Raw genomic sequence first — 84281 nt, 5'->3', positions numbered from 1 at the left:
GAAATAAAAATTCTCCACCTGGATATTTCGAAATATCCACGTGGAAATCACTTTTTCCCGACACAGCATCATTTTGATATGTAGTCGGACCTAAATTATTGTAACGAGCCGACGTCAAATTTGCCCAGCCAGGGCTAATGCATCATAATCGCTCTGGCAGGACCTCCGCATAACGACCAGCGAGGAGTAGAGAGGTAGATGAGCTCACTATATATAATGAGACTGTTGCAAAAGTCAACAGTCTCACAATCTTGCTTGCAAGATTATCTAGACTTTGCAGAAAGGATGAAGCGCAAGGCGCTGAGGGTGAGGTCTGAAGGGAGCATACCTACGTATGTGACCGAAGCCGAATCCCGAAAGCAACACAGCGATTCGCCTTTATGCAACAGTCTCATAATATAATACGTCACCCCTAGGACGAAGTTTGAGTGTTTTTTGTTTGTTGAGAATAATTACTATATTTGCCTCGGGAGATGTCGCTCAGTAGTATCTTTGGTTCGTCACATCAGTAGTATCATTGGCTCGTCACAGATATCACAGAGCAGCTTCTCTCCCTACGAGAGCAGCTCTCGAGCTACACTTCTTACAGAGTGGTAGAGATGCTAGACCTCCAGTATGATACTAAGTCTATAACCAACTAATCAATACAAGATTGCTTATGAAACGAATATTACCACTTATGCTGACGCTGCTCACGATGGTACTGACGGCACTGACCGGTACCGCTCAGGAGACAGCAGCGACTAACTACACGCGGCAGAACACTGCCGGTGCAGGCTCTGGAGAGAGCTATAAGGTAACTTATGAGGCTGGTCCTGGAGGTAAAATAACTAAGGCCTCCTATCAGAACCCAACAGCTGCTTGGCAAAATGTAGATATCCAATCTGGAGACATGGTTCCTGCAGGTGCCATGATGGAATTCAATGCCGAGCCTGACGCTGGTTATGAAATCGACCAATGGACAATCAATGGTGAGCCAAGGGGAAATGGATTCATGATTTTCCCAACAGTCAATGCTGCGCTGGATATAAAGGTGACCTTCAAGAAGCCTGCAACGCACAAAGTTCACTTCTCGCTAGAGGGTAATGGAACTATCAAAGGGCTCTACCCTAAAAACGGATGGGATACAGAATTTTATGATGGAGATGATCTCCCCGAAGGAGTTCTAGTAACCTTTTTGTAACGCCAGACAATGACTATGAGGTAGACAAATGGGTCGTCAATGGAAAGGAAGAAACCCCAGATCTAGACTTCCCTCACATCTTGCGAAAGACCCTTACGGAGGAGCTTACTGTCAAGGCTGTCCTCAAGAAGGGCACGCCCAAGTATAATGTGTCTCTCGGTGTGGGTGAAAACGGCAATATCAGAGGAAAGTTTGTTGACGAAAGAGGTTCAAACAGACTGTTTTTTGAAGGCTCAACTATTCCTATTCAAGAAGGTACCGAGCTAGAAATACGCGCTATTCCAAACCTTGGCTATATGGTTGACCAGTGGCACACCACAGCTGAAAATACGCCACTAGTCCCTTCACCTGATGATCCGAACCTTTGTGTGGTTACAGTGACTGAGCCTATGGCAATATATGTTACCTTCAAAGAGGGTGAATCAGGCTATCAAGTTAACTACGAGGCTGGAGAGCATGGCACTATAGAAAAGGCTGTAGTGTGGCTCCCCGATGGCGCTACGCCATTTGAGTCTGGTCAAAGTCTTCCTGCTGGGCAAAGGGTTGAGTTCACAGCAAAGCCTGACAAAGGCTATGAGGTAGATCAGTGGCTTGTAAAGAAGGGAAACAACGAAGAGACCTTTACAGGCATCACTGAATTCCAAACGGAGATCGAGGGCAAGATGGATGTCAAGGTCACCTTTAAGAAGGGGGCACCTGCTCAATACCCTGTTTCTTGGACGGTAGAAGGCGGAACTCTTGAAGCTAAGTATAAGGCTCAAGGATCAGAGGAGTGGACGATAATCGATAATGGTGGTCGCGTCACTGAGGGCACCGTGGTAACACTGACCGTTGATCCAGGAGACAATGAGGTCAAGGAGTGGTACATCAACAATGCCCTAGTAGAAGAACTCGCAGGTGTCAATGAAACAACCATCACTGTAGAGGGTGAGACTGAAATTGAGGTCTTGTGTGCTCCTGCCACGCCTCAACCTAAGACCTATAAGGTTACTTACTCGGTCTCTCCCAAGGATCAAGGTACGCTGACCGTGACTGATGCTAAGACCAAGGAGACTATCGCCTCTGGTGCTGACGTTGTAGAGGGTACCGAGATCACTTGTCAAGTCACCATTCCTGAGGGATGGGAGCTAGAGAAGTGGACCATCGGTGGCACAGACTATACCGAGGGTGCAAAGAAGGCATCTATCACACTGACCGTAGACAAGGATCTCGAGATACAAGCTGTACTGCAGAAACAGTCCGAGCCTCAACCTACGACCTATAAGGTAATCTACTCTGTATCACCTAAGGATCAGGCTACGCTGACCGTGACTGACGCTAAGACCAAGGAGGCTATCACCTCTGGCTCTAAGGTCGTAGAGGGTACCGAGATCACCTGCCAGCTAGCAATCCCCGAGGGATCTATGTGGCAGCTAGAGAAGTGGACCATCGGTGGTAAGGACTACACCGAGGGTGCTAAGAAGTCAACCATCACGCTGACCGTAGACAAGGATCTCGAGATACAAGCAGTACTACTAGATCACACCTCTGTAGCGGCTCCTGCTCACACGAGCTATGCAGTCTCTATGCAAGAGGGTATGCTCGTCATCGCCGGTCTTGTCACGCCTACTCAGGTAGATCTCTACAATACAGCTGGTGAGCTCATCCTATCGCGTCTGATGGAGACATCAGTGCTTTCACTTCGTGCTCTACCTCAAGGTGTTTACTTCCTCGTCGTAGAGGGTCAGGTCTACAAGGTAATCAAATAACCTGACAGCCAATTAAAGCAATCCCTCTGGGACCAATTGTCGTGGAGGGATTGTAATGAATACGCTTAACATCATACAATATCAATCATATGAATAAAAGAAACTATACGAGTCTCAGTAGTTTGTGGCGTACGTTGTGCCTACTTGTCTGCTGTGGCTTTCTATCCATCCCATCGCTATTGGCGCAACAACCCAAAGGGTGGGAGATTGCGTTAGCACCTCCAGGAGTAGAGACTCCTGACAATGTGACAGCAAACGGATTTACTGCCACTTGGACCAATGTCGACGCTCAGCAACTCAATGATGATGGCACGCCTTGGAATAAGATATTCTTTCGGCTCATTACCACTAGAGAGATCGAAGCAAAGGCAGATGGTGCATATAACATCCTCAATTCGAAGATCAAGCCCAATCCTACAGGCAAAAGAGAGCTAGTCTCTGAGCAACAAGCTCATCTCGATGCGCAACTCTCTCAGCCAGACTGGTCAGCAGCCCTAGTTTACTGGACTCCAGATGGCTTTTCTATCAATGCGAAGGATTTAAAAAGTTATGGAATTCCTGAGGATATGATAGGAGTCAATGCTCGTCTAACGTCGCCCGTGATAGATCTCTTTAATGGAGATCGTACATACACGCTTGAGTTCACTGTTAAGGTGCTACAAGCTGAAGGCGATGTCAAGATGAAAGTCATGGGCTACGGAGAGGAATATAGCTACCTATCAGGGGTTCCTGGTGTGAAAGATATTACGGTGAAGAATGATGGCAAACCGCATAAGTACCGCTTCAAATTTGACGGGGGGACTTGGTGCCATCGTATCGTCATCGAGATTGATGACTATGCAGAGGTCGAGTTTTCTAAAGAGATCGTTGTCAAGCAAGATCTCAAGAAGGGTGATCACGCCTATCGAAGCACCAGCTACTTTATGATACCCTACGATCAAGCTAAGTGTGATCGTGAAGATCTAGCTGATCTGTCTAGTCCCGAGAGATTTGCAGCTAAGTACTCATTCGATGTGACAGGGCTAGGTAGTGGTGTGCTAGATGCAGCCAAGGCAAAAGCCGATGGTGAGCGCATTGCTTATCGAATGCTCTATGCGGATGATCGGCCAGGCCAACAAAATAGCCAACGACTAAGGAAGTCGATGTACTCTGAGCCTGCTTATCTAGATGATGTAGAGGACTCAAACAACTACCTTTATGTAGGCTACTGCAACTATGAGGCTCCTAACTACAATGCAATTGAGCCTACTGGAGTGTCTTGGGCCGGCTATCATGGCGGTGCCATCAAGCTAACCAAAGAGAAGCTTAAGGATTATGTAGGAAGCAAGGTTGTTGGCATACGCTTTGCCTCAGCTGCTTGCTTGCAGAAGGATCAGATTAATAATGATCCAGGGTTCTTTACTCCGAAGCTTCCCTGTATCTTCCTCGCTAAAACCGTGCTGACACAAGACCGATCTGATGTCAACAATCCCAAAGTGCTAACTAAGTGGGATCCAATTCAGATTACTACGGTCGACATGCTTAAGGATGGGTGGAATACGCTCTTCTTTAACGAGCCGTATGAGATTACTGCTGAGAGCGAGTTCTTCGCAGGAGCTTATGCTTATGACCCTGCTGCTGCGGGTGGTATCCTCGTCAGAAGCTATCAGTCACCAGGCGTAGACCCCAATTCTGCATGGATCTCATCCAACTGGGGTGAATATGATATCGAAAAGGTTCGCTTTGATGGTGTAGTGAATGAGGCTGAAGGTCCTCTGTTGATGCAAATTGTTATCGAGCCTAAGGAATTAGGACCGACGACACTAAATCGCGGGGTAATAAATAAGCTTCACGCACCTGCATATGTTTACTCCAATGAAGAGATCAAGCCTACTATAGAACTTTTCAATTCAGGAGTCAAGGCTATCTCTACGATTAAGGTGGAGACGGATCTCGCAGGTCACAAACAAACACAAGTCATAAAACTGCCTAAGTCTCTTGCATCATCGCTCTCTAAAGTCGTGGAACTACAGCCAATTGACCATGAGGGTATCTTCGGCAAGACTGAACTTAAGGTCACACTCCAAGAGGTTAATGAGGTAGTCCTCGAGGCGCCCTCTGTACTAACAGCTAATTTGGAGATTCTTAAGCGAGACGAGGCCTATGCACGTACTACGCTAGTTGAGGTTTTCACCTCTGAGGGATGTCCTAACTGCCCAGCAGGTGATCAGCGTATGGAGGATCTTATCAATAAGCCTGAAAATGCAGAGATCAAGGATCGCTTTGCGATTGTATCGCATCACGCCTTTAATGTGCCAGACTTTATGATGATTCCCTACAGTCAGGGGCTAGGAGCCTTTGCTGGAGTCCTAAATTCGGGAGGTCGCATCACATTAGCTAGCGCAGGGTCTCCTACCAATATGTTTGATCGCAAGCCTCAAGCAGGCATGATGGGTGCTAGAGGTAGTAATGGAATTATCTATAGCATGATAAGCAGTCAGAAAGAGCTTGATCTGATTGCAGAGGCTTCTAAATCTGACCCTGCTTACGTAAGACTTGAGGTCAAGCCTTGGTTCAAGAAGGAGAGCAATCTCCTTAAGGTTACTGTACAGGGTCGTGCCTCTACACGCTTAGATCGCTCTCGTCCAGTCTACCTGACCATCATGATGACTCAGGATCGTATCACGCCTCGCAATCAGGTGGGTAAGAAGCCAGAAGGCTTTATGCACACCAACGTGCTGAGGTATGTCGATGAGGGTGGCTTTAAGGGCTCTGCGATCACCTTTGATGAAAAGGGTGATTTCCAGATTGTCAAGCACATCTCAATCAATACGACCAACGCTACGACAGGTACACTTCCTGCGAACCAGTTCCTCCTAGAGGGTGACAACAAGAACATTGAGGATGTAATGAAGGAGGTCAATGTCATTGCCTTTCTACACTACTATGAGGAGCTCCCCACCAATGATGATGTGGAGGAGAATGATCCGAGACTCCTCAAAAATGAGGTGCTCAACGTAGCACAGCGTCGTGTCTCCTTCACGGACTTTGATAGTGTCGAGGAGATCACTTCTCAAGATGTCCAGGTGACTATCGAGGAGGGTGCTGTACGTGTCAACGTCCCTGTCACAGAGCTACAGGTGTACGACATGACAGGTCGTCTTGTGCCCGCTACGGGACTCACGGCTGGAGCTTATGTCGTTCGTCTTGAGCTACAGGACGGCTCCCAGATGTTTACTAAGGTTGTTGCCAAGTAAACCGTAATCCTGAATGCTCTCCTAAGTCTCGGCATAGTATGCTGACTTATGGAGAGCATTCTGGTTTTTCTAACTATCCATTAAAGCTTACATTATAGACAACAAATACAGACAATGCACTATTTGAATAAACTATCAATAGTCTCACTACTACTGCTGAGTGCCACGTTCTCGCTCTTCGGTCAAGACTTCTTTTCGGGAGGAGATGGCTCTAAAGAAGACCCGTATCAAATCGCTACGGAGGCAGACCTACGCACATTAGCTACGGAGGTCAATGACAGGTACAACTCTTTCGCAGGTCGGTACTTCAAGCAGACAGCAGACATCACCTTCACCTCTGCCGACCCTATACAGCCGATCGGCGGACCGGCCCTTGATGGCTTCGACCGACCCAATGAGATGTGCTTCCAGGGGACGTATGACGGTGATATGCACAAGATCTACAACCTCAATATCTATGATGATCGTCAGCTGGTTGAGGGTGAAGTAGTTCACATGGGTGTCGGGCTCTTTGGTGTACTAGGCGAGGGGGCGACCATAAAGAATGTGGTCATCGCCTCGGGTCACATCTATGGCTTTGCAGCCGTTGGTGCTATCACAGGTAAGATTAAGGACAACTGTACGATCACCCGCTGTAAGGTCGGTCCTGATGTACGGGTCATTTCTTGGGCTAATGGTGGAGGTATCGCTGGTACTTCACTCGGCGAGGGAATGAAGATCATCGAGTGTGTCAACTATGCCAACGTTGAGGTGTATGGCGTAGGAATACACAAGACCGCTGGTGGTATCATCGCCTCGTCAGCAAATACGACCATCGAGGGATGTGCCAACTTTGGAGACATCTGGGCAAAGGATGGCTTTGCTGGGGGTATAATCGGCTATATGCCAGCATCCGATGATAAAATCACTTACGACTATCCTGAAATAAGAAGCTGTATGAATGCTGGGGATATCTCCTCTATGGGGCCAGTCTCAGGAGGTTTGATTGGAGCTGTCCTATACAATCTGACAGGTGATCTGGGACCCATCCCTCATCAGCTCATCTCGAACTCTTACAATTACGGTCAGACATTGGTGACTTTTACAGCTACGTATGGCCCTATTTGTGCATTTTATTCTAGTCGCTTTCCTGTTACCGTTTCTAAGACCTTCTACAACAAGGATCGCTACGTCATGAAGCAAAAGGAAGGTCCTGATGCGGAGCTTGCCTTTTCTCTCGGAGAGGCTAAGAGCCACGCTGAGATCCTATCACCAGACTTCATTACGACGCTGAACGATGGTGGCGCGTCAGACTTTGAGGCTGACAAGCATAAGATCAATGGCACGATGCCTATCCTCAAGTGGATCAACGACACCTACGATGCAGAGATCGACAAGCCCAACCAGTATCGTACCGACATTCCCTTCTCGAAGTTTAAGGAGCGTGCGGGCTCATTTTTTAACCCTAACCGTTCTGGAGACTTCATCATCTACGATATGAGCCGTCAGATGCCCAATATCCAAGCTAAGTCGCTAGGATGTAACCTAGACAAGGGCTGGGTGGGTCGTGTCCTGCCTATACAGGGTGGCAAGTCATACCGCTTCTTTATGTCTACCTCGGCATTCCGTCGTAGCCTCAAGGAGGATGGTATGTATGTGGATGGTCGTCCCGACAAGCCTGCAGATCACTGGCTCATCACGCCTGCCTTTACGGTCGCAGGAGACATCCCATGGTTCCACTGGGTAGGAGCTTCGGAAGATGAAGATGCGCTTTCTAGTTACGATCTTTATGTCGTAGAGGGAGCCGAGGAGCCTATGCCTAGCAAGATCCTTGAGTCCAAGCCTGTCTATACGGTAGACAAGGAGGCAGGGATTTCCCCATTTAAGGAGACTATTGATGGTGAGGAGCGATACTACTTTACTCTTACAGCTCACAAGGTAGACCTCTCTAAGTACATTGGCAAGGAGATCAGGCTTGCCTTTAGAGATCGCTCCATAGACCAGTACAACCTCTTCATCGGTCAGATGAAGATGGCTCAGGCTAATGCCATCACTACGGTGGAGGGCGCAGCCAACTGTCTCATCGAGGTATCTGAGCAGACGCTCTCAGCTACGCGCCCCGAGAGTCTCTTGACGCTCTACAGCATATCAGGTCAGCAACTAGCGCAGGCACAGGATCAGCTTATCTATCGTGGTCAGGCTGGTGTCTACATCCTAGTCGTATCTGATGCTACGGGCTATACAGAGAGACGCAAGGTAGTACTCTACTAGTCTATACTAAGGATCGACCTCGATGGGCTCACAAAGAGGCCTCTTCGAGGTCGATCTTTTCTTTTCCATCACATATCACTAAATCCTCATTTCTATGAAACGAACGATTACACTCTTACTAGCCTTTATGGCATTGTCGGCAGCGATGAGCCTGTCGGCTCAAGAGCTACAGACCCGCAAGCCCCTAATCAACCCACGTAATGCTGGTGCCGAGATCACTGTGGTCTCAGGGCGCTCTGGGCTTCGCTCCGACTTTACCTCTCCAGCAGAGGCAAAGGGCGATCTGACGCTCTTCCTCAGGGAGGACTTCTCTCTGATGACCGCCGGTAGTGAACAAGCACCCGACACCGTCGGTACTATCTGCGCTCCCGATGGAACGTACAAGTATCGTATCTGGCAAAACATTGATCCACAGTACACGCACTGGCGTGGCTGGGGTGGCACATTTGATGGTCTAACCTTCGAAGAGTGCCAGGGCAAAGGCTCCACACACGCAGCTGGTGGCACGATACATCTAGGTAGCAAGGAGGGAGCTAAGCTCAATACGCCTCCGCTAGACCTGATGGATGTCAAGCTACATGAGGATGACCTTACGAGTGACAACATCATCGTCCTACGCTTTAGAGCCAAGGTGACACAACCTATCGACCCTAAGCTCTGCATGGTAAGGCTCTTCGTCGAGTCTGCTGAGACCTCTTGGTATCGAGATAGTGACAATCCAGTCTACAAGGGTGAGTGGAGCGTGCTACGTCCTCTGACTCCAGAGATTACGACCCTATCGACCGAGTGGCAGACCTATGAGATGGTCTTCGCAGGAGCTGGCCATAGTACCATCGTCAACATGGGCTTTCAGGTGATGCCATACACACGCGAGATCGCTGAGGCTGGTAATTACCACTTTGACATGCTCCTAGACGACGTCGAGGTGTATAAGATGAAGCCCTTCCTACCCATTCCTAAGGTAACGGGCTATACAGACTTCAAGGCTGATAGCTTTGTCGCTAATTGGGCGCCTGTCGAGGGTGCTGATAGTTATCTCGTAGATGTCTACTATATGACTGTCGATGAGACGGTACCTCCCAATGAGATGGGACAGCGTCCTATGATACGCAAGGACTATCTCACGGGACAAAAGGTGACCACCAATAGCTTCAAGGTCACTGGAGTCGATCCTCAGTACACTTACTACTACAATGTACGTGCTGTGCAGGGAAGTAAGGAGTCTTATCACTCAGTAGACCAAGAGGTCAGCGGACTCGCTACGCCAGAGCTAGAGGAGGCATCAGATCTGAGTGCAGACCACTATGCCGCCTCGTGGTCAGAAGTACCATCGGCCGGTCGATACTTCTACATGGCTTACCATGATAGACGAATCTATGCAGACTCAGAGGTTACGCTGATTGATGAGGACTTTACGGGCGTCAAGGACCTAGAGGGCAATGCTACCGGATGGAGCGTCGACAACCCTCCCGCAGGTAGCTATGCTAAGGCTTTTCCGACGGATCTCAATATGCCTGGCTGGGAGATGTACTCGTATGCCCCCTGTACGGACTATGTGGGCTTCGACGGGTGGCAGTTTATCAATCATGGTGCTAGTGCCTCTATGCAGGCTCCCGAGCTAGACCTCTCGCACGGAGGTGGTGTGGTCAATGTATCCCTAAGCCTATATGGTGCCTACGACTTGACCAGCAATCAGTTCCCACAGGCTGCGCTCGCACTCTTTAACTACAATGAGGAGACTGAGCAATATGAGCAGGCAGACCTCGTTTACGTTGCCGAGGAGGCGCAGAGACCGATCATCAATCAGTGGCAAGACTACTCCGTACAGCTCAAGAATGGTAGCAAACGCTCCATCATCGCGCTCTTTGCTGTCAAGGGACCGGAGTATCTCTTTGTAGACAACTTCAAGGTGACCCAGCGCTTCAAAAAGGGCGAGTCTTATCTAGCTCCATACTTTGGCGAGCCTCTCCATGAAGGTACTTCAATCAGTGTCTCTGTACCTAGTCATCTGCAGCAGGATGCGCTCTATCACCGTGTTAGAGCCGTCAAGGCTAATGAGCAGGGGCTGATCATGAGTCCATTCTCTAAGATGGGTGAGATCCGCAAGGCTACAGCTGTGAGTCAGCTTGTCCTGACGGAGCCTAGTGCCAAGATGATCGAAGGCGTGCTGACCATCGTCAATCCCAACGGTGACTCAGTACAGGTGTATGACGTGACAGGACGAGTACTCTATAGCTCAGCGCAGGCAGATAGAGCGTTCGAGTTCACACTCCCTACGGAGCAGTCCTACATCGTACGCATCGGTAGCCAGCTCTACAAAGTTCGCTAGCCGCAAGCGCACACACGCTGTAAAAAGCAATAGCCACGTGAGAGGTCAATTCTCACGTGGCTATTTTTATGCTCCAGGTAGGCAAGGATAGGTCTTTCGGACAGATAACTTTCTTTGCTGTGAAGCTTACGTCAAGGCTCGCCTTAGGATAACGAGAGCGGACAAAAAAAGAGCCTGTTGCAAGAAGCGACAGGCTCAGGTGAATTACAGGGTGCTGTACCCTCGATTCCAGGTGACCTCCGATCCGTACGTTCGTACCGCCTCTGTGCGGGCGAGGACGAAGAAGTAGTCGCTCAGACGATTGACAAAGCGAACGATCAGGTCATCTACACGGCTCTCCTCACGGAGGCGGTAGATGTTGCGCTCGGCACGACGGCATACGGTGCGACAGACGTGACAGAGTGCTGCTGTGCGTCCACCAGAGGGGAGGACGAACTCCTTGAGACGTGGAAGCGTAGCGTCCAGCTCGTCGATCTTGTGCTCCAGCTTCTCAATGTCCGTCGGGTCTATCTGCATAGCTGCGAGGTACTCCTCCTGATCGGGTGGTGTGGCTAGACTGCCTGCCACGTTAAAGAGGATATGCTGTAGACGCAGTAGGAAGTCGTGCGTCTCATCTGTGAGGTCCTCAGCGAGGAGGACACCGATATGGCTGTTGAGCTCATCGATAGTTCCGTAGCACTCAAGGCGTATGTGACCCTTGGAGATGCGTGTACCGCCTACGAGTCCTGTGGTGCCGTCATCGCCACGGCGGGTGTATATGGGGCTTTTCTTCATAGTTGTATGGTTGTTTAGATTAATGTCTGATACGTGTCCAGAAGTCTTGGCGGGGCAACTTACGATCTAGGAAGAGTAGTTGTCCGCCTGCATAGTCGACCATCATGCCAGCCTCTCTATGGCGAAAGGCGTTTGGCACCTCCCGCCCTATATGCCAAAGGACAGAGCCACAGCCCCACGGCATCTCCGCTAGTGGAGTGCCTTGCCATAAGATCAGAGCGCGATCGTAGGCTAGTGCCTTGTCGTACTGCGTGACGAGCTGCATGAGGGGCCACTGATGGAGCAGCTGTAGTGCTAGTTGCTTCTGCTGGTTGTCTAGTAGCTCAGCACCCTTGAGTAGCTCCTCTAGATGCTCTGGGTAGTAGGCTACACCGCGCTGGTCTAGCACTAAGGTGATAAGCCGAAAGGCTGTCGGCGAGTGGACGCTATGTCCTAGCGAAGTCCACCAGCGTCTGAGGAGCGTAGGCATAGTGTGTAGATGATGATCTGGCTAAATAGAGACTATTGCAAAAGTCAACAGTCTCAAATAGAGATATGCGAAGACGAGCCAATGAGACCATCAGCTTGCCTTCGCATATCTATTCGTTGTGAGCTGTGATTACTTAGCAGCAGGAGCCTCAGCAGCAGGAGTCTCAGCAGCAGGAGCCTCTACGACTAGAGCACCCTCGCAAAGCTGCTTGTCGCCCTTGCCGAAGTAGAAAGAGTCACCCTTCGTCCAGAAGTAGTAGCCCTCCTCGTTTTCCCACTTAGCGCCATCAGCGCTGACAGCGTTCTTCAGCTCGTAGACGACATTGCCCTCGATATCCTTGAGCGTTGCGTTCTCACGATTCTCGCCGGTGACAGTCAGCTCAAAGTGCTGCTTGCCGTCAGCGGTAGCGTACTTGAAGACCTCAGGCTCAGCAACTACAGGAGCCTCTGCGACAATAGCGGTAGAGTCTACAGTAGTAGTTGCGTCCTTCTTCTCCGTGTTACAAGCTACTAGTGCTAGACCAGCAGCTACGATTAGCATAAACTTTTTCATATTCGTATGATTGATTAAAGTGAATAGAATCCGATTGATTACGCCTGCTGCTCCTTAAAGCGGGAGCCCGCCAGAGCGTAGTAAAGCATGTATAGCTCGCCTGCTACGACGAGTAGCCAGGTGTAGTGATACCCTCCGAGCAGGTCCGCTAGCAAGCTCTGTAAGAATGGTAAGAGTGCCCCTCCGATGAGTCCCATCAGCAGTACGCCGGAGGCTCTCGTGGCTAGGCTCCCTAGCTCCTTGAGTGCTAACGAATAGATCGCACCCCACATGACCGAGTGACATAGTCCTACGGCTATGAGCCAGTAAGGCTGATTGGTCACGACAGCAATCAGGATGAGGATAGCGGAGAGCAGCGTGGTACTCCATAGTAGCTTGCGGTCAGAGACACGGTTTAGGAAGCTACCTACGAAGCGCCCTACCAGCATAGCCCCCCAGTAGAGTGTAGCGTAGAGTGCCACGGTACTATAGCTCAGTGAGAGGTCGTTTTGCCCATATAAGATGATGTTAGCTCCGATGCAGACCTCGACACCGACATAGCAGAAGAGTGCTATGCAGCCGAGTCGCACACGTCGTATGCGCCACACAGTCTTGAAGCTTACCTCAGCGTCCTCGCTACTCGTCGTCCCCTCGATGTGCGGGACGTGGAGTCGCTTGACAATGTAGGAGAGTATCAGCACGACACCCATTAGGATGATCATCGGCACGATCACCTCTTGGATCTGCAGAGCCTCTAGATCGTTCACTCCGCCGAAGATAACCATCGAGACGAAGAGTGGTGCCAGCATGGTCATCGTTGAGTTGCCCACGCCACCGATGTTTTGCCGCTGTACAGCGGATGTGCCAGGGACTGTGCAGGCGATGAGATAAGGATTGACCGACGACTGCATGAAGGTGATACCCGCTCCACAGACGAAGGATCCGAGGAGGAAGATCAGATAGCTCACAGGCAGCTGCACCGTCTCAGAGAGCGTGATCCATAGCGAGGTGTGCATGAAGAGCAGTGCCGAGAGGATGAAGAGTAGGATACCTCCCGCCAGCATGACCAAGCCCCTGACGATGGTCATCTTGTAGCCATGTCGCTCCACAAAGCGTGCCGAGGTAGGCCCTAGCACTAGGTATGAGAGGAAAAAGGCGAAGATGAGTAGCGTCGCAAAGCTATTGGTCCAGCCACCTGCGGAGTGCAGATAGGCACTCTTGATAGGTAGTTGAAACTGCTGGTTGATACTCGTGACGAAGCCGATGACGGTCATCATGATCACCATAGTTATAAAGGGCCCGAGATAGTTTGGCTTGGTACCTGTCGATGGGGTTGGCATACAAACTTGCTAGTCTAATCCGCTGCAAAGTTATAGAAAAAGAAGTCACCAACCACAACTTTCGCTCACAACATGCTGGTAGCAGAGGTAGTGAAAGAATATTTGAGGTTGGTGACTTCCTGTATTTAGCTTAGTAGAGCTGCTGTGTATGGTGACACAGTCGCTCTAGCTCTTATCGTCTATTCGTCACGATGCTCACGACGGGGACGGCGCTCACGACGCTCGCCATCATCACGACGCTCACGGCGCGGACGACGCTCAGGCTCTACATAGCCCTCGGGCTTAGGTAGAAGTGCCTTGTGTGATAGGCTGAACTTACCCGTCTTGGGGTCGATCTCGATGAGCTTAACATCGATCGTGTCGCCCTCCTTGAGACCTGTATCCTCGATCGTGGCAAAACGCTTCCAGTCGATCTCGCTGATGTGAAGCAGTCCATCCTTGCCTGGCATAAACTGTACGAAGCAGCCGTAAGGCATCACTGAGGAGACGGTACCCTTGTAGACCTCGCCCACCTCTGGAGTAGCGACGATACCACGTACCATAGCCATAGCAGCATCGAGAGACTCCTTGTTAGAGCTACTGATCTCGACGATACCATAGTTGTCCACCTCTTCGATGTTGACCGTGGCACCGCTCTGCTCCTGGATGCCCTGGATGATCTTGCCGCCCGGGCCAATGACAGCTCCGATGAACTCCTTACCGATGCGTAGCGTCTCGATGCGTGGTGCATGAGGCTTCATATCGGGACGAGCTGCGGGCTGTGCCTCCTCGATTTTGTCTAGGATGTGGAGGCGACCAGCCTTAGCCTGTGCCAAAGCATTTGCTAGGATCTCATAGCTCAGACCGTCCACCTTGATATCCATCTGCGTAGCGGTAATACCGTCACGGGTACCCGTTACCTTAAAGTCCATATCGCCGAGGTGATCCTCATCTCCAAGGATGTCGGAGAGGATAGCGTAGTTGGTACCCTTGTTCTCACTGATGAGACCCATGGCGATACCAGAGACAGGCTTCTTCATCTGGACACCAGCATCACGCAGTGCGAGCGTACCGGCGCAGACGGTTGCCATAGAGGATGATCCGTTGGACTCAAGGATATCACTCATCACACGGATTACGTAGGGGTAGTCCTCGGGGATCATGCGCTTGAGCGCACGGTGTGCTAGGTTACCGTGACCGATCTCACGACGGCTGATGCCACGCGAAGCTTTTGCCTCGCCCGTAGAGAAGGGTGGAAAGTTGTAGTGCAGGAGGAAGCGCTCCTTGCCGTAGTTGAGTACATCGTCGACCAGCTTCTCATCGCTCTTGGTACCGAGCGTCACCGTAGAGAGAGACTGCGTCTCACCACGTGTGAAGATAGCCGATCCGTGAGGACCTGGTAGGCAGTCCGTCTCGATCCAGATAGGACGTATCTCATCGGTACGACGACCATCGAGACGCTTGCCCTCGTCGAGGATCATACGACGCATAGCCGCCTTCTCCATATCGTGGTAGTAGCGGTCTATGATCATGCCCTTCTCCCCGAGCTCCTCTTCGGTAAACTGCGCCTTGAACTCCTCAACGATTGCCTCAAAGGCATCGCCACGAGCATGCTTGTCGGTACCAGCGGTAGCGACCTTGTAGATCTTGTCATAGAGCTCACGCTGCATACGCTCACGTAGCTCCTCGTCTTGCTCCTCAGCGGGGTACTCACGCTTGGTCATCTTGCCGACAGCCTCCGAGAGCTCTAGCTGAGCCTGGCACTGTACCTTGATAGCCTCGTGAGCTACCTTGATAGCCTCGAGCATCTCCTCCTCCTGGACCTCTTCCATCTCGCCCTCGACCATCATAATGTTGTCGAGTGTTGCTGCGACCATCATGTCAATGTCGGCACGCTCTAGCTGCTCGAAGGTAGGATTGATGACAAACTCACCATCGATGCGTGCCACGCGTACCTCACTGATAGGACCGCCGAAGGGGATATCAGAGACTGCTAGAGCAGCCGAGGCAGCTAGTCCAGCGAGTGCGTCTGGCATATCTTCGCCATCGGAGGAGAAGAGGATAATGTTCACGTAGACCTCTGCATGGTAGTCATCTGGGAAGAGAGGACGCAGTGCGCGGTCCACTAGGCGGCAAGTTAATATCTCATAGTCTGAGGCGCGTCCCTCGCGGCGTGTGAAGCCTCCGGGGAAGCGTCCTATGGCTGAATACTTCTCTTTGTACTCTACCTGCAGTGGCATAAAGTCCACATCGGGCTTAGCCTCCTTGGCAGCGGTTACAGCTGCGAGTAGTACGGTAGAGCCCATGGTGACGGTGACAGCACCGTCGGCTTGCTTAGCAAGCTTGCCCGTCTCGATGGTGATCGTGCGACCATCGGGTAGGGTGATTGTCTTGTTGACCGGATTGATCATAAAAAATCGTCTGATTACTTAGTTCTATTGTCTTATACCTCGATAAAATCGTCCAAAGTTACAAAAACTAATGCAGATTGCGACATATTCCCCTGCACAAGTTCCACATCTTATAAGAATTAGCCCCCTCTTATAGTGTACGATGGTCTATGTAGACGGTATCGGCAAAGAAGGAGTCTCTCACCCCATCGGGATAGCGGTCTACGACGATGACCGTAGGGTGAGCGATGGAGAGAAAGCGTGCCAACTCTTCGCGGGCCTGCTGCCGTGCGTTACGGATGTAGCCTGCGCGGTAGACTTCGTTGATGAGTCGCTGCGGTACGCGTCGCTTGGCTCTATTCTCTTGCTCTGCGGTGAGCGTCTTTGTGATAAAGCCTTGACGTAGTGAGTGTACATCGATCACGGTGTAGCCGATCTCGTGTGGGGTGACCTCTTCGGGGGGCAGCTGCACATAGAGCGTGTCGCCCTGCAGCTGCGTGGGGAGCTTGTCTATATCGAAGTCTATGTAGGTACGAGCCTGTATGACGTAGGCTATCACCATGCCATCGATGGTGTCGACCATGGGGATCTCTTGGTAGCACTCGCCTGTGGAGAGCTTGAGTATCTCCTCGATCGAGCGGACGGTCATAGCGTGCGTGACGACATCGCTATAGTCCTCGCTCTGGCTCTTGGAGCAGCTACGCCATAGGAGTACGATACCGACTAGAAGCAGTATCGCTAGGAGTATGTAAAGGATGCGCTTAAGCCATTTGCTCATAGGATTGAGGAGCTACTGTGGTGAGGTGGGTGGTGTGTTAGGATGTACGAGTGCTGAGCCTCGCTCTACGATGACGACCGTAGGCGGTAGCTCGTAGGAGAGGAGGAGCTGCGTGAACCATCGACGTAGCTTCTCGATAGAACGCTGTCGTATCTGAGCTATGAGCTGATCATTGGAGTTGATCTCCTGTTGGAGTACTTGGTAGGCTCGATTCTTGACACGCGCACGGTCTTGCGGGGTGATAGCCTCTCGGAGGGGGGCTACATACTCGTACTCGGTCCGTAGCGTGAAGTCGCGTCCTCGTAGCTCCACCTGTATGGGAGAGATGTAGATGGTGAGCTGCTGTTGCTCTTTGTCGTAGCTTACATCGTCTGCCGAGAAGCCTGTCAGGTCTGTATAGCTCACCAGCGTGGCATCAAAGGAGTAGATGCCTACACGGTTGCCTATCTTGGTCTGATTGCTCAGCCACTTGGTGAAGTCCTTGAAGCTATTGATATCGTAAAAGGTAATCTTGGGATCCTGTAGGGTGACCGCCTTCTGGAGGGTAGTCTCCGTGAGTAGTAGCTTACCAACGCTCTGATACTGCTGTACGATCGCCTCCTGTAGTAGCTCTTCGGCTGTCTTGCGCTTAGAGCAACTAGGCAGGCTCACGAGCAGGCAGAGGAGTGCTGTGAATAGTAAGAGGCCTTGGCTCCGAAGATGCTTCATATCTGTGCGGTACTATATATGGGTGTGGAGTTACTGCTCGACAATCTTGAGGACAGCGGGGAGCATCTCTGCTATGTCGCGGGCTATCATACCGCGTGGCGAGTGTCGCTCGCCATAATGATTGGCTGTCAGCCCATGGATGTAAACGCCTAGCGGAGCTGCCTCAGCGGGTGTGTAGCCCTGCGCTAGGAGCGAGAGGATGATGCCAGTGAGTACATCTCCACTGCCGGCGGTGGCAAGGGCCGGTGTGCCTGAGCTGTTGAAGATGACCTCGCCCGTTGGCAGGCAAGTGGCTGTGTTAGCCCCCTTGAGTACGACGATGAGCTCCTGCTCCATGGCTAGCTCTTGCGCTTTGGTCAGGCGGTGGTGATCATCGAGAGAGCTTCCTGTGATGCGGTCTAGTTCGCCTGGATGTGGCGTGATGATGGTGTCCTTGGGCAAGACGCTCAGCAGCTCGGGATGGAGTGCTAGGAGGTTGAGCGCATCGGCATCGAGTAGTAAGGGGGTGTCGGGCTGTATGTTTTGCAGTAGATGCTCCAAGAGATGCAGCGTGAGCGGGGCTGTACCAATGCCAGGCCCCATGGCGATAGCCTGGTAGTTGTGTAGATCCTTAGGGAGGCTGCCAACGATGGTCTCCTCCTTGTCCCTCTCCACAATTGCCTCGGGGAGTAGTGTGTTCGCTAGTTGAGCCAATGAGCTGGGTAGATGCATCGTGAGCTTGCCTAGTCCCGAGCGCATAGCGCCCATACCAGCCAGCATAGCTGCGCCTGCCATCACTTCGGAGCCTGCGATGAGGAGGGCGTGTCCCTGCGTGCCTTTGTGCGCAAAGTGCGAGAGAGGCTTCAAGGCTCTACGAGCATCCTGCGGGGTGTAGAGATAGTAGTCGGCTTGGATGGCGGGGTCGTCATCCATATTAAGACTGAGCGAGAGGATGCGTAGCGTGCCCGTGTAGCACTCATTGTCTGATAGGAGTAGAGCTATCTTGGGGCTTTCGCAGGTGAGGGTGTAGTCCGCCTTGATGATCGCCTGCAGGTTGTTCTCGCTATTGTCCTTGTCGTAGAGCCCTGAGGGGACATCTACGGCGATGACCGTGGCTGGCGAAGCGTTGATAAGCTGCTCTACCAGCACCGCAAAGCCTCCCTCGAGAGGACGCGAGAGACCTGTGCCAAAGAGCGCATCGATGACGAGCGTCTGAGCGGTCAAGAGCGGGGGCTGAAACTCATCTGCGACAATGGTCAGGGCGTCAGGGTGAAACTCCAGAAGCTTCGTCTGCTGCCAGGCGCAAGCCTCCGAGAGCTCCTCCTCTTGCTTGCAAAAGAGGTAGCAGTGCACCCGGTGCCCCTCCTGCAGGAGGCGTCGTGCGATGGCCAGTCCGTCAGCTCCATTATTGCCTGGGCCTGCGAAGACGTAGGCGATGCCCTGTGGAAGGTCCGAGATACTCCTTAGCTCTACAACAAAGCGCTGAGCGACACGCTCCACGAGGTCGTGGATGGAGAGGTGATCACGCTCGAGGATATAACTATCCGTGGTGCCCCATTGGCGTCCGACGAGTATCTTTTTCATTGTTTCAGCTGGTCTTTAGTTGGTTGATGGCGACTTGGCTACGGTCTTGGATCTTTTGTCTAGAGCTAGTCCATCGATCCGCGGACTATACCGCGCTTGCTGTCGCTGATGAAGTTGTAGATGAGGTCGCGCTCGTAGCACTGCGGATAGCGACTCTGTATCTCTACGAGCGCCTCGCTGTTGTTGAGTCCACCCTGATAAAGTGTGCGGTAGACGTCGTTGATGAGGAAGATCTGGTCGTTGGTGAAGCCTCGGCGACGTAGTCCTACGATGTTGATACCGCAGTAAACGATTGGATCGCGCCCCACGAGACAGTAGGGTGGTATGTCCTTGGTCACCTTAGAGCCTCCCTGTATCATCACATGCTGTGAGATGCGTACGAACTGATGTACCAGTACGGCACCGCTGAGGATGGCGTAGTCATCTATCTCGACCTCCCCAGCGAGCTGGGTCGCATTACCTAGGATGATGTGATCCTTGAGGATGCAGTCGTGCGCCACGTGTGAGTAAGCCATGATCAGGCAGTTACTCCCGACGACTGTGGTGCCACGTGAGGCGGTACCACGATTGACGGTGGCGAACTCTCGGATGGTGGTGTGGTCACCGATGACGGCTGTGGTCTCCTCACCTTTGAACTTAAGGTCTTGTGGTATCCCTGCGATGACGGCATAGGGATGTATGTGACAGTCGCTACCGATGCGCGCTCCGCTGCGAATTATGCAGCCTTGGTCTAGGACTGTGCGGTCACCGATGACCGTGTTGGCCTCTATGGTGACAAAAGGTCCGACCGTCACCTCAGCTCCTATCTGTGCCTCAGGGTGCACCTGAGCAAGAGGAGATATAAGCGTTTGAGCCATATAGTGGATATGATTGTTTACTCCTTATTCTTTACTATCTGAGCCATGAAGTCGGCCTCGCAAACGAGCTGGTTGCCCACGAAGGTGAGTCCTCTGACGCTGGCTAAGCCGCGACGCACCTCACTGGTGAGCATCACCTTAAAGAGGAGGGTGTCGCCTGGCACGACCTTGTTTCTGAACTTCACATTGTTGATCGTCAGGAAGTAGGTCGAGTAGCGCTCGGGGTCTTCGATGCCGCTGAGTACGAGTAGCCCAGCGGTCTGCGCCATAGCCTCGACGATGAGAACGCCTGGCATAACTGGCTCTGTGGGAAAGTGACCGAGGAAGAAGGTCTCATTGAAGCTCACGTTCTTGACCCCCACGATATGGTTCTTGTCTAGGTGGATCACTTTGTCCACAAGGAGGAAAGGATAGCGGTGGGGTAGGAGACCTTTGATCTGGTTCAGGTCGAGTACAGGTGTCGCATTGGGATCATAGACGGGCGGCTGTGTCTCCATTCCTTTGATCTCCTTGCGGATCGCCCGTGCTAGCTTGTTATTGATCTTATGGCCAGGCTTGGTCGCTATGATATGTCCCTGCACGAAGATGCCAGCCAGGGCTAGATCGCCTAGTATATCGATGATCTTGTGACGTGCGGGCTCGTTCGGGATTCCCTCTTTCGGGTTGATCACACCTAGCTGATTCACTTCTGCTACAGGACGATGCAGAGCCTCCGCCAGTGCCTTGGCATCGCTCTCTGAGAGCGGCTCATCGTTGATCACCATCGCATTGGCTAGGTCTCCGCCCTTGATCAAGCCCTGACTGAGGAGAGGTAGTATCTCTCGTACGAAGACGAAGGAGCGTGCCTCGGCTACCTCCTCGCCATAGCGACTGAGGTCACGCAGCGAAGCGTATTGGTTGCTCAGTAGCGGGGAGGCAAAGCTCAGGTGCGCCTCTACGCCGAGCTGATCCGATGGAAGAAGGAGAATGGAGGCTCCCGTCTCCTCATCTCTTACCTCGATAGGCTTACGAACCACAAAGACCTCGCGAGCAGCAGACTGCTCCTTGAGTCCTGCCTCTTGGATCGCCTGTACATAAGGATAGGCAGATCCGTCTAGTATAGGCGCTTCGTCACCATCTACCGTGATCAGACAGTTGTCCACGCCGAGCGCATAGAGTGCGCTGAGGCAATGCTCGAGCGTAGAGACCTGCACAGTGCCACGCTCTATACGAGTAGCACGCTGCGTCGTCGTGACATAGTCCGCATAAGCGGGGATCACGGGGTGGCCCTCGAGGTCGGAGCGACAGATCTGATAACCACTATGAGGCTCCGCAGGGGAGAGGGTCAAGGTGCGATTGGCTCCTGTGTGAAGTCCTACACCTTGGAAGGTGAGTGTCGTAGCGAGTGTGTACTGATTCATAACGTGAGTGTGTCTGCTTTTACAAATGTGTCTATTTAGTTTCTGCGGAGGCCTGCTCTTCGAGCTTGTCTACGCGACGCATCAGCTCAGGGAGCTTAGGAAGCGTGGCGAAGGCACGTAGCGCCTTACCCACAGGCATGGCGGGAGCACCCATCACGACGCTGTGTGGCTGGAGATTGCCCAGTACGCCCGTCTGGCCACCGAGCTGCGAATGGTCGCCCACGGTGAGGTGACCAGCTATACCCACTTGACCGCCCAGCTGGCACCACTCCTTGATGTGTGCTGAGCCTGCTAGTCCCGCCTGGGCAGCGATGACCGTGTGCTCATCGACGGTGCAGTTGTGCGCGATCTGTACGAGGTTGTCGATCTTAACCCCTGAAGCGATGCGCGTCACGCCCATCGTAGCGCGATCGATGCAACTATTAGCACCTATCTCCACGTTGTCTCCTATCTCCACATGTCCTATCTGCGGGATCTTGTCATAGCCATGATCCGTAGGGGCAAAGCCGAAGCCATCGGCACCGATCACCGTACCCGCATGGATGCGGCAATGATGGCCGATGATGCTATCTGAGTAAAGCGTGACCCGTGGATGTAGTGTCGTGTGGTCACCGATAGAGCAGTTGGTCCCGATGACGCAGTGCGCCGAGATGATGACCTGCTCGCCGAGCTTGACATCCGCTTCGATGCAGACGTACGGACCGATGATGCACTCTTTGGGGATCTCTACCGAAGGGTCTACGATAGCTGTCGGGTGGACGCCCGTCCAGTGAGGCTCCTGCTGAGAGACGTAGAGTCGCATCAGCTGTGAGAGCGTCTCGTAAGGGTTTGCCACACGGATCAAAGTCGTAGAGCAAGGCTGTGTCGGAGTAAACTTCTCGTCGACGAGTACCGCCGAGGCGTGTGTCGTGTAGAGGTAGGGCTCGTACTTCATATTGGCGAGAAAGCTCAAGTCACCCGCCTTCGCCTGCTCAATGCCTGCGAAGCCTTGTAGCTGAGCTGTGCTGTCGCCCTCTAGCGTACCACCGATTAGCTTGGCAATGTCTGCAACTGTATACATCTACCTTATATATTAGTCTATGATACCCTTGTCTATGAGCGTCTGCTCCATCTGGCGTGCTAGGTCAGAGGCTGCCTTCGCAGCAGCCGAGGCAAAGCGCTCGTCATTGCCCGCATAGATGATGCCTCGCGAACTATTGACGATCAGTCCGCAGTCGCTCGTCATCGCATGCTCTGCGACCGCCTCTAGGCTACCTCCCTGAGCACCCACGCCTGGTACGAGGAGGAAGGCATTTGGAGCCACCGCCCGCACACGCTGCATCAGATTGCTCTGCGTAGCACCTACGACAAACATGATATGGTCCGCGCCCTCCCAGCTCAGAGCCGTCTTGAGCACCTGCTCGAAGAGACAAGTCTCCTCGCCCGTATGGAGCATCTGAAAGTCCTGCGCCCCCTGATTGCTCGTCAAGGCGAGTAGGATCACCCACTTGTCGCTATACTCTAGGAAAGGCAGCACACTGTCGCTACCCATGTAGGGAGCCACGGTGAGCGCATCGACCTTAAAGTTCTCGTAGAAGGCACGCGCATACATCTTGCTCGTATTGCCTATGTCGCCACGCTTAGCATCAGCGATGATCAGCTGCTCGGGATAATTCTGACGTATGTAGTCCACCGTATCGCCAAAGACCTGCATGCCGAAAGCCCCAAGGGTTTCATAAAAAGCCAAGTTCAGCTTGAATGCGATAGCGTACTGTGCTGTGGCATCGATGATCGCTTTGTTGAAATCTAGGATAGGATTATCCCCCTTCAGCAAGTGCGGAGGCAACTTCTGTATATCTGGATCGAGACCCACGCAGAGGTAGCTGCGCTTGGCTCGTATTTGTGCTATGATTTGCTCGCGATTCATGAGATAGTCTTCTGTTTATTTGAAGTGAGTAACCGTATACGGTCTACTAAGGTAGTGAAAAAGTATCATATCGATATCCAAAAGCATAGTAGCATTTGGGTGAAAATCAGAGGGTGGCCTCTTTGAGGCGCTCCGTATTCTCAGCGACGATGAGTGCGTCGATGATCGGCTGCAGGTCGCCACCGAGCACGCCGGGTAAGTTGTGCACCGTCAGACCGATGCGGTGATCGGTGACACGACCCTGCGGGAAGTTGTAGGTGCGGATCTTAGCCGAGCGGTCGCCCGTCGAGACCATCGTCTTACGACGTGAAGCTATCTCGTCGATATACTTCTGATGCTCCTTGTCATAGATGAAAGTGCGAAGTCGTGACAGCGCACGCTCCTTATTCTTCGGCTGGTCACGCGTCTCGGTACACTCGATCGTTATATCCTCCACGACACCCGTATTGGGGTTGCGCCACGGATAGTGGAGACGAACGCCTGACTCCACCTTGTTGACATTCTGCCCACCAGCACCACTAGAGCGGAAGGTATCCCACTTGATCTCACCCTCGTTGATGTTGACCTCAAACTTGTCAGCCTCAGGCAATACGGCCACGGTCGCTGCCGAGGTGTGGATACGTCCCTGCGTCTCCGTCTGGGGGACGCGCTGCACGCGATGCACACCACTCTCATACTTGAGCGTACCGTACACGCCCGTACCTGTAACATTGAGTACGATCTCCTTGTAGCCACCCGTGCCGCCCTCGGTATAGCTGCTGACGGTGACATTCCACCCCTTCGTCTCGCAGTAGCGCGAGTACATACGGAAGAGGTCACCCGCAAAGAGTGCTGCCTCGTCACCGCCCGTGCCAGCGCGTAGCTCGACGATAGCGTTCTTGTCATCCTCTGGATCGTTCGGTAGGAGGAGCAGCTTGATCTCCTCCTCCATCTTAGGGATCTCCTCCTTAGCCTCAGCGAGTAACTCGCGCGCCATCGCTTTTAGCTCTTCATCGCTGTCGGCGTCTTGGAGCGTACTCTCGGCCTCCTCCTGTTGTGTCAGGAGCTGCTTGTACTGCCCGCCAGCTTTGAGGATCTCTCCCAGGTGGGTGTACTCCTTGCTGAGCGTGGCAAAGCGTCTGCCGTCAGCAATGACGCTAGGGTCGGTGATCAATGTCTCTAGCTCCTCGTGGCGTGCCACCAGAGCTTCTATGCGGTTGAGTAAATCGTTCATATAGGTCTGCTAAGTGATGTAAGGGGTGGGTCAAAGGCTATCGCTCTACCGTGGCTATCGCTCCACCGTGCCAAAGGGCGTAACGAGTGTCAGGCGATTCTGGTCGGCCGCCTCAACACGACCGATGATCTGCGCGTCGATGTTGAAGTGTCGCGCCACAGCGATAGCCTCCTCAGCCTGCTCGGCGGGCAGGTAAGCCTCTAGGCGATGCCCCATGTTAAAGACTTGGTACAGCTCCGCAGCGTCAGCTCCACTCTCCTCGGCAATCATCTGGAAGAGCGGAGGAACCGGAAGGAGATGGTCCTTGATAATATGTTTGTTGGTGACGAAGTTCATCACCTTCGTCTGTGCGCCTCCTGTACAGTGGATTAGTCCATGTATGGCGGGGCGCATCTCTTTGAGTAGCTTCGCCACAAGTGGTGCGTAGGTACGTGTGGGGGAGAGGATCAGTTCGCCGACCGTCAGCCCTGTCCCTGGCACCTCAGCGAGTAGCTCTCGGCTACCACTGTAAACCAAGTCATCAGGCACAGCGGGGTCGTAGCTCTCGGGATACTTCTCAGCGAGTGCATGATAGAGTATATCGTGCCGTGCAGAGGTAAGCCCGTTGCTCCCCATACCGCCATTGTAACGCTCCTCGTAGGTTGCCTGTCCATAGGAGGCAAAGCCGACGATCACATCTCCGTCAGCGATGTGCGCATTGTCTATGATGTCGCTCCGACGCATACGGCAGGTCACGGTGCTGTCTACGATGATCGTACGGACCAGGTCGCCCACGTCAGCCGTCTCGCCCCCTGTGAGGTAGATCTCCACCCCTAGGTCACGCATCTGTGCTAAGATCTCTTCGGTGCCATTGATGACAGCTCCGATCACTTCGCCAGGGATGAGCTGCTTGTTGCGCCCGATGGTCGAGGAGAGGAGCATGCCCGAGGTGGCACCCACGCAGAGGAGGTCGTCGAGGTTCATCACGATCGCATCCTGAGCTATGCCTCGCCACACGGAGAGGTCGCCCGTCTCTCGCCAGTAGATATAAGCTAGCGAAGACTTCGTGCCAGCCCCATCGGCATGCATGATGTTGCAATAGTTGGGATCACCACCCAGTATGTCAGGTAGTATCTTGCAAAAGGCTTGCGGGTATAGCCCCTTGTCTATGTGAGCAATAGCCTTGTGTACATCTTCTTTTGCGGCAGAAACGCCACGGCGCATATATCGGTTCATAGACCTTAGAGATTAGAAGTTAGACCTTAGAAGTTAGAGATTAGACTTTAGACTTTAGCGGAGTCGGAGTACGTCGCCCTCCTCGGGGACGTAGTCGTAGTCTAGGTGGTTCATACGATAGAGACGAGCGAGGCGTATGCCGTAGCGCTGTGATATGTCGTGCATCGACTCACCCACCTGCACCACATGATCGGGGTAGTTTGGCGTGGCGCGCCTGTTCTTGCGCTCCAGATAGATCACATCGCCAGCCTGAATCGGGAAGTCTACCGGCATATCGTTGTAGTCAGCTAAGCGCTTGAGACTTATGCCCATCTCACGAGCTATCGACTCAAGCGAGTCACCCTCGTTGGCGAGGACATATAGGAGTCCATAGCTAAAGTATCCCTCATGCGTGAGCTTCATCTCGGGATCATCGTCAGAGGGCGTATAGGTTGGTGCTGGGCGACCTGACATCCAGCGCGGATAGCGTCCGCGATCCAGCTCGTATAGCTCGTACTGCTCGATCACCTTGATGAGCATATTAGCGTAGCCCTTGTTCGTCGCATAGCCACACTGCTGTAACCCCCTAGCCCAAGCCTGATAGTCCGTGATAGGGTAGGTGTATAGTACTTGGTAACGAGGCTGCTTGAGGAAGTTGGAGTGATCCTCGTAGGAGTCGCCCACAGAGCGGTACTTGCGAAAGCACTCCCCCTTGAGATCATCATCGGCATAGATACGCTGTCCTTGCCAAGCTCGGTGGCACTTGATGCCGAAGTGGTTATTGCCCTCACTCGCTAGGCGACTAGATCCGGCCCCCGTCTCGATCAGTCCCTGCGCCATCGTGATGCTCGCAGGGATCTTGTGACGCTTCATCTGGCGGATGCACTCATCGGCATAGGTACGTATGTAGGTCTGGTAGCGCGGGTTCATAGGCGCTTGCGCCCACGCTGTCGTGCAGAGCAAGAGCAGACAGGCTATCGAGAGCAGAGACCGTGACGAATCGGTAATGAGCTTCATAAGACTTAATTCTAGAGATGTATAGCTAGGCACCAGAGACTCCTCGCCCTGCGGAGCAAGCAAAGCAGTAAGAGCCACTTGAACTACAAAGGTACTAAATAGATTGTTAGTCACTAGTTAGCGTCACAATTTGGTCGGGGCTGACACATTATATATAGTGCACTCATCTACCTCCCTACTCCTCGCTGGTCGTCATCTGTAGCTCCTGACAGAGCGATGATGATGCGTCATCCCGTGCGGTCTGCCCTTTTCGTTACAGATTAAAATAAAAGCAATATATTTGTAGCGCGTGGCGAGAGTCTTTGCCTCGTTATTCGATGACTTATAAGTTTAATGCAAACGAACTATGGGATTAAGCTACCAACTGGAGCTACTTTACGATGAGAAGTGGTTCAAACTAAATGAAGCATTAAAAGCTCATGAGATTGCGATTCGCACGCCTCTTTTGTTGAGCCTAAATAAATACGACGAAGGAAATTCAGAGAAATGGTATACCGATGCCGATCTGAAAGTCATGATATTTGGGCAAGAGGTGAATAGGTGGGAACTGCCTGCTGATAAACGTCCAATTCCTGCCGACATCATGGAGCTGTATCAAGAGTTTTATAACGAAAATTACAAGGAAGTAGATGGCAACATCTATTTTTCGGTGAGAGCTTCTTTTTTCAATATCGGCTTTAATGGTTTTACGAGCTCCATTTCCGAGTTTCTACGCGAAGAGTTTCCCACTAAAAGAGCTGCATTTCTTTGGAACAACATCTCCAAGATTGCTGCTGTGGGTAGTAATGGGACAGGTGTATCTGTGAATAGCTTTACCCATCAATTGGAACAAGAGTTTTTTCGTGTCATCCCTGACGAAATAGAAATTCTTAAACCAGATGTCCTCATTTTCCTTACAGGTGTCGACGAGAAGTACAATAGATATATCGCGGAAAACTTCGTTATACGCGATAACCCTATCCAGCTATCCGGGTTGCCAATAAAAGATGTCGCCAAGCTGAATATTGAGTCAGTGAAATTGGCATACCGCACCCATCACCCTGCGGATAGATCCAGTGGCGATGACACATGGATGTGGTATCACGCTATTCTTGATGACCTTAAAAGCAACCTAAGGGGAATACTTAGAGAATGAGGTATAGAGCATATAAACAGCGCACATTATGAGTAAATGTAGATATTGCGGAAAAGAATATGATGGTGACGACCTTTGGGACGATGGCTTCTGTTGCGGAAGGTGTCGTGCTTTGGCCAAGAAAAACGACATAAAAGGGAAGTTCCCCAAGGGAAATCGCTATATACTCCTGGGTATCCTTGCTTCCTTTCTGTTGTGTGGACTATTTAGTACGTGCTTTCATAATGATGAAGAAGAGATCAACCCAGCTGTTGAGAACGTCTCCCATAAAAGTGACCAAAAGGGAAGCAAAACAGTAAACCACAAGCGAAAAGCAGAGAGTAACTCACAAGCAGCGGAAAGTAGTAACGCAGAGGAACTTCCAAGTGAAGAAGAGGAGCTTCCAAGTGAAGCAGAGGAACTTCCAAGTGGAGAAGAGGTACTTCCAAATAAAATAGAAGAGGATACGTCCGTTGAAGAAATCTCTCCATCTGCACTGCCTGACTCTCAACCCAGTACAGAGGACGTCGAAGTTGACGCTGAAATATCTCCAACGGAATAACTTTTTCCTAACAGAGCGATTATAAGGCGTCATCCCTGGCTGGGAAAATTCGACGTCGACTCGTTACAATAATTTAGAGCCGACTATATATCGAAACGGCACCGTGTCGGAGAAAAGTGATTTCCACGTGGATATTTCGAAATATCCAGGTGGAGAATTTTTATTTCCCAGGTAGGAAATAAAAAATTCTTCGGAGGAATCAAATGAAACTTCGGAGGAAATGAATGACGCCCACGTGGAAAATAAAAAATATCCACGTGGAGATTTGAGATTTTCCACGTGGATATTCGCGAAAGGAGGGTATCGGACCAATCTTCCCGTAAAGATATGTAAATAGGAATTAGAGGTTAGAGATTAGGGCTGACACACTATATATAGTAACCTCATATATGCCTTGCTTGTCGCTATGTGTCGCTCCTGACAGAGCGATTATAATGCGTCAGCCCTGACTTCGTCAGCCAGGGTTGACGCATTACAATAATTTATATACGGCTACGTATCGATACGGCACCGTGTCGGAGAAAAGTGATTTCCACGTGGATGTTTCAAAATCTTCACGTGGAAAAAGAAAATCCTCCACGTGGGCGCGAAATAAAACTTCGGAAGAATGAAATGAAACTTCGGAGGAATCAAATGAAACTTCGGAGGAATTTTTTGACGCCCACGTGGAGATTTGAGATTTTCCACGTGGATATTCGAGAAAGGAGGGAATCGGACGAATTTCCCCGTAAAGATATGTAAATAGAGATTGGAGGTTAGAGATTAGAGAGCGGGGCGGACACATTTATATAATAAGCTCATCGACATATATAATGAGCTCATCTACCTCCCTATGGAGGAAATCGTAAATCCCCAGGTAGAGATCTCTGATTATCCAGTGAGGCGCAGGAAAACTCTTCGGACTTATGATTTCATTCCTCCGAAGTTTCATTTGCTTCTTCCGAAGTTTTATTTCGGCCCTCCGTGGGGAAATTTCGTTTCCTCCCTGACGCTTCCCGATTTCCTACCGAGGAGAGACCTGTAGCCCATTTGACGTGTAGCGAAATGTAGGGACACTCTCCCGCTAAACACTCACCGTGCGTCCCTACACCAGCTACTCGTCCCTTCCTCTTGCTCAACTCGCAATAAAGGTATAACTTCGCAGAAGACACAGCTCGTACAGCAGAGCCTTCACACCTCCCCATCACTTCTAACCTCTAGTCTCTAACCTCTGATCTCTAGCTACACTATGAGCAAACATCTACGCATCTGGCTCTTCGTTCTCCTCGGCACGCTCCTCACTTTCACCTCCCTCCTCGCCCAAGGCGTCATCACCATGACCACCTCCGAAAGAGTTGGTGAGGAAATTGGTCTGAGTATCAAAGCCAATGGCAACGTCACCATCGAGGGGGCTCAAGAGACTGGGAAAACGGACAAATTCGATCGCAAGTCCTACAGACTCACTAGCCAAACGATCACCATCCGTGGCGATGTAACAGAGCTTAACTGCTCCTTCAATCAACTGATCAGCTTAGACGTGTCAAAGAACACCGTCTTGACAAAGCTTTACTGCTTCGAGAATGAACTGACGAGCTTGGATGTGTCAAAGAACACCGCCTTGACAACGCTTGTGTGCTCCTCCAATCAACTGACGAGCTTGGATGTGTCAAAGACCACCGCCTTGAGAAAGCTTGACTGCTGCTGCAATCAACTGACCAGTTTGGACGTGTCAAAGAACATTGCCTTGACAGAGCTTGACTGCAGAGAGAATCTACTGACCAGCTTGGACGTGTCAAAGAATGCCGTCTTGACAACGCTTGCCTGCTCATGGAATCAACTGACCAGCTTGGACGTGTCAAAGAACATCGCCTTGACAGAGCTTAGGTGCTCCTACAATCGACTGACGAGCTTAGACGTGTCAAAGAACATCGCTTTAACACTGCTTGACTGCTGCAACAATAAGCTGACCAGCTTGAACCTATCTGAGTGTACTAGGTTGGTTACTCTTTATTGCTACAGTAATTGTATCAATGGCAAGGCTATGACCAAGTTGGTGAATAGTCTTCCCAATCGAAGGAAAAAGAAGAGTGGTACTATTTTTCTAGTAGATCGCTACTCTGAGAGAAGGGATAAAAACAAGTATAGCGCTGCTCACGTAGCTACTGCAAGGAAGAAAAACTGGGAAGTTCGACAGTATTAGCGTTATGGCTGGGTAAGTTTCGTCTAGTCCGACCCGCGAGGGGTCGACCATCTACCACGTCCGCCTTTCCATCGGTCGTTCGGGGCCGTAGCCCCTCCGACCGACGGCTACGATGCGTCGGACCTCTAGCGAGGTCCTTTTTCCGCAAGGAAGTTGTCGGAGAGATTAGAGGTTAGCGATTGAAGGCTAGAGCGAGACGAGTAACGATGTGTAGGGACGCTCGGTCGAGCGTCCGTCCCCGTTAAAATCACGACGTTGTAACCTTTAACACAACGGACGCTCGACCGAGCGTCCCTACAGCCGTTACACGTCGGCTGGTTCGACAACGGACGCACAGATCGTGCGTCCCTACAGCGGTTACTCGTCCCGTGCTTCACGACAACGGCTCCCCGTCCGAAAGCTCCGACACCTCCGATAGCTCCGATCTCCCCTCTAATCTCTAACTTCTAATCTCTACTCCCGCTTGTCAGGTCAAAAAGTTTTTGTACCTTTGTCCCCGCTATACCTACTGTGGGTAGCTGTGATGTGCGACTTGGTCGTATCTGCAGTGCCTTATAGCAGGGAAGCACGAGAATCATATTTGTAAATCAAGAATTAAGTAAACGAGAAGTTAATGCCTACTATCCAACAGTTAGTAAGAAAGGGACGAGAGACCTTTGAGGAAAAAGGTAAGTCTCCAGCCTTGGGTTCATGCCCACAGCGTCGTGGCGTTTGTGTCCGCGTTTACACAACCACCCCTAAGAAGCCAAACTCGGCTATGCGTAAGGTGGCTCGTGTACGTCTGACCAACGGCAAGGAGGTTAATGCCTACATCCCCGGTGAGGGTCACAACCTTCAGGAGCATAGTATCGTATTGGTGCGTGGCGGTCGTGTCAAGGACCTGCCTGGTGTACGCTACCATATAGTGCGTGGCGCACTCGATACAGCTGGTGTCGACGGTCGTCGCCAGCGTCGCTCTAAGTACGGAGCTAAGCGTCCTAAGGCGAAGTAAACTAGTCGCCTAGATTGAGATGCCGTGGCGAGGTGCTGGATGGCCTACTATCCCCCTCGGCCTGTTACTACCCCTGGCGGGTGAGTATACTATATATAGGTACATCAGCGAGTACCTCTCCCCACAAAAAATCTATCGACACTCCTAGTCGCAGTGCACGCGAGCTCGCTAGAGTCCTGCATGTCTCGCATGAGGAGTGCAATCTAAATCTAGTAACCACATTTGTCCCCGTGGTTCTATTTGGATAAGCTAATCCTTGGAGATCAAGGATAGGTTGAGTAAATGCTCCAGAGGGAGCGTTGAAGACAACAGATCATTATGATGGCAACCCAAATAAGACGACGAGACAATAGTATAATATCACGAAACAATGAGAAAGGCTAAGCCTAAGAAGAGGCAGGTACTGCCCGATCCCGTATTTGGAGATCGTCAGGTCACAAAGTTTGTGAACCACCTCATGTATGATGGCAAGAAGAGTCTTGCATATAGCATCTTCTACAGAGCCCTTGATATAGTCAAGGATAAGATGTCGCAAGAGGAGAAGAGCGCCCTAGAGATCTGGAAGGCAGCTCTTGATAACGTAACCCCCCACGTGGAGGTCAAGTCTCGTCGTATCGGAGGAGCAACCTTCCAAGTGCCGACAGAGATACGTCCAGAGCGTAGGGAGTCTATCTCCATGAAGAATCTAATCATCTTCGCTCGTAAGCGTGGTGGTAAGACCATGGCTGACAAGCTGGCAGCAGAGATCATGGATGCCTACAATAGTCAGGGTGGTGCGTTCAAGCGTAAGGAGGACGTACATCGTATGGCTGAGGCTAACCGTGCCTTCGCACACTTCCGCTTCTAACCTACACTAACCATAAAATCTATGTCTGCAATTCATTCTAAGCTCGAGCAAACTCGTAATATCGGCATCATGGCACACATCGATGCTGGTAAGACGACGACCTCTGAGCGTATTCTCTTCTACACTGGACTAACACACAAGATCGGAGAGGTACACGATGGTGCCGCTACGATGGACTGGATGGCTCAGGAGCAGGAGCGTGGTATCACGATCACCTCTGCTGCTACTACGACCTTCTGGACCTATGACGATAAGAAGTATAAGATCAACCTGATCGACACTCCGGGACACGTGGACTTTACCGTTGAGGTAGAGCGTTCACTTCGCGTCCTCGATGGTGCTGTCGCTACTTTCTGTGCCGTGGGCGGTGTACAGCCTCAGAGTGAGACTGTATGGCGTCAGGCTGATAAGTACAAGGTGCCACGCATCGCATACATTAATAAGATGGACCGTTCGGGCGCAAACTTCTATGAGGTGCAGCGTCAGATGGTTGACATGCTCGGAGCTAAGGCCTGCCCTATCCAAATCCCAGTAGGGGAGGAGGACTCCTTCAAGGGGGTTGTCGACTTGATAACCATGAAGGCTATCTTCTGGCACGATGAGACTATGGGTGCTGAGTACGAGATCGATGAGATCCCTGACAATCTTCGCGCCGATGCTGAGGAGTGGAGAGATAAGCTCCTAGAGACGCTCGCAGAGACTGACGAGACTCTCATGGAGAAGTACTTTGATGATCCCTCTACGATCACAGAGGACGAGATCCGTACAGCTATCCGCAAGGCTACACTAGCGATGGAGATCTTCCCGATGCTATGTGGCTCTTCATTTAAAAATAAGGGCGTACAGACACTTCTAGATGCTGTCTGTGCTTATCTGCCTAGTCCTATGGATACGCCAGAGGTGGTAGGTCATGCACTAGACTCTGACAAGGAGGAGGTGCGTGAGGTCGATCCCGATGCACCTATGAGTGCCCTCGCCTTTAAGATCGCTACCGACCCCTTCGTAGGTCGTCTCTGCTTCTTCCGTGTGTACAGTGGTCACATCGATGCTGGTAGCTACGTCTTCAACTCACGCTCTGGCAAGAAGGAGCGTATCTCACGTCTCTTCCAGATGCACTCTAACCACCAGAACCCGATGGAGACTATCGGCACGGGTGATATCGGTGCAGGCGTAGGCTTTAAGGATATTCGTACGGGAGACACACTCTGTGATGAGAATGCACCACTCGTACTAGAGTCTATTGACTTCCCCGATCCTGTGATCGGTATCGCTGTCGAGCCTAAGACGCAGAAGGATATGGATCGTCTCGGTGTCGGACTGGCTAAGCTCGCTGAGGAGGATCCAACGTTTGTTGTCAAGACCAATGAGGAGACGGGTCAGACCGTCATCAGCGGTATGGGTGAGCTACACCTAGACATCATTATAGACCGTCTGAAGCGCGAGTTCAAGGTCGAGTGCAACCAGGGTCAGCCACAGGTGGCTTACAAGGAGGCTGTCACTCAGACTGTCGACCTACGCGAGGTATACAAGAAGCAGTCAGGTGGTCGTGGTAAGTTCGCTGATATCATCATCAAGTTTGGTCCAGCCGATGAGGACTTCGACGGAGCACTACAGTTTGTCGACGAGGTCAAGGGTGGTAACATCCCGAAGGAGTTTATCCCCTCCGTCCAGAAGGGCTTTGAGAAGGCTATGAAGAGTGGTGTCCTCGCTGGCTATCCTCTAGATAGTCTCAAGGTGACACTGGTAGATGGATCTTTCCACCCTGTAGACTCAGATCAGCTCTCCTTTGAGGTGGCAGCTATGATGGCCTTTAAGGAGGCTTCTGAAAAGGCTAGCCCCGTGCTCATGGAGCCTATCATGCAACTTGAGGTGGTAACGCCTGAGGAAAACATGGGTGACGTGATTGGCGACCTTAACAAGCGTCGTGGTCAGGTCGAGGGCTCAGAGGTCAACCGCTCTGGCGCACAGGTTATCAAGGCTAAGGTGCCCCTGAGCGAGATGTTTGGCTATGTGACCGCCCTACGTACGATCACGAGTGGTCGTGCCTCCAGTACGATGAGCTTCTCACACTATGCAGAGGTCTCCTCGTCAATAGCTAAGAAGATCCTTGAGGAACTCAATGGTCGCGTTGATTTGATAAAGTAATAATCTCACAATATAGTAATGAGCCAAAAGATCAGAATCAAGCTGAGGTCTTACGACCACATGCTCGTAGACAAGTCTGCCGAGAAGATCGTCACGGCCGTACAGAATACTAATGCGCTGGTCAGTGGTCCTATACCACTGCCCACGCATAAGCGTATCTTTACGGTGAACCGCTCCACCTTCGTCAATAAGAAGAGCCGTGAGCAGTTTGAGCTAAATGCTCACAAGCGTCTGATCGACATCTACAATGCCTCAGCACCTACGATTGATGCGCTGATGAAGCTGGAGATGCCCAGTGGCGTAGATATCGAAATTAAGTATTAACCAGAGTAATCAACTACAGAAATGCCAGGATTATTAGGAAAGAAAATCGGAATGACTTCCGTATTCAGTGCCGAGGGCGTTAACGTGCCATGCACTGTCATCGAAGTAGGTCCTTGTGTAGTGACTCAAGTAAAGACTGCTGACCGTGATGGGTATGAAGCGATCCAGCTGGGCTTTCAGGATGCTAAAGACAAGCATACGACACGCCCACTGCAGGGACACTTCAAAGCAGCCGGAGTAACTAACAAGCGCCACTTGGCCGAGTTCATGGGCTTTGGATCAGATTACAAGCTCGGTGATGAGATCACCGTAGAGCTCTTCAACGATACCCACTATGTGGATGTACACGGGACGAGCAAGGGTAAGGGATTCCAAGGCGTAGTCAAGCGTCACGGATTCGGCGGTGTCGGTCAGTCGACACACGGTCAGGATGACCGTCTACGTGCGCCCGGTGCTGTCGGTGCATGCTCTTACCCTGCAAAGGTCTTCAAGGGTACACGCATGGGTGGACAGATGGGCAATAAGCGCGTCACGGTACAAAACCTCGAAGTGATCAAAGTAATGCCCGAGCACAATATCCTCGTACTCAAGGGTAGCGTGCCTGGAGCTAAGGGTTCAATCATAGCAATAGAGAAGTAATGGAACTATCAATCTACAATATACAAGGTGAAGATACGGGACGTAAGATAGCCTTGGAGAGCTCCGTCTTTGGTATAGAGCCCAATGATCACGCTATCTATCTAACCGTCAAGCAGTACCGCGCTAACCAGCGTCAGGGTACGCACAAAGCCAAGGAGCGTAGTGAGATGAGTGGATCTACACGCAAGCTATTCCGCCAGAAAGGTACGGGTGGTGCTCGTCGTGGTGATATCAACTCTAACATCCTACGTGGTGGTGCGCGCGTCTTCGGACCTCGTCCACGCAGTTACAGCTTCAAGCTCAATAAGAAGCTCCGCCAGCTAGCACGTCGCAGTGCCCTCACCTACAAGGCTCAAGACAATCAGATCATGGTACTGGATCAGCTCTCATTCGAGACGCCCAAGACCAAGTCTTTCGTGAGCATGGCAAAGGCACTCAACGTAGATGGACAGAAGACTCTCTACGTAGTCTCACAGATAGAGGATACCGTAGCACTCAGTGCTCGTAACATCCCTGGTGTCAGCATCATACGTGCTCAAGATCTCAATACTTATTGTGTGCTGGATTGTCGCAAGATAGTCTTCACAGAGGATGCTCTAGCACAGGTCAATGAGATGTTTTAAGTAGAAACACACTAGTAGAGCATTGATATGGGAATCATAATCAAACCAATAATCTCAGAGAAGATGACAGCAATCACTGAGAGCAATCAGCAGCGCTACGCCTTTTTAGTAGCACCCACTGCAAACAAGATTGAGATACGTAATGCTGTCGAGAAGATGTACAACGTCAAGGTCGATAGTGTCAACACCTGTCGCTACGACGGTAAGCGCTCTAGTCGCTATACCAAGTCGGGTGTCATCACGGGTCGTAAGCCAGCCTTCAAGAAGGCTTTCATAACGCTCCAGGGTGAGGATACAATCGATTTCTTTAGCAATATATAAGCAATGGGAATCCGTAAACTAAAGCCCGCAACGCCGGGGCAAAGACACAAAACTATTGGTGCATTTGACGCCATCACTGCCAGTGCACCAGAGAAGTCTCTTGTAGTTGGAGCTCGTAAATCGGGTGGTCGTAACAATACTGGCAAGATGACCATACGCAACGTAGGCGGTGGTCACAAGCGTAAGTATCGTATCATCGACTTCAAGAGAACGAAGGATGGCATCCCCGCTACAGTCAAGAGTATCGAGTATGATCCAAACAGATCATCTCGCATCGCACTCCTATACTATGCCGATGGAGCTAAGAGCTATATCATCGCTCCTAACGGACTGACTGTAGGCCAGCAAGTGATGTCAGGTGAAAACGCAACACCTGAGGTAGGTAACGCACTACCACTAGCTAAGGTACCTGTAGGTATGATCGTGCACAACGTGGAGCTACGCCCTGGTCAGGGTGGTAAGCTGGTACGTAGTGCTGGTGCCTTCGCACAGCTGGTAGCTCGTGAAGATAATTATGTCGTACTACGTATGCCTAGTGGAGAGACTCGCCGTATCCTCGCTGCATGCAAAGCTACGATAGGTAGTGTCGGTAACTCTGACCACGCACTCGAGAGATCAGGCAAGGCTGGCCGTACACGCTGGCTAGGTCGCAGACCACGAGTACGCGGTGTGGCTATGAACCCTGTCGATCACCCAATGGGTGGTGGTGAGGGTCGTGCCTCCGGAGGACACCCACGCTCACGTACGGGTCTATACTCTAAGGGTCTTAAGACGAGAGCTCCTAAGAAGCACTCCTCTAAGTACATCATCGAGAGAGCCGCTAAGCGTAAGAAGTAATCATTGTATCATTTAAGCAAGAACTAAACACATGAGTCGTTCACTTAAGAAAGGGCCATTTATCAGCGTCAAGCTCGAAAAGAAAGTTTTGGCTATGAATGAAAGTGGCAAGAAATCAGTCATCAAGACTTGGTCTCGCGCCTCAATGATTTCTCCAGACTTCGTGGGACATACGATCGCCGTACACAATGGCAAGAGTTTTATACCTGTATTTATTACAGAGAATATGGTGGGTCACAAGCTCGGAGAGTTCGCTCCTACGCGTACCTTCCGTGGTCACTCTGGCAATCGCTAGTTAGCACCCTGTAATAAATCGAATCAAAGTAATTATCACACATGAGTGCCAATAATCAAGATACAATAGAGACGACTGCTCAGGAGACTGTGACACAGCCCGCTGTAGCTAAGCTACGCAACGTGCCCACATCTCCTCGTAAGATGCGTCTAGTCGTCGACAACATAAGAGGCATGGAGGTAGAGCGCGCGATGGCTACCCTGAGATTTAGCTCTCGCCGTGTAGCTGCTCAGCGTGTCGAGCAGCTCATACGTAGTGCTGTCTCCAACTGGGAGCAGCTCAACGGCCGCAAGGCTGACGAGGGTGAGCTCTACGTCTCCAAGGTTTATGTAGACGAGGGTGTCACACTCAAGCGTCTACGCCCAGCCCCACAGGGCCGTGGCTACAGAATCCGCAAGCGTTCGAATCACATCACTGTGTGGGTCGACCAAATAGTTAATAACGTAGCTAAGTAACTGACATGGGACAGAAGATTAATCCAATAGCAAACAGACTCGGCTACATACGTGGTTGGGACTCTAACTGGTATGGTGGTCGCAACTATGGCGATACCCTAGTAGAGGATGACCGTATCAGAAAGTACCTACACACAAGACTGTCAGGTGCCCTCGTGAGCCGGATCATCATAGAGCGCGCCCTTAAGGTCATCACCATAACGATATGCACTGCTCGCCCCGGCATGATCGTCGGTAAGGGTGGTCAAAACGTGGAGAACCTCAAGGCGGAGCTTAAGAAGGTCACTAAGGCTGACAACATACAGATCAACATCTACGAGGTGCGCAAGCCTGAGGTTGATGCCGTCATCGTGGCTAACGATATAGCACGCAAGCTAGAGGGACGTATGTCATACCGACGTACTGTCAAGATGGCTATCGCAAATGCTATGCGCGCTGGTGCTGAGGGTATCAAGATACAACTCTCTGGTCGTCTCAACAATGCTGAGATGGCTCGCTCAGAGCTATACAAGGAGGGACGTACTCCGCTACATACACTACGTGCTGACATCGACTACGCTCAGGCTGAAGCACTCACCAAGGTGGGTATGATAGGTGTCAAGGTATGGATCATGAACGGCGAGGTATATGAGCGCCGCGATCTAGCACCTGACCTCTCACAGCCACGCCGTCAGGCAGGGCGCCGAGGTGGTGACTCTCGTGGTGAGCGTCGCGGTGGGTTCCGTCGTGGAGGACGTAATAGATCTAATCGCTAATCAAAGACCACAGCTATGTTACAACCTAAGAAGACTAAATTTAGAAGGCAACAAAAGGGCCGCATGAAGGGCAATGCACAGCGTGGCAACCAGCTCGCATTTGGTTCTTTTGGTATCAAGAGCCTAGAGAGTAAGTGGATCACAGGCCGTCAGATAGAGGCCGCTCGTATCGCAGTAACGCGTTACATGCAGCGTCAAGGACAGGTCTGGTGCCGCATCTTCCCCGACAAGCCAATCACAGCAAAGCCTGCTGAGGTGCGAATGGGTAAAGGTAAAGGTAATCCCGAGGGATTTGTCGCTCCTGTGACTCCCGGTCGTATGCTCTTTGAAGTAGAGGGCGTACCCTACGAGGTCGCAAAGGAGGCTCTACGTCTGGCTGCTCAGAAGCTACCAGTCACGACAAAGTTCGTCGTACGTCGAGACTTCGACGCTGCTAACCCTAATGTTTAATCCGCTAGACCTTATACAGCTATGCAGATAAGCGAAATCAAAGAGCTCACAACGGAGGAGATCCGTGAGCGCATAGAGGCTGAGCAGGCTTCCTACCAGCAGAAGAGGATAGACCACTATGTCTCTCCAGCTGAGAATCCTGCAGCTTTTAGAGAGCAGCGTCGCACGATCGCTCGTCTCAAGACTGTCCTCGCTGAGCGAGAGACAAATAACTAACCCTGCAGAATAGACTGATATTCACATGGAAAGAAAACACAGAAAAGAGCGCATCGGGATCGTCACCAGCAACAAGATGGACAAGACCATCACCGTAGCCTCACGCTTCAAAGAGAAGCACCCTATATATGGTAAGTTCGTCAGCAAGACTAAGAAGTACTATGCACATGACGAAAAGAATGAAACGAACATCGGTGACCGTGTCCGCATCATGGAGACACGCCCTCTGAGCCGCACCAAGCGCTGGAGACTCACCGAGATTATAGAAAGAGCGAAGTAAACTATGATACAGCAAGAATCAAGACTCAATGTAGCAGACAATAGTGGTGCTCGCGAGGTACTCTGTATCCGTGTACTCGGTGGTACGCGCCGCCGCTATGCTTCGGTCGGAGATGTCATCGTGGTGACTGTCAAGAGCGTCATCCCCTCTAGCGATATGAAGAAGGGAACTGTCGCTAAGGCTCTCATCGTAAGAACCAAAAAGGAGATACGTCGTACAGACGGCTCTTACATCCGCTTTGATGACAACGCCTGCGTACTACTCACCCCCAGTGGAGAGCTACGTGGTACACGTATCTTCGGACCTGTAGCTCGTGAGCTACGTGCCGTCAATATGAAGGTCGTGTCTCTAGCTCCTGAGGTCCTTTAACTTATAGAGAGAATAGAGATGAGCAAGTTTCATATCAAGAAAGGCGACATCGTCATGGTAAACGCTGGCGAAGACAAGGGTAAGACAGGACGTGTCCTCAAGGTACTTGTCAAGAAGCAGCGTGCGATCGTCGAGGGGCTTAACATGGTATCTAAGCATACCAAGCCCAATGCACAGAACCCCCAGGGAGCTATTCTCAGCATGGAGGCTCCAATACATATATCTAACCTGAATGTGCTAGATCCTCAGTCTGGCAAAGGGACGCGTATAGGACGTCGCCGTGATGACAACGGTAAGCTAGTACGCTTCGCTAAGAAGTCAGGAGAAGTAATTAAGTAACTATGGCACTGACAGTAAATCTTAAGAAGCAATACAACGAGCAGATCGCTCCCGATCTGATGAAGCACTTTGCCTACAAGAGTAGCATGCAGGTGCCTCGCCTAGAGAAGATCGTCATCAATCAAGGCCTGGGCATGGCTACAAGTGACAAGAAGATCATCGACGTCGCAATCGATGAGCTCACACAGATCACCGGACAGAAGGCAGTAGCAACATACTCACGTAAGGATATATCCAACTTCAAGTTGCGTAAGCAGATGCCTATCGGTGTCATGGTGACACTGCGTGGTGATCGTATGTACGAGTTCCTCGAGCGTCTCGTACGTGTCGCCCTCCCACGTATCCGTGACTTCAAGGGTATCAACTCTAAGCTGGATGGTCGTGGTAACTATACACTAGGTATCTCAGAGCAGATCATCTTCCCTGAGATCAACCTCGATAGCATCACGAAGATACTAGGGATGAACATCACTTTTGTGACCTCAGCTCCTACCGATGAGGAGGGCTTCGAGCTACTCAAGCGATTTGGACTTCCCTTCCGTACTACTAATAAGTAAGATACATATAGGTTTATGGCAAAAGAATCAATGAAGGCCCGTGAGGCCAAGCGCCAGAAGCTCGTTCAGAAGTATGCGAAGCGTCGTGCTGAGCTCAAGGCTGCCGGAGACTACGAGTCTCTGCAGAAGCTACAGACACTCCCTCGCAACTCTTCTTCCGTGCGTCTGCACAACCGCTGCAAGATCACGGGACGTCCCAAGGGTTATATGAGACAGTTTGGCATCAGCCGTATCCAGTTCCGCGAGATGGCTTCTACCGGTCTTATCCCAGGGGTGAAGAAAGCCAGCTGGTAACAAATCTCTCGTCGACTCCCACATACGAGGACAAAAACTCTTATAGGCAGATGCAAATCGCCTAGAGAGAGTTATAGGACTTAGATATACTACGCTGAGAGCGAGTTAGAGCATTGTCTACCGCCTGTATGGCAGGTGTGATATGCTCTCGACGGACTCCAAAAGTTTTCATAGTATCTAGACTATTCGTATCTTTGCCCAGAATTGTCCTCTCATATAGCTCCTCTTAACAGGAAGAATGTATGAGACGCTCGCACTCTTTGGAGTGAGAGCATGGGGCGATGATTGACAGCGAATCAATTAAATATTGTCTGGGGTAGCCTGTCCCTTACAGCTCTCGATCTCGGTACTCGTGACTCTATAACTATATGATGATCACCGCCTTCATACAAGGAGTGGAGATCTTAAGATAGAGGAGTCGACGATGCCTCGGAGAGAAGCTATAAGCCAGTCAGGAACCCTCCAGATCAATTTAATCTTAATACACAATGACAGATCCAATAGCAGATTATCTCACCCGATTGCGCAATGCAATCAAAGCGGGTCACCGTGTGGTAGAAATCCCAGCTAGCAACATCAAGAAGGACATCACCAAGATCCTCTTTGATAAGGGCTACATCCTCAACTATATGTTTGAGGAGGAGGGATGCAAAGGAACCATCAAGGTCGCCCTCAAGTATGACCTCTCGAACAAGGTCAATGCAATCAAGAGCCTCAAGCGTGTCTCACGCCCAGGCTTACGTAAGTATGTAGGCTACAAAGATATGCCTCGCGTACTCAATGGACTAGGTATCGCCATCCTATCTACATCTCACGGCGTCATGACAGACAAAGAGGCTCGTGAGCTCAAGATCGGTGGTGAGGTACTATGTTATGTATATTAATCCTCCTTATAGCAAAGTAATATGTCTAGAATAGGTAAACTACCCATAGCTATACCACAGGGCGTGACCGTCTCTCAGGAGGATCACTACGTAACAGTAAAGGGCCCCAAGGGTGAGCTCAAGCAATATATAGATCCTCGCATCGAGGTTTCAGTCGAGGACGGAGAGATCACACTCACACGTCACTCAGATGAGCGTCAGGAGCGCTCGCTACATGGTCTCTACCGTCAGCTAATCCACAACATGGTGACGGGTGTACACGAAGAGTTCACCCATACACTCGAACTGATAGGTGTCGGCTATCGTGCTACCAATCAGGGGCAGATCCTAGAGCTCTCACTAGGCTTCACACACGCTATCTATCTGGTACTCCCAGACGAGATCAAGATCGAGACGCAGATGGTGCGTAATCAGACCCCTAAGATCATCCTAAAGTCTTGCGACAAGCAGCTACTAGGACAGGTCTGTGCTAAGATTCGTTCATTCCGCAAGCCAGAGCCATACAAGGGCAAGGGTGTCCGCTTCCTCGGTGAGGAGGTACGCCGCAAGTCTGGTAAGACGGCTGCTAAGTAAGTCGTATCCACTATCTAAGTAAAGAGTCATATGAACAAGAAAGCACAAAGAAGAAAGCACATCAAGACACGTGTGCGTGGCAAGATAAGTGGTACACCCCAGAGACCACGTCTGTCTGTATTCAGAAGCAATAAGCAGATCTACGCGCAGGTCATCGACGATATAGAAGGACGTACCCTAGCAAGCGCCTCCTCACTTAAGATGGAGACCTCTGGTACTAAGAAAGAGGTCGCCGCTCAGGTAGGGCAGGAGATAGCTCGTGTAGCTCTGGCTGCTGGTATTGATACAGTGGTTTTCGATCGTAATGGATATCTCTATCATGGTCGTGTCAAGGAGCTAGCTGATGCAGCTCGTACAGGAGGTCTCAAATTCTAAATCATAGAGCACATCATGGCAATAGCAACAAATAGAGTCACAGCTACCAATGATCTAGATCTTAAGGATCGCCTAGTAGCTATCAATCGAGTAACTAAGGTCACGAAAGGTGGTCGCACCTTTACCTTTGCTGCGATTGTTGTCGTCGGTAACGAGGATGGCGTCGTAGGATATGGTATGGGTCGTGCCAGCGAAGTGCCTGCAGCCATCGCCAAGGGCGTAGAGGCTGCCAAGAAGAATCTTATACGTGTACCCATCCACAACGGCACCATACCTCATGAGCAGATCGGTCGCTTCGGTGGTGCTCGCATCTTGCTGCGCCCCGCTTCTGCCGGTTCGGGAGTCATCGCCGGTGGTGCTATGCGTGCGGTACTAGACAGTGTAGGTGTTACAGACGTCCTAGCCAAGAGCCAGGGATCGACGAACCCCCACAACCTCGTCAAGGCTACCATCGCAGCACTTGCTGAGCTACGTAGCCCCTTGATGGTTGCTCAGAGCAGAGGTATCTCTGTAGAGCGCGTGTTTAAAGGATAATCACCTAGACAAGTAAAGAGTATTATGGCAAAAATCAGAATCGAGCAAGTCCGTAGTCGCATACGGTGCAACAAGTCTCAGAAGCGCACCCTCGATGGTCTAGGTCTTCGCAAGATGCACCAGATTGTAGAGCATGAGGATACCCCTCAGATCAGGGGTATGGTGGCCAAAGTACACCACTTGGTTCAGGTCGTAGAGTAATAAAATATAGACAGATAATAGCAATGGACTTATCTACACTTAAGCCAGCCGAGGGCTCTGTCAAGTCTCGTCGTCGCATCGGTCGTGGTCAGGGTTCTGGCCGTGGTGGTACGTCTACACGTGGACACAAGGGAGCCAAGTCTCGCTCTGGATACAAGCATAAGGTCGGATTTGAGGGTGGTCAGATGCCTATACAGCGTCGCCTACCTAAGTTTGGCTTCAACAACATCAATAGGGTAGACTATCGTCCTGTGAACCTCGCAGCTCTCGAGCACTTGGCACAGGATACTACATTCTTCCCTAATCAAGCAGAGACAGCCGTCATCACCAAGGATATACTAGTCGCTGCTGGTCTAGCCTCACGTAATGATTTAGTAAAGATCCTAGCACAGGGTGAGCTGACACGACCCATACAGGTCGAGGCTGACGCTTACTCGGCACGTGCCAAGGAGCTCATAGAGGCTCAGGGAGGATCGATACAATAAGATAAGCTGATATGCGGTTAGTAGATACAATTAAGAATATATGGAAGATTGAGGATCTGCGTAAGCGGATTCTCATCACCATCCTGTATGTGGTCATATACCGATTAGGTAGCTTCGTCGTATTGCCTGGAGTCAACCCCGATACACTGACCAGTCTAGCCAGTCAGACCAGTGAAGGTCTGATGGCACTGCTCAACATGTTTTCGGGAGGTGCCTTCTCCAATGCTTCGATATTTGCTCTAGGTATCATGCCTTACATCTCGGCAAGTATCGTGATGCAGCTGGCAGCGATCATCATCCCCTCCATGCAGAAGATGCAGCGAGAGGGTGAGAGCGGACGACGCAAGATCAATCAGTGGACACGCTACCTGACGGTGCTGATCCTCTTGATACAGGCTCCTGCCTATCTGTTGAATCTAGACATGCAGCTACGCGCTGCTGGAGCGTCGCTACCTTCGGGCTTCATGTATCGTGTATTTGCTACCGTCATACTAGCTGCGGGCAGTATGTTTGTCCTTTGGCTGGGTGAGCGTATTACAGACAAGGGTGTCGGCAATGGTATCTCATTCATCATCCTTATCGGTATTATCGCTCGTCTGCCTCATGCGCTGATAGCAGAGTTTAACTTCCGTCTCATCAGCTCATCTGGAGGACTTGTGGCATTTCTTGCTGAGATCGTATTCCTACTGTTCGTCACTGCTGGAGCTATCCTACTCGTACAGGGTACACGCAAAGTGCCCGTGCAGTATGCCAAGCGTGTAGTGGGTAATAAGCAGTATGGTGGCGCACGTCAGTATATCCCTCTTAAGGTGAATGCTGCCAACGTGATGCCTATCATCTTCGCTCAGGCGATCATGTTTATACCTATCTCACTAGCCAGCTACTTCACCGGAGGAGATGGTACACCCTCACGCTTTATCCAGGTATTGTCAGACAATACAAGCTTCTGGTACAACTTCATCTTTGCTACGTTGATCATCCTTTTCACCTATTTCTATACGGCGATTACGATCAACCCCACACAGATGGCCGATGACCTCAAGCGCAACAATGGATTTATCCCAGGCGTCAAGCCAGGGCGTAGCACGCGAGACTATCTCGATGGTATCATGGATCGTATCACACTACCTGGAGCACTCTTCCTAGCAATAGTTGCTATCATGCCAGCCTTTGCTCAGATCCTGGGTATTAGCTCGGCGTTTGCACAGTTCTTTGGAGGTACATCACTGCTGATCCTCGTAGGTGTCGTCCTAGATACGCTACAGCAAGTCGAGAGTCACCTCTTGATGCGTCACTACGATGGTCTACTCAAGAGTGGACGTATCAAGGGACGTACAGGGTCCGTATCAGCATATTGATACTCCACAGGTAGCGTTGTTTCATTTGATATATTCGACTAGATGATTTACCTAAAGACACCAGAGGAGATAGAGCTGATGCGTGTGGCCAACAGGCTCGTTGGCGAGACCTTGGGAGAGGTGGCAAAGCACATTGCTCCTGGAGTTAGCACCAAGCAGCTAGACACGATCGCCTATACGTTTATATGTGATCATGGAGCTACTCCTGCGTTCTTAGGTTATGGCGGCTTCCCAGCTAGTATCTGTACCTCGATCAATGATCACGTGGTGCATGGCATCCCATCAGATCGAGAGATACTACATGAGGGAGACATCATCTCCGTAGATTGTGGTACGCATATCAACGGCTTTACCGGAGATAGTGCTTATACCTTTGCGGTAGGGGAGATCGATCCCGAGGTAGAGCGTCTGCTGACGGTCACTCGTGACTCCCTCTATCTAGGTATCAAGCAAGCTGTCGAGGGGCATTACGTCGGGCACATCGGGGCGGCAGTCCAGCGTCACTGTGAGGCACAGGGCTATGGCATCGTCCGTGAACTCGTGGGGCATGGTATCGGGCATGAGATGCACGAAGATCCCAACGTCCCTAACTACGGTCATCCAGGATTTGGTCCCAAGCTACGAGCAGGTATGTGTATCTGCATCGAGCCTATGGTGACGATGGGACGACGCAAGGTCGTCTTCGAGTCCGACGGATGGACCGTCCGTACGCACGACGGCAAGCCCGCAGCGCACTTTGAGCACTGCATAGCTATCATGCCTGATGGGCAAGCTCCGCAGATCCTATCTACATACGAGTATATCAAAGAAGTCTTAGGCACACGAGAGTTTTAATATGGCTAAACAAACAGCTATTGAACAGGATGGAGTCGTTCTTGAGGCATTGAGCAATGCCATGTTCAAGGTACAGCTTCAGAACGGGCATGTCATCACAGCCCATATATCGGGTAAGATGCGTATGCACTTCATCCGCATACTGCCAGGAGACAAAGTGAAGGTAGAGATGTCTCCGTACGACCTCACACGTGGTCGTATCTCCTATAGATACAAGTAATCAAGTCATAGCGACAATCAGAATAAGAGCATACTATGAAAGTCAGAGCATCAATCAAAAAGCGATCAGAAGACTGTAAGATCGTCAGACGCAAAGGTCGTCTGTACATCATCAATAAGAAGAATCCTAAGTTCAAGCAGCGTCAAGGATGAGCTTAGGAATGACGCTCCGCACATCATCTAGGATGACGGAGAGTCAGCTTATCACGCAACAAACATCACACAGTATATAGAGTATGGCAATAAGAATCGTCGGCGTCGATCTGCCGCAAAACAAAAGAGGTGAGATAGCCTTGACCTATATATATGGTATAGGTCGTAGCAGTGCTGCTCGCATCTTGGATGCTGCAGGAGTCGATCGCAACATCAAGGTCCAGGATTGGACAGATGATCAAGCTGCAGCTATCCGTGAGCAGATCTCCAATGGCTACAAGGTCGAGGGTGATCTGCGTGGCGAGACACAGCTCAACATCAAGCGTCTCATGGACATCGGCTGCTACCGAGGCATCAGGCATCGTCTAGGACTCCCCCTACGTGGGCAGAGTACTAAGAACAATGCCCGCACACGTAAGGGTAAGCGCAAGACAGTCGCTGGTAAGAAGAAGGCAACTAAGTAATAAAACCACCTTATGGCAAAGAAAACCGTAACAAAAAAGAGAGCAGTCAAGGTCGATGCCCAGGGGCAGGCGCACATACACTCTTCTTTCAATAACATCATCATCACCCTCACCAATAGTGAGGGACAGGTCATCAGCTGGTCATCAGCTGGTAAGATGGGATTCCGCAGCTCTAAGAAGAACACTCCCTATGCCGCTCAGCTCGCAGCTCAAGACTGCGCTAAGACAGCATTCGATCTAGGGCTACGCAAGGTCAAGGCTTATGTCAAGGGACCAGGCAATGGTCGTGAGTCAGCTATCCGCACCATCCACGGTGCTGGTATCGAGGTGACAGAGATCATCGACGTCACACCACTACCACACAACGGCTGTCGTCCTCCTAAGAGACGTAAGGTTTAGTTGCTACAAGATAGAATCACAGCTACCTATAGAGCGGTCACACCGACCTTGTAGTGATAGCTAGGAGAGTCCGCAACAGGACTTTATCCCTACTTAATCTACAGAATAGACTGCCTAGTCAGTCCTTGGTGCCGGTCGCACATAGCAAGCTCCACAGATAGGTCTTAGCTCAGATATAGACTCAAGATAGTGACTCTGTAAGTCGACAGACGTAGTGTGAGATTGATGCGGTTGCTCATTTACTTTCCCTCTTATTCTAATCGCATCGCGGCTGCTCTATATGCGCCGTCACTTCTAGACTTACTACTTGAGATATGATCCCCGCCTCGACCCTGACACAGCTGAGAGAGGCTCTGCCTCACTCGAGCATCCTGTAGAGCAGATGTATGGAGTAGCATTAAAATGAAATAGAACAATGGCAAGATATATTGGTCCTAAGTCCAAGATCGCACGAAAGTTTGGTGAGCCCATCTTTGGTGCAGACAAAGTCCTGAGCAAGAAAAACTACCCTCCAGGTCAGCACGGCAACAACCGTCGTCGCAAGCAGAGCGAGTATGCACTCCAGCTCCGCGAGAAGCAGATGGCTAAGTACACCTACGGGGTCCTAGAGCGTCAGTTCCGCAATCTCTTTGAGAAGGCACAGCGCACCTCAGGCATCACAGGTGAAGTACTGCTACAACTCCTCGAGTCTCGTCTAGACAACGTTGTCTTCCGTCTAGGCATTGCTCCCACGCGTGCTGCTGCACGTCAGCTCGTTTCTCACCGTCACATCGTCGTCGATGGTGAGGTGGTCAACATCCCCTCCTATACGCTCAAGCCCGGACAGATCATCGGTGTACGTGAGCGTGACAAGTCTATGGAGGTCATCGCAGACTCTCTTGCTGGATACAATCATAGCAAGTATCCATGGCTAGAGTGGGATGCACGTACCTACAGTGGTAAGTTCCTCAACGTACCTACACGTGAGGAGATCCCCGAGCCCATCAAGGAGCAGCTCATCGTCGAATTGTATTCTAAGTAACCCTCTACTCTATGGCAATATTAGCATTTCAACAACCTGACAGCGTCCTCATGCTGGACGCTTCGGATCACTACGCCAAGTTTGAATTTAAGCCTCTAGAGCCAGGCTATGCTATGACTATTGGCAACGCCTTGCGGCGCATCCTCCTCTCATCGCTAGAGGGGTATGCAATAGCTTCTATCCGTATCGAAGGTGTAGAGCATGAATTTGCTACTATTCCAGGGGTATTGGAAGATGTAACCCATATCATACTCAACCTCAAGCAGATCAGATTCAAGGCAGCTGTCGAGGATCCTCAGGAAGAGACCATCACGCTCCATGTCACAGGTCGTAGCACCTTTCAGGCTGGTGACCTCAATCAGGTCTTGACGAGCTACAAGGTACAAAACCCTGACTTGGTCATCTGCAATCTAGCTGAGGACGCTGACTTCACCATAGAGATACGCATCAACAAGGGGCGTGGCTATGTCGTCTCCGAGGAGAACCGCCGCGAGGACGATCCCGTCAATACGCTCCCCATCGATGGTATCTACACCCCGATCCGCAAGGTCAATCAGACCACCGAGGCGTATCGTGTAGATCAGCGTACAGACTACGAGAAGCTTGTCCTGGAGATTGAGACCGATGGCACGATCCACCCACGTGAAGCACTGCGTGAGGCTGCGACGATCTTGATCTCGCACTTCGCACTCTTTACGGACAAGGAGTTTGAGGTCGAGCTCCCCGAGGAGGAGCCTGATCAGCTCTTAGACAATCAGCTGATGAAGGTTCGTTCGCAATTGATGACAGACCTAGCGACCACAGATCTCTCTGTTCGTGCGCTCAACTGTCTCAAGGCTGCGGGCATCTCCACGATTGCCGACCTGCTGAGTAGGGATCGCGAGGAGCTCTTGAAGATCAAGAACTTCGGCAAGAAGTCGCTCATCGAGATCGAGCAATTCTTAGCAGATCAGGATCTGGACTTTGATATGGATCTCACACCCTATAGATTAGATAATGATTAATCCCTCTTATGAGACACAATAAGAAATTCAACCATCTAGGCCGCTCCAAGGCACATCGTGAGGCTATGCTTGCCAATATGGCTAGCTCGCTCATCATGCACAAGCGGATCAATACGACAGTGGCCAAGGCTAAGGAACTGCGCAAGTTTGTCGAGCCTATCATCACTGCGGCAAAAAACGACACCACCGCATCTCGTCGTCTAGCCTTCAGCTACCTGCGTGACAAGGAGGCCGTCAAGGAGCTCTATGGCACCGTCGTCGACAAGGTCGGCGATCGCCCTGGAGGTTATACACGCATCCTACGCACAGGACTACGTCTTGGCGACAACGCCTCTATGTGCTTTATCGAGCTTGTAGACTTCAACGACAACATCGCCAAGAGCGCCTCTGCTCCTAAGAGTGAGGGCAAGAAGCGTACGCGTCGTTCACGTCGTGGTAGCGGTGCCGCTAAGGCAGCTGACCAGCAGGCTCCAGCTACTGAGAAGGCAGCCGAGGAGGAGTAGCCTCGCAAGAGCGTCGACGAGACAGAGAGTTATGGTAGTCCATCACTTGATGTGATCGGGTACTATAGCGCGTGAGGACTGATAGAGCCTCTTCCACTCGTCTTAGCTCAGAGTAACAATAGGAGAGGGAGTGTCGAGCATTGGTTCGGCGCTCCCTCTTGTCGTTTTCTCCTCGGACGTGCTGCACGTAAAGTCTTCTGCAGGTCGTCACGTGTATCCTACTTATCCTTCATAGATTCAGTAAACTAAGTAGTTCGATGAGACGGATAGCCTTACGTCCTCACAGCGATTGCTCGTGAGAATTGCGGAGTAAGGTGCCTCTACCATAAAAAATAAAGTGTATCTTTGGCTCATAGGAGGCATAGCTTGCGTTGCTATACCTGTAGTCATGTCACCAACTAACTAAACCACTATAATTATGAGTAAACAAATACTCCTATCCAGAGCTTGGATCGTAGCTCTGATCATGGCGTGGAGCCTTTTCCTCTTCTCTTCACAGAGGTCTGTGGCTCAAGACACGCGTCTAGAGGTGACGATCACAGAGGCTGGCACGCTTGCCAATCAGCTGGCGGGCAGTACGAGCTTAGAGACACTTATCGTCCGGGGCGTCCTCAACGATGCCGACCTCGGCACACTCGATGGCCTATCATCGCTCAAGCATGTAGACCTCTCGCAGGCAGACTTTGTTAACTCGCAGGGAGCTCCAGAGGGTACACTGCCCAGCTATAAGTTCTATGGCAACAAGCACTTTGAGACCTTCTCACTACCTCGTAATATCACAACGATTGGAGCCTCCTGCTTCTTTAAGTGTAGTGCTCTTAAGGAGGTGACCCTGCCAGAAGGACTTCAGAAGATAAATGCTAAAGTCTTTATGAGCTGCTACCTCTTGGAGCGGATCAACCTGCCGAATAGCCTTGAGTCTATAGGCGAGATGGCATTCTACAAAACGGGTTTGATATCGCTCCCAGAGAGTTCTACCCTAAAGAGTATCGGCAAGACCTGCTTCTGGGGCAGTAAGCTACAAGATGTGCGCTTAGGGCGGGCCCTCGAGAGCATCGGCGACGCAGCTTTTGGTGGGTGTCCAGGCCTTAAGAGCATCTCTGTATCATCGCTCAATGCCTCTTTTACTACCGATGAGGGGGTTCTCTTTGACAAGGCAAAAGAGACTCTCTTCGTCTATCCAGCCGCTGCAGAGCGTGCTAGCTATCAGACGCCTAAGACGGTTACCACCATCAAGCCGTCAGCCTTCGAGAGTACACAAAGCTTAGAGACGCTAATAATCTCGGAGGGAGTCGTCGGTATACCTAATAGCTTCTGTGCCTCTGCGGTAAAGCTTACGAAGGTCTACCTCCCCTCGACCATTAAGACAATCGACGTGGGGGCTTTTGACAACTGTAAGGAGCTCAAAGAGTTTCACATTCGAGCAGTGGAGCCACCCGTAGCTGAGACGGGAGCTTTTGGTGTGATGTTTCCCAACTATAAGATGAATCTCTTCGTCCCCATCGGGAGCAAGGCTCTCTACCAAGCCGTAAAAGTGTGGGATGACGCATTCCTCTCTATCAGCGAGGAGGGTGATCCGCTGCAAGTGGAGCAGATCGTTCTCGTCTCTGCAAAGCAAAAGGACGAATATATCGGTCTGAATATGACTGCCGACGGAGACGTCACGGTCACGGGAGCCTCTTACGACTCACCTGGTTACTATAAGCTAGAGGAGTCGACGATTACTATCACAGGCAAGGTCAAGAAGCTAGACTGCTCTAGCAACAAACTCCTCTCTGTCGATGCAAGCAAGGCTCTGAGTCTAGAGCAGCTCCTCGTAGATGACAATGAGATCACCTCAATCACTCTAGGGGAACTGCCCAACTTGGTGCGTCTCTACGTCGGCTCTAACCATCTGACGTCGATAGACCTCAGTGGTCTTCCTCAGTTAGCAGACTTTAGTTGCTGGGGCAATAAGCTTGTCTCTATAGACCTGAGTCACAATGCCAACTTGGGTTCTCTCGTTTGTCGAGAGAATCTCTTGACTGGTACGCTAGACCTGTCGCACTGTCCGCTGCTGCAAGAGCTTAGTTGCTTTAATAACAATATTGAGGGGATCAAGCTAGCTACTAACAACAGGTTAGGGCATCTAGAGATACAGCGCAATAAGATCAAGGGGGATGCGATGGTACAGCTCTTGAGCGCGCTACCAAAGTATCGCGCCTTTGCCGCAGATGATTGGGATGACTACATGGGTCTTAACCCACAGGGCATCTATCTGCTAGAGATAACGGATCTAGAGGGCAACTTTGCCTACGAAGATGAGGTAGCTATAGCTACTGCCAAGGGGTGGCCCGTCTACTCTATGAATATAGAGAAGTATGGTGAGGAGAAGCCTCAGCCCTATAGTGGTGAGAAGAGGCCTACATCTGAAGCTCCTCATCGCATAGCGTACGGATTCTTCCAGAGCAATCAGCAGTTTGGTGCTGGGCAGTACGGCTTCGGTCACTTCTACCTAGATGAGCCTGAGCAGACTCAGAGTGATCTCACCTTCGGCAACGATGAGGGCGTCTACGCTGGAGCAGCTTGTGATGGTATCATCTACGCCTGCACTTACGTCTACACCAGTCAGAGAGGACCACGTCCTGAGTGGTTTATCTCCTACAATGTACGCACTAAGGAGCGCAAAAACATCGGCCGATGGGCAGATCCCGAGGATTTTGGTGCACGGGTGCTCGATATGACTTACGACTATACGACGCACAAGATGTATGCCACGACATTCTCTGCGGGGAGTGCCAGACTGGTTGAGGTAGATCTAGCGACTGGAGCCTTTAAGGAGATTTGCCAGTTGGAGTCTAGCTGTGGTCCTCTAGCGGTAAATAGTCGTGGGGAGTTCTACACACTTACCTCCGCTGGGGTACTCAATAAGATAGACCCCGCTAGTGGTAAGCTCGAAGAGGTGATCGATCCTCAGCTAGGAGGTGTACTGAGCAATCAGTCGCTTGAGTTCGACCGTACAGACGGCGATCTCCTCTACTGGGTCGCCACGACCTCTACGATGAGTGACAAGAATGCTCAGCTGATACGCTTTGACCTCTCTACGCCTGCTACTCCTATGGTCAAGCCATTTGGCAAGGTGGGCGAAAAAGCGCTGCTACAAGCACTTTTTATACCATTCGCTCAGGGTGGCAATGAGGCTCCTGCAGCTGTGTCTGACTTAGTCGCAGAGGCTGATGTCAATAGTGCGCTGGTAGCCACTGTTCAGTGGAAGAATCCCGCTAAGACCTTCTCAGGTAAGCCCCTCTCAGCACTCTCTTCTGTCAAGCTCTACCGCAATGGCGTAGAGATCCACTCCTTTGCCGATGCCACTCCTGATCAGCTCCTCACGTATGAGGATAAAGAGGTGCCACAGGCTGGCGAGTATCTCTACACGGTCTCTGCTCTCAATGAAGCTGGCGAAGGCGAGCGTACCTCCATATCTCTATGGGTAGGCTTAGACGCACCCGCTCAGGTGACAGATATAGAGCTGATGACGGCCGACGGATCGAAAGAGGTGCTGCTCACATGGCAAGCTCCCAAGGTAGGAGCCCATGGAGCTACTATCAATAAGGACAAGCTCTCTTACGATCTCTATCGCTCCGATAGTACAGAGCCCATTGCCAAGGCTGTTAAGGAGCTCCGCTACAGCGACAAGAGCATCTCTGAGCTCTCGGGATACTACTATACTATCAAGGCTATCAACGAGGCTGGCGAAAGTACGACACACAGCGACTGGGTCGTAGCTGGTCCTGCTCTCACACCTCCTGTCGAGGAGACTTTCGAGGGAGAGGAGTATGCTAAGCGCTGGAGGCTCATCGATGGTAACCATGACGGCTGGAGCTGGTTTGTTAATAGTGACTTTACGGGACAGATATTCAACGACGTGGCCGACGCCATAGAGTACGTTATCAATCCTACGCTTACGCCTACCTATGTAGTGGCTACCGATGAGTGGCTGATTTCTCCGCCTATCACTTTTGACAAGGACAAGCGCTGCAAGATTACCTTCCGTGCTCGTGCTATCTCTGAGGAGACGATCGAGATCACCACGGGTAGAAACAACAACGCGACAGACCAAACGAAGATGACTAATATAGTCATCCCTGCGGGCACTGCCAATGACGATGGTGTGATAGAGCTACAAAGCTACGAGGCTATAGTAGACATCCCCGAGGGTGTCTCCTCTATCGGAATGCACCTCATATCACCGATCAATCAGAACCGCTACGCTTGTCTCCAAATCACGGATATCAAGCTGGAGCAGGTCAAGGGCAATGCTGTTACCATCCCCACGAATAGTGCTATCACCCTAACGCAAGAGGATGGGTTCTGTACGATCCACGGGGACTTCCTGGCAGTGACGCTATATAGTCTCTCTGGAGAGGTGCTCCTGTCTACTACGAAGCATGAGATAGATATGCGACCGCTACCACGTGGCAGCTATATCATCGCCGTGAGTGGTAGCGAAGGAATCACCTCCTTCAAGGTCGTTCGCTAGTAAAGAGTACAGCTAAGGCGAGAGAGTCTACTAGAGAAGACCTCTCTGCCAATACTATAGAGGCTCCAGTCATCATGATAGGTGGTGGCTGGAGCCTCTTTGTCTAGAATTGCTGCAGAACAATCATAGGATAGAGACAAGAAGAGAGAAGGCTCAACTGCTGAATGGAAGCGGTTGAGCCTTCGCTTTACGTTTTGCTGTCGCTGAGACGTTGATCAGGCAGCAATGAGAGAGGATTTACTTGCTAGCATCTTCAAATAGGCGTATGGAAAATCTATTAGATGATTCCCCTTGGTATGTACAGGCATACTCCTTACCAAAGAGAGCATTCCAAGAGTACCACATGTTGTGCTTGGTGGAAGACCAATAATAACCAGCAGAAGACTCTCCAAAGGGCTCGTCCTCTGAATCAATAAAGCCTGCAGCGGGGAAGTATCGAACAACGTCTTCGCCGTTGTTAGTGTCCCAAAACTCCGAAGCAGCGATCTCTTCTAAAGTTGGCAAAGTACTCTTGGTTTGTAGTGAGCGACAAGTGATCTTCATCACTCTTCCTCCGTTTAGTGTCGTGTACTCATATCGCCAAGCGGATACATAGTTAGTACCCTTATAACGAAGAGCATATACACTTCCATTGCCATTGCTCTGATAGTCATTGGTCGAAGAGATACTTTCTCCTGCGATACTTACATCCTCGCGAATGTCACTATGAGTCCGCTGCTCGGAAAAGCTTACATGGTCAGGTTCTGCAGAAACGGGTAGTATTGCCATCCACTCCTCTTTGCTGGGGAGGTGGTATTTCTTTCCAGCGATGGTTATGTTAGTAAACTTATCCACAGCGTCCTCATAGGAGAAGTAACCGCTCACATCGAGATCTTGTGTTGTGACGAAGTCCGTGCCCTCGGGATTGACGTTGTACTCAGTGAGGTATGCCAGAGGTAGCGTGGTGGTCTGATTGGTTGAGAGCGTAGTAAACTCGACCTTGGCGAGGGGACCCCACTTGCCGTCAGCGTTCTGAGCGATTGCTAGCGCATAGTAGGCGGTGCCTGGCTTGAGATCGCCCCAAGTCCAAGTGTATACATCACTGTGATAGGGTAATTCTCTGCTCTCGGGAGTCTCTGTTAAGTACTTCATCATCTCATCCTCGTTGTACAGAGACTTCTCGACAATGGTTTCACGATAGGAGGAGGTGTTTTCGTCAGGTGTGTTTACGACAGTCGCCTCCGTCTTGGTTATATCCTTAACCTCGATGCTCACATGAGCTGTCTCTGAGGTACCCTTCTTAGTTGTCGTAACCTTAAACTCTTGGACGTCGGAGTACTGGCCATCCTTATCGACTAGGACTACAAAGACTGAGTAGCTCGTGCCTGGCATAAAGTCATTCATCACGCTCTTAGACTCACCCTCGTGAGCTTTGCGGGTATCAAAGTCTGTACCATATAGTACGATGTAGTGCTTGAGGTCGGGGATGCCAAACATCTGCATCATCTGGTCTCTCGCGCTAGCATCTGTCAGGTCATTGAGGAAGAAGTAACCCTTGACGTCTGCATTGGGCTTTAGCGTAGCTGTGTAGCCGTTAGGCGTGATGTCTGTGAAGTCGACCTTGATCTGTGGGTCGCCAGCGAGCGGGCCCTTGGGAACTTTGAACTCAACGCGCTTGACGTTACCTGGACAACCAAACTCGTCGTACGGGAGGAAGAGGGCCGTGTAGTCATAGCCCTGCTGCATACCAGCGAGGTCGTACTCCTTGCCACCCTCGACGTTAAAGATCTGGACACCCATACTAGCAGCCATCTCTGGGGTGAAGAGGCGGAGGCACTGCATATCGTTCATCTTGGCGATCATAAAGCTCTCCGGGAGGATTACCTTGATGCTCCGGACGTCACCACCTACGTCGCCCACCTTGAGCTTCATCTTGCCAGTTGTCCCATCTGGGTGTGGTGTGATTGTCGGATTGAGCGTGAGATTTACGTCGTCCGTGAGGAACTTGATGCTATCGATATGCTCTACACGATAGGGCAGTATCTCGCCGCTCTTGGAGTAGATGAGCATGCGCTCGTTGCTTTGAGCCAAGGCGAGCGAGGGTAGGAGGGCGAGTAGCCCAGCTAGGATAATGTGTAGTAATTGCTTTTTCATTAGAGAGTTATCTTGAGAGTGTTGTGTACGTTTGTAGTTGCGATGTATAGTCCGCTAGGCCATGTAGTAGCATCTAGGATGCAAGTGGTAGAGGTGATGGCCTGCTGTGCGACCAGCTGTCCATCGGCAGTGTAGATGTAGAGTGTCTCATCGCTGGCTGTGAAGCCCTCGATGTGGATCTCCCGTCCCACCGTGTAGTAGCTCAGAGTTGCTGTCGGAGCTAGGAGAGGCGATGTGATGTTGGTTGTGTTATCTTTGCGATCTTGAGCAAAGAAGAGCTTGTTGATGCCACTCATAGACACCATCTCGGGTGTGAAGTGCTTGCCAGCATCATTGCGTTCGATCTTGATCGCCCCAGAAGTGAAGGTGATCTTGCTGATCTTGGTCAGATCATAGCATAGCTCGTTGCTCTCTGTGGTCTTGACCACCAGTGTCGTGGGTAGTGCCTGAGCGGCCACCACTTGAGGTAGTAACAAGAGCCAGAGCAAGGGCACGAGTGCGAGTCCTTTTAGTACTCTTTTCATAGCTAATTGTGAATTGGATTGATTGTTTTTGCTTAGAGAGCGGATCACGTGAGTGATCACGCGTATGGTCCTCTTAGACCTAGCAAATATAGTGCTTTTTTCTGAAGTTCTAGCGTCCTAACCCGCTTTTGCTTCAGCAAATTCAACGCTGGGTCGTTACAACAATTTATATCCGACTACGTATCGATACGGTGCCGTGTCGGGGAAAACTGATTTCCACGTGGATATTTCGAAATTCCCACGTGGAGAATTTTTATTTCCCAGGTAGGAAATAAAAAATTCCTCGGAGGAATCAAATGAAACTTCGGAGGAATTGTTTGACGCCCACGTGGAAAATAAAAAATATCCACGTGGAGATTTGAGATTCTCCACGTGGATATTCGAGAAAGGAGGGAATCGGACGAATTTCCCCGTAAAGATATGTAAAGGTGTTAGAGGTTAGAGATTAGAAGTTAGAGATTAGAGATCAGACGACGTAGATGTCGTGGTCCGAGTGTCTCTACGCCTTGTTAGTGGCTTGCAGCAGCTCTTCGGAAGTGACTCCACTCTGAAGAGCCTTACGAAGGGCTGTGGGCGCGAAGCCGAAGTTTTGGGAGCAGTAGCGTGAGAAGGTTGATAGCGAACTGAAAGATAGTTTAGTCGCGATCTCTCCAACGGTGAGATCATAGTCCTGGATGAGGAATAGGATCTGCTTATTGCTCTGTGTACGTATCCACTGCTCAGGGGGCTCCCCAAACTCCTCTCTAAACTGCTTGTAAAAGGTGGATGTAGCCATATAGAGTCGCTTTGCAAGGTCAGAGACCTTGGCATTGCACGTGAAGGCATTGACCACATCACTATGAAACTTCGACACTCCCAGTACGGGAAATAAGAAAGCCGCCAGCTCCTCACGGCTATAGTAAGCACGCAGATTCCAAAAAAGCTCCTTGACCTTCAGCTCATGTAGATAGGCGCACTGAGCATCGTCTTCAAGGTAGATCCTGAGCGTAGCGAGTAGTGAGTGTATAGCCCCCCGCACCTCTAGTGGGTCGGGGTCGTAGGCGACCATCTCTTTGAGGCCTTTGAGCTGTAGCAGAGAGAGCTTGTCGCAGAGGAAGTCTATAACGTCAAAGTAAGCACTCAGCAACTCTCCGTCACTACTTAAGTGAGCATATACAGCGGAGCCGCGAGGGATGAACTTCATCTGCCCCACATGTAGCTCGCACAGATTATCTCCGGTAGCAAGACGTATAGAACCCTTTGTGCAGAAGAGGATAGAGTGGTACTCAGTCTCCCCTTGATATAGCTGCTGCTCAGTGCCATCGACAAGAATCCAGCCACTATTGGCATGCGTTGCGTAGTGATGACAAGAGAGATGCTCAGGCGGGTTGAATAGTGCCATAGGAATCTTCTTAGGTTAGTGTATCCGAAAGAGCTTGTCGGCTAGGCTTCCCCAAGATGGGCTATATGAATAGACCCAATGAAGTGAGATAGCTCTAGGCATCCGACAGCAAACTCTCGCAAGTCGTCTCTCGGTAAAGAAACAACCTGCTCAGGAAGCCTTCGCTCACTCAGGGGGGAAAAGTCCTAAGAAAGTACACAGGCAATCCCTTTCTGCTTCAAAAGTAGTAAAAACATTTGTAACTACAAAAAAAGCCACGACTAAACGTACATGCTACTGGCAGACAACTACACGAGTAGCTCAAAGTAGGCCGTGAGCGGTATGCCGTTGCACGTCACTATTTAGTACCTTTGCCAGCGGTTGATGTATCATCACAAGCCAGCTCGCGTTATTATAGCACATGTCTAGCTCTGTCATAGTCCCTCGCTCGCTCTTGCGACTGCTCCTCCTGCTCTGCGTAGGCGTGGCGGTCGTGTCGTGTGCCACGCAGGTGCGACGTACTGAGCCGCCCGCAGCTACACCATCGCCGACGGAGCAGCTAGACACGGTTGTGGCAGATCTGTCGGCAGATACAACCCGCCTGCTGGATACCCTACCCACCCCCCCAGAGACAGACTCCGTGGCAACGACCGTCGACAGCCTCGCCATCAAGGCGGATACGACGCTGACGCCTACGGCTACTGACACATTAGCTAGTAACGCTGAGACGCCTGTCGCAGAGAGCGACTCGGTCGAGCTCTTTAAGCTAGAGGCGCCTGTGACCTTCTCTGCAGAGGATTCGCTCGTCATGACGGGCAATAATATGATGTACTTCTTCGGTCCGAGCGAGGTCAAGTATCAGACGATGAGCATCGAGGCAAACTACCTTAAGATCGTCTCCGACAGCTCTGAGGTCTATGCGCAGTATGTCCTGGATAGTCTAGGCCAGCCGACCGCTAAGCCAAAGTTTGCCGATGGGGATCAGAAGTTTGAGAGTACGACGATGAAGTACAACTTCAAGACAGGTCAAGGCTTCATCACAGACGTGACAACCCAGCAGGGCGAGGGCTATCTGACGGCTACGCAGACGAAGCGTCTCAAAGACAATACGATGTACCTCAAGGATGGTCGCTACACCACTTGCGACCAGCACGACCATCCGCACTTTTACATCAACCTGACTCGTGCCAAGGCTAAGCCTGAGGACAAGATCGTCACGGGGCCTGTCTACCTAGTCATGGCCGACGTGCCGCTCTACTTCATCGGGTTGCCGTTTGCCTTCTTCCCCTTCAATGAGAAGCAGACCTCCGGCATCATCATGCCGAGCTACGGTATCGACCAGTCACGAGGGCTGTACCTGACGCATGGAGGTCTTTACCTCAATCTGAACGACTACTGGGATCTGACGCTCACGGGCGATATCTATACGAACGGCTCCTGGGCGGTCAATGCGGCATCAAACTATCGCAAGCGCTATAAGTACAACGGTAGCGTTCAGGCGAGCTACATATCGACGGTGCAGGGAGACAAAGACATCCCCTCGACCTACAGTCGCTCACAGGATATATCGCTCAGATGGACTCACTCACAAGACCCCAAAGCGGATCCGCTACGCAACTTCTCAGCGTCGGTCAACTTCTCGACCAGTAGCTACAACCACAATGCTACCCAAGCGGTCTACAACCATCAGCGACGCGCTGAGAATACTAAGGGCTCTAGCATTAGCTACCGCCGGAGCTTTGCGGGCATACCACTCTCGCTGACGGGCGCCTTCAACATTGATCAGCGCTCGCGAGACTCGACCATCAGTGTGACCCTGCCGAACCTCTCGCTCTCGCTCTCGACGATCTACCCCTTCAAGCGAAAGAACCGCGTCGGCAAGGAGCGTTGGTACGAGAAGATCTCCCTCAGCTACAACGGCTCGCTACGTAACAGCATCACTACCAAGGAGAATCTGATCCTCAAGAGCAATCTGGTCAAGGACTGGCGCAATGGTATGCAGCACTCGATACCTATCTCCGCCTCCTTCGATCTCTTTAACTATATCAAGATCTCTCCTTCGATCAGCTATACGGCCTACTGGTACACCTCGCGCGTGGAGAAGCAGTGGGACGAGGCGCAGCAGCGCATCGTCGATGCTGATACCACTTACGGCTTCTACCACTTGAACAACTTCAGTGCGTCGCTCTCGATGAGTACGACGCTCTACGGCTTTTACAAGCCGTGGCAAAAGCTCTTTGGCGATCGTGTACAGATGATCCGGCATCGTTTGACGCCCTCTATATCACTCTCGTATGCTCCGGACTTTGGCGATCCATTCTGGGGCTACTATCGCGAGATAGACTATGTCGATACACTGGGGCAGGCACACAACTTCATCTATACGCCTTACGAGCGAGGCATCTTCGGCTACCCAGGACGAGGCAAGATGGGAGCGATCAACTTCTCCTTTGACAACAACGTGGAGATGAAGTGGCGCCTGCCGAGTGACTCGACAGACGTGGAGGAGCAGTTTAAGAAGATCTCGCTCATCGATCAGTTTGGTCTTCGCTTCTCCTACAATATGGCTGCGGACTCCTTCCGCTGGAGCAACCTCAGCACCAACATTGCGCTAAGGCTTACGAAGACCTTCGTGTTGCGGCTCTCCGCCTCCTTTGATCCTTACGAATGGGACTACTACACAGACCCACAGGGCAACGTGAGGCCCTACCGTGTGGACAAGCTGCGCCTGTTCAATGGGCATGGCATCGGAGCCTTCCTAGGTACGGGTACGAGCTTTAACTACACCTTTACCCCGCAGACCTTTGAGAAGATCGGTAACTGGTTCGGTAAGCTTTTTAATAAGAAAAAGAAGTCGTCTGCTGCAGACGATGAGACTGCCAAGTCGCCTACGGATGACCCGATGGCGATGGGCGGTAGGCCAGGAGCCGACGAGATGGGGCTGGGCGGTCCTCCAGGTGGTGCCCCGCGCAGTAGTTACGGCCAGGCAGATAGTTGGGACGACGACGGCTACTTGAAGTTTGACGTGCCGTGGAGCTTCTCCTTCAACTATAGTGTCAATGTGGTCCAAGACAGACAGAAGTTCAATACGCACCGACGGGAGTTTGAGTACAAGTTTACCCAAAACCTCTCCTTCCGCGGACAGCTACAGCCTACGCCAAACTGGAACTTCTCCTTTGACGCCAACTACAACTTCGACCTGAAGAAGCTGACAGGTATGACGATCAATATCACGCGAGACCTGCACTGCTGGTCTCTGACGGCGAGTGTCATCCCGCTCGGTGCCTACAAGTCGTACAACCTGGTGATTGGAGTCAACGCCTCCCTACTCCGTGACCTCAAGTGGGAGCAGCACAGCCTGCCCTCTTACGGAGGCAGTGGCTGGTACTAATACGCTATACAACGCAACGATCAGAACACAACGCCTATGCACTCATTCAATACATCACCTCGGATACAGATCCCGCCCGTGACACTCAATCTGCTCATCATCAATGTGCTTTGTTACATTGCTCAGCAGGTACTGCCCCGAGTGGGCATTGATCTGACGGGACTCCTCGGGCTGCACTATGTGACGGCTCAGGACTTTCACATCTGGCAGCCACTGACCTATATGTTCCTTCACGGGAGCTTCACGCACCTCTTCTTCAATATGTTTGCGCTCTTTATGTTTGGCACGACCATCGAGCGCACTTGGGGTGCTAAGCGGTACCTGCTCTTCTACCTGGTCTGCGGACTGACCGCAGCACTCTCGCAGGAGCTCGTCTGGGGCTTGACGACCGTTCGAGAGGTGGCGGGCTATGAGGTGATCGCCTTCCCCGATGGCACCCGCATGGCTACGAGGTTCTTTATCAATCAGCTCCTGACGATAGGTGCTTCGGGAGCTGTCTTTGGGCTCCTCCTCGCCTTCGGCTGGCTCTACCCCAATGCAGCGATCTATCTCTTCTTTATCCCCATACCGATCAGAGCTAAGTATTTTGTCATCGGCTACGGAGTGATCGAGCTCCTTCTCGGCGTGGCAAATCTACAGAGCGACGTGGCACACTTTGCCCATCTGGGGGGCATGCTAGGTGGTCTGCTACTCATACTGTTGTGGCGCAAGCAAGGCAAGCTGTACAATGCGTTTGGCGAGTCGTATAGATCCTAATCGGCAAGTTCTGTGGGGCATCACGCTCCTGCTGGTAGCCTTCTGGCTGGCGGACTTTATCGTTCGTCAGCTACCTGCACCGCTACCCACGCAGTGGACGCGCAGTGTCGTGGATCAGCTCTACCTCTCCTGCTCGCCTGATGCTCTGTGGCGTCGCCCCTGGACGATCGTCACCTACACGCTCCTGCACAATAGTGGTCTGCACCTCCTGCTCAATCTGCTCTTGCTGTGGCTCTTTGGTGAAATGCTGCTGCGCCTCAGCGGATGGCGACAGTTCGTCTGGAGCTATCTCGGGGGAGCGATCGTAGGTGGAGGCGCCTTCGTCCTTTTCACCACATTGCTACGTAGCAGCGGGGTGCTCCTACTGGGGCTGCCGCTCGTGGGTGCCTCCGCGTCGGTCATCGCACTCGTTGGCTATATGATCGGCTCGGCTCCTCGCGAAGAGATGCCCTTACCCTTGATCGGCTCGCTCCGTGTGTGGCAGGTAGGGCTCTTCGTCTTCCTCCTCCTACTCCTCGCCTATGGCGGGTACAACGTAGGCGGGCTGATCGCTCACCTCGCTGGCATCCTGTGGGGCTGTGGCTTAGGACTGTACCAGCGCCGGCGACAGCGCACCGCACGGCAGCAGGAGACCCTACAAGATGCCCAGACAGCTCGCTACCGCCAGCTCCTAGACAAGGTACAGCAGTCTGGTTATCAGAGCCTATCTGACGAAGAGCGGGAGCAGCTCATCGAGCACAACAATCAGTGGCTTGACCAGTCAGACCACAACTAATCATGCATTCTCAACCTATGGATAGCACCACGAAACCTCCGGTAGCAGCTAGCCCAAAGAGCCAGGAAAGCCAGGAGATCCCGCAGCAGCCCGCAAGGAAACGTACCATCTGGGGTATGATTCGTGGCTTCTGGCACACCTTCGTCTCCTTTGGTAATCTGCTCCTCTTGCTGCTCTTCGCGGGCGCATTGCTGAGTCGCTATATCTCGCCGACGACCATTATCCTCTCGGCTTATCTGGGATTGCTCTTTCCTCTGCTCTTTGTGCTGGTCGTGCTGCAGGCGATCTATTGGTTTATCATCCGCGCTTGGAGTCGCGCCGCGATCAATACGGTGATGCTGCTCGTCTCCCTCCCCACGCTCCTGCTGTACGCACCCATACGACTACGCCAGACGCCCCCGATCGATCGGGAGAACTGGATCAAAGTGGTGAGTCTCAATGCCAACGCCTTCCAGTTTGCCAAGCTAGGCCCACACGACTACCACCCCACCACGGAGTATCTCGCCGAGAGCGATGCCGACATCATCTGTCTGCAAGAGGCATGGCTCAGCTCCAACAAGTCGAAGTACATGTCTGAGCGGAGTCTGCAGCGCATCCTCAAGGCGTACCCCTACTACAGCTCAGCCTATGCGGTCAAGGATCACGGCAGCCGCCTCATCGTACTCTCCAAGTATCCCATCCTATCGACACGACCCATAGATCTGCACTCTGACTTTAACGGAGGAGCGGTCTTTACGATCCTTGTTGGAGAGAAAAAGCTCGTACTGTACAACCTACACCTAGAGTCCTTTGGCTTTACAAAAGAGGAGCAGGCGCACTACTTCCAGCTAGCGCAGGAAGTCAACCCCAAAGGCTTCACCCAAGCCCTCGGAGTGCGCTTCTCACCAGCCTTCAAGCGTCGTGCTAAGCAGGTCGAGCAGATCTATCAGGATGTCAACTATCAGGAGTCGCCCTACGTGCTGATCTGTGGCGACTTTAACGACACACCGATCTCCTACACACACCATCGCCTCTCGATGGGACTGCACGATGCGATCGCCACGACAGGGCGAGGGACCAACTACAGCTACTACTTTAAGTCGCTCATCGGCGTACGGATCGATCACATGCTCTACAGCGACCAGATAGAGGCGCGTGCCGCCTACGTAGACCGCACCGCAGAGATCTCTGACCACAAGCCGATCATCTGCTACTTCAAGCTCAAGTAGCCCGTCCATTTCGCAGATGAGCTCGAGGAGACGAGAGAGGGTCTGCAACGTCTAAATCGGCATCCACGTGGGAACTCTCAAATTCCTACGTGGATGTTTTTTATTTCCCACGTGGGGAAGAAAAAATTCTTCCGAAGTTTCATTTGATTCCTCCGAAGTTTCATTTGATTCTTCCGAAGAGATTTTTCTCGCCTACGTGGAGAGTTTTTATTTTCCATGTGGAGATTTGAAAATTCCTACGCGGATATTTCGAGACGCTTTCGCACGATGTCGGGGTAGGGGGGCAAAGGTGTCAAAGATAGGGGATTGGCTCGATCTACTCAATGGAGGCCGAGACTTGAAATTTAACCTTTTCTGCCTCATCGAGTAGCCATAAGGAAAATATAAGTATATTTGCCCTGTGACCTGTAGGAAGGGCGATCGCAAACGCTAGTTCCCGACCGCTCGCCACAAATCACTAAACATCAACCCACATTATCGTATGAAACGACTACTACCTCTTCTCTTCCTCTACCTCCTAGCCACCCTCGGGGTGACGGCTCAGGAGAAGCAAGGGGGACAAATCTTCCACACTGGCAGTGAGGGACCCGTCTACGACTACACTGTCGAAGCTGGTCTACCACGTCCTTACTACGACGATGGTGGCCCCGACAGGGGCATGAGGGGCAACTACTCCATGACCATCGTACAGTTCAAGCCACTTAACTCTAACTCCCACATCACCATCGTCTTCGAGCAGATAGAGATAGGGCAGTATGACGAGTTGCGCTTCTACAATGGGGCTATCCCGCTATGGAATGGGCCAAACGAAGATGGCGAGTATTACTACGACTGGCCTAAGGATGTAGACCCGATCATGACTGTCAAGGGTACGCCAGCCAATCCACGCTTTACCGTCACCTCTACCGCTGCGGATGGTTGCCTGTCGGTAGCTCTCTTCAACGGATCTAACTCCCCAGGCTGGAAGGCGATGGTCTACTGTGTCAGAAACGGCGATCCCGAGCCTGGCACAGCTCCCCAGCAAGCAGCCATTCGCTACGTCTCAACGACTGGTAGCGGTGATGGTAGCTCCTGGAGCAATGCCTCGAGCGATCTGCAAGCTATGATCGACGCCTCTTCCGCTGGTGACGAGATATGGGTCGCTAAGGGCACTTATCATCCGACCAAGCTCATCAAGACCTCTAAGAAGCGTTCTTACGCCTTTATACTTAAGGAGGGAGTATCCCTCTACGGAGGTTTTGCGGGCAATGAGACGACTCGTGACGACCGTACTGCCACAGAGATGATCGGCAACTGCTATCGTACCAATGAGACGATCCTCTCAGCTGACGATGATGTTCCTGACGTCTGGACACGTGTCGAGGGCGCAGGCTCTAAGGTACGCGAGGAGTGGCAGATCACTGGCAATGAGGGTAACTCCAATCACGTCCTTTATAGTGCTACGCCCTTTACCGAGCGCACCACGATCGACGGTTTTACCCTCAAGGGCGCCAATGCTGATGTGTGGAATGTCAAGGCTTGTGGTGGAGCGCTCTACGCCTCTGGCAATGTAGCTCTACTTAACTGCGACATCACTGAGCACTACGCTTACACCAAGGTAGAGCCTACAGGGACGACTTGGCCTTATCTAGGCGGTGCCGTTGCGATACTTAAGGGCGATGGCAAGGCACTGGTCAAGAATTGCGCTTTCTCCAAGAATATGGTCTCTATGCCAAACGGCGTAGCCTCTGGCGCGGGCATCTATATCGAGCAGGGTACGGTAGAGCACTCTACGTTTGATGGTTGTATCGCTCTAGATCAGGGTGGAGCCATCAGAGCTATAGGCTCTACGGTCAGAGCGTGTGAGATCACCAATAGCTACGGTGGCTCTGGTGGTGCTATCTACGCTGAGGACGCTACACTGCAGGCGAATAAGATATATAACTGTACGTCTATGCGTGGCGGTGCTATCTTTGCTAGCGCATCTACGATCGAAAACAATATCCTATACAACTGCTTTGCTGACGATCCCATCTACGAGGATCCTACTCTGGCAAATCGCGGAGGTGGTGCCGTATGGACACTCGGCACGAGCAAGCTCGTAGGTAACCTGATCTACAACTGTACAGGCTTCAAGGGTGGCGGTGTCGTGATGACGGCCGACGGCATCTTTGCACACAACACTATTGCTCAGTGCGTTGCTAATAACGCAGCTGAGACTACTCCCGACCTGCTCCTGCCTGCTGGCACTAAGGCTCTCAACTCCATCTCTGGAGTAGATGCCCCCAGCGAGCACTTTGTCAAGCCGACAACCTTCGCAGGCTATTCTAAGGATGCAGCGAAGGCTGAGGAGCTAGCCACTAGTGACTGGCACCTCCTGACCACTTCGTCTCTCATCGGTACAGGTACGTCCTCTGACTACAACAACACGATCGACATCTATGGAGACACCCGTATGCAGGAGCTCTCCGTCAATCCAGGTGCTATCGCCAAGGCTATAGCTCCTGTTGAGGAGGAGGCTGCGATCGTCATGACTGTAGAGAGTACCGACAAGCCGATCACGATTACCGCGGGTGGTCTTAAGGGGACGAAATTCTCTATCGACTGGGGCGATGGCAACAAGGTCGAGTACGAGGATCTTAAGAAGATCACCAATACTCCTCTTGGCAACACGATCAAGATCTACGGAGATGATATCCTCGCTCTTCAGGCGAACAATATCGGCCTCACGGCTCTTGATGTGACCAATGCGCCTAAGCTCTTTAAGCTCTTCTGTAACAACAACAAGCTCTCTGAGCTAGACTTGACAAAGAACACAGCACTCGTAGCACTCTACTGCTCGGAGAATCTTATCTCCAAGCCACTCGACATCTCGGAGTGTACCAAGATGCGTGCTTTTGACATCAGTCGCAACGCTATCCCAGGTAAGCTCGATCTATCGAAGATGAGCAGTCTCTCGAGCTTCAAGTGCTTTAACAATGCGATCACTGAGCTACTGCTGCCTAAGACAGCTCCGCTCAACACGATCGACTGCGACAGCAATCGCATCGCGACACTAGACCTGACGGGTATCAACGACCTCGCTGAGCTAAACTGTGCCTACAACGAGCTCACAGAGCTAACGCTCACTGGACTGCCCAACCTCTCTAAGGTCTACGCTCCAGGCAATAAGCTCTCTAAGATCACCTTCGATGAGCAGATGATCATCACAGATCTGACGCTCTTTAGCAATAAGTTCGCTACGATAGATCTCTCAGCTCTGCCTAAGCTCGAGAGCCTGTACCTACAGGACAATGAGCTGACAGCTATCGACCTGACGGTGACGCCACTCATTAAGTGGCTCAACCTAGGCAACAATAAGCTCTCTAGCCTCAATGTCACACCGCTTACAGGGCTTATGAACCTGCGCTGCGGAGGCAATCAGATCCCTGCGATCGACCTCTCACAGTCGCCTATGCTGAATACCCTGTGGATCGACGACAATAAGCTCACAGAGCTAGATGTACAGCATCAGAAGAACCTCTTCTGGCTCACCTGCTCGGGCAATGAGCTCACCAAGCTAGACCTCTCGCACAATCCGTCGGTCGTCTGGCTCAAGTGTAGCCGCAACAAGCTCACGCAGCTCGACCTGTCGGCTCTGAAGGCGGTGCAGATGCTCTACTGCGATCACAACCAGATCAGCGAGCTTAAGATCACCAACTACGCTGGGCTACAGGGACTATTCTTGCAAAACAACATGATGCCTGCCGCAGCACTCAATAGTTTGATCAAGGCACTCCCCAATGTCTCAGAGGTGGAGGTACATGACAACAATCGCGAGTGGGCTAAGCAGCTCAACATCAGCGAGAACCCAGGCACTGTTGAGGCTGACATCGCACCTGCACAGAGCAACGGCTGGATCGTTACAAACGAGACCGCTATCCTTGCTCCTGCGACTGCAGAGGCTACTAGCATCTACTACGACGCTGACCTGAGAGCGATCGTCTCAGAGACTCCTCTGGCACAGATCACGCTCTACAGCCTACAGGGTGAGATGATCATGCACGCTACCGATGGTGGCACGCACTACGCGCTACCTGAGCTGCCAGTGGGTAGTTACCTCGTACATGCCGAGAGCGCAGACGGAGCCATCCTCACGCTCAAGGTAGTAGTCTCCAAGTAAGAAATAACTCTCAATACATGACTATGACTAAAATACATTCTATCCTACTTGCTTTTGTTGTATTGTTGCTCTCCTCATCTTGTGCAACGACCTATTATCAAGTAGCATCAGTAAAGTCGACATCTCCCATGAGACAGACGGCTGATAAGCTTGTCTATGAGGATGCGAATTGCTTTATAGAGTACGACTTTTGGGCTCAAGGAGGAAATGCTGCCTTCACGGTAACGAATAAAACGGATAAAGACCTCTTCGTGCACAAGAATCGTTGCTTTCTTGTGGTCAATGGGCATGCTAAAGATTGCGATAAGACAAGCGAATATGTTCTTTCCAATGGAACAGCACTCACAGAGCAATTAGTCGTTATTCCTCCAGGCTCTTATAAACTCTTCGGAGAGTATAGCATCCTAGATCAGGTGTTTACGTCCTGTGACTTGAGAGATAAGCCGACTAAACGTAGACCTGCAAAGGTTGAGTTCACCGAAGAGACAAGTCCTATACACTTTACCAATGTCATTACCTATTCTCAAAATGAGAAAGATGGCACTGTGACGAGAGTTTATAACGACTTCTACATTTCAGCTTTCTCCAATTATTCTCAGTCTCAGTTTATTTCTACGCGAAGTGAAACGACCGATTGCTCTGGGGCTACTAAGATCGTATATCAACCCTACTACCCTCTTAGGGCTGTAAATAAATTCTGGAATATTTATGTACCAAAAGGGGGGTACTTCTATTAGCCAGCTACAAAGGAGTCTTGCCTCTACTACTAATGGGGTAAACCACGCTCAAGGTGGTAATCTCCAAGTAAGACTGCTAACGCTATAAATGCGACAAGCCCCCCCGACAGAGCTGGGGGGCTTGTTTGCAACAACTAACTAGTATAACCTATGAAGTATCGTTTGACTTTTGGCTTAGTCCTAACGCTTGCGGTGGCACTTGTCACACTGAGCGCTTGTGACGAGGAGCTGCGAGACCCCAAGGAGGGTCCTATCACTTTCTTAGTTGGCGGCAAGGCTCCCGCAGCTGGTACGCCTATGCCTAAGACCCCTAACATGTCTCATGCCTCTCTGCCCGCAGAGAGCATGCCACTGGTAGAGGCTGGCAATGCCTTTAGCCTTAAGCTCTTTGGGGCTCTTCTGGACAATCGGGCTGCCAGTACTAACCTCGTGCTCTCACCGATCTCTATTGAGACAGCTCTCGGGATGAATGCGGTGGGTCTGTCGGACGAGGCTTTCGATGAGTACAGATCGGCACTGAAGCTATCCGCTACACAGAGCATTGCCTCTGTAGCAAGATACTATCAGCAGCTCAACGCGGTGATGTGTAGTGCGGGTGAATACGCCTGCTACTTCCCGTCCAATAGCTTTTGGGTCTCCTCAAAGTATCAAAGTCACTTGATCGAGTCCTACCCACGGCAACTCTATGACTTCTTTGGCGCTCCAACAGCGACGCTCGACCTCAGCGATCCAGCCTCTTACGAGGCGGTCAATGCTTGGATCAGTCGCAAGACCTACGGCAAGATACCGCATATGCTCGACCCTAGTCGTGCTGGGGAGCAAGACCCGCTTGCCTTCCTAGTTAATACCGCCTTCTTTGCAGCTGCGTGGCAATGGGATACGAGCGAAGAGCAGACCCAGGCGGGCAAGTTCACCAATGGCACTGGCGAGGAGGAGCCTGCTATGATGATGTCTATCTACAATGACACCTCCATCGACTACTTTGCCGATGATCGCTTTGAGGCGCTTTCGGTTGGACTACAAGCTAGTGAGGAGTTGCAAAAGTATGGTAAGACGCCATTTCGCATGCTGCTCATCTTACCGAAAGATCGTACGCTACCGCTCTCCCAGAGCTTGCCGACGCCCGAAGAGCTACGCAAATTCACCACGGCTGGCAAGCGCTATGCACTAGATATACGCCTGCCCCGCCTGAACGCTGGGATCCCCACGCTAGACTTGACGCCTGAGCTGATGGGGCTAGGACTATGCAAGACGCTGGGAGTACCTCTCACGGAGCTCAGCCGTATGTTTGACCCGAAGTTTCTAGCGCAGCAGATGAGCGAGCAGTCAGGTCGACAAAACCGCCTATACCACCAAGCGACACTCCAGTGGAATGAGAAAGGCGTCGAGGGAGCCGCTGCAACGGTTATAGGAGCCGTGGAGCCTGGTGTAGGTGATCCGCTTGAGCCTCGTAGCATCGCCTTCGACAGACCATTCTTTGCCTCTATCGTACACCCCGAGACGGGCAAGATACTCTTCATCGCTGCCATCAACACACTACGCAGATGATGCGACCAATACACTAAACAGTTTAACTATAAAACGTTTCCCCTATGAAAAGAATCACATCAACCCTCCTGCTCCTCGTAGCAGGACTATTCGCCCTCACTAGCTGTGGCTGGGACAACCCCATCACGGGCGGTGACACGCCTCAGGAGCCCGAGAAGATCTCGCAGTGGATGCTCCCCATAGAGCGTTACGGCATCACCCTCGACGAGGTGACGCAGATCGAGGAGGGACGCGGTAACAAGGTCGAGCGCTCAGACGAGCTGATGACCCTGACCGCTACGCCTCAAGACACTAAGGCAGTACAAGAGATCGTTTACTACTTTGACAAGAACAGTCACTATCAGGTGGCTCGCGTAAAGTTTGCTTCGCAAGAGAGTGCCAAGCAGTTCATCGATGAGTATCTGCTCAACAACGGCTTCGTCAAGAGCAACCTTCGCACCGCTAAGGCTTCGGAGGAGATCTACATCAGCGCACCACGCGGTAGCCGTGTCTCTTCAGTCATCCTCGTGGATGGTGAGCAGACCGAGCCGATCTTCTGGTGGACTAACAACGACAACAATAAGAGCAACTGGCTACGTGTCGATCCCCTTCAGGATCAGACTACTGGCATCTGGATGCCGCTCCTACCTTACGGAGCTACGCTAGAGATGGTTCAGCTCTTTGAGGCTCGTATGGGGCACACACTCGATGCCGAGGCGAGCAAGCCTGACAAGGGCGTCTTCAAGTTCAAGACGGGACACGAGGTGTACACCGAAGTGACCTATTGGCTAGATCTCAATACGAATCACTTCCTCGAGGAGAGCAAGATCTCCTGCGACACGCTCCATCGTCCCACGCCTGAGCAGCTTGACGCTTACCTGAAGGCTCAGGGCTTCAAGCCTACAGGCCTCAAGGACAAGGAGGGCAACCCCATCTACTACGACAAGAGCATCAAGCTCATTGCCAACGTAGATATGAATATCCCTAAGGACGCCGAGGCTAAAAAGACTTTCCGCCCAGGTATCCAGTACTATACCAATAGTGATATAGAGCAACTTCTCCCCTATGAGGAGGTAGACTTCCCGATGCCACTCTTTGGCTTTGAGAAGGAGAAGATGGAGGATATCATGAAGAAGTATGGCGATCAGGACTACACGGCAACGGTTCTTCCGGAGCTTGCCGCTGATATGCCTTTCCCAGCCGTACAGACACGTAGCAAGTACTTCCCGACCATTATCTTGTGGCCTAGTGACAATGACGAGTCGCTCTATGGTGCAGCGATGGTCATCTGTACAGATCTCAAGGCACTCCGCTCTCCATCGCTCATAGACCGCTTGGAGCGTCGTGGATTTGTCTATGACAAGACGAGATCCATCCTACTGCCCACCTATATCAACGAGCAGGAGGGCGTCATGGTTCAGATAGATGAGGGGACCATCATCACGGGTCTCAGCTTCAGCCCTATCGAGGACTTTACCAGTTCAGCGTCTTCACTGGCACGACGCATGAAGCGATAGTGCTAGACCGATCGATATAACATCGACAACAATAATGCGGGCGGGCTCACCATGTAGTGAGTCCGCCCATTGTCGTCTCGAGAGTTTGGGAGAGTGGCTGAGGAGGAGTCGCTTTCCTCATCGACTGTATTGTACTCTACTACTTATACATACGAGTTCCAAAAACAGTTTCCCTCTTGGAACTTTTTAGTTCCAAGGGAGGAACTCTTTAGTTCCAGCGGAGGAACTTTTCAGTTCCAAGGGAGGAACTTTTCGGTTCCAAGGGAGGAAGCGTCTATTAGCTACTAATAATTCGTACCTTTGTGATCTAAGTAACACAAAAGAATAACTATGAGCCACTCCTCACTGATTAGCGAACTGAAGGCGCGTGGGATGATTCATAATATCATGCCAGGCACCGAAGAGCAACTCACGGAGCATCTGACGACGGCCTACGTGGGCTTTGACCCGACGGCTGACTCGCTCCACATCGGTCACCTCGTCGGCGTGATGATGCTACGACACTTGCAGCGTGCTGGACACAGACCGATAGCTCTACTGGGTGGAGCTACCGGTATGATCGGCGACCCCTCGATGAAGTCCCAAGAGCGCAACCTACTAGACATGGATACGCTCCGACACAATCAGGAGTGCATCGGTCGGCAGCTGGGGCACTTCCTCGACTTTGAGTCTGACGCTCCCAATAAGGCGCTACTCCTCAACAACTACGACTGGATGAAGGACTACAGCTTCCTCAACTTCATCCGAGACATCGGTAAGCATATCACGGTGAACTATATGATGGCGAAGGATAGCGTCAAGCGTCGCCTCGAGGCGAATGCCGAGGCGGGACTCTCCTTCACCGAGTTTTCCTACCAGCTCCTCCAGGGCTACGACTACCTGCACCTCTACCGTGAGTACGGTTGCCGTGTTCAGATGGGCGGCTCCGACCAGTGGGGCAACATCACGACCGGCACGGAGCTGATACGTCGTATCGAGGGTGGCGAAGCTTTTGGCGTGACCTGCCCGCTGATCAAGAAGGCTGACGGCACCAAGTTTGGCAAGACAGAGCAAGGCAACGTCTGGCTAGATCGTCGCTACACGTCGCCTTACACCTTCTGTCAGTTCTGGCTCAACGTATCCGACGAGGACGCCGAGCGTTTTGTCAAGATCTTTACCAGCATCCCACTAGAGGAGATCGACTCGCTCATAGAGCGTCATCGTCAGGCTCCGCATGAGCGCCTCCTCCAGCATACGCTCGCCGAGGAGCTCACGGTCATGGTTCACGGACGTGAGGATTACGAGCAGAGCATGTCGGCTGGACAGATACTCTTTGGCAACAACACGCACGACCAGCTGCGTCAGATGTCGGAGGAGCTGCTCAAGGAGGTTATGGCAGGCGTACCAAACTACAACGTCGGCCGGACGCTCCTAGAGCAGGCAGGTGGCGTCAAACTGCTAGATCTACTGGTAGAGCATGCGCCGATCTTTAAGTCCAAGGGCGAGCTGCGCAAGCTGATCGCTTCGAACGGCATCAGCCTCAACAAGGAGAAGGTTGCTGACCAAGAATGTGTGGTCACTACCGACGACCTGATCGCTGGCAAGTATCTGATCGTGCAGCGAGGTAAGAAGAATTACTACCTCATCACGGTCTCTGCCTAGCACAAAAAGGGAAGCCCTATGCTCCTCTCGGTCGTCCTAGTCAACTACAAGGTGCCGCAGCTGACCATCGAGGCGGTTCGCTCGGTGCTGGCTAGTTGTCGTCAGATCGAGGGCGAGGTGGAGGTGATCGTGCTGGACAATGCTTCTGGCGACGACTCGATGGAGCGTCTCCGCACAGCCTTGGGCAAAGAGCCTAGGGTAAAGCTGCTGGAGAGCGCGACGAATGGAGGCTTTGCCCGTGGTAATAACCAAGCGATTGCCGAGGCACGTGGCGAATATCTCTTGTTGCTCAACCCCGATACGCTGGTGGGGGAGTCGACGCTCGCCTACTGCTTGACCTTCCTCCAGACCCATCCCGAGGCGGGAGCCGTAGGACCTCGCCTCATTAACCAGTCTGGGGCGATGCACCCCGAGAGCAAGCGGGGCGTGCCTACGCTGTGGCATAGTTTCTGTCGCCTTACACGTCTCTACCGCTTGGCACCTCACTCTGCTTGGCTCAATGGTTACTACCAGGGGCATCTCTCGCCTGACGAAGTGCAGCAGGTGCCGGTGCTGACGGGTGCCTTCCTGATGATGAGGCGGGCACTATACCAAGCGGTGGGTGGACTGGACGAGCGTTACTTCATGTATGGCGAGGACATTGATCTCTGCTATACGATAGAGCAGGCGGGCTATCACAACTACTATCTCCCCACGCCAGTACTACACTACAAGGGCGAGTCGGAGCAGGCGGTCGACAGGGTGCGCTACGAGGAGAACTTCTACGGAGCGATGCGCCTCTTCTACCTCAAGCATCAGGGAGAGAGCTGGTGGAGCCGGCACGTGACCACGCCACTGGTACTCGTAGCCATCAATCTACAGCGTCGCTTGGCGCAGGGACGGCGCAAGGCGAGAGCTTCGAACGCCAAGCAACCCGCACCGCATACCATATCGCTGACGCTTGCCGAGCTAAGCGCAGATGTAGAGGCTTTTCCCCCGGGGACTCGACTAGAAGTGTCGCTAGCGGGGGCTTCGTACGACGCCCTGCTAGAGACTATGGAGCGCTGCGCTGCGCGGAAATACCTATTTATAGTAAACCCATAAGACTATTTCGCTGAAGCTATGAAGCACAAACCGATTATCATAGGCGTAGCGGGTGGCACTGCCTCGGGCAAGAGTACCCTAGTGCGCCGTCTGCAGGAGACCTTTGTCGATGAGGATGTCGTAGTCCTCAGTCACGACTACTATTATAGGGCGCACGATGAGCTGCCTCTGGAGCAGCGTGCTAAGCTCAACTACGACCACCCCGATGCCTTCGACACGAAGCTGATGTGCGAGCAGATTAACCAGCTCTGCGAGGGACACAGCGTGGAGCGCCCCGTCTACTCCTTTGTCAATCACAACCGCATCCCTGAGACGGTCACCATAGATCCGCCTTGTGTGCTGATCATAGACGGGATCTTGATCTTTGAAAATGAGGAGCTACGTGACCTGATGGATGTCAAGATCTACGTGCAGACGGACGATGATGTGCGCCTGGCGCGACGCATACAGCGCGATGTCAAGGAGCGGGGACGCAGTGTCGACTCAGTCATCGAGCAGTACCTCACGACGGTCAAGCCGATGCACCAGCAGTTTGTCGAGCCCTCACGACGCTACGCTGACCTGATCATCCCCGAGGGAGGCTTTAACTCCGTTGCGGTGCGTCTGCTCATAGACAATGTGCGCTCGCTCCTCTCCTCAAGAGCTAAGCATTGAGCCTGTACTGATCTATGATAGAGCAACTCTTTGGCATTGACCTGTCCTCCATCACATGGCCTGAGGTGACAGTGACGAGGATCCTAGACTTCATCGGGACCTTCGCTTTCGCTATCTCTGGCATACGCCTAGCATCGACCAAGCAGATGGACTGGTTCGGAGCTTATGTGCTGGGTGTCACGACGGCTGTGGGCGGAGGTACGCTACGTGACTTATTCCTCGGTACGACCCCCTTCTGGATGCTCCAGCCCTCCTACATGATCATCACCTTTGTGGCGCTGCTCTACGTATATATCTTTAGAAAGATCCTCATCCGCACAGCTCCGACGGTCTTTATCTTTGACGCTATCGGACTGGGGCTCTTTATGGTGGTGGGTGTGGACAAGACGCTCGCCATGGGCTTCCCCAGTTGGGTGGCGATCATCATGGGTACCGTGACAGGCTCCTTCGGGGGGTTGCTACGAGACATCATCCTCAACGAGACACCCCTCATCTGTCGTCAAGACATCTACGCCTTGGCCTGCATCGCTGGAGGCATTATCTACACTTTGATGCTACGCTTCGTACCTATAGATACAGTCTACGCACAGCTTGTGTCAGCGGGTATGGTCATCTTGATACGCATCCTAGCTGCGCGCTACCACTGGCACTTGCCCCAGCTCAAAGGGATCGACAGCTCCCATTAACTTATAGATCTTATGAAAAACATTATGACTTTCCTACCCCTTGCCCTCACACTCTTGCTGGCTTGCCAGCCCTCCACTCAAAGTAGTGCCGAGGTACCTATGGACACGATCGCAACCGTAGACACTGTCGTGGCTGAGCCTCAGCCTGAGCTTACGGCTGAGCAGATCGTCATTGACCGAGAGCTAACCTTTGACAAATATACGCTTAAGGACTCCTACACGTACCAAAAGGAGACGCGCACCATACAGTGGGATAAGATACGCGAGCAACTCCTACGCATCGAGCAGCTACAAGCAGAGCCACAGCAGTGGGGCGTACTGCAAAACTATAAGAACGCAAATGGTGAGGCACCGCTGACCAAAGCGTGGTCTCGCGATAGCTACAAGCTAGTCTCTGACTCGCTCGGTGTGGAGCGCTATCAGTCGGTGCCACTCTACGCACCCACAGACACCCTCAAGCCTGAGCTTTATGGTCGCGATGGGACGCTCATAGCGATGACTGACACCCTAGGCAGCAAGTTCTGGCAAGGCAGAGTCGAGTCTCCCGAGGCGGAGTGGTATGTGCCACGTCGCTACGTACAGCTACTGGCGCCTGACGTCACCTTCTCGCACGTGGTCGTAGTAGATCGCAAGAACCAGCACATCGTCGTGCTGGAGCGTCAGTCGCCAGCGCACTACCTCGTGCGAAGTATCAACCCCGCCACGACGGGGCGTCACAAGCCTCCCCACGCTAAGGAGACGCCTCTAGGCATCTTCCTCCTGCAGCAGAAGAAGTCAAAGATGTTTTACACCAGTGACGGGTCTAGTCGCATCGCCGGCTTTGCACCGTGGGCTAGTCGCTTCACTTGCGGAGCCTATATCCATGGTGTGCCCGTAAACAATCCCAAGGGTAAGATCGTCGAGTACAGTCCGTCACTTGGCACGACACCCCGCTCTCACATGTGCGTCCGCAACGCCAGCTCGCACGCTAAGTTTGTCTATGACAACTGCCCCACGCTCGCCACGCTCGTCGTCGTGATCGAGTGACCCTTTGCGGAGGGGCAGGCTTGCGGGGTGAAATATTATTTGTACCTTTGCAGGCGAAATGCATCGTCGTGCTCATTGTCGCCCCATAGAGGTGGGGCCTTGGGTGGCGAGGATGTTATGAATGTCTCACAAATAACCTCATAACAAAATGTACCTAGACAGTACCAAGAAGCAAGAGATCTTCGCAAAGTACGGAGCCTCTGCACAGGACACCGGCAGTGTCGAGAGCCAGGTAGCTCTCTTTACTTATCGTATTCAGCACCTCACGGAGCACCTTAAGGAGAATAAGAAGGACTTCTCTACGTCACGTAGCCTGAAGATGCTCGTAGGTAAGCGTCGTCGTCTGCTAGACTATCTCGCTAAGAAGGATATCGAGCGTTATCGTAAGCTCATCGCTGACCTTGGCATCCGTCACGCGACGAAGTTCTAAGCAGCGCAGCTAGCCGAAAGTCCTAGGTGGGGAACTAGCTGAAAGAGGTCATTCGTCAAATAAGTCCTCCGAAGCTATTGCAGATTCAAAAAGTTTTCGTACCTTTGTACTCACAAATCGGCAGGACACCCTTTAGCACCTCTCGGTAGTTAGGCTGAGTAGCCTCTTTTTTGGATACTCATAGTAATACAAGAGGGGCATAAGAGGGAAGGTCCGAAATGCGGAAGTAGCTCAGTTGGTAGAGCACAACCTTGCCAAGGTTGGGGTCGCGGGTTCGAGTCCCGTCTTCCGCTCTTCGAGATATAAAGATATTGGTTTAGAGTAAGAACAGATAAGCGTAGTGAGCTACATGGCTCCTACGCTTATTTTGTTTTATGATAGCTCGTCAGGAGCAGGCTAGGGGAACAGACTAGCCAAGCTCTCTACACCGCCTTAGACTGAGAAGATGTATATTTGCAAGTAAAGAGAGGCGGATCGGATTACTCTCTAACTTCTAATCTCTAACATCTAACTTCTAATCCCTATGCACGAATTAGTTTGTCCGAATTGCCATCAGCCGTTTAGTATCGATGAGCGTGGCTATGCGCAGCTGCTAGAGCAGGTGCGTGGCGAGGCTTTTGACAAGGCACTCGCTGAGCGCGTGGCGCTGGTAGAAGAGCAGAGCCGACAGGCGCAGCAGCTCGCTGTGGCGCAGGCTGAGGCGACGCTCAAGGAGCAGCTCTCACAGCGAGACAATCAGCTGGTACAGCTCCAGAGCAGACTGGACGCTATGGGCGAGAAGAGCCAAGCGGATCTGAAGCTAGCTCTGGCCAACAAAGAGCAAACGCTCATCGAGCTGCAGGCTCAGCTAGCACAGCAAGAGAGCCTACGAGACAATGAGCGCTTGAAGGTGCAGGCCGAGAGCCAGAAAGCACTACAAGCTAAGGAGCAAGAGATCACTGCACTGCAGGCTCGGGTGGAGCTACAGAGCAAAGAGGCTCAGCTAGAGGTCAAGCAACTGCAAGAGCAGCACGAGCTGGAGAAGAAGGTGCTAGAGCAAGAGGTAGACTTTTACAAAGACCTCAAGTCCCGTATGTCCACCAAGATGCTGGGTGAGACACTCGAGCAGCACTGCGCCTTGGAGTTTGAGCAGAAGCTGAGGCCCTTTTATCCCAACGCATACTTTGAGAAGGACAACGATGTGGTCGGTGGCACCAAGGGAGACTTTGTCTTTCGTGACTATGCCGATGAAGGCGAGCTAGAGTACATCTCCATCATGTTTGAGATGAAAAACGAGTCTGACACGACCTCCACGAAGCATCGCAACGAAGACTTTCTCAAGAAGCTTGACGAGGATCGCCGCAAGAAAGGGTGCGAGTACGCCGTCCTCGTGTCGCTCCTGGAGGGCGACAATGAGCTCTACAACGGTGGTATCGTCGACAAGTCACACCGCTACGAGAAGATGTATGTGATCCGTCCCCAGTTCTTCGTGCCACTGATCACGCTCCTCGTCTCCGCCTCACGCAAGAGCCTCGATATACGCAAGCAGCTCTTCGAGGCGCAGCAGCAGTCCATCGATATCACACACTTTGAGGAGGAAGTGAAGGACTTCAAGAACAGATTCGGGCGCGACATACGCTTAGCGAATGATAAGTTTCTGAAGGCGATCAAAGAGATCGATACCTCTATCGAGCATCTGCAAAAGATCAAAGGGCTTCTTATGGGCAGCGAAAACTTCTTGCGCTTAGCCAACGACAAGGCGGAGGGGCTGACCATTCGCAAGCTCACCTACAAGAACCCGACCATGCAGGCTAAGTTTAAGGAGCTCAGAGCGCAGCGCGCACTCGAACAGCCTTCAGAGGATTAGGCTTCCAAACACGATATAATATATAGAGAGAGGGGACTCGACCGCTACCGTGCGATCGGGTCCCCTCTATCATTAAGAGACTATTGACTTTTGCAACAGTCTCATTTAGCTGCGCTAGACGAGTGGTGGGAGGTCGGGACGGGTGAGGTAGTCAGCGACGACCACTGGGTAGTAGGTGTGCTCCAGACGATGGATCCGCTCAGCGAGCGTCTCGACCGTGTCATCAGGATGAACCGCTAGGCGCACATCGCAGAGCGTCGAGCCACGGTCAAACTGTTCGTCGATGAGGTGGATCGTGATGCCGCTCATGGCGCAGTGCTCCTCTAGTACGCGCTCATGGACGCGATCGCCATACATCCCCTTGCCCCCATAGTCGGGTAGCAGTCCTGGGTGAATGTTGAGGATCCGCTGCGGGAAAGTGCGTAGCAAGCTCTCAGGCACCAAGCCGAGGAAGCCCGCGAGGACGATCGCAGTCACCTGATATTGCTCTCGGAGTTGCTTAGCAAATGCGGGCTCACGCATCTCCTTGCGCTGGAAGGTGAGGGACGGTATGCCCAGTCTCTCAGCACGCTTGAGGACTCCAGCGTGGGGGTTGTCGGTCGCTATGAGTGCGACAGAAATGTCGTCGATATGAGCCAGGTAGTGGACAAGAGCCTCCGCATTTGTTCCATTGCCTGAGGCGAAGATAGCTATGGTTTCCATTTTTATTCGTACATTTGTTGCACATAAGGGGCGCATGTGTGCAAAATGCAGTGGCATCTACACGCTCTTGCGCCTCTTGTGTACAAAGGTACAGCTAAATCTGCGGATGCGCTACGCCTCAGTGCCAAGCGGTCTGCACCGATGCTTTACCGATCTAGTATGACTAATCAATTATTCATCCAATAAACCTATTAAGCAATGAACGCAGAAGTAGAAAGCAAGGTCAAAGACCTAATCGCAGACAAGCTCAACGTCGAGCTCTCAGAGGTAACTCGTGAGGCAAACTTCACCACCGATCTTGGTGCTGACTCACTCGACACAGTCGAGCTGATGATGGCCTTCGAGAAGGAGTTTGATATGACCATCCCCGACGAGGAGGCTGAGGGTATCAAGACCGTTGGCGACGCTATCGACTATATCGAGAAGCAGCTAGCATAAGCCATCCTGAGGAGTAGACAGAGTGCTCTCCTCACCATGCGATACAGAGGTCTCGTCGCATAGCTAATGCGACTACCTATATCCTCTGTCGTATATACATAGCCCGAGGGCAAGTCTCAGATCTCCCAGCATGGGTGCTGGGCTTGCCCTTGTGCATTTCCCCACATTCAGTTTACACCGCTAGAACCTGTTGCTTATCGCAACAGACTCCTCATATCCCCGACGCTTGACTTTGATATAGCCTATGCAATTTAACAGAGTAGTCGTGACTGGCCTAGGTGCCATCACCCCCATTGGCAATGACGCTCCTACCACTTGGCAAAACCTGCTAGCTGGTAAGAGTGGAGCAGCTCCCATCACACAGTTTGATGCCTCCAAGTTCAAGACCCAATTCGCCTGTGAGGTCAAGGGTTTTAATCCAGAAGAGCACTTCGACCGCAAGGAGGTACGTCGCTATGACCGATACACTCAGCTCGCCCTCGTGGCAACAAAAGAGGCGATTGCAGACTCAGCTGTAGACCTAGAGCATGTCGACAAAAACGAGGTCGGCGTCATCATCAGCGCGGGTATCGGAGGGCTAGAGACCTTCCAGGAGGAGATCATGCAGTATGATCCCGAGCGGGGGCCCCGCTTCAACCCCTTCTTCATTCCGAAGATGATCTCCGACATCGCTGCTGGACTCGTATCGATCGAGTACGGCTTTCACGGACCCAACTACAGCGTCGCCTCAGCCTGTGCCTCCTCAACGAATGCGATCATCGATGCCGCTATCATGATACGTCTCGGCAAGGCAAAGATGATGGTGGCCGGTGGTAGTGAGGCTGCTGTGACGGTCGCTGGTATCGGCGGCTTCAACGCGATGCACGCCCTCTCCACACGCAACGACTCACCCGAGACCGCCTCTCGTCCCTTCAGTGCTAGCCGTGACGGCTTTGTGCTAGGCGAGGGTGCTGCTATCCTTATATTAGAGGAGTATGAGCATGCGGTTGCTCGTGGTGCTAAGATCTATGCAGAGTTTGCCGGCTTCGGTCTATCGGCCGATGCGTATCACCTGACCGCTAGCCACCCGGAGGGACTGGGTGCCAAGCTCGTGATGACCCGCGCCCTAGAGGATGCTGGTATGAAGCCCGAGGATGTAGACTACATCAACGTTCACGGCACCTCGACACCCGTCGGTGATGCTTCAGAGGTCAAGGCGATCCAAAGCGTCTGGGGCGACAAAGCTTACGATCTCAACATCAGCTCCTCAAAGTCTATGACAGGGCACCTCCTCGGTGCTACGGGAGCTCTAGAGGCCATGGCTATCGTCAAGTCTATTCAGGAAGATGTCGTCACACCGACCATCAATCATGAGCCAGGCGACGAAGATGATCAGATAGACTACAAGCTCAACTTCACCTTTGACAAGGCGCAAAAGCGTACCGTCAACGTAGCCATGAGCAATACCTTCGGCTTCGGAGGCCACAACGCCTGCGTCATCTTCAAGAAGGTTCAGTAAGCGCACACGCACCGTATCAACTCATGACACTATATCAGCGACACCCCTTCACGCACGTTACTTTAGAGTCGACGAGTGTGGAGGGGTGTCGCTCTTTTTGCTCCTTTAGACAGACAGTGCTATGAGTTTGATGAGACGCTCTAGGACTAGGATGTGGCTTCAGGAGCTAGGTGAGCGTTGGCAGCATTGGTGGCGCGGCATACGTGGTGGCAGCTCGCAGCGTACGCCCAATCTGACCACACTCTTCGATCGGATAGGCATCGTGCCAGTCCGCACAGACCTCTACCTGCTAGCGATGCGTCACCGCTCCTGCACGATCATCGGGGAGGGTGGTGAGAAGCTCAATAATGAGCGACTTGAGTTCCTCGGCGATGCAGTCCTCGAAGCCTCTATCTGTACCTACCTCTATCACCTCCATCCCACATGGGACGAAGGTGAGCTGAGCAAGTGCAAGAGCTCGCTCGTGAGCCGTCCCGTCAATAACGAGGTGGGCCGACGTCTGCATCTAGAGCGTTATATCGTCATGGTGCCGAGCGCATTAGACAACTCGGTAGACATCTACGGCAACACCGTGGAGGCACTCATCGGAGCCATCTACCTCGATCAGGGCTACGCCCGTACGCAGGACTTCGTCCGCGACTTTATCCTCCCCACCTATCGCGACATGCAGGCGCACACGGTGGCGAGCATTCAGAACTATAAGAGCGAGCTCATCGAGTGGGTGCAGAAGCATCACCTCTCGCACGAGTTTCGTCTCGAGGAGCACGATATGGCGCCACACGATCACTTCGTCTACAGCGTCTGGATCGATGGCAAGCCCGTAGGGCGCGGTGCTGGCAGCAGTAAGAAGCGCGCCCAGCAGGAGGCAGCGCGTGACACCCTCGAGCTACTCCAGCAGGCCTACTCGACGATACAGCACCGCAAAGGCTAGTCGCACGAGCTCTGCGTCCCCTTCCACCGCGTCCATTAGCGCATCCCCACATATCACTACACGTCTCGTGCGTCCGTTGTATCGAAGGGTTACAGCGTTAAGTTTGTTACCCGTCCAGACTGGTTCGGGGGGCGGACGCCTTTTCGCTAGACACTCTCGAGCCTTCCGAAAGTTCCGATCCCTAATTTCAAGTCTCTAACTTCTAACCTCTATCTCTATTTACATATCTTTACGGGGAGATTCGTCCGATCCCCTCCTTTCTCGAATATCCACGTGGAAAATCTCAAATCTCCA

Annotated in this window: 79 protein-coding genes, 1 tRNA gene and 1 pseudogene; 62 read left to right on the top strand and 19 right to left on the bottom strand. The window is 51.8% G+C overall.

Annotated features, from left to right (window positions below):
* Nucleotides 1-658 precede the first annotated feature (658 nt).
* From RDM37_RS02100 to RDM37_RS02075, 6 genes and pseudogenes are all read left to right on the top strand, one after another.
* The gene (locus RDM37_RS02100; RefSeq protein ID WP_308554621.1) at nt 659-1183 is read left to right on the top strand and encodes a hypothetical protein; all 525 of its coding nucleotides are present in this window, start codon (nt 659-661) and stop codon (nt 1181-1183) included.
* Nucleotides 1184-1479: 296 nt separating this feature from the next.
* Nucleotides 1480-1539 (top strand): annotated as a pseudogene (locus tag RDM37_RS02095) (hypothetical protein); the annotation flags it as partial.
* Between the two features lie 33 nt (nt 1540-1572).
* On the top strand, nt 1573-2931 hold the full coding sequence (locus RDM37_RS02090; protein ID WP_308554622.1) for a hypothetical protein: 1359 nt from the start codon (nt 1573-1575) through the stop codon (nt 2929-2931).
* 245 nt (nt 2932-3176) lie between these two features.
* Nucleotides 3177-6167, top strand: a complete 2991-nt coding sequence (locus RDM37_RS02085) for a hypothetical protein (RefSeq protein ID WP_308554620.1) — start codon at nt 3177-3179, stop codon at nt 6165-6167.
* 114 nt (nt 6168-6281) lie between these two features.
* Entirely contained in the window at nt 6282-8417 is a 2136-nt protein-coding gene (locus tag RDM37_RS02080; RefSeq protein ID WP_308554619.1) for a hypothetical protein, read from the top strand.
* A gap of 94 nt (nt 8418-8511) precedes the next feature.
* Complete coding sequence (locus RDM37_RS02075; protein ID WP_308554618.1) at nt 8512-10746, top strand: hypothetical protein; 2235 nt, start codon at nt 8512-8514, stop codon at nt 10744-10746.
* Nucleotides 10747-10950: 204 nt separating this feature from the next.
* Here the strand turns inward: RDM37_RS02075 and RDM37_RS02070 are convergent, their stop codons facing one another.
* From RDM37_RS02070 to RDM37_RS02000, 15 genes are all read right to left on the bottom strand, one after another.
* On the bottom strand, nt 10951-11520 hold the full coding sequence (locus RDM37_RS02070; RefSeq protein WP_308554617.1) for a cob(I)yrinic acid a,c-diamide adenosyltransferase: 570 nt from the start codon (nt 11518-11520) through the stop codon (nt 10951-10953).
* Between the two features lie 19 nt (nt 11521-11539).
* Nucleotides 11540-11989 carry a hypothetical protein gene (locus RDM37_RS02065; protein WP_308554616.1) on the bottom strand — a complete coding sequence of 150 codons (450 nt, stop codon included), beginning with the start codon at nt 11987-11989 and terminating at the stop codon, nt 11540-11542.
* A gap of 129 nt (nt 11990-12118) precedes the next feature.
* Entirely contained in the window at nt 12119-12541 is a 423-nt protein-coding gene (locus RDM37_RS02060; protein WP_308554615.1) for an MliC family protein, read from the bottom strand.
* 38 nt (nt 12542-12579) lie between these two features.
* Complete coding sequence (locus RDM37_RS02055) at nt 12580-13860, bottom strand: MFS transporter (protein WP_308554614.1); 1281 nt, start codon at nt 13858-13860, stop codon at nt 12580-12582.
* 179 nt (nt 13861-14039) lie between these two features.
* A complete protein-coding gene (locus RDM37_RS02050; protein ID WP_308554613.1) occupies nt 14040-16250 on the bottom strand; it encodes a polyribonucleotide nucleotidyltransferase in 2211 nt (736 codons plus the stop codon).
* A 130-nt stretch (nt 16251-16380) separates the two neighbouring features.
* Nucleotides 16381-17007, bottom strand: a complete 627-nt coding sequence (locus tag RDM37_RS02045) for a DUF4230 domain-containing protein (protein WP_308554612.1) — start codon at nt 17005-17007, stop codon at nt 16381-16383.
* A gap of 12 nt (nt 17008-17019) precedes the next feature.
* Nucleotides 17020-17715, bottom strand: a complete 696-nt coding sequence (locus RDM37_RS02040) for a DUF4230 domain-containing protein (RefSeq protein ID WP_308554611.1) — start codon at nt 17713-17715, stop codon at nt 17020-17022.
* Between the two features lie 30 nt (nt 17716-17745).
* Nucleotides 17746-19278, bottom strand: coding sequence for an NAD(P)H-hydrate dehydratase (locus tag RDM37_RS02035; RefSeq protein ID WP_308554610.1), 1533 nt, complete (start codon nt 19276-19278; stop codon nt 17746-17748).
* A gap of 65 nt (nt 19279-19343) precedes the next feature.
* On the bottom strand, nt 19344-20135 hold the full coding sequence (lpxA, locus tag RDM37_RS02030; protein ID WP_298888749.1) for an acyl-ACP--UDP-N-acetylglucosamine O-acyltransferase: 792 nt from the start codon (nt 20133-20135) through the stop codon (nt 19344-19346).
* Nucleotides 20136-20152: 17 nt separating this feature from the next.
* Nucleotides 20153-21535, bottom strand: coding sequence for a bifunctional UDP-3-O-[3-hydroxymyristoyl] N-acetylglucosamine deacetylase/3-hydroxyacyl-ACP dehydratase (locus RDM37_RS02025; protein WP_308554609.1), 1383 nt, complete (start codon nt 21533-21535; stop codon nt 20153-20155).
* A 31-nt stretch (nt 21536-21566) separates the two neighbouring features.
* Nucleotides 21567-22595 (bottom strand): UDP-3-O-(3-hydroxymyristoyl)glucosamine N-acyltransferase, encoded by a 1029-nt coding sequence (gene lpxD / locus RDM37_RS02020; protein ID WP_308554608.1) that lies wholly within the window; start codon nt 22593-22595, stop codon nt 21567-21569.
* Nucleotides 22596-22607: 12 nt separating this feature from the next.
* Nucleotides 22608-23441: an orotidine-5'-phosphate decarboxylase gene (pyrF, locus tag RDM37_RS02015; RefSeq protein WP_308554607.1), complete on the bottom strand. Its 834-nt coding sequence runs from the start codon at nt 23439-23441 to the stop codon at nt 22608-22610.
* A 106-nt stretch (nt 23442-23547) separates the two neighbouring features.
* Nucleotides 23548-24654: a peptide chain release factor 1 gene (prfA, locus tag RDM37_RS02010; RefSeq protein WP_308554606.1), complete on the bottom strand. Its 1107-nt coding sequence runs from the start codon at nt 24652-24654 to the stop codon at nt 23548-23550.
* A gap of 54 nt (nt 24655-24708) precedes the next feature.
* Entirely contained in the window at nt 24709-25869 is a 1161-nt protein-coding gene (locus RDM37_RS02005; RefSeq protein ID WP_308554605.1) for an AIR synthase related protein, read from the bottom strand.
* A 54-nt stretch (nt 25870-25923) separates the two neighbouring features.
* Nucleotides 25924-26865, bottom strand: coding sequence for a glucosaminidase domain-containing protein (locus RDM37_RS02000; protein ID WP_308554604.1), 942 nt, complete (start codon nt 26863-26865; stop codon nt 25924-25926).
* A gap of 346 nt (nt 26866-27211) precedes the next feature.
* Here RDM37_RS02000 and RDM37_RS01995 point away from each other — a divergent pair, with 346 nt between their 5' ends.
* The 37 genes from RDM37_RS01995 to RDM37_RS01815 all read left to right on the top strand — a co-directional run bounded on the left by RDM37_RS01995 (nt 27212) and on the right by RDM37_RS01815 (nt 54983).
* The gene (locus RDM37_RS01995) at nt 27212-28000 is read left to right on the top strand and encodes a hypothetical protein (protein ID WP_308554603.1); all 789 of its coding nucleotides are present in this window, start codon (nt 27212-27214) and stop codon (nt 27998-28000) included.
* 28 nt (nt 28001-28028) lie between these two features.
* The gene (locus tag RDM37_RS01990) at nt 28029-28541 is read left to right on the top strand and encodes a hypothetical protein (protein WP_308554602.1); all 513 of its coding nucleotides are present in this window, start codon (nt 28029-28031) and stop codon (nt 28539-28541) included.
* A gap of 1228 nt (nt 28542-29769) precedes the next feature.
* Nucleotides 29770-30720 (top strand): leucine-rich repeat domain-containing protein, encoded by a 951-nt coding sequence (locus RDM37_RS01985; protein ID WP_308554601.1) that lies wholly within the window; start codon nt 29770-29772, stop codon nt 30718-30720.
* 613 nt (nt 30721-31333) lie between these two features.
* Entirely contained in the window at nt 31334-31711 is a 378-nt protein-coding gene (rpsL, locus tag RDM37_RS01980; RefSeq protein ID WP_004331537.1) for a 30S ribosomal protein S12, read from the top strand.
* 370 nt (nt 31712-32081) lie between these two features.
* Nucleotides 32082-32558, top strand: a complete 477-nt coding sequence (gene rpsG / locus RDM37_RS01975; protein WP_004331548.1) for a 30S ribosomal protein S7 — start codon at nt 32082-32084, stop codon at nt 32556-32558.
* Between the two features lie 21 nt (nt 32559-32579).
* Complete coding sequence (fusA, locus tag RDM37_RS01970; protein WP_300969209.1) at nt 32580-34703, top strand: elongation factor G; 2124 nt, start codon at nt 32580-32582, stop codon at nt 34701-34703.
* 18 nt (nt 34704-34721) lie between these two features.
* Nucleotides 34722-35027, top strand: a complete 306-nt coding sequence (rpsJ, locus tag RDM37_RS01965) for a 30S ribosomal protein S10 (RefSeq protein WP_004331517.1) — start codon at nt 34722-34724, stop codon at nt 35025-35027.
* 21 nt (nt 35028-35048) lie between these two features.
* On the top strand, nt 35049-35666 hold the full coding sequence (rplC, locus tag RDM37_RS01960) for a 50S ribosomal protein L3 (protein ID WP_297113510.1): 618 nt from the start codon (nt 35049-35051) through the stop codon (nt 35664-35666).
* Entirely contained in the window at nt 35666-36289 is a 624-nt protein-coding gene (gene rplD / locus RDM37_RS01955) for a 50S ribosomal protein L4 (protein WP_299367289.1), read from the top strand. The genes rplC and rplD overlap by 1 nt, the downstream gene beginning before the upstream one ends.
* A 27-nt stretch (nt 36290-36316) precedes the next feature.
* Entirely contained in the window at nt 36317-36610 is a 294-nt protein-coding gene (gene rplW / locus RDM37_RS01950) for a 50S ribosomal protein L23 (RefSeq protein WP_007365572.1), read from the top strand.
* Between the two features lie 3 nt (nt 36611-36613).
* Nucleotides 36614-37447, top strand: coding sequence for a 50S ribosomal protein L2 (gene rplB, locus RDM37_RS01945; RefSeq protein ID WP_308554600.1), 834 nt, complete (start codon nt 36614-36616; stop codon nt 37445-37447).
* A gap of 31 nt (nt 37448-37478) precedes the next feature.
* Nucleotides 37479-37742 carry a 30S ribosomal protein S19 gene (gene rpsS / locus RDM37_RS01940; protein WP_004331550.1) on the top strand — a complete coding sequence of 88 codons (264 nt, stop codon included), beginning with the start codon at nt 37479-37481 and terminating at the stop codon, nt 37740-37742.
* A gap of 41 nt (nt 37743-37783) precedes the next feature.
* A complete protein-coding gene (gene rplV / locus RDM37_RS01935) occupies nt 37784-38197 on the top strand; it encodes a 50S ribosomal protein L22 (protein WP_025882899.1) in 414 nt (137 codons plus the stop codon).
* 5 nt (nt 38198-38202) lie between these two features.
* Nucleotides 38203-38952, top strand: coding sequence for a 30S ribosomal protein S3 (rpsC, locus tag RDM37_RS01930; protein WP_299367284.1), 750 nt, complete (start codon nt 38203-38205; stop codon nt 38950-38952).
* 15 nt (nt 38953-38967) lie between these two features.
* Nucleotides 38968-39402, top strand: coding sequence for a 50S ribosomal protein L16 (gene rplP, locus RDM37_RS01925; protein WP_004331541.1), 435 nt, complete (start codon nt 38968-38970; stop codon nt 39400-39402).
* A gap of 21 nt (nt 39403-39423) precedes the next feature.
* Nucleotides 39424-39618: a 50S ribosomal protein L29 gene (rpmC, locus tag RDM37_RS01920; protein WP_293964713.1), complete on the top strand. Its 195-nt coding sequence runs from the start codon at nt 39424-39426 to the stop codon at nt 39616-39618.
* Between the two features lie 25 nt (nt 39619-39643).
* On the top strand, nt 39644-39898 hold the full coding sequence (gene rpsQ / locus RDM37_RS01915) for a 30S ribosomal protein S17 (protein WP_025882895.1): 255 nt from the start codon (nt 39644-39646) through the stop codon (nt 39896-39898).
* Between the two features lie 3 nt (nt 39899-39901).
* Nucleotides 39902-40267, top strand: coding sequence for a 50S ribosomal protein L14 (rplN, locus tag RDM37_RS01910; RefSeq protein ID WP_293964711.1), 366 nt, complete (start codon nt 39902-39904; stop codon nt 40265-40267).
* An 18-nt stretch (nt 40268-40285) separates the two neighbouring features.
* Nucleotides 40286-40606, top strand: a complete 321-nt coding sequence (rplX, locus tag RDM37_RS01905; protein ID WP_298888802.1) for a 50S ribosomal protein L24 — start codon at nt 40286-40288, stop codon at nt 40604-40606.
* Nucleotides 40607-40608: 2 nt separating this feature from the next.
* Nucleotides 40609-41163 carry a 50S ribosomal protein L5 gene (gene rplE, locus RDM37_RS01900; protein ID WP_308554599.1) on the top strand — a complete coding sequence of 185 codons (555 nt, stop codon included), beginning with the start codon at nt 40609-40611 and terminating at the stop codon, nt 41161-41163.
* 15 nt (nt 41164-41178) lie between these two features.
* Nucleotides 41179-41457 carry a 30S ribosomal protein S14 gene (gene rpsN / locus RDM37_RS01895; protein ID WP_308554598.1) on the top strand — a complete coding sequence of 93 codons (279 nt, stop codon included), beginning with the start codon at nt 41179-41181 and terminating at the stop codon, nt 41455-41457.
* Nucleotides 41458-41945: 488 nt separating this feature from the next.
* Complete coding sequence (gene rpsH, locus RDM37_RS01890) at nt 41946-42341, top strand: 30S ribosomal protein S8 (RefSeq protein WP_025882890.1); 396 nt, start codon at nt 41946-41948, stop codon at nt 42339-42341.
* Between the two features lie 21 nt (nt 42342-42362).
* Nucleotides 42363-42914, top strand: a complete 552-nt coding sequence (gene rplF, locus RDM37_RS01885; protein ID WP_308554597.1) for a 50S ribosomal protein L6 — start codon at nt 42363-42365, stop codon at nt 42912-42914.
* Between the two features lie 30 nt (nt 42915-42944).
* Nucleotides 42945-43289, top strand: coding sequence for a 50S ribosomal protein L18 (gene rplR / locus RDM37_RS01880; protein ID WP_004331528.1), 345 nt, complete (start codon nt 42945-42947; stop codon nt 43287-43289).
* A gap of 15 nt (nt 43290-43304) precedes the next feature.
* Nucleotides 43305-43823 carry a 30S ribosomal protein S5 gene (gene rpsE, locus RDM37_RS01875; RefSeq protein WP_004331511.1) on the top strand — a complete coding sequence of 173 codons (519 nt, stop codon included), beginning with the start codon at nt 43305-43307 and terminating at the stop codon, nt 43821-43823.
* Nucleotides 43824-43847: 24 nt separating this feature from the next.
* Nucleotides 43848-44024 (top strand): 50S ribosomal protein L30, encoded by a 177-nt coding sequence (gene rpmD / locus RDM37_RS01870; protein WP_293964705.1) that lies wholly within the window; start codon nt 43848-43850, stop codon nt 44022-44024.
* Nucleotides 44025-44047: 23 nt separating this feature from the next.
* Nucleotides 44048-44509 (top strand): 50S ribosomal protein L15, encoded by a 462-nt coding sequence (gene rplO / locus RDM37_RS01865; protein WP_004331553.1) that lies wholly within the window; start codon nt 44048-44050, stop codon nt 44507-44509.
* Between the two features lie 11 nt (nt 44510-44520).
* Nucleotides 44521-45867 carry a preprotein translocase subunit SecY gene (secY, locus tag RDM37_RS01860; RefSeq protein ID WP_308554596.1) on the top strand — a complete coding sequence of 449 codons (1347 nt, stop codon included), beginning with the start codon at nt 44521-44523 and terminating at the stop codon, nt 45865-45867.
* Nucleotides 45868-45909: 42 nt separating this feature from the next.
* Nucleotides 45910-46701, top strand: coding sequence for a type I methionyl aminopeptidase (gene map, locus RDM37_RS01855; protein WP_299367270.1), 792 nt, complete (start codon nt 45910-45912; stop codon nt 46699-46701).
* A gap of 1 nt (nt 46702) precedes the next feature.
* On the top strand, nt 46703-46921 hold the full coding sequence (infA, locus tag RDM37_RS01850) for a translation initiation factor IF-1 (RefSeq protein WP_293965512.1): 219 nt from the start codon (nt 46703-46705) through the stop codon (nt 46919-46921).
* 35 nt (nt 46922-46956) lie between these two features.
* A complete protein-coding gene (gene ykgO / locus RDM37_RS01845; protein ID WP_004331524.1) occupies nt 46957-47073 on the top strand; it encodes a type B 50S ribosomal protein L36 in 117 nt (38 codons plus the stop codon).
* Between the two features lie 83 nt (nt 47074-47156).
* Nucleotides 47157-47537: a 30S ribosomal protein S13 gene (rpsM, locus tag RDM37_RS01840; RefSeq protein WP_299367266.1), complete on the top strand. Its 381-nt coding sequence runs from the start codon at nt 47157-47159 to the stop codon at nt 47535-47537.
* A 12-nt stretch (nt 47538-47549) separates the two neighbouring features.
* The gene (gene rpsK, locus RDM37_RS01835) at nt 47550-47936 is read left to right on the top strand and encodes a 30S ribosomal protein S11 (RefSeq protein ID WP_007365587.1); all 387 of its coding nucleotides are present in this window, start codon (nt 47550-47552) and stop codon (nt 47934-47936) included.
* A gap of 415 nt (nt 47937-48351) precedes the next feature.
* Nucleotides 48352-48957 (top strand): 30S ribosomal protein S4, encoded by a 606-nt coding sequence (rpsD, locus tag RDM37_RS01830; RefSeq protein WP_308554595.1) that lies wholly within the window; start codon nt 48352-48354, stop codon nt 48955-48957.
* An 11-nt stretch (nt 48958-48968) separates the two neighbouring features.
* Nucleotides 48969-49961, top strand: a complete 993-nt coding sequence (locus RDM37_RS01825) for a DNA-directed RNA polymerase subunit alpha (protein WP_298888816.1) — start codon at nt 48969-48971, stop codon at nt 49959-49961.
* 8 nt (nt 49962-49969) lie between these two features.
* On the top strand, nt 49970-50464 hold the full coding sequence (rplQ, locus tag RDM37_RS01820) for a 50S ribosomal protein L17 (protein WP_308554594.1): 495 nt from the start codon (nt 49970-49972) through the stop codon (nt 50462-50464).
* Nucleotides 50465-50882: 418 nt separating this feature from the next.
* A complete protein-coding gene (locus RDM37_RS01815; protein WP_308554593.1) occupies nt 50883-54983 on the top strand; it encodes a leucine-rich repeat protein in 4101 nt (1366 codons plus the stop codon).
* Nucleotides 54984-55220: 237 nt separating this feature from the next.
* On the opposite strand, the gene RDM37_RS01810 is transcribed toward RDM37_RS01815, so the two are convergent.
* From RDM37_RS01810 to RDM37_RS01800, 3 genes are all read right to left on the bottom strand, one after another.
* On the bottom strand, nt 55221-57116 hold the full coding sequence (locus RDM37_RS01810; protein ID WP_308554592.1) for a hypothetical protein: 1896 nt from the start codon (nt 57114-57116) through the stop codon (nt 55221-55223).
* On the bottom strand, nt 57116-57640 hold the full coding sequence (locus RDM37_RS01805) for a hypothetical protein (protein ID WP_308554591.1): 525 nt from the start codon (nt 57638-57640) through the stop codon (nt 57116-57118). The genes RDM37_RS01810 and RDM37_RS01805 overlap by 1 nt, the downstream gene beginning before the upstream one ends.
* Nucleotides 57641-58139: 499 nt before the next feature.
* Nucleotides 58140-59021: a helix-turn-helix domain-containing protein gene (locus RDM37_RS01800; RefSeq protein ID WP_308554590.1), complete on the bottom strand. Its 882-nt coding sequence runs from the start codon at nt 59019-59021 to the stop codon at nt 58140-58142.
* A 400-nt stretch (nt 59022-59421) separates the two neighbouring features.
* On the opposite strand from RDM37_RS01800, the gene RDM37_RS01795 reads away from it, so the two are divergent.
* The 16 genes from RDM37_RS01795 (at nt 59422) to RDM37_RS01720 (ending at nt 80418) form a co-directional block, all read left to right on the top strand.
* Nucleotides 59422-62391: a putative LPS assembly protein LptD gene (locus tag RDM37_RS01795; RefSeq protein ID WP_308554589.1), complete on the top strand. Its 2970-nt coding sequence runs from the start codon at nt 59422-59424 to the stop codon at nt 62389-62391.
* Nucleotides 62392-62427: 36 nt separating this feature from the next.
* Nucleotides 62428-63147, top strand: a complete 720-nt coding sequence (locus RDM37_RS01790; RefSeq protein WP_308554588.1) for a rhomboid family intramembrane serine protease — start codon at nt 62428-62430, stop codon at nt 63145-63147.
* Complete coding sequence (locus RDM37_RS01785; protein WP_308554587.1) at nt 63119-63922, top strand: rhomboid family intramembrane serine protease; 804 nt, start codon at nt 63119-63121, stop codon at nt 63920-63922. Before RDM37_RS01790 ends, RDM37_RS01785 begins: the two co-directional genes overlap by 29 nt.
* 17 nt (nt 63923-63939) lie before the next feature.
* Nucleotides 63940-65130, top strand: a complete 1191-nt coding sequence (locus RDM37_RS01780; protein WP_308554586.1) for an endonuclease/exonuclease/phosphatase family protein — start codon at nt 63940-63942, stop codon at nt 65128-65130.
* A 481-nt stretch (nt 65131-65611) separates the two neighbouring features.
* A complete protein-coding gene (locus RDM37_RS01775; protein WP_308554585.1) occupies nt 65612-69271 on the top strand; it encodes a right-handed parallel beta-helix repeat-containing protein in 3660 nt (1219 codons plus the stop codon).
* A 23-nt stretch (nt 69272-69294) separates the two neighbouring features.
* Entirely contained in the window at nt 69295-70008 is a 714-nt protein-coding gene (locus RDM37_RS01770) for a hypothetical protein (protein WP_308554584.1), read from the top strand.
* 150 nt (nt 70009-70158) lie between these two features.
* A complete protein-coding gene (locus RDM37_RS01765) occupies nt 70159-71556 on the top strand; it encodes a serpin family protein (protein ID WP_308554583.1) in 1398 nt (465 codons plus the stop codon).
* Between the two features lie 44 nt (nt 71557-71600).
* Nucleotides 71601-73052 (top strand): hypothetical protein, encoded by a 1452-nt coding sequence (locus tag RDM37_RS01760; protein ID WP_308554582.1) that lies wholly within the window; start codon nt 71601-71603, stop codon nt 73050-73052.
* Between the two features lie 330 nt (nt 73053-73382).
* Complete coding sequence (gene tyrS / locus RDM37_RS01755; RefSeq protein WP_308554581.1) at nt 73383-74693, top strand: tyrosine--tRNA ligase; 1311 nt, start codon at nt 73383-73385, stop codon at nt 74691-74693.
* An 18-nt stretch (nt 74694-74711) separates the two neighbouring features.
* Nucleotides 74712-75776, top strand: coding sequence for a glycosyltransferase family 2 protein (locus RDM37_RS01750; protein WP_308554580.1), 1065 nt, complete (start codon nt 74712-74714; stop codon nt 75774-75776).
* A gap of 18 nt (nt 75777-75794) precedes the next feature.
* Complete coding sequence (gene udk / locus RDM37_RS01745; RefSeq protein ID WP_308554579.1) at nt 75795-76430, top strand: uridine kinase; 636 nt, start codon at nt 75795-75797, stop codon at nt 76428-76430.
* Between the two features lie 14 nt (nt 76431-76444).
* Nucleotides 76445-77116, top strand: coding sequence for a trimeric intracellular cation channel family protein (locus tag RDM37_RS01740; protein ID WP_308554578.1), 672 nt, complete (start codon nt 76445-76447; stop codon nt 77114-77116).
* 12 nt (nt 77117-77128) lie between these two features.
* Complete coding sequence (locus RDM37_RS01735; protein WP_374043011.1) at nt 77129-78142, top strand: L,D-transpeptidase; 1014 nt, start codon at nt 77129-77131, stop codon at nt 78140-78142.
* 148 nt (nt 78143-78290) lie between these two features.
* Nucleotides 78291-78572, top strand: a complete 282-nt coding sequence (rpsO, locus tag RDM37_RS01730) for a 30S ribosomal protein S15 (protein ID WP_308554576.1) — start codon at nt 78291-78293, stop codon at nt 78570-78572.
* A gap of 220 nt (nt 78573-78792) precedes the next feature.
* Nucleotides 78793-78865 (top strand) — tRNA-Gly (locus RDM37_RS01725).
* A gap of 230 nt (nt 78866-79095) precedes the next feature.
* Complete coding sequence (locus tag RDM37_RS01720) at nt 79096-80418, top strand: DUF2130 domain-containing protein (protein ID WP_308554575.1); 1323 nt, start codon at nt 79096-79098, stop codon at nt 80416-80418.
* Nucleotides 80419-80532: 114 nt separating this feature from the next.
* Here RDM37_RS01720 and RDM37_RS01715 read toward each other — a convergent pair whose 3' ends face one another.
* Nucleotides 80533-81120, bottom strand: a complete 588-nt coding sequence (locus tag RDM37_RS01715; protein ID WP_308554574.1) for a phosphoribosylglycinamide formyltransferase — start codon at nt 81118-81120, stop codon at nt 80533-80535.
* A 198-nt stretch (nt 81121-81318) separates the two neighbouring features.
* Here RDM37_RS01715 and RDM37_RS01710 point away from each other — a divergent pair, with 198 nt between their 5' ends.
* The 3 genes from RDM37_RS01710 (at nt 81319) to rnc (ending at nt 83987) form a co-directional block, all read left to right on the top strand.
* On the top strand, nt 81319-81558 hold the full coding sequence (locus RDM37_RS01710) for an acyl carrier protein (protein WP_004331282.1): 240 nt from the start codon (nt 81319-81321) through the stop codon (nt 81556-81558).
* A gap of 244 nt (nt 81559-81802) precedes the next feature.
* Nucleotides 81803-83056 (top strand): beta-ketoacyl-ACP synthase II, encoded by a 1254-nt coding sequence (gene fabF, locus RDM37_RS01705; protein WP_308554573.1) that lies wholly within the window; start codon nt 81803-81805, stop codon nt 83054-83056.
* A gap of 121 nt (nt 83057-83177) precedes the next feature.
* Complete coding sequence (gene rnc / locus RDM37_RS01700) at nt 83178-83987, top strand: ribonuclease III (protein WP_299369084.1); 810 nt, start codon at nt 83178-83180, stop codon at nt 83985-83987.
* Nucleotides 83988-84281 lie beyond the last annotated feature (294 nt).

Origin of the sequence: uncultured Porphyromonas sp. (genome assembly GCF_902489635.1) — a bacterium.
Taxonomy (GTDB): Bacteria; Bacteroidota; Bacteroidia; order Bacteroidales; family Porphyromonadaceae; genus Porphyromonas.
The sequence above is the reverse complement of the archived record's forward strand: the minus strand, read 5'-3'. Positions and strand labels throughout refer to the sequence as shown.

What these genes read in the sequence shown, in the direction of transcription:
- RDM37_RS02100 (WP_308554621.1), top strand. Translation starts at nt 659, where the DNA reads ATGAAACGAATATTACCACTTATGCTGACGCTGCTCACGATGGTACTG.
- RDM37_RS02090 (WP_308554622.1), top strand. Translation starts at nt 1,573, where the DNA reads ATGGCAATATATGTTACCTTCAAAGAGGGTGAATCAGGCTATCAAGTT.
- RDM37_RS02080 (WP_308554619.1), top strand. Translation starts at nt 6,282, where the DNA reads ATGCACTATTTGAATAAACTATCAATAGTCTCACTACTACTGCTGAGT.
- RDM37_RS02075 (WP_308554618.1), top strand. Translation starts at nt 8,512, where the DNA reads ATGAAACGAACGATTACACTCTTACTAGCCTTTATGGCATTGTCGGCA.
- RDM37_RS02070 (WP_308554617.1), bottom strand. Translation starts at nt 11,520, where the DNA reads ATGAAGAAAAGCCCCATATACACCCGCCGTGGCGATGACGGCACCACA.
- RDM37_RS02065 (WP_308554616.1), bottom strand. Translation starts at nt 11,989, where the DNA reads ATGCCTACGCTCCTCAGACGCTGGTGGACTTCGCTAGGACATAGCGTC.
- RDM37_RS02060 (WP_308554615.1), bottom strand. Translation starts at nt 12,541, where the DNA reads ATGAAAAAGTTTATGCTAATCGTAGCTGCTGGTCTAGCACTAGTAGCT.
- RDM37_RS02055 (WP_308554614.1), bottom strand. Translation starts at nt 13,860, where the DNA reads ATGCCAACCCCATCGACAGGTACCAAGCCAAACTATCTCGGGCCCTTT.
- RDM37_RS02050 (WP_308554613.1), bottom strand. Translation starts at nt 16,250, where the DNA reads ATGATCAATCCGGTCAACAAGACAATCACCCTACCCGATGGTCGCACG.
- RDM37_RS02045 (WP_308554612.1), bottom strand. Translation starts at nt 17,007, where the DNA reads ATGAGCAAATGGCTTAAGCGCATCCTTTACATACTCCTAGCGATACTG.
- RDM37_RS02040 (WP_308554611.1), bottom strand. Translation starts at nt 17,715, where the DNA reads ATGAAGCATCTTCGGAGCCAAGGCCTCTTACTATTCACAGCACTCCTC.
- RDM37_RS02035 (WP_308554610.1), bottom strand. Translation starts at nt 19,278, where the DNA reads ATGAAAAAGATACTCGTCGGACGCCAATGGGGCACCACGGATAGTTAT.
- lpxA (WP_298888749.1), bottom strand. Translation starts at nt 20,135, where the DNA reads ATGGCTCAAACGCTTATATCTCCTCTTGCTCAGGTGCACCCTGAGGCA.
- RDM37_RS02025 (WP_308554609.1), bottom strand. Translation starts at nt 21,535, where the DNA reads ATGAATCAGTACACACTCGCTACGACACTCACCTTCCAAGGTGTAGGA.
- lpxD (WP_308554608.1), bottom strand. Translation starts at nt 22,595, where the DNA reads ATGTATACAGTTGCAGACATTGCCAAGCTAATCGGTGGTACGCTAGAG.
- pyrF (WP_308554607.1), bottom strand. Translation starts at nt 23,441, where the DNA reads ATGAATCGCGAGCAAATCATAGCACAAATACGAGCCAAGCGCAGCTAC.
- prfA (WP_308554606.1), bottom strand. Translation starts at nt 24,654, where the DNA reads ATGAACGATTTACTCAACCGCATAGAAGCTCTGGTGGCACGCCACGAG.
- RDM37_RS02005 (WP_308554605.1), bottom strand. Translation starts at nt 25,869, where the DNA reads ATGAACCGATATATGCGCCGTGGCGTTTCTGCCGCAAAAGAAGATGTA.
- RDM37_RS02000 (WP_308554604.1), bottom strand. Translation starts at nt 26,865, where the DNA reads ATGAAGCTCATTACCGATTCGTCACGGTCTCTGCTCTCGATAGCCTGT.
- RDM37_RS01995 (WP_308554603.1), top strand. Translation starts at nt 27,212, where the DNA reads ATGGGATTAAGCTACCAACTGGAGCTACTTTACGATGAGAAGTGGTTC.
- RDM37_RS01990 (WP_308554602.1), top strand. Translation starts at nt 28,029, where the DNA reads ATGAGTAAATGTAGATATTGCGGAAAAGAATATGATGGTGACGACCTT.
- RDM37_RS01985 (WP_308554601.1), top strand. Translation starts at nt 29,770, where the DNA reads ATGAGCAAACATCTACGCATCTGGCTCTTCGTTCTCCTCGGCACGCTC.
- rpsL (WP_004331537.1), top strand. Translation starts at nt 31,334, where the DNA reads ATGCCTACTATCCAACAGTTAGTAAGAAAGGGACGAGAGACCTTTGAG.
- rpsG (WP_004331548.1), top strand. Translation starts at nt 32,082, where the DNA reads ATGAGAAAGGCTAAGCCTAAGAAGAGGCAGGTACTGCCCGATCCCGTA.
- fusA (WP_300969209.1), top strand. Translation starts at nt 32,580, where the DNA reads ATGTCTGCAATTCATTCTAAGCTCGAGCAAACTCGTAATATCGGCATC.
- rpsJ (WP_004331517.1), top strand. Translation starts at nt 34,722, where the DNA reads ATGAGCCAAAAGATCAGAATCAAGCTGAGGTCTTACGACCACATGCTC.
- rplC (WP_297113510.1), top strand. Translation starts at nt 35,049, where the DNA reads ATGCCAGGATTATTAGGAAAGAAAATCGGAATGACTTCCGTATTCAGT.
- rplD (WP_299367289.1), top strand. Translation starts at nt 35,666, where the DNA reads ATGGAACTATCAATCTACAATATACAAGGTGAAGATACGGGACGTAAG.
- rplW (WP_007365572.1), top strand. Translation starts at nt 36,317, where the DNA reads ATGGGAATCATAATCAAACCAATAATCTCAGAGAAGATGACAGCAATC.
- rplB (WP_308554600.1), top strand. Translation starts at nt 36,614, where the DNA reads ATGGGAATCCGTAAACTAAAGCCCGCAACGCCGGGGCAAAGACACAAA.
- rpsS (WP_004331550.1), top strand. Translation starts at nt 37,479, where the DNA reads ATGAGTCGTTCACTTAAGAAAGGGCCATTTATCAGCGTCAAGCTCGAA.
- rplV (WP_025882899.1), top strand. Translation starts at nt 37,784, where the DNA reads ATGAGTGCCAATAATCAAGATACAATAGAGACGACTGCTCAGGAGACT.
- rpsC (WP_299367284.1), top strand. Translation starts at nt 38,203, where the DNA reads ATGGGACAGAAGATTAATCCAATAGCAAACAGACTCGGCTACATACGT.
- rplP (WP_004331541.1), top strand. Translation starts at nt 38,968, where the DNA reads ATGTTACAACCTAAGAAGACTAAATTTAGAAGGCAACAAAAGGGCCGC.
- rpmC (WP_293964713.1), top strand. Translation starts at nt 39,424, where the DNA reads ATGCAGATAAGCGAAATCAAAGAGCTCACAACGGAGGAGATCCGTGAG.
- rpsQ (WP_025882895.1), top strand. Translation starts at nt 39,644, where the DNA reads ATGGAAAGAAAACACAGAAAAGAGCGCATCGGGATCGTCACCAGCAAC.
- rplN (WP_293964711.1), top strand. Translation starts at nt 39,902, where the DNA reads ATGATACAGCAAGAATCAAGACTCAATGTAGCAGACAATAGTGGTGCT.
- rplX (WP_298888802.1), top strand. Translation starts at nt 40,286, where the DNA reads ATGAGCAAGTTTCATATCAAGAAAGGCGACATCGTCATGGTAAACGCT.
- rplE (WP_308554599.1), top strand. Translation starts at nt 40,609, where the DNA reads ATGGCACTGACAGTAAATCTTAAGAAGCAATACAACGAGCAGATCGCT.
- rpsN (WP_308554598.1), top strand. Translation starts at nt 41,179, where the DNA reads ATGGCAAAAGAATCAATGAAGGCCCGTGAGGCCAAGCGCCAGAAGCTC.
- rpsH (WP_025882890.1), top strand. Translation starts at nt 41,946, where the DNA reads ATGACAGATCCAATAGCAGATTATCTCACCCGATTGCGCAATGCAATC.
- rplF (WP_308554597.1), top strand. Translation starts at nt 42,363, where the DNA reads ATGTCTAGAATAGGTAAACTACCCATAGCTATACCACAGGGCGTGACC.
- rplR (WP_004331528.1), top strand. Translation starts at nt 42,945, where the DNA reads ATGAACAAGAAAGCACAAAGAAGAAAGCACATCAAGACACGTGTGCGT.
- rpsE (WP_004331511.1), top strand. Translation starts at nt 43,305, where the DNA reads ATGGCAATAGCAACAAATAGAGTCACAGCTACCAATGATCTAGATCTT.
- rpmD (WP_293964705.1), top strand. Translation starts at nt 43,848, where the DNA reads ATGGCAAAAATCAGAATCGAGCAAGTCCGTAGTCGCATACGGTGCAAC.
- rplO (WP_004331553.1), top strand. Translation starts at nt 44,048, where the DNA reads ATGGACTTATCTACACTTAAGCCAGCCGAGGGCTCTGTCAAGTCTCGT.
- secY (WP_308554596.1), top strand. Translation starts at nt 44,521, where the DNA reads ATGCGGTTAGTAGATACAATTAAGAATATATGGAAGATTGAGGATCTG.
- map (WP_299367270.1), top strand. Translation starts at nt 45,910, where the DNA reads ATGATTTACCTAAAGACACCAGAGGAGATAGAGCTGATGCGTGTGGCC.
- infA (WP_293965512.1), top strand. Translation starts at nt 46,703, where the DNA reads ATGGCTAAACAAACAGCTATTGAACAGGATGGAGTCGTTCTTGAGGCA.
- ykgO (WP_004331524.1), top strand. Translation starts at nt 46,957, where the DNA reads ATGAAAGTCAGAGCATCAATCAAAAAGCGATCAGAAGACTGTAAGATC.
- rpsM (WP_299367266.1), top strand. Translation starts at nt 47,157, where the DNA reads ATGGCAATAAGAATCGTCGGCGTCGATCTGCCGCAAAACAAAAGAGGT.
- rpsK (WP_007365587.1), top strand. Translation starts at nt 47,550, where the DNA reads ATGGCAAAGAAAACCGTAACAAAAAAGAGAGCAGTCAAGGTCGATGCC.
- rpsD (WP_308554595.1), top strand. Translation starts at nt 48,352, where the DNA reads ATGGCAAGATATATTGGTCCTAAGTCCAAGATCGCACGAAAGTTTGGT.
- RDM37_RS01825 (WP_298888816.1), top strand. Translation starts at nt 48,969, where the DNA reads ATGGCAATATTAGCATTTCAACAACCTGACAGCGTCCTCATGCTGGAC.
- rplQ (WP_308554594.1), top strand. Translation starts at nt 49,970, where the DNA reads ATGAGACACAATAAGAAATTCAACCATCTAGGCCGCTCCAAGGCACAT.
- RDM37_RS01815 (WP_308554593.1), top strand. Translation starts at nt 50,883, where the DNA reads ATGAGTAAACAAATACTCCTATCCAGAGCTTGGATCGTAGCTCTGATC.
- RDM37_RS01810 (WP_308554592.1), bottom strand. Translation starts at nt 57,116, where the DNA reads ATGAAAAAGCAATTACTACACATTATCCTAGCTGGGCTACTCGCCCTC.
- RDM37_RS01805 (WP_308554591.1), bottom strand. Translation starts at nt 57,640, where the DNA reads ATGAAAAGAGTACTAAAAGGACTCGCACTCGTGCCCTTGCTCTGGCTC.
- RDM37_RS01800 (WP_308554590.1), bottom strand. Translation starts at nt 59,021, where the DNA reads ATGGCACTATTCAACCCGCCTGAGCATCTCTCTTGTCATCACTACGCA.
- RDM37_RS01795 (WP_308554589.1), top strand. Translation starts at nt 59,422, where the DNA reads ATGTCTAGCTCTGTCATAGTCCCTCGCTCGCTCTTGCGACTGCTCCTC.
- RDM37_RS01790 (WP_308554588.1), top strand. Translation starts at nt 62,428, where the DNA reads ATGCACTCATTCAATACATCACCTCGGATACAGATCCCGCCCGTGACA.
- RDM37_RS01785 (WP_308554587.1), top strand. Translation starts at nt 63,119, where the DNA reads ATGCGTTTGGCGAGTCGTATAGATCCTAATCGGCAAGTTCTGTGGGGC.
- RDM37_RS01780 (WP_308554586.1), top strand. Translation starts at nt 63,940, where the DNA reads ATGGATAGCACCACGAAACCTCCGGTAGCAGCTAGCCCAAAGAGCCAG.
- RDM37_RS01775 (WP_308554585.1), top strand. Translation starts at nt 65,612, where the DNA reads ATGAAACGACTACTACCTCTTCTCTTCCTCTACCTCCTAGCCACCCTC.
- RDM37_RS01770 (WP_308554584.1), top strand. Translation starts at nt 69,295, where the DNA reads ATGACTAAAATACATTCTATCCTACTTGCTTTTGTTGTATTGTTGCTC.
- RDM37_RS01765 (WP_308554583.1), top strand. Translation starts at nt 70,159, where the DNA reads ATGAAGTATCGTTTGACTTTTGGCTTAGTCCTAACGCTTGCGGTGGCA.
- RDM37_RS01760 (WP_308554582.1), top strand. Translation starts at nt 71,601, where the DNA reads ATGAAAAGAATCACATCAACCCTCCTGCTCCTCGTAGCAGGACTATTC.
- tyrS (WP_308554581.1), top strand. Translation starts at nt 73,383, where the DNA reads ATGAGCCACTCCTCACTGATTAGCGAACTGAAGGCGCGTGGGATGATT.
- RDM37_RS01750 (WP_308554580.1), top strand. Translation starts at nt 74,712, where the DNA reads ATGCTCCTCTCGGTCGTCCTAGTCAACTACAAGGTGCCGCAGCTGACC.
- udk (WP_308554579.1), top strand. Translation starts at nt 75,795, where the DNA reads ATGAAGCACAAACCGATTATCATAGGCGTAGCGGGTGGCACTGCCTCG.
- RDM37_RS01740 (WP_308554578.1), top strand. Translation starts at nt 76,445, where the DNA reads ATGATAGAGCAACTCTTTGGCATTGACCTGTCCTCCATCACATGGCCT.
- RDM37_RS01735 (WP_374043011.1), top strand. Translation starts at nt 77,129, where the DNA reads ATGAAAAACATTATGACTTTCCTACCCCTTGCCCTCACACTCTTGCTG.
- rpsO (WP_308554576.1), top strand. Translation starts at nt 78,291, where the DNA reads ATGTACCTAGACAGTACCAAGAAGCAAGAGATCTTCGCAAAGTACGGA.
- RDM37_RS01720 (WP_308554575.1), top strand. Translation starts at nt 79,096, where the DNA reads ATGCACGAATTAGTTTGTCCGAATTGCCATCAGCCGTTTAGTATCGAT.
- RDM37_RS01715 (WP_308554574.1), bottom strand. Translation starts at nt 81,120, where the DNA reads ATGGAAACCATAGCTATCTTCGCCTCAGGCAATGGAACAAATGCGGAG.
- RDM37_RS01710 (WP_004331282.1), top strand. Translation starts at nt 81,319, where the DNA reads ATGAACGCAGAAGTAGAAAGCAAGGTCAAAGACCTAATCGCAGACAAG.
- fabF (WP_308554573.1), top strand. Translation starts at nt 81,803, where the DNA reads ATGCAATTTAACAGAGTAGTCGTGACTGGCCTAGGTGCCATCACCCCC.
- rnc (WP_299369084.1), top strand. Translation starts at nt 83,178, where the DNA reads ATGAGTTTGATGAGACGCTCTAGGACTAGGATGTGGCTTCAGGAGCTA.